General features: G+C 42.0%; 116 protein-coding genes and 1 other annotated feature (1 of these 117 running past the window's edge). Of the genes, 94 read left to right on the top strand and 22 right to left on the bottom strand.

What is annotated here, in order from left to right; all coding sequences use genetic code 11:
- On the top strand, positions 1–843 hold the 3' portion of the coding sequence (locus DS742_RS11280; protein WP_117417103.1) for a hypothetical protein. The gene continues 471 nt to the left of window position 1, outside the view; the window shows 843 of its 1314 coding nt (coding positions 472–1314); its start codon lies beyond the left edge, outside the window; the stop codon is at positions 841–843.
- 2 nt (positions 844–845) lie between these two features.
- On the opposite strand, the gene DS742_RS11275 is transcribed toward DS742_RS11280, so the two are convergent.
- Positions 846–1607 carry a ferric reductase-like transmembrane domain-containing protein gene (locus DS742_RS11275; protein ID WP_117417102.1) on the bottom strand — a complete coding sequence of 254 codons (762 nt, stop codon included), beginning with the start codon at positions 1605–1607 and terminating at the stop codon, positions 846–848.
- Between the two features lie 563 nt (positions 1608–2170).
- Between DS742_RS11275 and DS742_RS11270 the strand changes: the two genes are divergently transcribed.
- The 20 genes from DS742_RS11270 (at position 2171) to DS742_RS11175 (ending at position 19549) form a co-directional block, all read left to right on the top strand.
- Positions 2171–3367, top strand: a complete 1197-nt coding sequence (locus DS742_RS11270; protein ID WP_117417101.1) for an enhanced serine sensitivity protein SseB — start codon at positions 2171–2173, stop codon at positions 3365–3367.
- Positions 3368–3473: 106 nt separating this feature from the next.
- Positions 3474–4055, top strand: coding sequence for an AAA family ATPase (locus tag DS742_RS11265; protein WP_117417100.1), 582 nt, complete (start codon positions 3474–3476; stop codon positions 4053–4055).
- A 145-nt stretch (positions 4056–4200) separates the two neighbouring features.
- The gene (locus DS742_RS11260) at positions 4201–5481 is read left to right on the top strand and encodes a metal-dependent hydrolase family protein (RefSeq protein WP_117417099.1); all 1281 of its coding nucleotides are present in this window, start codon (positions 4201–4203) and stop codon (positions 5479–5481) included.
- A 34-nt stretch (positions 5482–5515) separates the two neighbouring features.
- On the top strand, positions 5516–6892 hold the full coding sequence (locus tag DS742_RS11255) for a bifunctional metallophosphatase/5'-nucleotidase (RefSeq protein ID WP_117417098.1): 1377 nt from the start codon (positions 5516–5518) through the stop codon (positions 6890–6892).
- Positions 6893–7060: 168 nt separating this feature from the next.
- Positions 7061–7237, top strand: a complete 177-nt coding sequence (locus DS742_RS11250; RefSeq protein ID WP_117417097.1) for a TraX family protein — start codon at positions 7061–7063, stop codon at positions 7235–7237.
- Between the two features lie 200 nt (positions 7238–7437).
- Positions 7438–7845, top strand: a complete 408-nt coding sequence (locus DS742_RS11245; protein ID WP_170313432.1) for a VOC family protein — start codon at positions 7438–7440, stop codon at positions 7843–7845.
- 99 nt (positions 7846–7944) lie between these two features.
- Positions 7945–8622, top strand: a complete 678-nt coding sequence (locus tag DS742_RS11240; protein WP_117417095.1) for an HAD family hydrolase — start codon at positions 7945–7947, stop codon at positions 8620–8622.
- Between the two features lie 166 nt (positions 8623–8788).
- Positions 8789–10012: a hypothetical protein gene (locus DS742_RS11235; RefSeq protein WP_117417094.1), complete on the top strand. Its 1224-nt coding sequence runs from the start codon at positions 8789–8791 to the stop codon at positions 10010–10012.
- Positions 10013–10032: 20 nt separating this feature from the next.
- Positions 10033–10779 carry a hypothetical protein gene (locus DS742_RS11230; protein WP_147325769.1) on the top strand — a complete coding sequence of 249 codons (747 nt, stop codon included), beginning with the start codon at positions 10033–10035 and terminating at the stop codon, positions 10777–10779.
- Positions 10780–10848: 69 nt separating this feature from the next.
- On the top strand, positions 10849–11208 hold the full coding sequence (locus tag DS742_RS11225; protein ID WP_242996451.1) for an LUD domain-containing protein: 360 nt from the start codon (positions 10849–10851) through the stop codon (positions 11206–11208).
- Positions 11209–11410: 202 nt separating this feature from the next.
- On the top strand, positions 11411–12202 hold the full coding sequence (locus DS742_RS11220; protein ID WP_117417092.1) for a cytochrome c oxidase assembly factor Coa1 family protein: 792 nt from the start codon (positions 11411–11413) through the stop codon (positions 12200–12202).
- A 71-nt stretch (positions 12203–12273) separates the two neighbouring features.
- Positions 12274–12726 (top strand): GNAT family N-acetyltransferase, encoded by a 453-nt coding sequence (locus tag DS742_RS11215; RefSeq protein WP_117417091.1) that lies wholly within the window; start codon positions 12274–12276, stop codon positions 12724–12726.
- A 170-nt stretch (positions 12727–12896) separates the two neighbouring features.
- Positions 12897–14075 (top strand): HAD family hydrolase, encoded by a 1179-nt coding sequence (locus DS742_RS11210; protein WP_117417090.1) that lies wholly within the window; start codon positions 12897–12899, stop codon positions 14073–14075.
- Positions 14076–14135: 60 nt separating this feature from the next.
- Positions 14136–14579, top strand: a complete 444-nt coding sequence (locus DS742_RS11205; RefSeq protein WP_117417089.1) for a GNAT family N-acetyltransferase — start codon at positions 14136–14138, stop codon at positions 14577–14579.
- 24 nt (positions 14580–14603) lie between these two features.
- The gene (locus DS742_RS30005; protein WP_117417088.1) at positions 14604–14867 is read left to right on the top strand and encodes a GNAT family N-acetyltransferase; all 264 of its coding nucleotides are present in this window, start codon (positions 14604–14606) and stop codon (positions 14865–14867) included.
- 27 nt (positions 14868–14894) lie between these two features.
- Positions 14895–15752: a hypothetical protein gene (locus tag DS742_RS11195; RefSeq protein WP_117417087.1), complete on the top strand. Its 858-nt coding sequence runs from the start codon at positions 14895–14897 to the stop codon at positions 15750–15752.
- A 70-nt stretch (positions 15753–15822) separates the two neighbouring features.
- Complete coding sequence (locus DS742_RS11190) at positions 15823–16110, top strand: hypothetical protein (protein WP_117417086.1); 288 nt, start codon at positions 15823–15825, stop codon at positions 16108–16110.
- 341 nt (positions 16111–16451) lie between these two features.
- Complete coding sequence (locus DS742_RS11185) at positions 16452–17309, top strand: CPBP family intramembrane glutamic endopeptidase (RefSeq protein WP_117417085.1); 858 nt, start codon at positions 16452–16454, stop codon at positions 17307–17309.
- Between the two features lie 41 nt (positions 17310–17350).
- Positions 17351–17890, top strand: coding sequence for a flavodoxin family protein (locus DS742_RS11180; protein ID WP_117417084.1), 540 nt, complete (start codon positions 17351–17353; stop codon positions 17888–17890).
- A 93-nt stretch (positions 17891–17983) separates the two neighbouring features.
- Positions 17984–19549, top strand: coding sequence for a nitrite/sulfite reductase (locus DS742_RS11175; protein WP_117417083.1), 1566 nt, complete (start codon positions 17984–17986; stop codon positions 19547–19549).
- Between the two features lie 113 nt (positions 19550–19662).
- Here DS742_RS11175 and DS742_RS11170 read toward each other — a convergent pair whose 3' ends face one another.
- Positions 19663–20544 (bottom strand): helix-turn-helix domain-containing protein, encoded by an 882-nt coding sequence (locus DS742_RS11170; RefSeq protein ID WP_117417082.1) that lies wholly within the window; start codon positions 20542–20544, stop codon positions 19663–19665.
- A gap of 156 nt (positions 20545–20700) precedes the next feature.
- Between DS742_RS11170 and DS742_RS11165 the strand changes: the two genes are divergently transcribed.
- The 8 genes from DS742_RS11165 (at position 20701) to DS742_RS11130 (ending at position 28081) form a co-directional block, all read left to right on the top strand.
- The gene (locus DS742_RS11165; RefSeq protein ID WP_117417081.1) at positions 20701–21774 is read left to right on the top strand and encodes a Gfo/Idh/MocA family protein; all 1074 of its coding nucleotides are present in this window, start codon (positions 20701–20703) and stop codon (positions 21772–21774) included.
- Between the two features lie 19 nt (positions 21775–21793).
- Complete coding sequence (locus DS742_RS11160) at positions 21794–22540, top strand: sugar phosphate isomerase/epimerase family protein (protein ID WP_170313431.1); 747 nt, start codon at positions 21794–21796, stop codon at positions 22538–22540.
- 21 nt (positions 22541–22561) lie between these two features.
- Positions 22562–23527 (top strand): sugar phosphate isomerase/epimerase family protein, encoded by a 966-nt coding sequence (locus DS742_RS11155; protein ID WP_117417079.1) that lies wholly within the window; start codon positions 22562–22564, stop codon positions 23525–23527.
- 21 nt (positions 23528–23548) lie between these two features.
- Complete coding sequence (locus tag DS742_RS11150) at positions 23549–24601, top strand: Gfo/Idh/MocA family protein (RefSeq protein ID WP_117417078.1); 1053 nt, start codon at positions 23549–23551, stop codon at positions 24599–24601.
- 441 nt (positions 24602–25042) lie between these two features.
- Positions 25043–25270, top strand: coding sequence for an N-acetyltransferase (locus tag DS742_RS29455; protein ID WP_242996450.1), 228 nt, complete (start codon positions 25043–25045; stop codon positions 25268–25270).
- The gene (locus DS742_RS11140) at positions 25267–26088 is read left to right on the top strand and encodes a sugar nucleotide-binding protein (protein ID WP_117417077.1); all 822 of its coding nucleotides are present in this window, start codon (positions 25267–25269) and stop codon (positions 26086–26088) included. The genes DS742_RS29455 and DS742_RS11140 overlap by 4 nt, the downstream gene beginning before the upstream one ends.
- Before the next feature lie 298 nt (positions 26089–26386).
- Positions 26387–27016 (top strand): hypothetical protein, encoded by a 630-nt coding sequence (locus DS742_RS11135; RefSeq protein WP_147325767.1) that lies wholly within the window; start codon positions 26387–26389, stop codon positions 27014–27016.
- 108 nt (positions 27017–27124) lie between these two features.
- Positions 27125–28081, top strand: a complete 957-nt coding sequence (locus tag DS742_RS11130) for a hypothetical protein (RefSeq protein ID WP_117417075.1) — start codon at positions 27125–27127, stop codon at positions 28079–28081.
- A gap of 16 nt (positions 28082–28097) precedes the next feature.
- Here the strand turns inward: DS742_RS11130 and DS742_RS11125 are convergent, their stop codons facing one another.
- On the bottom strand, positions 28098–28592 hold the full coding sequence (locus tag DS742_RS11125; protein WP_117417122.1) for a MarR family winged helix-turn-helix transcriptional regulator: 495 nt from the start codon (positions 28590–28592) through the stop codon (positions 28098–28100).
- Between the two features lie 178 nt (positions 28593–28770).
- On the opposite strand from DS742_RS11125, the gene DS742_RS11120 reads away from it, so the two are divergent.
- The 3 genes from DS742_RS11120 to DS742_RS11110 all read left to right on the top strand — a co-directional run bounded on the left by DS742_RS11120 (position 28771) and on the right by DS742_RS11110 (position 32113).
- Positions 28771–29622, top strand: coding sequence for an EamA family transporter (locus DS742_RS11120; protein ID WP_117417074.1), 852 nt, complete (start codon positions 28771–28773; stop codon positions 29620–29622).
- A 113-nt stretch (positions 29623–29735) separates the two neighbouring features.
- Positions 29736–30359 (top strand): hypothetical protein, encoded by a 624-nt coding sequence (locus DS742_RS11115; protein ID WP_147325765.1) that lies wholly within the window; start codon positions 29736–29738, stop codon positions 30357–30359.
- 26 nt (positions 30360–30385) lie between these two features.
- Positions 30386–32113, top strand: a complete 1728-nt coding sequence (locus tag DS742_RS11110; RefSeq protein ID WP_117417072.1) for a GMC family oxidoreductase N-terminal domain-containing protein — start codon at positions 30386–30388, stop codon at positions 32111–32113.
- Between the two features lie 60 nt (positions 32114–32173).
- Here the strand turns inward: DS742_RS11110 and DS742_RS11105 are convergent, their stop codons facing one another.
- Positions 32174–33067, bottom strand: coding sequence for a DUF2935 domain-containing protein (locus tag DS742_RS11105; protein ID WP_117417071.1), 894 nt, complete (start codon positions 33065–33067; stop codon positions 32174–32176).
- Between the two features lie 136 nt (positions 33068–33203).
- Between DS742_RS11105 and DS742_RS11100 the strand changes: the two genes are divergently transcribed.
- Genes DS742_RS11100 through DS742_RS11080 form a run of 5 tightly spaced genes read left to right on the top strand, consistent with a single transcriptional unit; the run spans position 33204 to position 37834 of the window.
- Positions 33204–33827 carry an NUDIX hydrolase gene (locus DS742_RS11100; RefSeq protein WP_117417070.1) on the top strand — a complete coding sequence of 208 codons (624 nt, stop codon included), beginning with the start codon at positions 33204–33206 and terminating at the stop codon, positions 33825–33827.
- Positions 33828–33841: 14 nt separating this feature from the next.
- Entirely contained in the window at positions 33842–34816 is a 975-nt protein-coding gene (gene msrB / locus DS742_RS11095; RefSeq protein WP_117417069.1) for a peptide-methionine (R)-S-oxide reductase MsrB, read from the top strand.
- A 58-nt stretch (positions 34817–34874) separates the two neighbouring features.
- Positions 34875–36236 (top strand): PQQ-dependent sugar dehydrogenase, encoded by a 1362-nt coding sequence (locus tag DS742_RS11090; protein WP_242996449.1) that lies wholly within the window; start codon positions 34875–34877, stop codon positions 36234–36236.
- Between the two features lie 27 nt (positions 36237–36263).
- A complete protein-coding gene (locus DS742_RS11085; protein WP_117417068.1) occupies positions 36264–36806 on the top strand; it encodes a beta-class carbonic anhydrase in 543 nt (180 codons plus the stop codon).
- 32 nt (positions 36807–36838) lie between these two features.
- Positions 36839–37834, top strand: a complete 996-nt coding sequence (locus DS742_RS11080) for a Gfo/Idh/MocA family protein (protein ID WP_117417067.1) — start codon at positions 36839–36841, stop codon at positions 37832–37834.
- Between the two features lie 76 nt (positions 37835–37910).
- Here the strand turns inward: DS742_RS11080 and DS742_RS11075 are convergent, their stop codons facing one another.
- Complete coding sequence (locus tag DS742_RS11075) at positions 37911–39143, bottom strand: L-lactate MFS transporter (RefSeq protein ID WP_117417066.1); 1233 nt, start codon at positions 39141–39143, stop codon at positions 37911–37913.
- A gap of 170 nt (positions 39144–39313) precedes the next feature.
- Between DS742_RS11075 and DS742_RS11070 the strand changes: the two genes are divergently transcribed.
- Both DS742_RS11070 and DS742_RS11065 read left to right on the top strand, forming a co-directional pair.
- The gene (locus DS742_RS11070) at positions 39314–39856 is read left to right on the top strand and encodes a PadR family transcriptional regulator (RefSeq protein ID WP_117417065.1); all 543 of its coding nucleotides are present in this window, start codon (positions 39314–39316) and stop codon (positions 39854–39856) included.
- 37 nt (positions 39857–39893) lie between these two features.
- Positions 39894–40131: a binding site (T-box leader), on the top strand.
- Between the two features lie 54 nt (positions 40132–40185).
- Positions 40186–41403 carry an aminotransferase class I/II-fold pyridoxal phosphate-dependent enzyme gene (locus DS742_RS11065; RefSeq protein WP_117417064.1) on the top strand — a complete coding sequence of 406 codons (1218 nt, stop codon included), beginning with the start codon at positions 40186–40188 and terminating at the stop codon, positions 41401–41403.
- Between the two features lie 47 nt (positions 41404–41450).
- Here DS742_RS11065 and DS742_RS11060 read toward each other — a convergent pair whose 3' ends face one another.
- The 8 genes from DS742_RS11060 to DS742_RS11025 form a co-directional block, all read right to left on the bottom strand.
- A complete protein-coding gene (locus tag DS742_RS11060) occupies positions 41451–42422 on the bottom strand; it encodes a hypothetical protein (protein WP_117417063.1) in 972 nt (323 codons plus the stop codon).
- Positions 42423–42433: 11 nt separating this feature from the next.
- Positions 42434–44017, bottom strand: a complete 1584-nt coding sequence (locus DS742_RS11055; protein WP_117417062.1) for an MBOAT family O-acyltransferase — start codon at positions 44015–44017, stop codon at positions 42434–42436.
- A gap of 3 nt (positions 44018–44020) precedes the next feature.
- Complete coding sequence (locus DS742_RS11050) at positions 44021–44248, bottom strand: phosphopantetheine-binding protein (protein WP_117417061.1); 228 nt, start codon at positions 44246–44248, stop codon at positions 44021–44023.
- Positions 44249–45445, bottom strand: a complete 1197-nt coding sequence (locus tag DS742_RS11045) for a diaminopimelate decarboxylase family protein (protein WP_242996448.1) — start codon at positions 45443–45445, stop codon at positions 44249–44251.
- A complete protein-coding gene (locus DS742_RS11040) occupies positions 45442–46950 on the bottom strand; it encodes an amino acid adenylation domain-containing protein (RefSeq protein ID WP_117417060.1) in 1509 nt (502 codons plus the stop codon). Before DS742_RS11040 ends, DS742_RS11045 begins: the two co-directional genes overlap by 4 nt.
- Positions 46950–48281 carry a HAMP domain-containing sensor histidine kinase gene (locus DS742_RS11035; RefSeq protein ID WP_117417059.1) on the bottom strand — a complete coding sequence of 444 codons (1332 nt, stop codon included), beginning with the start codon at positions 48279–48281 and terminating at the stop codon, positions 46950–46952. The genes DS742_RS11040 and DS742_RS11035 overlap by 1 nt, the downstream gene beginning before the upstream one ends.
- Complete coding sequence (locus tag DS742_RS11030; protein WP_117417058.1) at positions 48271–48984, bottom strand: response regulator transcription factor; 714 nt, start codon at positions 48982–48984, stop codon at positions 48271–48273. Before DS742_RS11030 ends, DS742_RS11035 begins: the two co-directional genes overlap by 11 nt.
- 223 nt (positions 48985–49207) lie before the next feature.
- Positions 49208–49963, bottom strand: coding sequence for an AIM24 family protein (locus DS742_RS11025; protein WP_117417057.1), 756 nt, complete (start codon positions 49961–49963; stop codon positions 49208–49210).
- Between the two features lie 378 nt (positions 49964–50341).
- Here DS742_RS11025 and DS742_RS11015 point away from each other — a divergent pair, with 378 nt between their 5' ends.
- The 12 genes from DS742_RS11015 to queF all read left to right on the top strand — a co-directional run bounded on the left by DS742_RS11015 (position 50342) and on the right by queF (position 59976).
- On the top strand, positions 50342–51196 hold the full coding sequence (locus DS742_RS11015) for an MBL fold metallo-hydrolase (RefSeq protein WP_242996447.1): 855 nt from the start codon (positions 50342–50344) through the stop codon (positions 51194–51196).
- Positions 51197–51292: 96 nt separating this feature from the next.
- Positions 51293–51862, top strand: coding sequence for an N-acetylmuramoyl-L-alanine amidase family protein (locus DS742_RS11010; RefSeq protein ID WP_117417055.1), 570 nt, complete (start codon positions 51293–51295; stop codon positions 51860–51862).
- Positions 51863–52038: 176 nt separating this feature from the next.
- The gene (locus DS742_RS11005) at positions 52039–53457 is read left to right on the top strand and encodes an alanine/glycine:cation symporter family protein (RefSeq protein WP_117417054.1); all 1419 of its coding nucleotides are present in this window, start codon (positions 52039–52041) and stop codon (positions 53455–53457) included.
- Positions 53458–54399 carry a homocysteine S-methyltransferase gene (mmuM, locus tag DS742_RS11000; protein WP_117417053.1) on the top strand — a complete coding sequence of 314 codons (942 nt, stop codon included), beginning with the start codon at positions 53458–53460 and terminating at the stop codon, positions 54397–54399.
- A gap of 21 nt (positions 54400–54420) precedes the next feature.
- Positions 54421–55173 carry a MurR/RpiR family transcriptional regulator gene (locus DS742_RS10995; RefSeq protein ID WP_117417052.1) on the top strand — a complete coding sequence of 251 codons (753 nt, stop codon included), beginning with the start codon at positions 54421–54423 and terminating at the stop codon, positions 55171–55173.
- A gap of 126 nt (positions 55174–55299) precedes the next feature.
- Complete coding sequence (locus DS742_RS10990; RefSeq protein ID WP_117417051.1) at positions 55300–56676, top strand: 6-phospho-beta-glucosidase; 1377 nt, start codon at positions 55300–55302, stop codon at positions 56674–56676.
- Complete coding sequence (locus DS742_RS30000; RefSeq protein WP_117417118.1) at positions 56673–56816, top strand: BBE domain-containing protein; 144 nt, start codon at positions 56673–56675, stop codon at positions 56814–56816. Before DS742_RS10990 ends, DS742_RS30000 begins: the two co-directional genes overlap by 4 nt.
- Before the next feature lie 257 nt (positions 56817–57073).
- On the top strand, positions 57074–57505 hold the full coding sequence (locus DS742_RS10980) for a 6-pyruvoyl trahydropterin synthase family protein (protein ID WP_117417050.1): 432 nt from the start codon (positions 57074–57076) through the stop codon (positions 57503–57505).
- Positions 57498–58166, top strand: a complete 669-nt coding sequence (gene queE / locus DS742_RS10975) for a putative 7-carboxy-7-deazaguanine synthase QueE (RefSeq protein WP_170313429.1) — start codon at positions 57498–57500, stop codon at positions 58164–58166. Before DS742_RS10980 ends, queE begins: the two co-directional genes overlap by 8 nt.
- A 20-nt stretch (positions 58167–58186) precedes the next feature.
- Positions 58187–58753 carry a GTP cyclohydrolase I FolE gene (gene folE, locus DS742_RS10970; RefSeq protein ID WP_117417048.1) on the top strand — a complete coding sequence of 189 codons (567 nt, stop codon included), beginning with the start codon at positions 58187–58189 and terminating at the stop codon, positions 58751–58753.
- A 33-nt stretch (positions 58754–58786) separates the two neighbouring features.
- A complete protein-coding gene (gene queC, locus DS742_RS10965) occupies positions 58787–59476 on the top strand; it encodes a 7-cyano-7-deazaguanine synthase QueC (RefSeq protein ID WP_117417047.1) in 690 nt (229 codons plus the stop codon).
- A 2-nt stretch (positions 59477–59478) separates the two neighbouring features.
- Entirely contained in the window at positions 59479–59976 is a 498-nt protein-coding gene (gene queF / locus DS742_RS10960) for a preQ(1) synthase (RefSeq protein ID WP_117417046.1), read from the top strand.
- A 2-nt stretch (positions 59977–59978) separates the two neighbouring features.
- Here the strand turns inward: queF and DS742_RS10955 are convergent, their stop codons facing one another.
- Positions 59979–60941: an aromatic acid exporter family protein gene (locus DS742_RS10955; RefSeq protein WP_117417045.1), complete on the bottom strand. Its 963-nt coding sequence runs from the start codon at positions 60939–60941 to the stop codon at positions 59979–59981.
- Between the two features lie 25 nt (positions 60942–60966).
- Complete coding sequence (locus tag DS742_RS10950; protein WP_170313428.1) at positions 60967–62301, bottom strand: esterase/lipase family protein; 1335 nt, start codon at positions 62299–62301, stop codon at positions 60967–60969.
- A 276-nt stretch (positions 62302–62577) separates the two neighbouring features.
- Between DS742_RS10950 and DS742_RS10945 the strand changes: the two genes are divergently transcribed.
- The 12 genes from DS742_RS10945 to DS742_RS10890 all read left to right on the top strand — a co-directional run bounded on the left by DS742_RS10945 (position 62578) and on the right by DS742_RS10890 (position 77856).
- Positions 62578–63072 (top strand): MarR family winged helix-turn-helix transcriptional regulator, encoded by a 495-nt coding sequence (locus DS742_RS10945; RefSeq protein ID WP_117417043.1) that lies wholly within the window; start codon positions 62578–62580, stop codon positions 63070–63072.
- 24 nt (positions 63073–63096) lie between these two features.
- A complete protein-coding gene (locus tag DS742_RS10940; RefSeq protein WP_346066292.1) occupies positions 63097–64827 on the top strand; it encodes an ABC transporter ATP-binding protein in 1731 nt (576 codons plus the stop codon).
- Positions 64824–66665, top strand: coding sequence for an ABC transporter ATP-binding protein (locus DS742_RS10935; protein WP_117417042.1), 1842 nt, complete (start codon positions 64824–64826; stop codon positions 66663–66665). The genes DS742_RS10940 and DS742_RS10935 overlap by 4 nt, the downstream gene beginning before the upstream one ends.
- Positions 66666–66679: 14 nt before the next feature.
- Positions 66680–67360, top strand: a complete 681-nt coding sequence (locus tag DS742_RS10930; protein ID WP_117417041.1) for an efflux RND transporter periplasmic adaptor subunit — start codon at positions 66680–66682, stop codon at positions 67358–67360.
- 22 nt (positions 67361–67382) lie between these two features.
- On the top strand, positions 67383–68561 hold the full coding sequence (locus DS742_RS10925; protein WP_117417040.1) for an efflux RND transporter periplasmic adaptor subunit: 1179 nt from the start codon (positions 67383–67385) through the stop codon (positions 68559–68561).
- A gap of 25 nt (positions 68562–68586) precedes the next feature.
- Positions 68587–70728, top strand: a complete 2142-nt coding sequence (locus tag DS742_RS10920) for a glycoside hydrolase family 95 protein (protein ID WP_117417039.1) — start codon at positions 68587–68589, stop codon at positions 70726–70728.
- 154 nt (positions 70729–70882) lie between these two features.
- Positions 70883–71737, top strand: coding sequence for an alpha/beta fold hydrolase (locus DS742_RS10915; RefSeq protein ID WP_117417038.1), 855 nt, complete (start codon positions 70883–70885; stop codon positions 71735–71737).
- Positions 71724–71969 carry a DUF4180 domain-containing protein gene (locus DS742_RS10910; RefSeq protein ID WP_117417037.1) on the top strand — a complete coding sequence of 82 codons (246 nt, stop codon included), beginning with the start codon at positions 71724–71726 and terminating at the stop codon, positions 71967–71969. The genes DS742_RS10915 and DS742_RS10910 overlap by 14 nt, the downstream gene beginning before the upstream one ends.
- A 114-nt stretch (positions 71970–72083) precedes the next feature.
- Positions 72084–72953, top strand: a complete 870-nt coding sequence (gene aroE / locus DS742_RS10905; RefSeq protein WP_117417036.1) for a shikimate dehydrogenase — start codon at positions 72084–72086, stop codon at positions 72951–72953.
- 231 nt (positions 72954–73184) lie between these two features.
- Positions 73185–74456, top strand: a complete 1272-nt coding sequence (locus DS742_RS10900) for a carboxylesterase family protein (RefSeq protein WP_117417035.1) — start codon at positions 73185–73187, stop codon at positions 74454–74456.
- Positions 74457–74498: 42 nt separating this feature from the next.
- Positions 74499–76406, top strand: a complete 1908-nt coding sequence (locus tag DS742_RS10895; protein ID WP_117417034.1) for a beta-glucoside-specific PTS transporter subunit IIABC — start codon at positions 74499–74501, stop codon at positions 76404–76406.
- A 25-nt stretch (positions 76407–76431) separates the two neighbouring features.
- On the top strand, positions 76432–77856 hold the full coding sequence (locus DS742_RS10890) for a 6-phospho-beta-glucosidase (RefSeq protein WP_117417116.1): 1425 nt from the start codon (positions 76432–76434) through the stop codon (positions 77854–77856).
- Between the two features lie 45 nt (positions 77857–77901).
- On the opposite strand, the gene DS742_RS10885 is transcribed toward DS742_RS10890, so the two are convergent.
- The gene (locus DS742_RS10885) at positions 77902–79818 is read right to left on the bottom strand and encodes a diguanylate cyclase (protein ID WP_117417033.1); all 1917 of its coding nucleotides are present in this window, start codon (positions 79816–79818) and stop codon (positions 77902–77904) included.
- 142 nt (positions 79819–79960) lie between these two features.
- Here DS742_RS10885 and DS742_RS10880 point away from each other — a divergent pair, with 142 nt between their 5' ends.
- Positions 79961–80920, top strand: coding sequence for a flavodoxin domain-containing protein (locus DS742_RS10880; RefSeq protein ID WP_117417032.1), 960 nt, complete (start codon positions 79961–79963; stop codon positions 80918–80920).
- Between the two features lie 57 nt (positions 80921–80977).
- Positions 80978–81199, top strand: coding sequence for a permease of phosphate ABC transporter (locus DS742_RS10875; RefSeq protein WP_117417031.1), 222 nt, complete (start codon positions 80978–80980; stop codon positions 81197–81199).
- A gap of 70 nt (positions 81200–81269) precedes the next feature.
- On the opposite strand, the gene DS742_RS10870 is transcribed toward DS742_RS10875, so the two are convergent.
- The gene (locus DS742_RS10870) at positions 81270–81974 is read right to left on the bottom strand and encodes a FadR/GntR family transcriptional regulator (protein ID WP_117417030.1); all 705 of its coding nucleotides are present in this window, start codon (positions 81972–81974) and stop codon (positions 81270–81272) included.
- A 229-nt stretch (positions 81975–82203) separates the two neighbouring features.
- Here DS742_RS10870 and DS742_RS10865 point away from each other — a divergent pair, with 229 nt between their 5' ends.
- The 6 genes from DS742_RS10865 (at position 82204) to DS742_RS10840 (ending at position 88653) form a co-directional block, all read left to right on the top strand.
- Positions 82204–83202 carry a DUF5692 family protein gene (locus DS742_RS10865; RefSeq protein WP_117417029.1) on the top strand — a complete coding sequence of 333 codons (999 nt, stop codon included), beginning with the start codon at positions 82204–82206 and terminating at the stop codon, positions 83200–83202.
- 23 nt (positions 83203–83225) lie between these two features.
- Positions 83226–83567, top strand: coding sequence for a hydrogenase maturation nickel metallochaperone HypA/HybF (locus DS742_RS10860; RefSeq protein WP_117417028.1), 342 nt, complete (start codon positions 83226–83228; stop codon positions 83565–83567).
- 135 nt (positions 83568–83702) lie between these two features.
- The gene (locus DS742_RS10855) at positions 83703–84800 is read left to right on the top strand and encodes a glycerol dehydrogenase (RefSeq protein WP_117417027.1); all 1098 of its coding nucleotides are present in this window, start codon (positions 83703–83705) and stop codon (positions 84798–84800) included.
- 196 nt (positions 84801–84996) lie between these two features.
- Positions 84997–85185 carry a ferredoxin gene (locus DS742_RS10850; RefSeq protein WP_117417026.1) on the top strand — a complete coding sequence of 63 codons (189 nt, stop codon included), beginning with the start codon at positions 84997–84999 and terminating at the stop codon, positions 85183–85185.
- A 92-nt stretch (positions 85186–85277) separates the two neighbouring features.
- Positions 85278–86489 carry a DUF438 domain-containing protein gene (locus DS742_RS10845; RefSeq protein WP_117417025.1) on the top strand — a complete coding sequence of 404 codons (1212 nt, stop codon included), beginning with the start codon at positions 85278–85280 and terminating at the stop codon, positions 86487–86489.
- A gap of 493 nt (positions 86490–86982) precedes the next feature.
- Positions 86983–88653: a methyl-accepting chemotaxis protein gene (locus tag DS742_RS10840; RefSeq protein WP_117417024.1), complete on the top strand. Its 1671-nt coding sequence runs from the start codon at positions 86983–86985 to the stop codon at positions 88651–88653.
- 54 nt (positions 88654–88707) lie between these two features.
- On the opposite strand, the gene DS742_RS10835 is transcribed toward DS742_RS10840, so the two are convergent.
- A complete protein-coding gene (locus DS742_RS10835) occupies positions 88708–89103 on the bottom strand; it encodes a pyridoxamine 5'-phosphate oxidase family protein (protein WP_117417023.1) in 396 nt (131 codons plus the stop codon).
- Positions 89104–89221: 118 nt separating this feature from the next.
- Here DS742_RS10835 and DS742_RS10830 point away from each other — a divergent pair, with 118 nt between their 5' ends.
- From DS742_RS10830 to DS742_RS10815, 4 genes are all read left to right on the top strand, one after another.
- On the top strand, positions 89222–89560 hold the full coding sequence (locus DS742_RS10830; RefSeq protein WP_117417022.1) for a winged helix-turn-helix transcriptional regulator: 339 nt from the start codon (positions 89222–89224) through the stop codon (positions 89558–89560).
- Between the two features lie 77 nt (positions 89561–89637).
- Positions 89638–90426, top strand: coding sequence for a shikimate kinase (locus tag DS742_RS10825; protein WP_117417021.1), 789 nt, complete (start codon positions 89638–89640; stop codon positions 90424–90426).
- Between the two features lie 149 nt (positions 90427–90575).
- Positions 90576–92447 carry an urease accessory protein UreH domain-containing protein gene (locus DS742_RS10820; RefSeq protein ID WP_117417020.1) on the top strand — a complete coding sequence of 624 codons (1872 nt, stop codon included), beginning with the start codon at positions 90576–90578 and terminating at the stop codon, positions 92445–92447.
- Positions 92448–92582: 135 nt separating this feature from the next.
- Positions 92583–93122, top strand: coding sequence for a DUF2318 domain-containing protein (locus tag DS742_RS10815; RefSeq protein ID WP_117417019.1), 540 nt, complete (start codon positions 92583–92585; stop codon positions 93120–93122).
- Between the two features lies 1 nt (position 93123).
- On the opposite strand, the gene DS742_RS10810 is transcribed toward DS742_RS10815, so the two are convergent.
- On the bottom strand, positions 93124–93486 hold the full coding sequence (locus DS742_RS10810; RefSeq protein WP_117417018.1) for a winged helix-turn-helix transcriptional regulator: 363 nt from the start codon (positions 93484–93486) through the stop codon (positions 93124–93126).
- A gap of 141 nt (positions 93487–93627) precedes the next feature.
- Between DS742_RS10810 and DS742_RS10805 the strand changes: the two genes are divergently transcribed.
- The 5 genes from DS742_RS10805 to DS742_RS10785 all read left to right on the top strand — a co-directional run bounded on the left by DS742_RS10805 (position 93628) and on the right by DS742_RS10785 (position 99234).
- A complete protein-coding gene (locus tag DS742_RS10805) occupies positions 93628–96108 on the top strand; it encodes a heavy metal translocating P-type ATPase (protein ID WP_117417017.1) in 2481 nt (826 codons plus the stop codon).
- Positions 96109–96115: 7 nt separating this feature from the next.
- Positions 96116–96835: a hypothetical protein gene (locus tag DS742_RS10800; protein ID WP_117417016.1), complete on the top strand. Its 720-nt coding sequence runs from the start codon at positions 96116–96118 to the stop codon at positions 96833–96835.
- A 23-nt stretch (positions 96836–96858) separates the two neighbouring features.
- Positions 96859–97068, top strand: a complete 210-nt coding sequence (copZ, locus tag DS742_RS10795) for a copper chaperone CopZ (protein WP_117417015.1) — start codon at positions 96859–96861, stop codon at positions 97066–97068.
- 73 nt (positions 97069–97141) lie between these two features.
- Positions 97142–97840 carry a response regulator transcription factor gene (locus DS742_RS10790; RefSeq protein ID WP_117417014.1) on the top strand — a complete coding sequence of 233 codons (699 nt, stop codon included), beginning with the start codon at positions 97142–97144 and terminating at the stop codon, positions 97838–97840.
- A gap of 5 nt (positions 97841–97845) precedes the next feature.
- Positions 97846–99234 carry a HAMP domain-containing sensor histidine kinase gene (locus tag DS742_RS10785; protein WP_117417013.1) on the top strand — a complete coding sequence of 463 codons (1389 nt, stop codon included), beginning with the start codon at positions 97846–97848 and terminating at the stop codon, positions 99232–99234.
- Between the two features lies 1 nt (position 99235).
- Here DS742_RS10785 and DS742_RS10780 read toward each other — a convergent pair whose 3' ends face one another.
- Positions 99236–99919: a Crp/Fnr family transcriptional regulator gene (locus tag DS742_RS10780; protein ID WP_117417012.1), complete on the bottom strand. Its 684-nt coding sequence runs from the start codon at positions 99917–99919 to the stop codon at positions 99236–99238.
- A gap of 156 nt (positions 99920–100075) precedes the next feature.
- Between DS742_RS10780 and DS742_RS10775 the strand changes: the two genes are divergently transcribed.
- Genes DS742_RS10775 through DS742_RS10755 form a run of 5 tightly spaced genes read left to right on the top strand, consistent with a single transcriptional unit; the run spans position 100076 to position 102464 of the window.
- Positions 100076–100411, top strand: coding sequence for a cupin domain-containing protein (locus tag DS742_RS10775; RefSeq protein ID WP_117417011.1), 336 nt, complete (start codon positions 100076–100078; stop codon positions 100409–100411).
- Between the two features lie 19 nt (positions 100412–100430).
- The gene (locus DS742_RS10770) at positions 100431–101093 is read left to right on the top strand and encodes an anaerobic carbon-monoxide dehydrogenase catalytic subunit (protein ID WP_117417010.1); all 663 of its coding nucleotides are present in this window, start codon (positions 100431–100433) and stop codon (positions 101091–101093) included.
- Between the two features lie 15 nt (positions 101094–101108).
- Positions 101109–101291 (top strand): DUF1858 domain-containing protein, encoded by a 183-nt coding sequence (locus DS742_RS10765; RefSeq protein WP_437126170.1) that lies wholly within the window; start codon positions 101109–101111, stop codon positions 101289–101291.
- 16 nt (positions 101292–101307) lie between these two features.
- The gene (locus DS742_RS10760) at positions 101308–101919 is read left to right on the top strand and encodes a hypothetical protein (protein WP_117417008.1); all 612 of its coding nucleotides are present in this window, start codon (positions 101308–101310) and stop codon (positions 101917–101919) included.
- On the top strand, positions 101916–102464 hold the full coding sequence (locus DS742_RS10755) for a hemerythrin domain-containing protein (RefSeq protein WP_117417007.1): 549 nt from the start codon (positions 101916–101918) through the stop codon (positions 102462–102464). Before DS742_RS10760 ends, DS742_RS10755 begins: the two co-directional genes overlap by 4 nt.
- Positions 102465–102686: 222 nt before the next feature.
- Here the strand turns inward: DS742_RS10755 and DS742_RS10750 are convergent, their stop codons facing one another.
- Complete coding sequence (locus tag DS742_RS10750) at positions 102687–103043, bottom strand: hypothetical protein (RefSeq protein ID WP_117417006.1); 357 nt, start codon at positions 103041–103043, stop codon at positions 102687–102689.
- A gap of 344 nt (positions 103044–103387) precedes the next feature.
- Between DS742_RS10750 and DS742_RS10745 the strand changes: the two genes are divergently transcribed.
- The 7 genes from DS742_RS10745 (at position 103388) to DS742_RS10715 (ending at position 110047) form a co-directional block, all read left to right on the top strand.
- Complete coding sequence (locus DS742_RS10745) at positions 103388–105361, top strand: BglG family transcription antiterminator (protein ID WP_117417005.1); 1974 nt, start codon at positions 103388–103390, stop codon at positions 105359–105361.
- Between the two features lie 129 nt (positions 105362–105490).
- Entirely contained in the window at positions 105491–105898 is a 408-nt protein-coding gene (locus DS742_RS10740; RefSeq protein ID WP_117417004.1) for a PTS sugar transporter subunit IIA, read from the top strand.
- Positions 105899–105913: 15 nt separating this feature from the next.
- Positions 105914–106405, top strand: coding sequence for a PTS sugar transporter subunit IIB (locus DS742_RS10735; protein WP_117417003.1), 492 nt, complete (start codon positions 105914–105916; stop codon positions 106403–106405).
- 13 nt (positions 106406–106418) lie between these two features.
- Positions 106419–107225: a PTS mannose/fructose/sorbose/N-acetylgalactosamine transporter subunit IIC gene (locus DS742_RS10730; protein WP_205692750.1), complete on the top strand. Its 807-nt coding sequence runs from the start codon at positions 106419–106421 to the stop codon at positions 107223–107225.
- On the top strand, positions 107225–108043 hold the full coding sequence (locus DS742_RS10725) for a PTS system mannose/fructose/sorbose family transporter subunit IID (RefSeq protein WP_117417002.1): 819 nt from the start codon (positions 107225–107227) through the stop codon (positions 108041–108043). Before DS742_RS10730 ends, DS742_RS10725 begins: the two co-directional genes overlap by 1 nt.
- Before the next feature lie 17 nt (positions 108044–108060).
- Positions 108061–109251: an N-acetylglucosamine-6-phosphate deacetylase gene (locus tag DS742_RS10720; RefSeq protein WP_117417001.1), complete on the top strand. Its 1191-nt coding sequence runs from the start codon at positions 108061–108063 to the stop codon at positions 109249–109251.
- Entirely contained in the window at positions 109244–110047 is an 804-nt protein-coding gene (locus DS742_RS10715; protein ID WP_117417000.1) for a ChbG/HpnK family deacetylase, read from the top strand. The genes DS742_RS10720 and DS742_RS10715 overlap by 8 nt, the downstream gene beginning before the upstream one ends.
- Positions 110048–110148: 101 nt before the next feature.
- On the opposite strand, the gene DS742_RS10710 is transcribed toward DS742_RS10715, so the two are convergent.
- On the bottom strand, positions 110149–111162 hold the full coding sequence (locus DS742_RS10710) for an AraC family transcriptional regulator (protein ID WP_117416999.1): 1014 nt from the start codon (positions 111160–111162) through the stop codon (positions 110149–110151).
- Between the two features lie 181 nt (positions 111163–111343).
- On the opposite strand from DS742_RS10710, the gene DS742_RS10705 reads away from it, so the two are divergent.
- Both DS742_RS10705 and DS742_RS10700 read left to right on the top strand, forming a co-directional pair.
- On the top strand, positions 111344–112732 hold the full coding sequence (locus DS742_RS10705) for a PTS transporter subunit EIIC (protein ID WP_117416998.1): 1389 nt from the start codon (positions 111344–111346) through the stop codon (positions 112730–112732).
- Between the two features lie 2 nt (positions 112733–112734).
- Positions 112735–115326, top strand: a complete 2592-nt coding sequence (locus DS742_RS10700) for a glycoside hydrolase (protein ID WP_117416997.1) — start codon at positions 112735–112737, stop codon at positions 115324–115326.
- Positions 115327–115343: the final 17 nt, after the last annotated feature.

Raw genomic sequence — 115343 nt, 5'->3', positions numbered from 1 at the left:
ATATGTGGGGAAAGGCAGGAAAAAACAAAAGTTCTGATCGTCCGGATAACCGCTCACTGCAACGTTCTGATGCCGGATAATTTCCTGATTTCGCCGGATTATTTCGGGGAGGCAAGAGAAGTGTTAGAACGCAGATATGGCTGTAAAGTGATGATGGTGCAGGGGGCCTCCGGGGATGTAAGACCCAGATACCGCCAGGAAAATGCGGATTTTCTGGAAATTCATCCGGCAGAGGTACATTTCATGGATATCAGCGATCAGATGAAAGTAAGGTATACTGCGCAGAGCCAAAAAGCATTGAAGAATATGGCAGATGATATCTGTAAGTCCCTGGAGCCGGTCATAGACAAGATTAATCCAAAACCGATCAACAGAATATCCATGTTTTCCGTTAAATCGACCTTTTATGCTGATGTGCCGGAATTAAACCGGGCCCGGCAAATTGCGTCCGAAGCCTGGGAGCAGGGGAAAATCGATGGTACAGGCTGGCTTTTAGAAGTGGAGAGACTTTTAAACAATCACGAAACCAGGCAGAGTGCCGAAATTGAACTACAGTTTTTTACAGTCAATGACGGCTGCCTCTGCGGAGTTCCCAGTGAAGTCATGTCTGATATTGCAGTTGAAATCTGGAAAAAAACCAGTAATCCAATGGTATTTTTCAATGGTTATACAAATGGCTGTACCAGCTACCTTCCGACAGCTGCCGAATATGACAGGGGCGGATATGAAGTCCTCTGGTCCAACCTCCTTTACTACCAGTATCATGGGAGAGTCATGCCGTTAAACAGAGATACGGCAGACCGTCTTGCGGATGAGGCGGTAAAGGCGTGGAAGGAGTATTAGGTTTATGATAAGACCGGAGCTGCGGGTTTTTGCAGATTTTGCTTTCGTCTAAGTTGGTCTTTCCGGTATTTACAAACTCTTAAAATCAGGTAAGTCCCAAATACAACTGTGTATGATAATACTGATAAAACGTAATTAACTTTATAGATCATCTCCATATCAGAAGAAGGGCTTAAGGATTCCAGCATGCTGGGGACTAAGAGAACCATTAAGTATACGTAAAGGATGGCAAACCAGGGGTAGGAAAGCCGCTGGACATTTTTCCAAACCCTGGGATTCATCTTTTTTCGTACTGCTTTAAAAGAAGTGACCATTAAAACGATCATAATCAAAAAGAGCGGTACGGTCAGTATTAATGCAAGGATCTGCCTGAGATCCAGCTCGTCAGGGGTATGTAAAACGGCTGATATGTAATAGATTCCGTAAGCAAAGGAATGTGCTAATGTAATCAGGCAGGCGATGATTGACAGATAGCCTCTGATGGGCATCAGCGCCCGGACTATTTTGCCCTTCGGATTTAAGGCACCGATATACATTACAATGACAAACAATGCAGTGGAAAAGGCACCTCTGTAAAATACGGAAATGACATAGAGGTAGGTCCATTCCGGAAAGACTTCGTATAAATTTAGTTTTGTGTAACATACGATAAATCCGATGACTGCTATGGACAGTACGTAGAAGATGGCGGGGCGCTTGCGGATGGCATTTTTGAAGAAGAAAACAAATAATATGGCTTCCAGTAATGCAATTAAGAATATCATGAATAATTCCTTTCACCTTTCTTGTTTGTGGTGGTGTGGGTGTGGATTTTTGTATAATGGTTAGTTAATACTAACCAACACGAACTATATCACAGGAAATGTGGAAGTGTCAAGATTCTTTCGCAGCATTTTTTTGAATAGTTTTGGTTGATGGGGATTAATGATAATTAATTGCTTTTAGGCGGGATAGGTGGTTTGGTGGAGTGAAAAAAATTATACTGGCGACTTCTGGACTTTTTAACAGTGAGGAAATCTGCAAAAGGATGTTACGTAGTTGCTTTTAGTAGAACTAATGAGATTGTAGATAGATGACAAGATGGTATATAAATTAAGAAATTTAAGGGAGAATATTCTGATTTATGTTGTAGAGAAGAATTAGATAATCAAATAATAAATTAGGAATATTTGATTGTATAATTCTATAATTTGTCATAAAATGTTAATAGCTAATTAATGAATAAGACGATAATATGTCTGCAGGAAAATTGTATAAATAAATTGAAATAAAAAGGCGTTATTATTATTTATGGGGGTAAATATGATAAGGAAAAGGAAGTGGGATAATGGAAACAATACAAGAGATCATAAAAAAGTTTGAAGCTACTAAGGATAAACAGATATATAGTGAAATAATTGAACGAATTAAAACGAAAGAATTGTTGTTGATTTCATATATGCCGTTCACGAATAATTACTATCTTGACTTTGAAAATGGTAAGCCAGCATGCTACATATTTACTGAAAAAAAATACTACGAAGAATATCAGGATTATATGATGCAGCAACAGATAATTGTTAAGCATGTGGAAAACAATGAAGAACAAAGAATGTTAATGTTTGGCGATTTGTATCGAAGCGGTTTTGAAATGATAGTGATTGACAGCGGTCAGACTCATTTGGTTATAAGCTTGTTTGATATTATTGATAAACCTGATTTTTCAGATGTTCCCGAAATAAAAAGGCCAATAATGAACCCTTCATTAGTTTGTGCCGCTAACCATTTCTTTCAGGGGCTGAGTACAAAAAGAGTAACACGTGATATGGAAGCAAATATGTTCAAGGAAATATACAATGCGAAGTATCTTATGCCTCTTGATACTAGTAAAATGAATATGGAAAAAACAAATGCAGATAACGGAGAATGTGTTGTAAAGGAAAAGAGCATTATGCAATTCCCATTAATAACGAATTCAGAAGATAAAAGCTTCTATCCGTTTTTTACTGACTGGAATGAATTCAGAAGATTTGATAAAGAGCAAAAGTTTAGTGGTAATATTGCGACCTTTGAAGATATCAAATATTTTATTGATAAGGCTGATGGTATTTCTATTAATCCATATGGTGTAAATATTACTTTGACGAAAGATATGTTAAATGTTATTGAAAGTGCAGCAGAAGGTTCACTTCAAAATACAGTGATAAAAGAACAGGTAGCAGAGAAAGAGTCAAAGGTTATGCTTGGAGAACCGGCAGAGTATCCTCAAAAGATGATTGATGAGATCTGTAAATATCTTAAAACCAATAAAAATGTTAATGCCGCATACCTGAGATTAATGGTAAAAGATAATGAGCAAAGTTATCTTATTGTTGTTGATTTCTCAGGTGATAAAAATGTGGTTTTTAGTAGCATAGCTAATGCAGGAGTTCCTTTTTCGAACGGTAAATATCTTGATTTAGTTCCCTTATCAAGCGGTTTCGGAAAAGAAGCTGTCGAGAACATAATACCGTTTTATAAGAAAAAGAAGTTTGGGGTTTTTTAGATAAGGATTCATTTTCGTATATCAGGATGGCATTGAAATATTAAGAAAATGTATTATCACTATACAATGTTAGTGCATCAACAAATTAGAATATGGGGTATAAAGAATGACTCAAGGGATTGCTATATTCGGGCTGAATGGAGGCGGAAAGTCGACTCTAACTCATGCGTTAGCAAAAAAAACAGGTTATTTTGAGATGGATGTGGAAGATTATTATTTCCCTGAGCAAAGAGAATCAAGAAAACGGGCTTTAGAAAATGACTGTGTAAATGATACAGTGCATTTAGACGAACTACCTTTTTCTAATCCTAGAACAAAAAGTGAAGTAGAAACTGCGATTATGGAGAATATAAAGACTTATCCAAGGTTTATTATTTCTGGAGTTACAATGAATTGGAGTGATGAAATTCTTTCTCGTATTGATATTGCTTTTTGGGTTCAAACGCCACTTGAAGAAAGATTGAAGAGAATTCAAGCGAGGGAAGTAAAAAGGTTCGGAACAAGAGTTCTTGATGGTGGCGATATGTTTGCACAACAAATGGAATTCCTAAAAGTAGTAAAAAATCGCGATTCAAAAGCAGTTGAAGAATGTGCAATGAAACTTGGTTGTCCTGTTATTGTAATTGATGGAACATTATCTGTGATAAACAATCTAGAGAAAATTATAGATATTCTTGAATTTGTCTAAGAAAGTGGTGATAAATATGAATATCAAAGTTGCATTTTTCAGGATGATTTAATCCAAGCAATAAGTGCAGACATTTATGAGGTTAGATTGATCAAAACAACAATAGACTTAATACTACCGGAATAAAAAATAAAGAGGTGAAAATATGAAAACTGCGTACATAAACTGCACAATTTTAGATGGTTCCGAACAAATGAAACCAATTCCCCAAATGACCATAATTGAGGAAGACGGAAAAATTGTAGCCATTGAAAGAAGCAGCAAAAAAACCGTCAACTATCAGGTTATCGATTTGGAAGGACGTTATTTGATGCCGGGACTGATCAATCTTCATATTCACCTGCCGTCCAGCGGAAAGCCGACAAAAAAACAGACAGATGCGACCAAATTAGTGAAATTGCTTACGAGTACTGCTCTATCCCGTGCCATTCTTGTGGGTATATGCAAAAACAGCGCCAAAACACAACTTATGTCTGGGGTAACAACGGTCCGTACAGTGGGAGGCATTACCAACGTTGATACCAAGATTCGTGACAGCATCCTTATGGGAAAAATTGTAGGCCCCCGCATGTTGGCGGCCAATATGGCGGTATCTGTACCAGGAGGCCACATGGCCGGCTCTCTGGCATATGAAGCGTCCAGTTTGGAAGAAGCTTGCCATGATGTAGAGCAAATTATAAAAGACCATCCAGATCTGATCAAGCTGATGATCACAGGCGGAGTGTTGGATGCCAAAACTAAGGGAGAGCCGGGTGTGCTGCGAATGCCACCAGATTATGTGAAAGGTTGCTGTGAAGTGGCGCATAAATCAGGTTATCCGGTTGCCGCTCATGCAGAGAGCCCTGAGGGGGTACTTGTGGCACTGGAAAATGGCGTTGATACAGTTGAACACGGTTCTGCTTTGGACGAGAATCTTGTGTCCTTGTTCAAGGCGAAAAAATCCAGTCTCATCTGCACGATTTCTCCGGCACTTCCTATTGCCTTGTTCAACAAAAATATCTCTCACAGTTCTGAAGTGACACAGTTTAATGGTAAAGTGGTCATGGATGGCATTATTTCCGGTGTGAAGACGGCCCTTGCAAACGATATGCCGGTCGGCCTTGGCACTGATTCCGGATGCCCTTTTGTCACGCACTATGATATGTGGCGCGAACTGGTCTATTTTCATAAGTATGTAAATGTCTCCAATTCTTTTGCTCTTTATACGGCAACCAAGCGAAATGCCATGATTGCGAATATCGGAACCGTAACTGGTTCTATTGAAGTGGGTAAATCAGCCGATTTTTTGATCACCGAGGGCAACCCGCTGGAGGATTTGAGTGCATTAAGAACACCTTATATGGTCGTGACCTGCGGTAGACGTTTCAAACACCCCAAAATAAAGAAATATGCCGACGTTGAAAACGAGCTGGATAAATGGTTATAAGGGTTATCATATGGTGCGATTAAGTGGAGGGAATATGCGGTTAACGATATTACATACAAATGACATACATAGTAATTTTGATAATTTTTCTAAGATAGTAAACCAAATGACCGGATGGAAGGATAGTAATACTCTTGTACTTGATGCCGGAGATTTTGCTGATTTTAAAAGAATTGAATTGCTTGGGACTGACGGATTGGCAGCGATGGAATTGCTTGATTCTACTGGATACGATGCTTTGGCGGTTGGAAATAATGAAATATTTCAAGGGTTGGATGTGCTGAAATATATGGCTGCTAATGCGAAGATCCCGTTGCTGAGCAGTAACTTGCGCTGCGCTGATCACTCAGAAATAAAAGAAGTAAAACGAAGTATTATAATAAATAAAAATGGGTTAAGAATACTAATCATTGGGGCATCACCGGATATCGGACCTTTTAATGAATTGCTTGGCTTTACTCTTATAGATTATCTGGCAGCGGTTCAACACGAGATTGATGAATATCATGAGCAGTATGATATGTGCATACTGCTTTCACATCTTGGCATGGATAAGGATAAGGAAATAGCAGTAAAAATAAGTGGTGTTGATATCATAATTGGTGGTCATTTTCATATATTAATGGACCAGCCGGAGATAGTAAATGGAACCATTATTCATACTTCAGGAGCACAAGGAGAATATATTGGAAAGCTTGTAGTTGAAGTGAAAAATAATCAGGTGCAACTGATAGAAGGAATTAATATCGACGTTCTAAACTCAGAAGGATCTACTATAGTTCAAGAGATAGTCAAACAGAATAAAATAAAGGCTATTGACAGACTCAGCGAACCTTTCTGCAGGATAAATAAAAATTTATGGCATGATGTTGTGGAAGAGAACCCTATGACGAATCTCCTTGCAGATGCCCTACAGGACTTCCTTGGGTGTGATCTTGCAATTATAAATAGTGGCGTGATAAACGGTGGAATTAAAAAGGGTGATGTTTCAAGGAAAAAGATCATAGAGCTTTGTCCATCTCCTTTAAATCCCACCAGCTTTCAGATACAGGGAAAAGACTTGTGGGAAGCCTTGCAAAACTCTCTGGATACGGATTATTGCTATGCGGATGGAAAAGGTGCGGGATTTCGGGGGAAATATGTGGGGAGGTTGCATGTATCAGGCGCAGTAATTGAACATAATGGTAGGAATATTTTGAATATTTATATTCATGGTGTCAGCATTAATATGGAGAAATGGTATACAGTAGCTTCGTCTGATTACCTTCAAAGGGGAACTGGATACCAAACATTAGCCAGGAATCACGACGAACAGTATAGCAAAGAATATTTGAGAGATATAATACAAGAATACGTTATGCAAGAAGCATTTGTGGAGAAGGCCTTTGTAGAACGGTGGATATTAAAATAATGTATTGGAGGGAATTATGACGATTGTTTATTTTATACGACATGCACGACCTCTGACAATAGAAGGTCAACAAGATTCAAAAATTGTTACTTTTTTGTAGATAACTACGATCGTCCAATATTTTTCTTATGATGTAATGATAAAATTACAGGAAAGAAGAATAAATTTATGACAAGTACGATGCTAAAAATACTGGCACTCATATTTATATTTTTAGATCATATTGCGGAATTCATTCCGGGAGTTCCAATCTGGTTGCACTGGATAGGAAGAGTCTCGGCCCCTATCTTCTTTTTTTGTATGGTATGGGGATTTAATGGGACAACCTCATATCTAAAGATTTGAGTCCCTGGTTTTGCATTCGAACATACCGCTCATTAGAACAGTTAGTTCAATGCAAATATCTGACGTATAGGATAAAACCATTTCCACTCACGCCCAAATTGGTGGAGAATGATTTAATTCCGGGAGAAATTGAAGATATAATACTTTGTTACCTTATATGATAGCACATAGATTAATTAGATGGTATGGAAGGAGAAAAAATGGGGATTGGTATTGGCGTATATGTGAAAAACAGTGCAAAGGCGGTTGAATTGTATCAACAGGTATTTGGATTAGAGTTGGGGTATCATGTAAAAAATCCAGATGGTTCTTTTTTTCATTCAGAGCTCTATAGAAATGGAGAATGCTTTTTAGCTGTAGTAGAAGCATCAAGGGCTAATACAGAGGAGAGTATAGTTCAGTTAGGTTACGAATTTGATAGTCCAGAAGAAGTAAGATGTGCATATGAATTATTAAAAAAAGGCGGAAGAATTGACATGCCAATAGGAGAACTTCCATGGAGCCCTTGTGCGGCTTCAATAGTTGATGAATTTGGCGTATGGTGGTATTTATCTACGGTATCTCATCGTCCACCAGAGGATTATGATTATTGGGATGGGAAAAACTGATCGAAGTAGCTTTCCATTGTCAAGTATTCAGAAGCAGTAATTTTATTCCATGAGATAAAAGACAGTATAGCATAATCAGAACTTTCGGGAAGGAAAAAAATGAAACGAGCAGTAATTTTTGATATGTATGAGACGTTGATTACCCACTATCATAGTCCTCTCTATTTTGGGGCAGAGATGGCGGAGGATGCGGGAATTCCAACAGATATATTTCAGTCACGATGGCGCTCCACAGAATCTGAACGGTCTATAGGTAAGGTGACATTGGAGGCCGTACTGGAATCAATTCTTAGAGAGAATGATTGCTACTCAGAAATACTTTTAAAGAAAATAGTGAAGAAACGTATAGCAACAAAGGAAGATTGCTTTAATCATTTACATTCAGAGATTATTCCAATGCTTTCAGCATTAAAAAATAAGGGGTTTCTACTGGGATTAATAAGCAACTGTTTTTCAGAGGAAGCTGCTGTTATCAGAAGAAGTGAGCTATTCCCATATTTTGACGCTGTTTATCTTTCTTATGAACAGGGAATACAAAAGCCAGAAGAAGAGATATTCCAAAGATGTATGGATCACTTATCAGTGGAGGCTGAGAGGTGTATATATATAGGCGATGGTGGTAGTAATGAATTGGAAACTGCCAGGAAACTTGGAATGAAAGCGGCTCAGGCAGTCTGGTATCTGAAGGAAGGTACATCACAACCAGCAAAGAGAATGCATGATTTTTACCAAATAGAGAAACCATTAGACTTGCTAAATTTTGTTGATATAGGTTGATATTTCAGTAGATGAAAATGTTTCTGGCGGATTGCGGTATTTGCATTGATGGTATACATATCGCTGAATGATTCTGTTCTTTCCATGCGAAATGACATTGTAACATGGTTTGATAAAGAAGAGTCGTGCTTACAGAAGAAATGAAATTAACTGGAGAGGTGTTAGTTTGGATGATTTATATAAAATGATTAAACCTTTTTTAAATCAAACTATATTAACCAGATATAACTTCGGTTTTGCCGGGGAGGTATATATTGAGACAGATAAGTTTGAAGAAGAATATAACCAATATCTTCCGATTTTAGAAAAGTATTTTAGTCTGAAAAAACCATATTATTGTAACAGAAATTATACTTATTATTCAACGGATTTAATTGAAACAACAGACTTAGTAAAAAATATAGCATTAGATGCACCTGTAATTTTAAATTTAGAATTATCGTATGATAATAAAAGATATATTATATTCTCACTCACGGAATATATGTTGTCATGTATAGCAAAATTGGTTGGTGTCATATTCTCTTATACATCTTTGGATTATAATTATTATAAAGCGCTCAAAGAATATCTGATAGATTTGACTGATTATATAACTCAAATTATTTTTGATGAAGAATTAAACCGATTTCCACCGTTATCTTTTGGTTTAATTGATAGTATCATATCGGATTTGAGGGAACTTAATATATCCGAAGTCCGTGAATATTCAGAGATGGACAATATTCTTATTATGTTTATTACATATTTTGCGTTATGCGATTATATTGGAGAGCACGATATTATCATTTCACCGTTACAGGGGGCCGCACTAATACCACCATTTTTTATATCTATGCAAAAATACACCAATATCGTGAATAGGTATTCCGGTTTTTCAGGGTATGAGTATGTCAGGTTTTCAAAATATGATAATACTCATTATTGTGAATTATCCTTGCCAGACCAGGTGCATTTACTGGGAACTCAGTATCCGGAGAATACGAATATTTTATTGATAGATGATAATACAGGTACTGCAACTACGATAAAATCTATTAAACAAGAATTGTTAAAATATTTTAAAAACATCTCAACTTGCGCATTAGAGTATTATTGGGAGGGAAAGATTTTTAGAACTGATTATCCGGCGTTTCAACTAGATGAAATAGATCTAATAACGCCCCTTTGCTACAGATATTTTAAAATACTTGAGGAACATTTAGAATTTCTAAAGAATGGAAAAGATATTAACTTTCGATATGATTTAATCAAATTTAGTAAAATAAATATGATTTATGATAAAATAGACTACAGTTTATATATAAATAACAATTGTACAGAAACTTCAACAAAGACAAGAATTTTGAGTATTTATAAGAGGATTAAGGAGGTAATGAATAAATTTTGAATATAATGGGGGATGTAACTATGGTGAGGAAAGAAAGATATTTGTATTTTTATTTACTTCTATTTTTGCTGATGACATTAGGTGCATTTGTATGGCAGATGTTTTTTCCTAATGTTTCAGAAATTTTTTCGGTATGGAGGATGAGTCGTGGCTGGCAGACCGAAATTGCTTTATGGAATTTGGGGATTGATACGGGTATTATAATTACACTGATCAGGCATAACATTGAATATGCAAAAATACTTACGCTTATCTCGGTTGTACTTTGCATTTTATTGGGAGGACACCACCTTTTTTACGCGCTAACAACAACTAACGGCAATATCACTTTGCATTGGATAGGCACAATAGAGGTGTTTTTTATAGGAGGAGGGGCAGGAATATTTGCCCTTATTAAGTCACTTCCAAGGCGAGGAGAAATAGCTGTGAAGAGAAAGGTAGTAACAATCTGTGGATCAGTAAGGTTTTGGAATAAAATACAAGAGATGTCTGAACGATTAGAATTAGAAAATGAATATGCTGTAATAGGAATTATACCACATGTTATGGATAGAGAGTTAACAGAAAATGAAAAAGATACATTAGGTGAATTACATAGAATAAAAATCGATTTGTCAGATGCAATTTTTGTTGTAAATGTTGATGGTTATATTGGAGAAAGTGTAAAAAAAGAAATAGGATATGCTAAACAAAAAGGAAAAGAAATAATTTATTTAGAAAGTACAGGAGTTTTAGGGGGCGGTAATTCAATTGCTGAAATAATATAGGATTATGCTGCCATCCATAAAGCATTTTTATAAAAAAAAGAAAACCAGTATGAAAAGGAGCGCACAATAATGGAATTTACAAAACTCAAAAATAGTCTGGAGTGCTTAGGATATACTGTAAGTGAATTTAATGATGCAGAAGAAGCAACTAAGTATTTAGCTAATCAGCTGAGTGATAGAACTATTGGAATTGGAGGTTCAGTTACTGTAGAAGAAATGAAACTGTATGATGCACTGGTGTCTCATAATGATGTGTACTGGCATATGCGATTACCTGAAAACATGAGTGCCATGGAAGCAAGAAAGAGAGCCAATCTGTCAGATATTTATATTTCCTCGGTAAATGGAATTGCCGAAACAGGAGAGATCATCAATATAGATAATACTGGAAATCGTATATCGCTGCACCCCTTAATGCCAAACGTTTAGGAGTAAAAACGCCATGTGCGATAAAGGGTGATAAATGCTATGATTGTAAAAGCCCGCAGAGAATATGCAGAAATTTTTCTGTACTATGGAAGAAACCTACAGGGAGTGAATATGAGGTTATTTTAATTCATGAAAAGCTTGGATATTAGATTAATGATATTTAATTATACCGCAAATAGGGGAACGATGGAGGTAAATATTTATGGATAATTTCGACGATATAGAGACAAATAATAATGGAACTAGTCAAGAAAAACTTGAAACAGCAGGTATTGGAATGAGGATTGGCGCATTTTTAATTGACCATTTTATTATAGTTGCGGTTTTAGTGTGTCCATCAATACTATTTACGTTTAGTCATATTCAAAGCGACCCTGCCAAAGCTTGGACTATGTTTCCTGTATTAATGCTGATGGCATTTTTAGTTTACTTTCTAAAAGATATTATTAATGGGGCAAGCCTGGGAAAGCGTGCATTGGGATTGACAGTAAGAAGCAATTTGGATACATCGGAAGTACCATCTGTTCCAAAGCTTTTTTTGAGGAATATCCTTACGTTTGTATGGCCGATTGAATTTCTCGTTCTTATATGCGGTGCGAAGAAAACGAAACTAGGCGATCAAATAGCGGGTACAAATGTTTACAGGGTGTCTAAGAAACCCAAATTAGTTATTATTGTAGTTTCGGCGATTTTGGCGACAGCAATTTTTACGGCTTCGCTTTTCTTTGGAATATCATCAATATTTAAAAATGACGATTCTTACAAAATGGCAGTAAGCTACATCAATGCAAGCCCGGAAATCTCTAGTATAGTCGGAAACATTGAAGGCTTTGGCTATATGCCTGCTGGAAGTCTTAATTATTCCGGAGGCCACGGGCAAGCGGTTTACTCGATTAAAGTCATAGGCAGTAAGAACACTGTTTATGTTCATATAAAAATGGAAAAGAAACTTAATAAAGATTGGGAAATCGTTTACTTTGATTACAGTGAATAAACGTATGGTAAGAAATATGACGATTACTATATTTTTGATTTTGGTTGATATTTTACCGGGGGAGGACATGAATGATTTCATATATTAAAGCGACAGAGGATGATATAGAATTACTTATGCAAAGTAGACTGGAGATGTTAAAAGCAGTAAATAACTTACCAGAAAATTATATTTTTCCTGAGGATTTGATTCATTGCAGCAGAGAGTATTTTAAAAATGCCAATCAAACAACTATTTTAGCAATTGATGAAAAGGTGGTGGGCTGTGCGACTATGTGTTACATTGAAATAATGCCTACCTTTTCGCATCCTACGGGAAAGAGGGCACATTTGATGAATGTGTATACGAGTAGTCAATACCGCAGACAAGGAATTGCTTTTCAAATGTTAAGCACCTTAATAGATGAGGCAAGAGAAAAAGGAGTTACGGAAATAAGTTTAGATGCGACTGATTCAGGAAGAGAGTTATATAAAAAACAAGGTTTTATAAATTCAAATGAATGTATGGTGTTAAATTTGTTATAAAGAGTTAGAGGCAAGTGAATTAATACAGATATATTCTTGTAAAAGAGATAATACAATTTATATTGGGTATTTATGTGAAGGTGATTGGGATAAAAATTCAATAACACTGCAGCAAGATAAAAGAAATTATTGGAATTACCAATTAAAACTCCTTAAGTGAGGTATTAATCATGAGCAAAAAAGAGTTTAAACGGGAAAGCAAAGAAAAGAAACCTGTACTGGCAATCTGCTACGACTTTGACAAAACCTTATCGCCAGATGATATGCAGGCGCAAGGTTATATTCAATCAGTAGGCTATGACGTGGGAGATTTTTGGACTGAATCCAATGAATTGGCAGAAAACAATGAGATGGATCAGAATCTTGCGTATATGTACAAAATGGTTCAGGAGGCAGAGGGAAACTTAATCTTCAACAAAAAGACATTAGAAGACTATGGTGCAAAGGTCAATTTGTTTCCGGGTGTGGGAGAATGGTTTGAAAGAATATGTGAATATGGGACTGATCATGGCGTCATCGTGGAACATTACATAATTTCTTCCGGACTGAAAGAGATGATTGAGGGAACATCTGTCGCAAAAAAGGGCGCTTTCAAAAAAATATATGCAAGTTCATTTTATTATGATCCCAGAACCGGCGTTGCAAAATGGCCGGCACAGGTCGTAAACTATACGAATAAGACACAATTCTTGTTCCGTATTGAAAAAGGAGTTCTGGACATAAACGATCAAGGGGTTAATGATTCTTTTGCTCCCGAAGAAATGCGTGTACCATTTCGCAATATGGTCTATATTGGCGACAGCGACACAGATATTCCATGCATGAAACTTGTGAATTCATATGGCGGACATTCGATTGGCGTATATAATGCTGCAACAAATGATAAATCTAAAGTTTATAAAATGATGCATGATGGAAGAATAAAGTACTACGCACCGGCTGATTATTCAGAAGGAACCGAATTGGATAATTTGGTGAAATCAATTATTAACCGTACGGCTGCCAATGAGACTTTGGAAGAATTTTTCTACCAATGTAAAAAGGAAAAATATGAAGCCGATAAACAAAACAGTGAAGAGGTACGTAAAAAAACTGATTTATTAATTGCACTGGAGGGCAGTGGGAATTTTGCAACGACACATTCCACTATAAAAGAACTTAATATATTTGAAAATTGGTCATTAGACGAAAAAGAACTGCTATTTAAAATTGCAGTTGAGAATAGTCAGGTATTTTACTTATTGGGCGATTTGGATGTAAAACTTTTTTATCAAAATGTGCTTAAGGATACCCGAAAACTTTCAGAATATGCAAAAAGAGTAAAGGACGAAATTGAAAAAAAACATTGAATTAGTTTGTGACACTCCGTGAATTGAGCAAGACTTACGATAAAGATTGGAGGATTCATTTTGGAAATAAAAAGCATTTACGAAAACAAAAAGCAGTTCTTGGATCTGCTCTTATTAGCTGATGAACAAGAATCCATGATAGACAAATACTTAGAGCGAGGGGATCTTTTCGCCTTATATGACAACGGCTTGAAAAGCGTGTGCGTAGTTACACAGGAGAGTGAAGATGTATGCGAACTGAAAAACATAGCCACTTACGAAAAATGGCATGGTAATGGGTATGGCAGTAAACTTTTGCACCACATCTTTTTGCATTACAAAGAAAAGTACACAACTATGGTTGTAGGGACTGGTGACAGTCCATGGATATTACGGTTTTATGAAAAAAACGGTTTTAGGATTTCTCATAGAGTTAAGAACTTTTTCATAGATAATTATGACCATCCAATGTTTGACGGCGGAATTCAATTAGTGGATATGATTTATTTGAGTAAGGCTTTATGACTTAGTAACCAATATTTAAGTAAAATAATCGGCTATCATATTGATAAGAGATTTTGGAACAAAGGGTATGCTTCGCAGTCAGCGAAAGCTTGTTTGAGGTATGCCTTTGAGAATACAGATTTTGATGAGGTTTTCTCATATCAAAAGGCGACGAATATTCCATCAAGAAAAGTGGCTGAAAAAATGGGGATGTCATTGCGTGAGGAATATGCAGATGAGAAAAATATAAAAACAAGTGTATATTCCATTACCAGATCGCAGTTTAGTGCTATGAATATAAACGTTTAGGAATACGAAGGGAAAAAATATGATCTAATGAAATATATTTTTGGAATAAACATAACAGATGACAAAAATAACACCAGGTTGGATGGTGAGATATTCATTTCTAATTCTTCAGTCCCTGTATTGGGAGAAGCTTTTGAAAAATGTGATAGTCTATATAAAAACTATTTAAAACAAACATCTATGCCATTCTGGCTGAGAGTTATTAAATTACTTTCCTTCTTAACAACCTTATTGATGCTTGAGTGTCTTTTTTTAGATTTATCTGACGGATCTCTTAAAGAAAAATATGCTGATGCTCCTGAGTTGTTCTTTATCTCAGCAATTTTTTTTACAGTTTGGTTAATTTTATTTTTAGTAGAAAAAAGTAGAAAAAGTCAATATAGCGACAAATATGATTACGATAGGAATTATGTTCAAAATATTCAAAACTATGCAAAAGAATTACTTCATATACCGGATGATGCAGAAATAATGGAAGTTATATTAATATATTACAAGAATAAAAAAAGAAAAGGCATTGATGTATCAGATTTTCATTATATAAAAAATTCTAATGTTTATGTTAATGTTAAAGACGCTGTTTTACATATGGCAGATCTTGGTAATGAATGGTCTATACCTCTTGCTTCCATTACCGGAATTACAAAAATAAATAAATTAATATTTGTTCCTGAATGGTTAAAGGAAATTCCTTATAATAAAGGTATTTATAAAAAATATAAAATCAGAAAAAATGGTATGGGTTTACTATTTTTTAAACCTTATTATGCACTTTGCATTACATGGCAGGATGAGAATTATGAGTTATTCATACCTCCTTATGAATTGGATAAGCTATCCACGTTAATCGGAGTTACTTATGATGGGAAGGACAGTAACCGATAAATCAGATAGCTTGTAGAGTACATATTTTAAAAGAAATGTATGCTGATGGAATTCAAATGGAGGATCAGAAATGCAATGTATAATTAAAGGTGAAGCATATAATTTTATTGATAATGTTATGGAAGAAGAGATTACTAGAAAAAGTTACTTTCAGCTTGCTAAAGAAATTTATAAGTTAAAGTATGAAAAGTGGTATCAATCCGGTTATATGGATAACCGTTATAAACCATATATTCTTATGTACGAAGATACAGCTGTTTCAAGTGTTGCAGTGTGTTTACTTTTTTTTATTGAAATATACCAGCGACGCTATAATATTAATGCTGACCGTAATAACGATCAGCTGCACAGAGAATAACGCTATATCATGAGATGTATCCATAAGAGCCGGCCAATCTTTTGCTTTCACTAAATAACTAGTAGAAAAAAGTTGTGCACATATTGAAAGGGCACAGGATACAAAACTTATTGCCATAAGAGCAGCGTACTTTGGGCAGCTGATTTTATGGGATTGGCTAAGGATAATCAGTGGAGGAAGCAAGGAGGCAGATCCTAATATGATACTAATTGAATTGCAGTTTTCTATCACAGGGAATCCTCCTTTACAAAACTGATCAGTTTATTATTGTTATTATTATAGCTTACACTTATGGGAAAGTCATTATAAAAAAGATAGAATATCATTATTGGAGGTTCCATATGAAAGAGAATAACCCCTATCATCCAGTGGTATGCATTTTAATTATCTATTTGATATGTTTTGCATTCAGAGCCGTTGAGTACATGATGATCCGCACAGACCAGTCAATCTTTGGCGAGGCGTTTGTACATAAACTGGCAGGTATTCTTGTGCTTGCATTGGCAATACGATATTTTTCGCTTAAATGGTCAGATATCGGTTTTACACATAAAACAGCGGGAAGGGATATGTTCTGTGGTCTGCTTCTTGGGGCAGCTGCTTATTTGATTGCATATGGCATTGAGTTTTTTATGCAATTATCGAGAAACAGCAGCCCCTCTCTGATCGTTTATGTGACCAGCTATGCGATTGATGGGAATCGGGGCATGCAGACCGGCATACTGTTTTTCCTGTTTTGTATTGTTGGGAACGTCATCAATGTAGCTATGGAGGAGGGGATCTTCCGGGGATTATTTATCAGACTTCTTGAAGTGAAATACTCCTTTATGAAAGCAGCGGTATTTTCCTCTGTTCTCTTTGGCTTCTGGCATATCGCAGCACCCGTAAGAAATTTATTGGATGGAGAAATTAATCTGATGGGAGTAATCCCGACTGTTATAATCCTTATAATAACGACAGGAATTGCCGGTTTTAAATTTTGCCTGCTGGCTAAAATCACCGGATCGCTTTGGATGCCCATGGCTGATCATTTTTTTAATAATACAATCATTAATCTGCTGCATATCACAACCATATCCGGTGCAGATGAATTGCAGGTAATTCGTATTTCGGTTGCTCAGACTATCTCATTTTTAATTGTTATTATAATTTACTTTAAAAGAGGGTGGCACCGCAAATGTGCATTCAGCAAATCTTAACTCAAAACAAGCGGGCAGACAATACAATGGAGGTTAACAAAATGTCAAAAATTACAGTGTTAATAGGCAGTCCCCGGAAAAACGGCAATACTGAGATACTTGCAAATGCGTTTATAGCTGGAGTCAATAAACAGGTAAACACGGTGGAAGTGATTTCTGTAACAGGAAAACGCGTCTACGGTTGTACAGGCTGCAATTTTTGCTACAGAGATAACAGCCATAACTGTGTGCAGAAAGACGATATGCTGGGAATCTATGAGAAACTTGCAGATGCAGAGGTTCTGGTGATAGCCACTCCTGTTTATTTTTATGGGGTTAGTTCTCAATTGAAGTGCATAATTGACCGGCTGCATAATCCCATACGCAATACGTTTAAAATGAAAGAACTCGTCTTGTTAGCTGTTTGTGCTGATACAATACCCACCGTTTTTGATTCTCTGATATCCATGTATCATGCGGTACTGAGCTATTTTTCCCTTAGAAACGGGGGAATGATCACAGTCTCCGGTGTATCTGAAAAGGGCGATATACTCGGTAATCCAGCACTTGCGGAGGCTCGTAAACTGGGAGGCAGATATTAGGCGGAAATGCAGATATAAGTATTGCTTTTATTTAATTTATAATTTATTATAGTATAAAACAATTAAATATATAGGTTAATAGGAGTAAATACAGTGAATGATTATAATAAAAAACTAAAAGAGGAAATAGCAAAATTCAGAGAAGCCGGTCATAAGTTTGTTAATAAGGAAATTACGACTGCTGATTTTAAGGGAAAATCAGGAGGAATGGGGGTTTATGCTCAAAAGGGCGGGCAAGCTTTTATGATTCGTTTAAGGATACCCTGCGGTATCTTATCATTTGCCCATATGAAGTTAATCCATAAATTTGCCTTACAATATGGTTTACAGCGAATTCATCTTACAACCAGGCAGGCCATACAGCTTCATGATCTGGATATTGATTCTGTCTGTGATATCATGGAAACAGCCATTGACCATGGTTTGTATACCAGAGGAGGAGGCGGTAATTTCCCTCGGAATGTTGCCCTGTCCCCCCTGTCCGGTGTGGATAAAGCAGAAGCCTTTGATCCTACTCCCTATGCGCTGGAGGTGAACCGGTATGTCATGGAACGGATCATGGAATACCATCTGCCCCGTAAACTGAAAATTGCCTTTTCCAACAATGAAGCGGATACTGCAAACTGTACTATTAATGATTTGGGCTTTCTGTCAGTTCTGCATCAGGGAAAACCTTTTTTTAAAATGTTTCTTGCGGGCGGATTAGGTAATAATCCGGCAGTTGCTTTACCGTATGACGAGCTGATCCCCTTAGACCAGGTACTGTATCATGTGGAGGCTGTTGCCAGAATATTTGCGGCGGAAGGGGATTATCAGAATAAGGGAAAAGCAAGATTGAGGTACATCCCAAAAAGAATGGGAGAAGAAGCATTTATGGAGTGTTACAAAAAGCATCTCGCCCAGGTGAAAGAATCCATGGAACTGAATATAAATGTGGATGCAGAAGAGATATGGGAACCATCAGATCAGATGCAGTCATTTTATATCCATACAGACAGCGGTAATCTGATAGCCCAAAAACAAGAGGGATTCTTTACTGCAGTCATTCACCCCCAATGCGGACAGCTGCCTGTAAAAGCCCTTGAAAATATAATTGCATTTCTCATGGATAAACAACAGGACATACGTCTTACTATGACGGAAAGCATGTACATCCGCAATCTGACCAGAGAAGAAGGAGAAAAGCTCCTGGCAATATTGGAAGAGGTCAATCAGGTAACCCCGATTGGTATGAGTATCAGCTGTGTGGGAGTTCCAACCTGCCAGATAGGAGTTTTAGAGAGCCAGACTTTATTAAAAGAAATAAACAGGGTACTGATGGAAAATAAGATAAAGACGGATTATCTGCCGGGAGTTTCCATTTCCGGGTGTTTTAATTCCTGTTCCAGGCATCAGATAAGTGAAATTGGCTTTGCCGGCTGTAAAAAACGTATTTCTAATGCTCCGGCAGATGCATTTGAACTTCATATAGGGGGAGCGGCAGGGAACAATAACACCCATTTAGGAAAATGTATGGGCGCAGTAAAAAAAGAAGATATTCCGGACTTTATGGTAAAACTTTCTCAGGCATTAAATGCCAAAGGAATGTATTTTATGGACTATCTGAAGGAATACGGAGAAGAGTTTGAGGATTTGACGAAACCGTTTCTTATTCCATAAATCAGCGTGCATCGGTTTTAGTTGAATTAAAAAATCAGGATTGAAGGCGGGGAAACATGCCATCAATCCTGATTTTTTTGTTTCGTGCAGGGATTCTGCCCCGATCTAAAATGTTACTTGAGTAAACATGGACATTTATTGTTATCCCAGGTAAGACATTCCTGCTGGCAGTGTTTTAGTGTATCGTTTTCTTTATATACATCAGTATATTTGCTTGGACTGACGCCAAATATGGACATAAAGGACCGGTAGAACGTGCGCATGCTGTTAAATCCGGCACTCATGGCCGCCTCTGTAATGGTGGTTTCCTCACTCTCTAACAACATACCTGCGACATGTCTGCAGCGGAGTGAGTTAATGTATTCACTGATACTGCATCCTACATGTTTGTTGAATATGTGAGAAAACCGGCTGTTACTGTAGCCGAATTCCTCAGCAATGGTTTTTAGGGATAATGTGTTCTTGTAATTATTATGAAGATAAGTGAGAACGTTGCGTACCAGAGCATCGTCATCCTTTGTATGAGTATTTTCCATGGGAATGTTTTCTGTGAGCAAAGCCAGTATTACATGAATATACCCTCTGGCAGCCAGAGATTCAGGTGTTCTTCTCTGCAGGTCACAACAGCACCGCATGCAGCGGGCCACCTCCTGGGTCAGTACTTTGTTCGATATATGACATAAAGAGAAGGTCTTTCCCTTCAGTTTCCTTTGGAAGACAGGTATATAGGAAAGGGGTATGGTCATCACGATGGTATCTGAGTATTCAGGCGTTAAATAACGGTGTACGGTATAGCTTGGCACCAGCAGCAGCTCCCTGGCCTGAATACAGTAAAATTTCCCGTTTAATGTTGCTTCCATGGTACCGTTTCTTACATATACCAGTTCTAATGCACTGTGGAAATGGGGAACACAGCTGTTATTGATGGAATACCAGGAGGAAGAGTTAGTCTGGCTGTCCCGTGATATCTCATAATTATATTTTGAATCGATCATTGTAAGCCTCCTTTTTATGAAAAAGAAACGCAGCCAATTATGGCACAAATTATGTTTATTACGGCAAGCTAATACTGTTTTATTATATTATAATCAAACTGTAAAAAATTACAAGTAACGAGTTAATTGACATTGGGCAATGAAAGGAAGGGGTATATGAAATCATTAAAGCTGGGAATTATAGGGTGCGGAGGCATTGCAAACGGCAAACACCTGCCGGCTGTCAGAAAAGAAGGCAGGGCAGAGGTTGTGGCTTTTTGTGATATTGTTGAAGAACGTGCCTGTGAAGCTGCAAAAAAATATGGCACAAAGGATGCTAAGGTATTTACGGATTACCGGGAACTCATCAAGCTGGATCTGGATGCGGTTTATGTCTGTACGCCCAACCGTTCCCATTGTGAAATCACGGTAGCCGCTCTGAATGCCGGCAGGCATGTCATGTGTGAAAAACCCATGGCTGTCAATTATAACCAGGCAATGGAAATGGTAGAAGCAGCCAGGAAAACCGGTAAACTGCTAAACATTGGTTACCAGAACCGTTATCGCGCCGACAGCATCTATCTCAAACAGGAATGTGCCAACGGGGAACTGGGTGAGATATATTATGCGAAAGCAAAAGCCATCCGCCGCCGGGCAGTTCCAACATGGGGTGTATTTTTAAACGAATACGAGCAGGGAGGCGGACCGCTGATTGACATTGGCACCCATGCACTTGACCTGACGTTATGGATGATGAACAATTATAAGCCCAAAAGTGTGGTAGGTACCATATATCATAAACTCAATGGTGAGAGACAGCCTGCCAATGCCTGGGGACCATGGGAACCTGATAATTTCACTGTGGAAGACAGTGCTTTTGGATTTGTCATTATGGAGGATGGGGCCACAATAACCCTGGAAGCAAGCTGGGCACTTAACACCCTGGATGTCCATGAGGCCAAAACCGTTCTGTGCGGTACAAAAGCAGGTGCGGATATGCTCAATGGGCTGACGATCAACGGTACTAAAAATGACCGCTTATATGAACTGAAGCCAGACCTGGAAGCGGGAGGAGTTGCTTTTTATGACGGGGATGCCGTCACTCCTGAGGTATTAGAACAGCAGACATTTTTTGATGCGATTCTTGGTAATGGAGCGTTGGTGGTCTTGCCGGAGCAGGCTGCAGTCGTTACACAGATTTTAGATGCGGTTTATCAGTCTGCCAGAGAAGGACGGCAGATTCTATTATAAAACAAAGAGGTGTTATCTTATGAGTTTGATTGAGGAGTTCAGTCTTCAGCTTTATTCACTGCGTGAACTGATAAAAGAAGATTTTCCCGGTGTTCTGAAACGGGTTGGGGAGATTGGTTATACCGGTGTGGAATTTGCCGGTTATGGAGGTCTGACTGCCAGCCAGATGCACAGTTTGCTGAAAGAAAACGGATTAAAGTCCATAAGCAGTCACGTATCGCTGGAACGGCTGATCAATAATTTGGATGAGGAGCTGAGCTATAACCGGGAGATCGGGACACAAACGATTATTGTGCCCTATTATCCCCTTAAAACGATCCATGACGTGGAAATTCTGGCAGAACAGCTTGCACCGATAGCCAAGGCTGTGCGCAGTAAAGGTTTTATGTTTGGTTATCATAACCATGCCCATGAATTTGCAAAGTCAGAAGACGGAACAGTTCTTCTGGATTTACTGATGCAACTGACTGATCCGAAGGATATAATATTGGAATTAGATGTATATTGGGCAGCTTATGCAGGTGTGGATGTGCTGGCATACATGGAAAAACAGAGGAATCGTATCCGGTTGCTGCATTTAAAGCAAATGGCCGATTTTGAAAGCAGGAAGTGTGTAGATTTAGACGAAGGTGTTCTGGATTTCCATGCGATTATATGCAAAGGACTGGAAATCGGAGTACAGCACTGTATTTTGGAACAGGAGGAATTTGCTGTATCACCTTACCAAAGCATAGAAAAAGGGTATAAACACATTATGAATCTTTAGATTCCTGAAAGGAGAATTCGTATGAAATTAGGAGTATTAACCGTTCCGTTATATGACCGGAGTGCAGAGGAGGCATTCCGCTATCTAAGCAGTCTGGGGGTGCAGACAGTGGAGATTGGTACCGGCGGCTCACCGGGCAGCAAACATTCCAATCCAGATGAATTGCTTTCAAGTGAGAGCAGATTGTCGGCTTATAAGGATATGCTGAAAAAATATAATTTAGAAATCAGTGCTTTGAGCTGCCATTCCAACCATGTACATCCCAACGCAGATATCCGTGCACTGGCTGCCGAAGATTACACCCGGACCCTGCGTCTGGCTGAGAAACTGGGAGTCGATACGGTGGTAAGTTTTTCCGGGTGTCCCGGTGACTATGAAGGCGCAAAATATCCAAACTGGGTAACGTGCTCCTGGCCGACGGATTATCAGCATGTCCTGGATTATCAATGGAATGAGGTATTGATTCCTTTCTGGCAGGGAGCTGTTGCTGAGGCCGCCAATTATGGTGTCAAAAAGATTGCATTGGAGCTGCATCCCGGCTTTTGTGTATACAATACTGCTACATTGCTGCGGTTAAGAAGAGCAGTTGGCGATGCAATCGGTGCCAACTTCGATCCCAGCCATCTGTTTTGGCAGGGAATTCGTCCGGCTGAGGCCATTAAGGCACTCAAGGGCGCAATCTATCATTTTCATGCAAAGGATACCAAAGTGGATGCGGTTAATACACAGATCAATGGTGTACTGGATACCGGAAACTATGGTGATTTATCAGAACGCAGCTGGTCATTCCGCTCCGTTGGCTGGGGCCATGATGCTGATGAATGGAAGGAGATCATCTCTGCTTTGCGGCTGATCGGTTATGACGGGGCCATCAGCATTGAGCATGAAGATGCTTTCATGTCCGTTGAGGAAGGACTTGAAAAAGCCATTGATTTCTTAAAGGACATCGTTATTCACGACCGGCCTGCACAAGCCTGGTGGAACTAAAAGTCAGGAGAACATTCGATTATGGAAAAGAAAAAACTACATATTGCCTTAATTGGATACGGCGGCATGGGAAGCTGGCATGCCCGTATGCTTAACGAAATACCTGAAACCAGTCTGTGCGGTATCTGGGACATTGATCCTGACCGCAGGGAAGCAGCGGCTGCGGCTGGAATACATGTCTATGAGTCGCAGCAGGAATTGTTGAATGACATAACAGTGGAAGCAGTAACCATTGCGACTCCAAATGATACCCATTTACCTGTTGCACTTGCGGTCATGAGTGCTGGAAAGCATGTAGTCTGTGAAAAACCTGTTGCACTAAACAGGGAAGAGCTGGCACAGATGACTGATTATTCAAGAAAAATGGGGGTATTGTTCACGGTACATCAAAACCGCCGCTGGGATGAGGATTATCTGATCATAAAACAGTTGTATGACCGGCAGTCTCTGGGCAGGATTTTTAATATTGAGAGCCGCGTACATGGCTCCCGCGGAATACCGGGAGACTGGCGAAATCAGAAACAGCATGGCGGCGGTATGGTATTGGACTGGGGCGTGCATCTTCTGGATCAGATGAATATGATGCTTGGCAGCCGCAAACCTCTCAGCGTATTTGCACAATTGACAAATGTTACCAACGAAGCGGTAGATGATGGCTTCCGGGCGTTATTTCAATTTGATGATCAGCTGACTTTTTTAGTGGAAGTAGGCACCAGTAATTTTATTTCCATGCCCCGCTGGTACCTCCAGGGAGAAAACGGTACCGCCGTTATACATGACTGGAAGTTAAACGGCGAAATTGTCATGGTCTCGGATTGGGAAAAACGTGATGCGGTACCAGTCGTAACTGCAGCAGGTTTGACGAAGACCATGGCTCCCCGCACGGATGAAACAGTGAAGAAATATCCACTGCCGGAAGTACATTCCGATATCCGGGATTTTTACCGCAATGTGAATGCCTGCATACATGAAGGGGCAAAACCGCTTATTCAACTGGATGAAGTTATGGAAGTCATGCATATCATGGAGGCTGTTTTCCGTTCGGCAGAGCAGAACAGTGTAGTATACTTATAGGATACTCAATAGATAAGCCTGGGTTAAATATGGTGGCTGGCAGAAGTAAATGATTGCTTCTGCCAGCCCTGTTATGTATTATAAAATAACTTCTGTTATACCATATAACTGAGGTATCTATCTGATCAATAATTATACCATAGGCAGGTTGTTCGATTAACTGTTATTTCTGGTTGTTTGTCGTCAGATATGATATACTCTTTTTAGTGAAATAAAAGGGAGATAACCCAACAATAATTTGGATGATAACAAATGCTATTGTGCATGTTGGTGTAATGATGACTATGCGGGCAAAGATTTTTCAATCGCAGAAAATAGAAGAAAATATGCCCTGCAATATGTGAAAGGCAGTAACATTCAGGGTTATCTTACGTACCGCTGGAGGAATCCAATTCCGGCATAAAGGTAAAATCCATATTCTGTTTCGTAATTGCTCCGGAGATGAAAAGACAGGGTATAGCCACGCGGTTGTTGGAACGTGTCTGTAAGAATGCGGCTCAGGAGGGATTTGACTTTGTGGAGGCATATCCGTACAAGGAATCAAGTTATCAGTCATCAGATTATGGCGGTCATTTTGAGATGTATAAAAAAGCGGGGTTTCATGTGCTGCTGGAGGCGGAACAGGGGCTTGTTATGAGGAAACAGTTAAACAAAGGAGTAAGTAAATGAGAATTTTGATTTTAGGGGCAAGTAGTTATGCCGGTCAGGCTATTGCGAAAACGCTTGCAGAAAACCATGAAGTATATGGAACCTATCACACACACAGAAAAAGCTGCCTGGCTGAAAATAAAATGTTTCAGATGCAGCTAGGCGATTCTGATTCTATAAAAAACATATTGGATCAGATACAGCCGCAAATAATCATTTCCAGTTTGAGAGGAGATTTCCAATTACAGCTGGAGGTACATAGCATTATTGCCGATTATTTATTAACAAACAAAGCTGGAAAAATAATTTTCATGTCTTCCTCCAATGTATTTGATGCAGCAATGGAAAAACCGCATTATGAGTCAGATAAAACAAACTCACAATCGGATTATGGGAAATTTAAAATGGTATGCGAACATATGCTTCAGGACAAATTAAAAGAAAGATGTGTTATTATTCGCATACCCCAGATCTTCGGGAAAAATTGTCCCAGGATATTAAAACTGACTGAGGATACGGAAAATAACACGTCAATTATTACCTGTCCCAATTTGTATATGAATTATACAACAGATGTTCAAATTGCAGAATGGATCGCGTATATTACGAAAGAAAATCTTAGTGGAATATTTCACATTGGTACAAAGGATACCTGTAATTATATGCGTTTTCAATCAGAGCTTTCCAGAATTCTGAAATTAAAAGAACCTGTTTTCCAGAAAGAAGTGAGTTCCAGGAAGCGTTTTCAGGCAGTGCTGCCGGGCAGAAAGGAAATACCGGAGAAACTGCATATGAATGTAACTGACTTGCTGGAATATCTGGGACAAGTGCAGAAATAACATATATTTAATGGTGATGATTATTAGAGGTGCTCTTTCAGTAAGGAGTAAATTTACATCGCTTAAATCCGATTGCAATATCCAGCTGGTTATCAACTATTTTTTGTGTAATGATTTCTGAACTGTTAAGTTCAAATGTCAGCTTAATGCCAGGAAACTTTTTACAGAATGATATTACTTTAGGAAATTCATTATGGCAAAATCAAAAAAAGTGTTACTAATTATAGAGTTAAAACGTTTATCTAATATAAGATGGTTAATATTAAGTTCTAAACAGACTTGAAGGGTTGTGTATTTTATGTTAGGTAATCATATTTGGATTTTACATTTATATTCATGTTTAGGAGTCTGCGATTTAGAAATATTGTATGAAAAAATGAGCCGATTAGGTTTAATATTATGTAGAAGTAATTCCTGGGCTGATTGTTACAAAGTAGAAAAGCCAATTGCCGTGAATTATAAGGTGATACCAAGAATTAGAAATTGCAATTTATCTATAGATTATGATAAATGGAAGTTAATTGGAAAAAATAATAAGCATTATATTTTTTCCTCTAATAAAAAAGATGAATTTACTGATGTTGAAATAGATGAAAGTTATGATAATATACCTGTATCAAATGCCGCTTTTTTATTTGTTTTTCCAATTTGTTTTCTATATTTTTTTGAACGATTCCATTTAATTGAAAATGGATTTAATCGTGGCTGGTTAAATTTAATGTTTGTTGGAACGGCTGATATTATATATATAGGCTATATGGGAGCATTTATTAGTGAACTGGTCCAGAAAAGGGAATTCTTGAGGGGGATAAAGAGAATAGAGCATAAACATAGTCATTTCTGGTTTTACTTTGTTCTTTCTTGCATTATAAACATATTGCAAGCCGTGTTATTGTGTATAGTAATTTATAAAATATCAGAATTATAGAGTGATACTTTCGGCTAAATCTTAAAGTATAATCTGCAACAAAAACACCTGGGATGCATAAAGTAAGGTATGATGCCACTGTGTGCATAAATCCTGAGGGGTGATTAAATGGGATTTCTGAATATGCTGCTTGAAAAAGGCAGATTGAAAAAACCGCTTCACTTTGCATTGGAAAAAATTGTGGAGGAATATGTCCCTGCCGGTGAGATGCCCCCATATGCACAAGAACTTAAAAGCCTGGCAGACAAAGACAATCTTAAGTTGAAGGATATTGCAGAACTGGCTGTCACAGTGAGAACAGAAATTGATCATTTAAAGGATGATGTGGAAGCTTTTGTAGTTATTTCAGAAAAAGCCAAAAGGGTTCAGTCTAATCTTGCATTGTGGAATGAAATTCTAAGTGAATTGACAAGACCATATCCATATCAGGACGAGGTGACAGACACAGAAACATTTATCCAATCCAAAGCAGTGGAAGAGATTCCCCGGATGCACCATGCCATTTCACAGCTCCTTGAAGAAAAGAATGGGCTGCAGCTGGAATCGCAGCTTGTCCTTCAGTTAGAGATTCTGCAAAAAAGCATATTCAATTTGGAGCAGACGTTTTTGACCATGATGCCTGAGATCAGGAATATAAAAGATAAGAAACTTAAGCTGGAAGAAGATATTGGACATTTTCGAAGAAATGTGGAAGAATTTAAAAAGATGGGTGAAGCTGCCGATCTTAAGCTTTCTGCACAACTATCGGAAAAAGGCAAAGAACTGGTTACAAGAAAAAAGACTCTTTCTGCCGGCGAAAAAGAGATCAATACCTATATGGAGGCTGTTCAAAAAACAGCCATTCAGATCTTTGGTGTCTTTAAAGAGGTATCCCAGCCTGCTGCTGACAGGGTAAAATCTGCGATTAACAGATTGCGTGCAGATAACAGAAAAATATTAAGGACAGCAGACGATACAAAGAGCTTCACCGAAGGGAGAAAGAAGCTGTCCCAGCTTTATATGCTTCTTGAACTGCTCAATGACTGTATTCGGATTCATCAGAAATATGAACGGCAAAAGTCATAAGCTGACAGTGCCGGCTTTACTGATTTTCCAGAGAACAAAGGAGTTTTTTCAATAACTGGTCCAGTTGGGCCAGTTCTTCTTTTGTCAGACCTTTCAATAAAGACTCTTCTGTCTGGGTATGGGACAGCACCGCCCGGGAGATCAGTTCATATCCAGCCTCTGTCAGCTGGACATAGATGGTCCGCCTGTCTTCGTTGTCATGAACTCTTTTGACTAGTCCCTTTTTCTCCAGAGTATCAATCCGGTTTGTTATGGCTCCGGAAGTGATCATAAGTGATTGATATAGATCCGTAGGTTTTAATTTGAATTCCTGACCGGAACGCCGCAGAGTCGCCAATACGTCAAATTCGCCGCTGTTTAACTGGTATAAGGAAAAATTCTCTGCCAGTCTCCTTTCTGAATGTTTGACAGTTCTCTTAAGTCTTCCCCAAACGGCCATTGGTGACGCATCAAGCTCAGGCAGCTCACGGGCCCATTGCTCAATAATTTTATCAACATTATCTTTTTTCATGTTTTTAGTGTAACATCTGGAAATAAAAAGCACAAGGAAATTTCAAAGTAAGTTTTCTTAATTTTAAATATCTTAACGTTAAAATAATTGACAAAAGAAAAACCATGCTTTACTCTTAATATATCTTAATATTAAGATATTTAATGGTGAGAAAAAAATAAGAAAAGAGGAACAAGAGATGAAGCAGATGAAAGATACATTACTGACAATGCTGACTCCCATGCTCTGGGGATCCACATATATCATTGCTTCCGTGTTAATACCCATACAGCGGCCGGTGTTTGTTGCGCTTATGAGAGCATTTCCCATAGGATTGATTATGATTTTATGGTACAGAAAGCTGCCGAAGGGAATCTGGATTTTAAAGTCACTTATACTTGGCAGTTTCAATATCGGCATTTTCTTTCTGTTTTTATTTATTGCGGCTTACCGGCTTCCTGGAGGAATCGCATCAATTATCGGAAGTGTCCAGCCGGTGTTTGTGATACTTTTCAGCTGGATCTTTTTAAAAGAAAAACCGGCTCTCCGGTCCTATGCAGCAATCATTATGATGGTGGCGGGGGTAGCGCTGCTCCTGCTTAAGCAGCAGATGACCATTGATATATGGGGAGTGACAGCGGCTTTATGCGGAGCAGTGGTTATGTCTCTTGGTGTGGTGCTGACTAAGTACTGGGGAAAGCCGGAAGGAATCAGTCAGATGGTATTTACCTCCTGGCAGCTGTTTTTCGGCAGTCTGATTCTGATTCCTGCAGTGTTAATAATGGAAGGCAGTATACCAGTTCTTACACCTGTAAATATCGCCGGACTTGCCATACTGGGAGTTGTCAATACTGGGCTTGCCTATTATCTGTGGTTTCGGGGAATTGAGATCCTCTCACCGGTCCGGGTATCTCTTTTAAGTCCGGTTAATCCCTTAACCGCCTTTCTTTTAGGGTATGTGGTGCTGGGGCAGAGCATCAGTTTTATTCAGATTGTGGGCGTTGGTGTGATTATAACCAGTATTTTTGTTTCACAGAGAAAAACGGCATGAGCCAGTTTCGTATTTCTCAGTTTTTGCACTACAAGGGAAGTAAATGTGATACTTTTCCATTGATTTTCATAGTATTTTATGAACATGCATTTTTACAGGAAGCAGGTGGATCATTGGAAGAGAACAAAGATAATCAAAAGGATGGATTATGGGACGAGAATGCAGTCTACGATTATGTGGTTCATACATTCAAGGCCTATGCCGATGCAATGGTACCCCATTCACCGGACCTGGCAGAGCAGTATGGAAGGATTCAGTTTTACGGAGCATTGGAGTCCTATACGGCAGAGTATTTAATTATGTCTCTTGACAGCTACCCCACACCCTTTGCAATAGCAACGGCAGAAATATTAAATCTGGCTGCAAAACAGTACCTTATGGAAAAGGGAGGGAATCCGGATTTAGAAAAAGGTTCGGGCGGACTTTATTTTACCCAGTTATCTCAGGAAGACCGTCTGAAAATCATTGACCGGATCACCAGCCCCGACGGCATCGTTTATATTCCGGCAGGTCTTACCATAAAGCCGGGAGATATCGCACCTGTACTTCCGGCACTAAACCGGCTCACTATGATGGGATATTATTCCGAGTGGTCCGGCTACGGTTCTACAAGGTTTATGCCTCCGGATAAGCGCATACTGGAATATGAGCCGATTAGCTGGAAGCAGGTGGGGTATCCGGGGCCTTCTATGGGATACCGGATGGCAGGAGCCTTTGATTTTGCACAGAAACAGTGAGGCTGGGAATTTGATTGGAGGTGCGTATGGATAACGGCTATGATGCAGATGTAATTGTGATTGGTGCAGGCGGCGGAGGCGCGGTTGCAGCGAAAGAGCTGGGAGAAAAGGGATTAAAAGTGCTGGTTTTAGAGGCAGGGCCATGGTACGGAAACCGGAAATGGCCGAATCCGAATACAAATGCAGGTGCAGCGGAAAGCTCAAGCAACGATGATCTGGATATACAGCTGCTTAAAAGTACCTTTACAGATTTAGAGGACGACATGAATGATTTCATAACAGGAAAATTCAGATGGGGTCCGGCAGACAGAAATTTAAGTCCGTGGCAGAGAATCAATGAAAAGGGAGGCTTTGTCTGGCAGAGCGCAGGAGTGGGGGGTACCACGCAATTGTACTTTGCCAACTGTCCCCGTGCTTTTCCCGCAGCATTTGAACGTGACTGGCCCTTTAGATACGAAGAATTAATTCCCTATTATGAAGAAGTGGAGCAGACCCTTCCCGTGCGCGAAGCTACAGCAACATCCAAAGAGAATTTGTTTTTCTACGGAGCCAGAAAGCTGGGGTTTGAGTATACACGTGAAATAAATATAACCAAACCAGGATACCGTCTCCAGCAAAACGGCATTCTGGGCATCAATCCCATGTTAAATAATCCGGATTTTGACCTGGAAAATAATCAGGCAGTCGGCTGCACTCTTCGGGGGCATTGTGTCAATGGCTGCTGCATCGGTCCAAATGTGGGAAGTGTTGCCAAGCGTTCTACTCTGGTCAGCTATATTCCATATGCCCTGGCAACGGGAAATGTGGATATTATGCCCAACTCATTTGTCACAGCCATACATACCGGCGAAAATCAGGAGGAGGGGCTGTATGCAGCCAGCGTATCCGTCAGGAATACCTGGACCGGCGAAGTCAGTGAATTAAAGGCAAAAGTGATCGTTTTATCTGCAGGCGCCATTGAATCCCCCAGACTCTGGCTGAATTCCCGTCTTCCTGAGAATGAATGGGTGGGAAGAGGGATGACCACTCATGTATTTGACTGCGTCTCTGGTATTTTTGAAGAAAAGGATCTGATGAACATCCTCGGAATGTCCGATGTAATGCCTTACAAAGGACAGAATTCCGCAGCCAGACTGGATTACCCCGGACTGGGAGTGTTTGAACCCTTTGGAACAAGTCCCGGTATCTATGCTGCCTTGATATACGGAACGAGCCAGAAGGGGTACTATTTTCAGAATCAGACAAACGAAGAGGAGCCATGGGACAGAGAGGGTATTATTGCAGGAGACCTTTTAAAAGAGTTTATGCGCGATTATAACAGAACACTCAGCATTTTGGTATTTCCAGATGACGATGTGAACCAGAAAAACGGAGTGACGCTGGACCCGGAGCGCATGGACGAAAATGGCTATATTCCCATTATCAGTTATGAAATGAGTGAGGCTGACAGGGAGAGAAGAGACCAGCTGACAGGACTTGCCGCTGAGCTTTTAAAAAAAGCTGGGGCAAAGACAGTCAGCAGGGCCAATTGGCCGCCGGATGTCGGTATCCACATTATGAGCACCATGAGGATTGGATTTGTAACAGATTCCAATTGTGAAGCATATCAGGTAAAACGCCTGTTTATCGCAGACAACAGCGTCTTATGCAACGGACTGGGCGGCCCCAATCCCACCCTCACCACCCAGGCGCTTGCTGTAAGGACTGCGAAAAAGATTGCGGAGAAATATTTTCCAACTGCTAAAACGGATTAAAACTGGAAGTGAACACAAAAATGCGCCTTGAAATCAAGACGCATTTTTATATCATTTAAGTCAGCTTCCGGCATACATAAGATAGATAAAATGATTTGCTTCTCTTAAAAGGTGATCGGTATAAAGAGAAAGCATGATCGCCTGAATTTTACAGGTAATTAGTCCGTTTGTAGTGTCGGACTTAAAATCACTGATTGCAATGGCATCGGATAGAATTTCCCGGTCAGAAGGGAATGTTTCAGGCTGCATCTCAGCCCGCCCCAGATAATCAAAAGTATCTGAGAACTGGTTGGCTGTATTGAAATATGCTGTTTCCGTCGGGTCGAACTGTCCCCGCATTACCTTTGCATGATCGGCCATATTCCGGGTCCAGAATGATTTATAGTCAGACAGGAGAGTTTCGTCCCTGTTCTGAAGCCGTTTTAGAATTTCAAGGTATCGTTTGGCTTCTAAGAGAATATGTAAGATATCGGCTGTGTACATCATGGTGAAAAGGCCGCAGGATACACGTCTGTTTAAAAGATCCGCCTGAAACTGGACAAAGGACGTGGTCAGGTTTAAAAGATTCTGGTTCAGCATGAAAACATCCTGTTCATTTTTGTTGGTGGCCGTATAGTATTCCGTGCAGGGCTTAATGTCATAGGTCATGCGGGTCAGCTGAGAATTGATTGAGATTCCCGTATTAAGCTGTGCCAGCCGTTCCGCCTCTTCCGTATACTGGGTATAAAACTGCCCGGATTCAAGAACACTTAATGGGATGGCACCGTCTGACAGTTTAATGGCTGTTTCCAACAGCTGGTCGTATTGCTGTTTGTAAGTATCTGCCTGATCTGCATATTCTTTTCCGGGCGGGGGCATAGTAGCCTCAATAAATATGGCATGCTCCTTTAATATCCGGATCCAGAAGAGATGATACTGGAGTGAGCATTGTATATAAGATTCTTTTGAGGTCATATGGGTTGCTCCATGATTATTGAATTACTGCATCCTATGCCAGCCGGATAAGAACTATTCGTCCGGATGGCTTCCTCATATTGTGAGAAATAGAAAAAGATGCTATAATCCTCATAGCATAAAGGAGGTGGCCGTTTTGGACAGGCAGACATTTTCCCGCAGGAAGCCCGGTATGATTGAGGAAGAAAAATACAGAAAGTATGCGGTTTTTGTACCGGTTCTTACGATGAACGGAGCAAAGTATCTGTTGTTTGAAAAACGATCCAGCAAATTAAGGCATCAGCCTGGAGAGATCTGTTTTCCGGGAGGTAAGCTGGAGCCGGGGGAAACACTTAAAAAATGCGCTGTCAGGGAAACCATGGAGGAGTTAAACGTGGCTTCCGGACAGATTGAGGTGCTTGGACCAGGGGATATCTACATTTCTCCCTTTCGTCTCATCATTCATTCGTTTATCGGAGAGCTGAAAGACTACAAAGACACGTTCAGCACCGATGAGGTGGAGGAAATCATCAAGGTGCCTCTTGATTATTTAAGAAGCATGACACCGGAAACCTTTAAAAGCATGCTGGTTACAGAGCCCCCCGAAGATTTTCCCTATGAATGGATTCCGGGAGGCAATCAATATACGTGGACGAAAGGACCCCGGGATATTTTGTTTTACCGGTATGAGTCATGGGTAATCTGGGGAATGACGGCGCAGATACTTAAGTCCTGTCTGGAACTGATGGAACAGTATAATCTGTTTGATTCTATGAATTAAGAAAGGTGGCAATTATGAAAAAAGAGATATATTTAGCAGGCGGCTGCTTCTGGGGAACAGAAAAATATCTGGAAAATATTCCGGGAATTTTAAGTACAGAAGTGGGGTATGCCAATGGAACAACTAAGAATCCTACTTACGAAGAGGTGTGCCATAAAAATACCGGACATGCGGAAACCGTCAAAGTGGAATATGAGGATTCCATAATAGGACTCCCTTATATTCTGGAACTTTATTATGATGTCATCAATCCGGTCAGCGTAAACCGCCAGGGCGGTGATACCGGTACACAGTACAGAACCGGTATTTATTATACCGATGACGGGGATATGCCGGTTATCGAGAAGTCTGTGGAGGAGCTTCAAAAGAAATACAAAGAAAAGATTGCCATTGAACGGGTGCCTCTACTTAACTATTACAAAGCGGAGGAATATCATCAGAAGTATCTGGATAAGAATCCGGAGGGCTACTGTCACATATCCGGGGATAAGTTTGAAAAGGCAAAGCTTGCAGTGGATAAAAGCAAAAAATTTCCGCGCAAATCTAAGGAAGAGCTGCGCAGCAGACTGACTGAAACCCAGTTTGAGGTGACCCAGAACAGCGCCACAGAGCCACCTTTTCAGAATGAGTACTATGATGAATTCAGGGAGGGAATCTATGTTGATGTGACAACAGGAGAGCCGCTTTTCCTGTCCTGTGATAAATTTGAGTCCGGATGCGGCTGGCCAAGCTTTTCCAGACCGCTGACTGCCGATTTAATCCGGGAGCTGGAAGATAAGAGCTTTGGCAGACTGCGTATGGAAGTACGAAGCAGTCTGGGAGATGCTCATCTTGGTCATGTTTTTACAGACGGACTTAAGGAGATGGGAGGACTGCGCTATTGCATCAACAGTGCGGCTTTGAGATTTATTCCAAAAGAGGAGATGAAAACGGAAGGTTACGAAGCATATCTGGCATTACTGAATGCAGATGTCTCCAAACAGGATTGATATTTTCCGGTTTGATGAATATAATAGTAAAAAATACCAGGTGAAGTGGATGTTTGGTGTGAATAACGGCAGTAGGATTCATTCCTGTAATGACGTAGAACCTGTTCCCCAAAGATATTTAAACCCTGCTGATATTTATATTGTTAAAGGGTATGGGATAGAAGTTTTTTTAGAAAATCTCAATTCACCGGCAGGCATCGTTTTTGATGAGGCTGGGAGTCTTTATATCGCTGATTCCGGTCTGTCAACCGGTAATCCCCAGGTACTGAAACTGGTGAACGGTGAGCTGGAATTAATAGCCGAAAATTTTGTGATACCCATTTCGGGAATCAATTATTTAAATGGTATTCTTTATGTGTCACACAGAGGCTTTGTCACCAGAATATTTAAGGATGGTACAAGGCAGAATATTATAATGGGTCTGCCAAGCAACGGAGATCATTACAATGGTCCGGTTGCATTTTCGCCTGATTATAAGATCTATTTTGGACAGGGGACTGTTACCAACAGCGGCGTTGTAGGCAATGACAACGAATGGGTACCGGTATCTCCATTGCTATGTGATTATACGGGAGATTATGTCTTGCTGAACGGTCAGAATTATGCAACGGATAATATTCTCACAGAAGCAATGACAGATGATCTTGCATTTACCGGTGCCTTTTCTCCTTATGGAATACCTAATATTGAGTTTGAAACCAGAAAAAGACATGTCAAAGCCTCCGGCAGTATCATAAGGGCAAACCTTGATGGCTCAAATTTAGAGCAGGTAGCATGGGGATTTCGCAATCCCCTTTTTTTAAAGTTCAATAACAGCGGCCAGCTGTATGCGATCAATAACGGGTTTAATCCGGTAGGCAGCAGACCCATTGAAAATGCGACGGACGATTTCTATTACATAACTCCGGATCTATGGTATGGCTGGCCGGATTATTCAGCAGGGGAACCTGTCAATTCTCCAAGATTTACACCAACCGGGGGGTATCAGCCTACCCTGATTTTTAAAAACCCGCCCAACATTCCCCCAAGACCCTATGTCAGTTTTCCGCCCAATTCCACTCTGATGAGCTTTGATTTTAATTACAATCAGAAGTTTGGCCCTTACGGAGATGTTTACGTGGCGGAGTACGGCAGCACGATAACGGCTACGGTGGGAGACGGGCTTTCCTATGCCGGTTCCGGCCACCGGATATCAAAAGTTGATATGAGGGCAAGAACCATCAGCACGTTTGCCATCAACAAAAGCGGATTCCCTGCCTCCATTTCAAAGGGAGGCGGATTTGAAAGACCAAGCCATCTGGTGTTTGGACCTAATGAATCCATGTATATCGTTGACATGGGTTTAAATATTGAAAGAGATCCTAATATTTTTATTCCCGGAACAGGAGTGGTCTGGAGAATATTTCACACTAATGATTAATGATACAAATACGAGGAGATTTAGAATATGCTGGAAGAGATATTGGAATATAACAAAGAGTTTGTTAAGAATAAAGGTTATGAAAAATTTATTACAAATAAATATCCGGAAAAGAAAACAGCAATAGTATCCTGTATGGACACAAGACTGACAGAACTGCTTCCTGCAGCACTTGGTTTTAAAAACGGCGATGCAAAAATTATTAAAAACGCAGGAGGGGTTATTTCCCATCCGTTCGGCAGTGTTATGAGAAGCCTTTTAATCGGGATCTATGAACTGGATGTCAGGGAAATTCTAGTGATTGGCCACACGGACTGCGGGGCCAGATATACGGACAGCAGCAAAATGATCGAGATGATGAAAGAACGGGGAATCAGGCAGAAGGATATCGATTTAATCAAGTACTATGGAATCGATTTTGAGTCCTGGCTGGGCGGATTTAAGGATTTGGACCAATCCATTAAAAAATCAGTGGAACTGATCCGAAACCATCCACTGGTTCCGGAAGAGATCCGGGTATATGGGCTGGTGATTGATTCTGTCACAGGTGAGTTAAGTAAAGTGGTTTAGTCCGGATTTTTAAAGGAAGAGGAGAAGGGGTTATGAAGCTGGGAATCGTTGGTTCGGGAATTATCGTAAAGGAATTCCTTTCCATTGCCCGCCACCTTAAGCATACCATGATTTTGTCTCTCTGCTGTACAAAAAGGAGCGAAGACGAAGCCAGAGCGCTTGCAAAGGAGTATTTAATCGGGCAGATTTTTACAGATTATGAGGAGTTTTTAAGGAGTGAAGCGGATACGGTATATCTCGGCCTGCCCAATCATCTTCATTTTACCTATACATACCGGGCACTGATGGCAGGTAAGAATGTGATTGTGGAAAAACCATTTACTCCCTCTATAGAGCAGGCTTTGGTTTTAAGCCGGACAGCCAGGGAGAACCGTTTATTTCTGTTTGAGGCCGTGACTACCCTTTACCAGCCTGATTACAGGAGGGTAAAAGATCTGCTGCCGGCTCTCGGCAGCATCAGGCTTGTCCAGTGCAGCTATTCCCAGTATTCCAGAAGGTATGACCGCTTTAAGAACGGGGAGGTGCTTCCTGCCTTTGATCCTGCGTGCGCCGGAGGTGCGCTGATGGATATTAATATCTATAATGTCCATTATACTGCGGGACTTTTTGGAATGCCTGAATCGGTTCATTATTTTGCAAACATAGAAAGAGGAATTGATACATCCGGAGTGCTTTTGCTGGATTACGGAAGCTTTCTTTGCAGTCTGACCGGAGCAAAGGACTGCAGTGCTCCAAATTCCTGTATGATACAGGGGGACAAGGGATATCTGATACAGAACAGTCCGGCGAATATCTGTAAGGGAGTCCGTATGGTTTTAAATGACGGAGCGGAAGAGACGGTAGTGGATCATTCGTACAGTCATCGAATGATCAGTGAATTTCTGGAGTTTGAAAAAATGATCTTTTCCGGAGATTTAGAGACCTGCTATCGGTATTTGGATCATAGTCTGTGTGTATGCACAATTCAGACAGAAGCAAGGAGAATGGCGGGGATTGTGTTTCCGGCAGAAGTAGAAGAAGCGCAGTGATTGAGGAAAATAAAAACGCGTCTTACCAGGCAGTCTGGCCTGGCAGGACGCGTTTTTCTATCCGGTTTCCCATGGATCAGTTCGTTTTTGATTTATTCATGGTTCTATAAAAAAATGTGAGCACAAGTCCTGCAAGGGAGATGACAATAGCTGTCAGGAACGCATTTTTATAGTTTCCGGTAGCAGCAAAGATCTTGTTTAAAATAATTGGTCCTACAGTGCCAGCCAGAGCGAATCCGATAAACATGATTCCGTAATTGACGCTGTTGTTTTTCGGTCCGAACTGGTCGGCTGTAAAGCCCGGGAATACACCCATGAAAGCTCCGAAACAAATTCCAATAACTGAGATGGCTATATAGAATAAAACCACATCTCCTTTATTGCAGAAATAAAGCAAAATCAGACCGGTTACAGACAGTACACAGGCAAGAGCAAGGGTGTTGATACGTCCGATTCTGTCGGAGACAGATCCTGCCAGGATTCTGCCCAGAACGTTAAACAGGGCCAGGGTAGAAACGGCAGCTGTTGCAGAAACAACAGACATTCCCACAATGTTCTGAGCCAGAGGGGAAGCCATGGGAATAAACATCAGGGCAGCAAACGCACCGCAGGTAAGCAGCACAATCATAATGTAGAAAACAGGTGTTTTTAACATCTCTTTCCAGTTTTTATTAACGGCGGCCTGTTTGCCTACAGAAGGAGGTGTATATCCTTCCGGAACGAAATCAGGAGGGCATTTTTCCATAAATATAGAGCCCAGACAGATAATCACTGTAAAAACAGCTCCAATAATTTTAAATGCAGAAGTAACTCCTGTTGTTGAAATAATCATGGCTGCGATGGGGGGAATAATAACGGAACTGATTCCAAACGTTGCTGTGGTAAGCCCTCCTACCAGTCCTCTTTTGTCAGGGAAGAACTTAATGGATGTGCTGATGGTCGCACCATATACCATTCCAAGACCTAACCCCAGTAAGATGCTGTATGTTCCGATTAAAAAGTTCACGCTATTCGCATAGCCTGACAGAAACATACCGCCGCCGAACATGATACCTCCGATTAAGACCGCTAATTTCGGACCAAGAGTGTCGTTAATGGTACCTCCGGTTATCATGGTAATAGGACCTACTGCGTTGGCAATTACAAATACAATGGATAAATCTCTGGCAGTCAGTGTCACCCCTGTTATCTGACTTAAATGTTCTGCCATTGGTACAGAAAGAACGCTCCATGCATACAAAGAACCGATGCACAGGTTGATGAAGCAGCTGGCGGTCAGGATCAGCCATCTTTTTTTGTTGTAATTCATGTTACCCTCCTAATTGTTATTATTATAACAATGTTTATATCATGATCATTAAGACATGTCAATACAAACATGTTTTAAATTTCAATATTTTATACAACACTGTTATATTGACATATTCTCCATATTTGCTATAGTTATATCTAGAAATTAAAAAAATTGGGGAAAATGAAATGAGAAGTTTGAAATATGCCATTTTAGGGCTATTATGCCGTCATCCTATGACCGGTTATGAAATAGCCAAGGAATTTAATTATGAACTGGCAGAATTCTGGTATGCCAATCACAGCCAGATCTACCCGGAACTCAAAAAGTTAAATGAAGAGGGACTTGTCAGTTACGATATTGAAATCAGCGGAGAGATTCTGGAAGCAAAACGTTATACTATTACGGAAGAGGGATATAAGGAATTTGATAAGTGGCTGAATAAGGATGAAAAGATGCAGAAGACGCCCAAAGATATATTTCGTCTCCGGATGTATTTTTCAGGTAATCTTGATATGGAAGCGAGAATACATCTTTTGGAAAATCAGCGGCAGCAGCATGTGAAGCGGTTAAATACATTAAAAAAGAGATTTGAACAGTACTCTGAAGTTCCGCCTCGTAATTCGGACAGGTTCGGGGATTTTGTTGTGCTGCGCGGTGCAATTATGCGGCAGCAGAATATCATAGCCTGGATTGATGAATGTATTGGTTTTAGCAAAGAAGACTATTGACATTTCCATACGGCTGTGGTATCATTTCCGAAATAGTGAAAAGGCAATGAAGAGGAATAGTACGTATACGGAGAATTTCAGAGAGAAGGTGGCTGGTGTGAACCTTTATTGAAGTATATGGAAGCAGTCTCGGAGCTTTGAACCCAACGGAGAGATTCTCCAAGTAGGCTTCAACGGATTCCCACGTTACAGGGACGCGGTATGTCAGTACCGTATGGAGTGCAGAGAATTCTCTGAATTTAGGTGGTAACACGGATTGTATATTCGCCCTAAGCGTTTTAACGCTTGGGGCCTTTTTTTATGCAAAATTAAGAAAGAGGGAATGTATTATGAGAAAATTTGAAAAATCAAAAAAACTGGATTATGTATGCTACGACATCAGGGGACCGGTTATGGACGAAGCAAACCGTATGATCGCCCAGGGATTAGAAATTTTAAAACTGAATATCGGCAATCCGGCTCCATTTGGCTTTCGCGCACCGGAAGCGCTTTTAAAGAAAATGAATGATAATTTAGCCAACACAGAAGGCTACTCCGATTCCAGAGGCTTATTATCCGCCAGGGAAGCAATTGTGAAGTATTGCCGGAAAAAAGGAATCCATGGGGTGAAAACAGAGGATGTGTATACAGGAAACGGAGTCAGTGAATTAATCACTCTGTCCATGCAGGGACTTTTGGATTCCGGTGATGAAATCCTGGTTCCCTCTCCGGATTACCCGCTTTGGACTGCGTCTGTAACTCTGGCGGGCGGTACGGCAGTTCACTATATCTGTGATGAAGCTGCAGACTGGTATCCGGACATCAATGATATTAAGAGCAAGATTACAGACAGGACTAAGGGTATTGTTGTTATTAATCCCAATAACCCCACAGGAACCCTCTATTCCAAAGAGCTGTTAGAAGAAATCGTTAAGCTCTGCCGGGAAAACGGACTCATTATTTTTGCAGATGAGATTTATGACAGGCTGGTGCTTGACGGACTGACCCATACCTCCATTGCGTCTCTTGCACCGGACCTTCTGACCATCACGTTTAACGGGCTGTCCAAATCCCATTTAATCGCAGGATACCGCTGCGGCTGGATGAGCCTTTGCGGGGATAAATCCTTTGCAAAGGGATATGTGGAGGGAATCAATCTGCTGTCTTCCATGAGACTGTGTTCCAATGTTCCCGCCCAGTCTGTGATTGAAACTGCCCTTGAGATGGAAGAGGAGACAAAGAAACTGCTGGTTCCGGGCGGCAGGATCTATGAACAGAGAGAATACATATACCAGGCATTGAACCAGATCCCGGGAATATCTGCAACAAAGCCCAAAGCTGCTTTTTATGTATTTCCTAAAATCGATACGAAGCGATTTGGAATTTATGACGATGAAAAGTTTGTTCTGGATTTTCTAAGAGATAAAAAGATTCTTCTTACCCACGGCGGAGGCTTTCACTGGGAAAAACCCGATCATTTCCGGGTGGTTTATTTACCGGAAATGGAGCAGCTGAAATCCGCCTGCAGCCGGCTGGAAGATTTTCTATCTTACTACAGACAGGAATAAAATTAACCGGCCCTGCAGCGGATTTGCCTGCATGGCCGGATTTTTACTTACTTTGAATTTTGATTTGTCTGTGTCTGATAGCTTTTAAGTTCAGTATTCCAGGAAGCAAACCGGGGATCCTCTCTGTGATCTGTCAGGAGATTTAAACCGGATAAGTAACTGCCCATATATGCAGATACTTTTTTTGCTCCGTAATAGTTGATATGATCTCCTCCGTCTCTGGAATCAGTGGTCCAGTCAATGGATAACTGGTCTAAAGACAGGTTTAAATCGATATAATCAAGGTTATTTTTATCAGCAAACTGCTTTACAGCATTGTGTTTTGCGTAGGTCCAGCATTTGGGGGAGGGAGAGCTGTATAAAATCAGAGTAATTCCCTTTTCCTTACACAGTTCATTGATTTTCGTCAGATACAGAAAGGGCTGTTCCTGTATATCGAAAACCTCATCTGTTTCCATGTTATAAGGTCCTCCGGTATAAGGCTTGTTGATGATATTATACTGATACCCTTTATAAACAGGTGACGGTTTTTCTGATTTTCCGGCACTGATATTTTTCAGCATATAGAAATGAAAATATCTCCAGTTGTTGTGGTACTGGTAAATAGGAAATAATTTCTTTGTTTTTTCATCAATTGCAGTTTCCAGGGCATTGATGTATTTAAAATCCCGGAAACAGGCATTGGTTTCAAGCAGCACTACTTTTGGAGACTGCTTATTTAATACCTTTTCCAGAAGATAATAGGTATCCTGAAGCCTCTGGCCGGGTACCCCGCAGTTAAAGCCTGTGTACCCGAAGGTATTCCAGATCTCCATGGGAGAGATACTGGTGCTGCATTCACTGTCTCCGATGGATAAGTAGCCGATGGTATTTTTGGGTTCCTTATAGATCCCCCCGGCTTTTTTGTAAAGTCCCTCTGCCCCGGTGTTTACCGGCAGGAAAAGAAAGGACATGATATACAAAAGAATGATAAGTCCCGTGAAAAAGGAAAATGTTCTTATTTTGTTTCCTGCATGCATTCCGTCACCTCTTAAAATCCGGCATAGATCAGTTTTGCCGGTAAATATCCGTCGCCGTATGCACCGAGGACGATTACAAGTAAAATCGCTCCATAATAAAGACTCCATCGAACCGGAAGTTTATAACCGGATAATTGATCTCTTATGGAAATACCGCGTTCGTGGATCACACCAACTGCCAGTACTGCCAGAAAGCCTAAAAATACGGCTGCATAATCAGGTAAAGCCAGCCCCAGCTGTAAAAGAGAACCGTCAGTCAGGGAGGAGAACTGAAATCCTGTAAATATGGACCGGAACATGGAAAATCCAGCTGTCAGTGTTTCAGCCCGGAAAAATAATTCGCCTGTAAAGACAATGATAAGGAGCTTTACGGACTGAAAGATACGGTATATCAGGCTGCTGCGGTTGATCTTCAGTGTTTCGGCTGCTTTTACAACGTAAGGTTCCGTGATATTTTCCAGTAAAATAAGAACAAAGTAATACATGCCGAAAAAAAGATAATGCCAGCCGGTGCCATGCCAGAAGCCATTGCAGATCCATACTCCAAATAGTGCGGGAGAAGTGGCAGCCACCTGTCCCAGGTGCTTTCCTAATTTTGCTCTGGAATTTTTCCCGAACTTCTTTACCGGAGCAGTCAGGGAAATGGGATAAAAGATATAGTCCTTCAGCCAGGTACCAAGAGTAATATGCCACCGCCTCCAGAATTCGGAAGGGTTTTTTGAAAAAAATGGCTGCCGGAAGTTTTCCGGTATGGAGATTCCAAAGATTTCACCGGTTCCGATTGTCATGTCAATACAGCCGGAGAAATCCGCGTAAAGCTGAAAGGTATAAAGGATGGCACTGACAATTACAATAATGCCTCCGTACTGGTTATAAGATCCAAAGACTGTTTCAACAAGCAGATTCAGCCGGTCTGCAATGACAAGCTTCTTAAACAGTCCCCATAAAATTCTCTGAAACCCGTAGGTCACGTTTTTATATTCCAGGGGTTTTCCCGCTGTGAGAGCGCATGCGGTCTGAGAGTAGCGGCATATGGGTCCTTCCATCAATATGGGAAAGAAGGTCAGATATAAAGCCAGTCTGCCCAGGTGGTCGTCAGCGGGAATTTTTTCAAAATATACGTCTGCCAGATAAGAGACGGCCTGTAAGGTATAAAATGAAATCCCGATGGGAAGGGCAAATCTCATGGCAGGCAGCAGGTTTGGATAAGATACTGCCTTTAATATATGATTGATGTTATCGCTGAAAAATCCGGAATATTTCAGTACTACCAGCATGCCAAGCTGGATTCCCATACCAAACCAGAGGATTCTCCGCCTTTTTCCGGCGCAGGCTGCTTTTAAAGCCTTTTTCTCTTCCGGGGATGCGCCCGTTAAATCAAGTTCTTTCTTACAGGAAGAAAGCCACAGCCCGATATGATGAACGGAAAGCGTGGAGATCAGCAGATACACAATAAGCGTTCCGCTGAGGGAAAGAAAAAAAAGCCAGCTGGCTCCCAGTAAAACCTTATACCGGTGGCGCACCGGTGCCAGCTGATAAAGTAGTATGACACCGGGAAGAAAGATGATGAGGTAAAGGATAGACGTATAGGTCATAGCTTATTCCTCTTTCAGCCGGTTGATCATGCTCCATAGCGCATCTGCTGAATTAAAGTTAACAGGAATCATATCTGCCGGTGTAATAGTAATACCAAAGGCATCCTCCAGCTCAGGAATCAGTGAGAGAATGGAAAAGGAATCTAAAAGAGCGTTGTCGATCAGCCCTGTCTCTTTTTCATAATCAATCCCCGGGTTAATTTCGTTTAAAATTGCTAATAATTCATTCATTTATTTATCTCCTTTCTGAGTGAAAAAATGAAACTGGTCTGTTGCAAGAGCCGGTCTTGCAACCCGGTACTGCTCATTTTCTGAATATAGAAGTACCAAAGGAAGATCACGGCTTAAAAACATCGCCATCCCTTCTGTGACAGAGTAAGCACCTGTCTTCTGAAATACAAGCCTGTCGCCCTGTTCCAAAGCATGAAACGGATACTGCCTTACCAGAACATCACTGGAAGTGCAGAGAGAACCACATACGGTCCACTCTGCGGCTTCCCCGTCCTGCCTTCCGTAATGGGTAATAAATGGCTTTTTCATAGCCAGCATCTGACCATAATAGTTCAGCTGGTGTATGCCTCCGTCAACGATACAGTAAGACTGGCCATTGTTGGTTTTTAAGTCTACCACGCTTGTTGCATAAAATCCGCAGGATGCAGCGATAAATCGCCCCATTTCAAGTGTCACCTGTCCTTTGAAGGTCAGACTTTCAATGGCACTTGACAGGGCAAGAAGCATAGCCTCTTCCTCATCCGTTTCTCCTTCAAAATAACACACCGGAAGCCCCGGACCGTATTCCAGCTTTTGAACCGTAAACTGATACTGCTTTTGTAAATCAGCGCAAAGCTGGTCCAGCATCTTAAGTTCGCCCTCAAGTTTCGCTCCTGATTTTTTCTGGGTGCCGGAAAAGTACTGGATGCCTGAGATTTCTACATATTCATAAGGCCCCCCGGAGATGATCCTGCGTATGGACGGTTCATCCATTCCAAACTGGTTTCCGCTGGTAAGGCGCAAAAGGACCCGGATATTTCTTTTTTCTCTAATAGCACAGGAGGTAAGGATCTTCCAGTGCTCAAAAGATTCCACGGTAAAAATAATGCTGTCTGAATATCTGGTAATGGCGTACTCCATATCTTCCTGTTTCTTATGTACGCCTGACATCACAATCCGTTTTTTATCAATTCCCGCTCTTTCACAGATGTGAAATTCTCCCGGTGAGCATACCTCAAAATAATCCACATGCTTCTCCATGTCCTTTACTAAAAAGGGATTGGCTTTCATGGCAAAGCACAATTGTGTTCGCGGCGGAAGCGCTGACCGTATGTCCGCGATCCGGCTGGTCAGAATGTCTGTATCAAAAAGATAGAATGGTGTTTGATATGTTTCAAATGCAGTTTTCATTTTTATATCGTTCAATTCTTGTTTCATAGACACATCTCCAATAATTTTTTTCTGTCCATCTTACCGTTTGCAGTAACGGGGATGTGAAGTACAGGAATGCAAAGGCTGGGAATCATGTAAGACGGCAGCGTCTCCCGCATACGCTTAAGCAGTTCCTTTTTATCTAAATCCCCGCTGTAAAATGCAGCAAGGCGGTTTTTTACACTGTCAAACGCACAGCAGGCCCGGTCAATTTCCGGATAACTGTTTAAGATCAGCTCGATCTCTTCCAGTTCAATCCGGTGTCCCATGTGTTTAATCTGAAAATCCCTGCGCCCAGCGAAACACAATTCTCTCCGGCTGTTATAAAAAGCAAGGTCTCCGGTCCGGTAAATGGTCTCAGGATAGAGATTATTTAACGGATTTTGAACAAACGCCTTTTTTGTCTGCTCCGGATTGTTATAATATCCAAGGGCGAGAGCGGTACCTGATACGCAGATTTCTCCGGTTTCCCCTTCGGCTGAGATGAGCTTGTCACCGGTTCCAAGAAGAAATACGTTTTCATTGGGAAATGGTTTTCCAATGGGAATTTTTTCTTCCGGTTCGAATACTCTTAAAACCGGGTAATAGGTACAGTTGCAGGTAATCTCTGTGGGACCGTAAAGATTTACAAACTTCGCATGGGGAAGGTTCTTCTGCCAGAGCGCCAGATGGCTTGCCGGCATGGCTTCCCCGCTGAATAAAACCTTATTGACGCGGTCTGGTACTTTATAAGTAAATCCCCTCAGCTGAGTGACCATGCACAGCGCCGAAACAGCCCAGATCAGTGTGGTCACCTGATAGCTGCAAAGACAGTCCAAAAGCATGGTGGGAATGGAAAAATATTTTTTCGGTATGAGAACAATGGATGCACCGGTTTTAAAGGCAGAATAGATGTCTTTTACCGATACATCAAAATCCAGAGGAGCCTGATTGCCCAGGACATCATCCTTCGTAATCTCGAACATGGACGGGAAATATTCCATAAAGTCGATAACGGACCGGTGGCTCACCAGCACCCCTTTGGGAACTCCGGTAGAACCGGAAGTAAAGTTACAATACAATGGCTGGATATCCAGGGACTTTTCCCGGACAGCTTTCAGACGGTCCGTGTTTATGGGAGAAGAAAGAAGCTTCCGGTAGTCAAAGATGGTTCCTTTAAAAGAAAGTTCCTTAAGCTTATCGTCAGAATCTCCAAGTGAGATAATACAGTCTGTCTTTAAGACATCAAGGATCTGGCTGATTCTGGCAGCGGGCTGGTCCGGATTTATAACTGTATAAAAACAGCCTGCATAAACAATCCCCATAAATGAGGTCAGTGCTTCCACACACTTATCCATGAATACCACAACCGGTCTTCCTGCTTTTGTATGCTCTGTTAAAAAGCTTCCGATCTGTCGGGCACGGTCATACAGCTCCTTATAGGTGCAGCTGTCATCCGGATCAATAATGGCCGTTTTGTCCGGAAATTCGTTTGCAGAACATTCCAGATATTCTAATATATTATTCATGATTAAGATTCCTTTCCTGCCGATGTTATAGGAAATGTGGCGCGGGCGGTAAAGAGAGTTTCCGTAGTGAGAATTTCAAAATTCCCGTCCATCTGCTCGGCAATTTTTCTGCATGTTTTCAGTCCGATATTGGTGCTTTCCTGAAAGACCAGATCGGTACGGATTTCATTGGTAATGCTGATGATTAAAAAGTCCCCTTCCCTGGCCCCCCTGACGACAACGGGAGAGCCGTGACCGGCGTATTTTCTTACATTGGAAAACAGGTTGTCAAAGAGACGTTTCAAATACTGGATATCAATTTTAATGGTGCATGGTTCATCCATAAATTCCGTCTGTACTTCAAAACCAAGGCTGTTTAAATTAAAAACGTGTTCACTTAAAAGCTGCTGAAGCAGAATTCTTGCATCAAAAATTTCCATCTCCATTAAGATGGTATCCTTACCGAATACAAGAAAGTACTGAAACAGCTTATCAGACAAATCCTTCAGCTGAATGGACTTTTCCCTGCAGCTTTTAATGTATTTCTCCAGCTGTTCCTCTGAACGGTAGTCTTTGGAATCCAGAATTTCCAGATATCCGATTAAGGAAGTTAATGGTGTGCGGATATCGTGGGACATGGAGGTGATTAGCTCGCTGTTTGCTTCCCATGCATCTTTTTCACTTTTATATCTGGTGATTATGGAATGCCTCATATTGTCCGCATTTTTAGCTAAAAGTGAGATTTCATCGTTTCCTTTATGATAAATGGGCTGCTCTAAGTCCCCTTTCTCAATGAGTGACACTTCTTTTGACAGAAGGACGATGCGGTCAATGATCCTTCGGTTATAAAGGATTATAATAATGAAAAATATAATAAAGAATATAATCCAGGAACAGTACAGTACTAAGTCAAGCCATTTGATCTGGGAAGAATCAATGATGGATACGGAGAATGTGCCGTCTGAAAAGGTAATATCCCGTTCCTGCTGGGTACAGCCGTCCACAATGGTTGCAGCCGTTTCATAGGAAGAGTAGGAATCATTCCAGAATCCCGATTCATAAAGAATTTCGTCCCCGTTATATATGGTGAGATACACATATTTATGGCTCTTCACCCATCTTGATATAGCCCGTACATCCTTCACGGAAATCTTGTTTTTCCGTACATAATTTTCAAAGGAATTCTGGTAGCTGTTTAACCGGTTTCGCACCGAGTCTTCATCCATGTGTTTCTTTGAAACCAGGTATTCTCCCACAGTTCCTACAATCAGATACATGGCGAAGCTTATGAATGCTCCGAACAGGAGTACAAATACCTGCTTATAACGCAGTGATGAAAATATTTTACCCTTCATCAATCTGATATCCCTTTCCCCAGACAGTGCGGATGATTAAAGGATTGTTAAAATCCAGTTCCAGTTTCTTTCTCAGCTTTAAAATATGAACCATGATTGTATTGGTAGAGGAAGGAAGAAATTTTTCATTCCATACTCCCTCGTAAATAGCCTGGGCATCTTTTGCGTTCCCCTTATTTTTAACCAGATACATTAAAACCAGATATTCCGTATCGGTCAGCTCTATTTTCTGATTTTCCCGGTATACCCAGTGGTTTACAGTATCAATAACGATATCCTGAACATGAACTTCCGAGAGATTTACCCCGGATTCTGCCTTTCCCTTATAGACAACATATCTTCTTAACAGGGACTGTATTTTCATAAAAAGCTCTGCCTGGGAAAATGGTTTCACCAGATAATCATCTCCGCCGTTTTCATAGGCATCTTTTTTGTCGGTTTCTTTTGACTTCGCAGTTAAAAATAAAACCGGAGCGGAATGAAAGGTTCTGATTTGTGCACATGCCTCAATCCCGGACATGCCTGGCATCATGATATCCAGTATAATCAGGTCGATATCGGGATTTTTTCTGACTGTATTCACCGCATCGCTTCCGTTAGCGGCCTCCAAAACGAGATACCCTTTGTTCTCCAGCTGTATACGGATTACTTCCCTGATATCTGCGTCATCATCCACCACTAAAATCTGTTGCATGGAACTCATGGACAGATGCCTCCTTGATTGTTTTGATCATGTGAATTATAGCACTTATAGACGCAATAACAAGGCAATATAGGCTGAATTAAGAATTATTAAGAAATAGTGAGACATTATTTCCGTAATTGTGTTTGAATATTTTTAGATTTCAAAAAGAAAAAAACCGGATATGCCATTCATCACAGGGCATGTCCGGTTTCTGCTTCATTCATATAAAAGATTCGGGATATTACTCCACTGGTGCCATAAGAATTTTGCCGGTACCCCGGTATACATTTACCAGACCTTCTCCTGAGACTGCGGAACCGATCAGGGATTTGGAGGAACGCTCTACCGTAAATTTTAAGGAGTTGGACCAGGCAATCGCCATATTTCCGTCAATTTTAACTTCGTCGTCCTTTAAATCAAACTCAATCAGTTCTTCTCTTGGAACGGGGCTTTCCAGCACTGCGATTCCCTGTCCGGTCAGGCATAAATTGAATAAACCTTCTTTTCCGGCAACTGCGGAGGTCAGTGTGGTTCTGGCAACCACATTCTGCTTGATGTTGGAATCACAGGCGAGGAATAATCCGTCTTCCAGCACCATGCTTCCCCAGTCGGAAATCTCTTCCAGCAGAATATGCTTGTAGGTTGGCTCCAGCATCAGAAGACCGCTGCCCTTAAATTCCGGTTTTGCAGAGGATTCTTTTGTCACTTTGGAAGCAAGTGCCTTACCGAGAAAATCGCCCACTCCCTTAATTCCGGAAGTCATGGAAACGGAACCGGAAGTCCACTGCATGGCACCAGCCTGGACAGTGAAGGAATTGCCATTGAGTTCAATCAGAACCTGTCTTTTGCGTATATTCATTTTTGATGCGTAGTAGGAAGTTATGGCAGAAGCGGAGTTCACACTTAAATCTTTTTGATGTTCAAACACTTTCACACATCCGCGTTCGCCAATTTTAAGCATATTCCCGTTGTCGTAAAGATTATTGTAGGTTATCATATATCGTCTCCTTTTATTATTTCTGTTTAGTTTGTCGTCAGATATGGCATTCTTGATAAGAATAATGAAAAAAAGAGTATAAAAAAACTGCCTTTTTCATCACGGGGAAAAGCTATAATACATAAGATAAAATAAGAGAGGTATTTCAGAACTATTAATATAGCAAAGTTTAAGAATATGCTGACATAGGCTTTTGCAAGAAAGCCGGAAATTTTCCTCCAGCATGCACATAGCATTGCCGGGCTGTCTGATGCAGCCCGGTATTTTCCGGCATAAGAAAGAGACAATCCTTATTTTCATTATTCCTGATTGCATCTGGAAAAATCTGTGATATGATACATCCTGTAAGTAAAATTTAACCGGAAAGGCGGATTTAATATGAAACAGCAGTACATGGAAACCGCGAAAAGCGGGAAGGACTTAATAGCAGAAATGAATGAGACAGTACCAGAAAAGGGACAGGCTGCATTCTGGTGGCTGGGGCAGCTGGGATATGCGGTGAAACTGGGTGCTGTCACATTCTATATTGATGCATTTCTCTCAGAACGTCCTGACAGACGAATTGCGCCGCTATTTGATCCGGGAGAAATAACCAACGCAGATTACATAATCGGAACTCATGACCATTCTGACCACATTGACCGCAACGTCTGGCATCAGCTTTCCCTCAGTTCACAAAAAGCCACCTTTCTTGTGCCTGAAAAGCTGATTCCTTCCCTAGGTACGGAGCTGCAGATTGATGAGAGCCGCTTTCTGGGACTTAATGATGGAAAAACCCTGATTCTCAAACGTGGAATACAGGCAACAGGGACTGCCTCTGCCCACGAGTTTCTGGATCAGGATCCGGTTACCGGCCAATACCCTTACACAGGAGTGGTGCTGGAAGGAATGGGAGTAAGGCTGTACCATTCGGGAGATACCTGCATTTATGAGGGGCTTTACAGCAAATTAAGAAGTTTTGGAGATATGGATGTGATGTTTCTTCCCATTAATGGAAGGGATGGGGAGCGCTACCGCTCCAATATCATTGGGAATATGACTTATCAGGAGGCGGTGGATCTGGCCGGTGCAATAAAACCGGGCCTTGCAGTTCCCGGCCATTATGAGATGTTTTCCGGTAATCAGGAAGATCCTGACCGTTTTGAGGATTATATAACTGCTAAATATCCAGGCTTGCCATACTGGCTGGGAAGGCATGGAGAAAGGGTGCTTTATACACGCCCGGATCAATAAAATATATTCAAAAATATACAAAAAAGTCCAAATTATGTAGCATTTACCGGAACTGGGAATATATTTATTATAGTGAAGCAGGAAAGGAAATGCGAAATGGCAATTAAAATATTTATTGATCAGGGTCATAATCCCAGCGGATATTTTAACAGCGGTGCAGAGGCCAATGGATTACAGGAATCAGAAATTAATTTTCAGGTAGGACTTTATCTTCGAAACCTCTTAAACAGTGATCCGCGGTTTGAGGCAAGAGTCTCAAGACCAGAGCCGGATACGGTTCTGGGTACCAACAATACCACCAGCCTGGCGGCCAGAGTTGCCATGGCGAACCAGTGGCCGGCAAATTATTTTATCAGCATACACTGTAATTTAAATCCTAATCCTGAGATTAATGGAACGGAAGTATACATTTATCAGTATTTCACCCAGGCGCAGTGGCTGGCGGAACAGATCATGGGCGGAATTAATGATATGGTTGGAACCAGGAACAATGGAATCCGGGAAAACCCTTCCTTATATGTGCTCAGGAATGCGGATATGCCTGCCAACTTGGTAGAACTGGGATATTTAAGCAATTATTCCGATGCGGAAAAACTGCGTAATGACCAGTATGGATTCGCTTACGGAATTTATCTGGGACTTCTCCGGTACTTTGGTTTTGCTTAAAGTTAAACTGCCGGTGAATTGTGCTTTCTTTGAGGTAAAAACTTCAAAGAAAGCATTTTTTGTGTGCAAAATCCTGAGAAAATACAAAACAGGTTGCTGAATCTGCAGCCTGTGACTTATAATATCTATTAGCAAGGAATGAAAAATAAACAAAAGATAAGAGAGGATCCATCAGCATGAAGCCACTGTCAGATTTTTTATACCGGCTGGATGATCTGATCTGGGGACTGCCAATGATTCTTATCCTGGTGGGCACCGGGATCTATTTAACGGTTCGTTTCCGTTTCATTTACCAGAGAAAAGTGCTTTTTCATTTTAAAAACACTTACGGAAAGATGTTTCACAAATCAGAGGGGGAGGGGACAGTATCCGGCTTTGCGGCCGCATGTACGGCACTTGCCAACACCATCGGTACAGGCAATATCAGCGGTGTGGCAACTGCCATTGTCAGCGGCGGTCCGGGAGCGCTGTTCTGGATGTGGGTTTCTGCCTTTTTTGGAATGTCCATAAAGGCGAGTGAAATCATAATCGGTCAGCGGTACCGACAGAAATATGAGAAATCCATGGATGAATATGTCTGCGACCGTTCCTTCGTTATGAAGAATGCATTTGGCTGGAATAAGGGAGCTGTCATATTAGCCGTATTCTGTCTGGTATTCGGACCATGGACCTGCTGTGTCCAGACGGAGGCCGTCACAAGCTCCATGAAGGAAGGGCTGGGAATCGCCCCCTGGATCACTGTTTTACTCATTGGCATCACCTGCTTTGTCACGATTGCCGGAGGTTTAAAGAGGATATCCCTTTTTATGGAAAAGGTAATTCCTGTTATGGCTGTTTTTTATGTTATGGCTGGTATCGGCATTGTCATTTTAAATTACCAGAGGGTTCCTGAAATCATTCTGCTGATCTTTCGTTCAGCCTTTACTCCCACTGCAGCAGCAGGGGGATTTGCCGGAGCGACTGTCCGGGATGCCATTCAGTACGGTGTGGCGAGAGGGCTTTATTCCAATGATGCAGGAACCGGTTACGGGATTATCGCTCATGCCTCTGCAAAGACCGACCATCCGGTGAGACAGTCTTCCTGGGGCTGGGGAGAGATCTTTCTGGATACCATTGTGATCTGCAGCATCACTGCATTTTCCATACTTTCCACAGATTCCTATATTACGGCAGATGCCACCTCCGGAGCCCTTACCACCATTGCTTTTAAGCAGGCGTACGGAAGCGGCGGAGGGGTGATGATTTCTCTGGCAATCGCTGTTTTCGCCTGGACAACCATTATCGGAATGTATTATGCCTGCGAAAAATCAGTAAACTATGCACTGGGAGATACAAGGCTTAATAAACTTGCCATGCCGGTTTATATGGTTTACTATCTGATTCCGTGCCTGATCTTTTATAATATAAAAGCCGATGTTTTATGGGCATTTACCGATATCCTGACGGCATCTTATGTGGTTATTACACTGATCTTTATTTATGCAAAACAGAAAGAAATTTTCAGGCTGTTCGATGATTTCTGGTACCGGTTTATTCCGGCTGAAAACCGGGGAGAAAATCCGCCGCCGGTGATTGTAAAGGGAGGAGAAGATTAGATGAGGACAAGTTTTGATGAAATAAGAAAAGAGAAGGATTTAATCATACTGGACGGGGCCATGGCTACGGAGCTTGAAAAGAAAGGGCTTGATCTAAACGATGAGCTTTGGAGCGCGAAAGTGCTGGAGAGCCAGCCCCAGGCAATCAGTGAAGTCCATTATGACTATTTTAAAAACGGAGCAGATGCAGGAACCTCAGCCAGCTATCAGGCAAGCATTGCCGGATTTTTAAAGAAAGGCTATTCAGAGCGGGAGGCAAAGGATTTTATCGCCCGTTCCATGGAACTTCTTCTTGAAACCAGAAGCCGCTGGTGGGAGGAAGAGGGAAAAAGCACCGGCAGATGTCTGCCTCTTGCAGTGGGCTCCATCGGACCTTACGGGGCCTATCTGGCAGATGGCTCTGAATACACCGGAAATTACCAGGTATCAGAGAAGGAACTGGAAGAATTTCACAGAGACAGGATGGAGATTTTAAAAGAAGCAGGGGCGGAAATGTTTGCGCTGGAGACATTTCCCTGTCTTTATGAGGCTGTTGTCTGCGCCAGAGTGATGGAGCAGTTAGACGCCGATTATTATATCAGCTTTTCATTTAAGAACAGCAGTCAGATTAATGGTGGAGATACCATTGAAGCGTGTGTAAAGGCTTTAGGGGGATTGAAACATTTAAAGGCGGTTGGTGTTAACTGCACACAGCCCAATCTGGTGACGGAAATTATTAGAACATATAAATTACATACGCCCCTACCCATTGTTGCTTATCCCAACAGCGGGGAAACTTATGATGCCTGCTGTAAGAAATGGCATGGGGTGAAGGAACCGGGTCTGTATGGCCAGTGGGCAGCGAATTGGTATGAGGCTGGTGCAGGTTTAATCGGAGGGTGCTGCCGTACCACGCCGGAGGATATACACGAGATTTTTACCTGGTATCAGAAATACAGATGAAACAGGATTTTTAAGAGGTGAATGGCAATGACATTGTTTTCCCGTCAGGTGATGGAACAATTTGGGGAACTGGACTACGAGGTTTACAACTATATATTAAAAAACAGTGAGAAGATACCGTATATGACAATCCGGGAGGTGGCGAAGGAAGCCCATGTGTCCACCACTACCATCACCCGGTTCTGCAGAAAGGCCATGTGCAGCGGATTTTCTGAATTTAAGGTGCGGTTTAAGCTGGAGAAGGAAAAGAAAGGGTCTGTGAAAAAAAGATTTGATTTATCTTCCATCACGGATTTTTTCGAACGGGTCAATACGGAGGCCTTTCAAAAACAGCTGGAAACAATCGCCGGAGTGATTGCAGGTAAACGGCAGATTATATTCATTGGTACCGGTAATTCGGGAATTATGGCTGAGTACGCAAGCCGTTATTTCTGCAATATCGGAATCTTTTCCACGGGGATTAACGGTCCCATGTTTCCGATTAATCTGGAATTTCCGGAGGAAAGTATTATTATTGTTCTGTCTGTGGAAGGTGAGACCAATATTATCATAGAAAATTCCTCTATTTTGAAGGAAAGCAGCAGCACACTGGTATCTATTACAAACAGCAGGAACAGCACACTGGCGAGAATCTCAGATTACAACATTTCCTACTACATTCAAAAAGAGAGAAAAGAAATGGAAGAGATGAAGGTGGATATTACCTCTCAGATTCCGGCAGTTTATATTGTGGAAGCCCTGGCAAGGCTGACCATGGAAAAGAAACAGGGATGAAACACCCTGTTTTTTTTATGGAACAAATGCCAAAACAACCATGCTTGTTACCAAAGAAGGCGGATTTGTTCCCTTTCAAAGATTTTTGGAGTATGCTTTTTTTATCAAATAACAGGAGGTAAGCATATGAAAGGGAAAATTAAAATAGTAACCATTGGAGGCGGGTCCAGCTATACCCCGGAATTAATAGAAGGTTTTATCAAACGGAAGGATCAGCTTCCCATCGGGGAGATCTGGCTGGTGGATATTGAGGAAGGAAGAGAGAAGCTGGAAATTGTCGGTAATCTGGCAAAGCGTATGGTGAAAGCGGCAGGTCTTGACTGGGAAGTACATTTAACTCTGGACCGGAGAGAAGCTTTAAAGGATGCTGATTTTGTTTCCACCCAGTTTCGGGTAGGACTTTTGGACGCACGGATTAAGGATGAACGGATTCCTTTATCGCATGGAGTGATCGGACAGGAAACCAACGGTGCAGGCGGTATGTTTAAGGCGTTCCGTACAGTCCCTGTAATTCTGGAAATTGTGGAGGATATGAAGGAGCTTTGCCCCGACGCGTGGCTTGTAAACTTCACAAACCCATCCGGTATGGTAACGGAAGCAGTCATGCGTTACGGCAAATGGAATAAGGTAGTGGGACTGTGCAATGTACCGATTATGTGCAGAAAGATTGCAGCAGGAGCCTTAAAGGAAAAGGAAGAGGATTTGTTTTTCCGTTTCGGCGGCTTAAACCATTTCCACTGGCACAGAGTGTGGAATCGTGAGGGAGTGGAAAAAACAGGAGAGGTTCTTGAGTCCGTATACACAAAGCCGGATGGTCTTAAGAATGCCATGCAGGGATTGAAAAGCTCCGGTGTACAAAATATTCCCAATATCGCTTTTTTACCAGACCAGATCCGGGATCTGGGAATCATTCCATGTATGTATCACCGGTACTACTATATTACGGATGATATGCTGAAGGAAGAACTGGAGGCGTTTGCCAAAGGGGAAACCAGAGCAGAGCTTGTAAAGAAGACGGAAGCAGAGCTTTTTGAGCTTTATAAGGATCCTGACTTAAATATAAAACCGGTTCAGCTTGAAAAGCGGGGCGGCGCATTCTATTCTGATGCTGCCTGTGAGCTGATTGCCTCCATTTATAACGATAAGAAGACAACCATGGTTGTAAGTACCAGAAATAACGGTGCCATCTCCGATCTGCCGGATGATGTGGTTGTTGAAGTCAGCAGTATTATCACGGCAGGCGGTCCTGTTCCCATCTCATGGGGCGGCTTTGATTCCTCCACCAGAGGCTTGCTTCAGCTGATGAAGGATATGGAACTGACTACCATAAAAGCAGCAGTTACCGGTGATTACGGAACTGCCCTGCAGGCATTTACATTAAATCCGCTGGTGCCAAGCGGTAAGATAGCAGGAACCATTCTTGATGAACTGCTGGTGGCTCACAAGAAGCACCTTCCTCAGTTTCAGGAAAAGATTGCGCAGCTGGAGGCAGAGAGCAGATAATCATCTGTTGGTCATCGTTCCCTGTTATTAGAACTGATTATGAGAAGGAGTATTACGGCGGGAATGTATGCAGATTAAAGCACACAGAGAGCCGGTATGATCCTGTCCATGTATTCAGTTTTCCGCGGGCTGTCCGGTAAAAGGCATCTCTTGCCTTGACGCACAGCAAAAACGGTGTTATACTTTTACCGCGTAGAAGACAGTTCATTAGTACCATCCTGTCTATAAACAAAACTAGGGCTGATTTTAATATTGTTGGAAATAAAAAGTTATCGCAGTTAATATAACTTTTTTTTCGTGCAGATAGAGAAAGCAGGCATAGTCATATGCCTGCTTTTTTGCGACAATCCGGCAAACTTAAATCCGGCCTCCGAAATTCGAAAGGACAAAGGACCCCATGTATTACTTGGAAACTGAACAAAGCTTTGATTCGGCCCATTTCTTAAAGGGCTATGAAGGAAAATGCAAAAATATCCACGGCCACAGGTGGAGAGTCGTGATAGAAATTCAAAGTCCGTCACTTCAAAAAGAAGGGCAGACACAGGGGATGATCGTTGATTTTTCCAGGCTGAAAGAGGATTTAAAAGAAGAAACAGATTATTTAGACCATTCCCTGATCCTGGAAAAAGGTTCGCTAAGGCCCGAAACATTACTTGCGCTTAAGGAAGAGGGCTTTTTACTGGTTGAGGTGAATTTCCGCCCTACAGCAGAAGGATTTTCCAGATATTTCTATGAAAAAATGAGTGAAAAGGGCTATAACGTGAAATCTGCCAGGGTGTATGAGACTCCTGCAAACAGTGCTTCTTATGGGGAGGATAGTCATGGCTGAATATAATGTGGCGGAAACGTTTGTAAGCATTAACGGAGAGGGGGTATACGCAGGCCAGCTGGCTGTATTTATCCGTTTTTATGGATGCAACCTTTCCTGCTCTTACTGCGATACTGCCTGGGCAAAGGATCCCGGGGCAAACGCAAGAACGATGAGTGAACTTGATATTTATGAATATATAAAAAAGACAGGTATAAAAAATGTAACTCTCACCGGAGGAGAGCCGCTGATTCAACCAGGTATCGGTGATCTTCTTTCCCTTCTTTTGCTGGATGAGGAACTTAGGGTGGAGATTGAAACAAATGGAAGTGCAGACCTTTCCAATTACCAGCGTGAGACAAATGCCCTTACCTTTACCATGGATTATAAGCTTCCGGAAAGCGGTATGGAGGCTGCAATGCAGCTGTCTAATTTCGACTTTTTAAAACAGAAGGATACGGTTAAATTTGTAGCAGGAAGCAGAAAAGATCTGGAACGGGCAGTGGAAATGATAAACAGTTATAAGCTCTCCGGCCGGTGCCATATCTATTTTAGCACGGTATTTGGCAGACTTTCCCTGTCTGATACTGTGGATTTTATGAAACAGAACCGGTTAAATGATGTGACTCTTCAGCTTCAGATGCATAAGATCATCTGGGGATCCGATGCGGTTGGCGTTTAGAAGGAAGGGAGGAACGTACCATGGCAATTGATACAGCTGCAATCCAGACTCATGTGAGAGGCATATTAAAGGCGCTGGGAGAAGATCCGGACAGGGAAGGCTTAAAGGACACGCCGGCGCGGGTTGCTAAAATGTTCGGGGAAGTTTTTGAAGGGATTGGGTATACCAATCATGAAATTGCGCTGATGTTTGGAAAAACATTTGAAGAGGATATGGATATAACAGGCATGGGAGAAGATATGGTGGTAGTAAGGGACATGGAAGTGTTCAGTTACTGTGAACATCATATGGCACTGATGTACGATATGAAAGTCACAGTCGCTTATATTCCAAACGGGAAAGTGATCGGGCTGAGCAAAATTGCAAGGATTGCGGATATGGCGGCCAGACGGCTTCAGCTTCAGGAGAGAATTGGTTCTGATATTGCAGAAATTATGGCAGAAGTTACCGGTTCAGAGGACATAGAAGTAGTAATTGAGGGCAGCCACAGCTGCATGACGGCAAGAGGAATCAGAAGTTCATCGGCCAGGACCAAAACGGTAACCTTAAGGGGCCGTTTCCGTTCGGAGCCGGAACTGCGGATTTAAATTTTATAGAAGAAAAAAGAAACGGAGAGAAAGATGAAAGCACTGGTATTATTAAGCGGAGGCGTAGACAGCGCCACCTGCCTTGGAATGGCGATAGAAGAATATGGAAATAAGAATGTCTGCACACTGTCCATTTCCTATGGACAAAAGCATGAGAAGGAGCTGGAGGCTGCAAAAAAAATCGCAGATTACTATGAGGTGGAATTTATGAGCCTTGATTTAAGCAGAATATTTGCTTACAGTGACTGTTCCTTATTAACCCGGTCCAATCAGGAAATCCCAAGGGAAAGCTATGCAAAGCAGCTTGAGAGCAGCGAAGGAAAACCGGTATCCACCTACGTTCCGTTCCGCAACGGACTGTTCCTCTCTTCTGCAGCCAGCATTGCGCTGTCAAAAGGCTGCAGCGTAATCTATTACGGAGCGCACAGCGATGATGCGGCGGGAAACGCCTATCCGGACTGCAGCAATTCTTTTCAGGAAGCAATGAGCCGGGCTATTTACATCGGAAGCGGCAATCAGCTTACCATAAAAGCTCCCTTTGTGTTGTGGACCAAGGCAGAGGTTGTGGAACGGGGACTGATGCTTCATGTACCTTATGAACTGACCTGGAGCTGCTATGAAGGCGGAACGGAACCATGCGGCAAGTGCGGCACCTGCATTGACCGCGCAGAAGCCTTTGCAAAAAACGGGGTTGCAGATCCGGCACTTAAGAAAGGGGTATAGACATGGCAGGAAGAACGTCGAAAGAAACAGAGGGGCTGACTCATCTGGGGAGTCAGGGCACTGTATATGAAACAGACTATAATCCGGGAGTACTGGAAACTTTTTTAAACAGGCATCCGGATCATGATTATTTTGTAAAATTCAACTGCCCGGAATTTACCAGTCTTTGTCCGATTACCGGGCAGCCGGATTTTGCGTTTATTACGATTTCCTACGTTCCTGGTGAACGCATGGTAGAAAGCAAGTCTTTAAAGCTTTATTTATACAGCTTCAGAAATCACGGGGATTTCCATGAGGACTGTATGAATGTGATCATGAAAGATTTAATTGATCTCATGGATCCCAAATATATTGAAGTCTGGGGGAAATTTACTCCCAGAGGCGGCATCTCCATCGATCCCTACTGCAACTATGGGAAGCCGGAAACCAGGTGGGAACAAGTGGCATGGGAGAGGCTTTCGGCCCACGATCTTTATCCGGAACGCGTGGATAACCGGTAGCATCAACTGCTGTGATTTAAAATAAATTCCCGCTTGATTAAAAGAAGTCTGTGCAGCTGTTTTAAAATGTAAAAAAGTATGGCTCTTGCCTCAAATTCTTCTCTGCTTAATGGAAGCGCATGGTCCTTTAACTCCAGCAGCAGCAGATTTAAATCCTTTAACAGTCCCTCTACCGTGTTGTTTCTGTGATAACCCTGCTCAATTCTTATTAGAAGCAAAGAAACTTCCATAGCTTCCTTTGGCAGACAGGAAATGGATTTTATATTTTCATAAATTTCATAAAGCAGAAGACTTTGCTGCCTGCGCATTTCAATGTAGTCAACTTCGTAGGTATCTTTTTGAAACAGTGCATTGTTGTAATTGGTTAAAGCACAGGCTTTGGCGGCTCTGAGTGCCTTTTGCAAGGACAGAAGATCCGCCGGTCTGCAGCTGGTTTTGTCTTCGGAATGAAGGAAACAGGACATTTGGCTTATGGTATCTTTTATCCGTGTATCCACTTCATCAGAAAGTCGTTTAAACTCATTTTTCCTTCGCCGCAAATGCAGATTTACTAAAATCCCAACGGTTGTGCCAATGAAAAAGAGAGCTGCCTCATTGGCAATCAGAGCGGCATCCATGGTGCGTTCAGTGAGAAAATGAGTGATGAGAACGGAATCCATGGCAATGGCTTCTCCCCAGTCAGCAGAAAAGCACAAAAGTGCAAAGAGAAATAAATATCCGGCAAATGCCGGGAGTGTGAAGCCAAGGATTCCAAAAAGGAGCCTTGCGATTAAGAGCGCACAGACAAAAGCAAGTGTCCGGTTCCGGGCGCTTTTTATGGTTTCTTTTTTCGTATTCTGAATGCTTAATACTGTGATGATTCCGGCAGTAGCGGAATAGCGAAGCCCCAATTCTCCGGCAATTGCGATGGAGAACACTGCGGCGACAGCAATTTTTAAACTTTTTATAACTGTATCCTTATTCATGGTTTCTCCTTTCCGGTTATTCCCGTTAATATCCCTGTTCTTTCAGTTTATGTACCAGGTCTGTATAAAAACCCATCACATCGAAACCTTCTATATTTTTCCGGGTCAAATCAATCACATCTCCATGAGAGATTCCCTGCTTTCCTTTTGGCTTTAAAATGCCAAGATCATTTCCCCAGACCATGGAGTCTGTGGATACCAGGCCATCGTTACTTCCTTCTCCAAGAAGCCGGATTATAATGTAACCAAGATTTAAAGGGAATATGGCACTTCCCGGAGATTTCATTTGTGATCCTGCACTTTGGCAGAGAACACCGGGAGCGTCCTTCATGAGTTTATTAAGCCGGGCACATTCCCTGTCTGTTAAATCCCTTAATCCGCTTAAAAAGTCAGGGTTGTCATCTCCAAGAAGAGTAAACAGGGATTCGTATTTTTTACCGATGAAACCGGCAAATCCTGGAGAAATGCGGTCTAAAATGCGGCATACATAATGGCAGCCTGCATGAGGAGTATTAATGGTGGTAATGGAGGCCACATACTGGTCCATTCCAAGGCAGCTGACTGCGTAACGGCTGTCAAGGCCTCCTTTGGAATGAGCAATGATGTTAACTTTCCCGCATCCAGTCTTTTTAACGATGTCGAGAATACACGCTTCGATCTCTTCCCCGCATTGTTCCACAGAAGCAGAGGACTGGTGATTGCTGTAAAAGATGGCAGCTCCGTGACGGATGAGTTCTTCTGGAATCCGCCCCCAGTAGTTAAAGCTTTTCCAGTCCCGGAAGAATATCCCGTGCACCATCAGTATGGGATATTTTGTTTTGCATAATTCTTCCTCTTTCCGTTTCTCATAATACTGCTGTTTCTCCATTGTAAAGTGATACTCTTTATGTGATATATCAATGAACCTGTGAAGCAGTACGAGATTAACTCCCGGAACCCACCAGAAAAGCAAAAGGGCCATTCGGTTAAAAAGCCCCAGCTGCCCCGAACAGGTGAAGATCCGGATAATTCCGTTTATAAGGAGAAGATAAAGGAATACGGCGCAGACGATGCCGTTTATAACAAGGAGCAGGGGCGGTGCCATTTTGTAAAAGATTAAGATGTATCCATAAACCGCCAGTTCAAGAAAAAAGCATACGATGGCAGCATTCATCAGTTCGCCGCCCCCCTGCAGGATTTTAAGCCTTCGCCCTTTGCAATTGACTTTTACGGGCACAAAATGATAGCAGAGATAAAAAAGCATCAGGCCGGTACAGGATAAAACACGGACCTGTGTGTCTGGCAACAGGGGAGAAATCAGGGGGAAATTAAATAAAAGCATGAGAAAAAAATAACGGATTATACGTTTTATCAGGGTCAAGACACGCCCTCCTTTTTCATTTGTAACATTGCATATGGTTTGTTTTGTACGATCATACCATATTTTTTCTGACAATTTAAGTCCACAGTGAGAAAAATTTTTCCGGAAATAATCTGAGCGGTTCAGCCCTTTAAGGTCTGGACCTTTTTTGGAACCAGGTGTTAAAAAAATGATAGGAAAAAATTTATATATTGACACGGGAACGGCAGTGGAGTAGAATGATGAACGTTGATAAAAGTTAACCATGTTAAGTATTCGTAAGGGGATAAAAAGTTAATGGATGAAAAAGAAAAGTATATAAAAAAGGTAAAAACACATCTGGTAGTCATGATGGGGAAGGGAAGAAAAATCGATAAAATTTTCCTGTCCCAGGGGCTGACCCGCCTTGAACTGTATGCGATCCAGCAGATTTACGAAGCCACAAAAGGGGATAAGGAGCACAAAGGCATTTATGTATCAGTGCTTGCAAAAAACATGGATATCGTCTTGTCTTCTGCATCACGGACCTTAAATTCCTTAGAAAAGCGGGGACTGATTTTAAGAAAAATCGATCCTGAAAACCGAAGAAATATCTATGTCATGCTTACTGAGAAAGGGGATTTAGTCAGAAAGCAGTGTCTGGAAAAAGTGAATCTGCTGGTGAGCAGGGTAGTTGATGGCATGGGGATGGATGAGATGGAACAGCTGATGGTATTATGGAGCCGTTTTGTTGATCAGATGGAAAAAGAAGTGAATGATATGACGGAAGAAAGTAATAAAACGACAGATTGATGAAACAGAAAAGAGGAAACTGACTTGAATGTATTTTTCCGATATTTCAAACCCCATTTGATATCTTTGGCAGTTGTCATGCTGCTGCTGTTCGGGCAGGCAGCCTGTGATTTATCTCTTCCGGACTATATGTCTGATATCGTAAATAAAGGTATCACTTCGGGAGATACGCTGTACATAGTCAAAGCCGGATTTCAAATGATGGGAATTGCCTTTGTAAGTGCATTCTGTACCGTGATAGTGGGACTGATCGGAGCGAGAATGGCAGCAGGCATCTGCCGGAATCTGCGGCAGGATGTATTTACGAGAATTGAGAGTTTTTCCAGTGCAGAGATGGAGAAGTATTCCACTTCCTCGTTAATAACCAGAACCACCAATGATATTACCCAGATCCAGCAGCTGATTGTCATGCTGATCCGTATCGTGTTTTATGCGCCCATTCTTGGAATCGGCGGGGTCATTCATGCCCTGGAAAAGGATAAATCCATGTCGTGGATCATAGCGTTATCCGTGGGACTGCTGTTAGTGATGATTTTTTCCATGATGATGGTGGTAATGCCCAGGTTCCAGTATGTACAGAAATTAATCGACCGGTTAAACCTTGTAGTAAGGGAAAGCCTTGACGGAACTCTGGTGATCCGGGCATTTAATACCCAGAGATTTGAGGAAAAGCGGTTTGACAAGGTGAATGCCAGGCTGACAGATACGAATTTATTTGTAAACCGGGTTACTTCCGGTATGATGCCTTCCATGATGCTTATTATGAATCTGACCAATCTTTTGATTGTCTGGGTAGGTGCAAAAGCAGTATCTGCCTTTAAGATGAAGGTGGGAGATATGATGGCATATATGCAGTATGCCATGCAGATCATTATGGCTTTTTTAATGATGGCGATGATGTTTATCATGATTCCCAGAGCCATTGTATCTATAAAAAGAGTGGTTGAGATACTGACTACGGCTTCAACCATCAGGGATCCGAAGGAAGCTGCTGTTATTTCCCCCACCCCCCGGGGAACCGTGGAGTACCGTGGAGTGTCCTTTCGTTATCCCGATGCCGATGAAGCGGTTCTTTGCGATATTACGTTTACGGCACTGCCCGGTCAGACAACAGCTTTCATCGGTGCGACCGGAAGCGGAAAAAGCACACTGGTCAACTTACTTCCCCGCTTTTACGATGTGACAGAGGGCGAAATATTCATTGATGGCATTGACATAAGAAACTGGCCGCTTAAAAAGCTAAGAGATATGATCGGATTTGTGCCTCAGAAGGGAATCTTATTTTCCGGTACGATTGAGAGCAATTTAAAATACGGAGACAGAGAGGCCGGCATAGAAGAGGTGGAGGAAGCCGCCAAAACAGCTCAGGCAGAGGAATTCATTGATTCTAAGCCAGAGGGCTTTCAGACGGAGATCTCCCAGGGAGGCCAGAACGTATCAGGCGGTCAGAAGCAGCGGCTTTCCATTGCCAGGGCGCTGGTTAAAAAGGCACCGGTTAATGTGTTTGATGACAGCTTCTCCGCACTTGATTTTAAAACGGACGCAAAGCTTCGTGCTGCGCTGAAAGAGAAAACCAAAAACAGCGTCACCATTCTGGTAGCACAGCGGATCAGCACCATTATGAATGCGGATCAGATCATTGTTCTGGATCAGGGCAGAATTGCCGGTAAAGGGCCTCACCGGGAACTGATGAAAACATGTGAAGTATACCGGGAAATTGCGCTGTCACAGCTGAGTGAGGAGGAACTGAAATGAGTGAACAAAAATCCTCAGGCGCGCCCTTGGGCCGGGGCGGCGGACTTGGCCAGAAGACTGAAAAAGCGAAGAATTTTAAAGGTACCATGCTCCATCTGGCCGGGTATTTAAAACATTATAAGATTTCTGTAATTGTTGTGATTGTGTTTGCATGCTTTTCTTCTGTATTTTCCATTGCCGGACCTAAGATTTTAGGCAAGGCCACAACCAAGCTTTTTGAAGGCCTGATTGCCTGGGCCATGGGAACCGGACTGCTTACGGATTTTCGTTATATCAGGAACCGTCTGCTGCTTTTAGTTGTTCTTTATGTTGTATCGGCTCTCTTTTCCTATCTGCAGAGCTATATAATGTCCGGGGTCAGCATGAAAATCACCTATGAGCTGAGAAAAAATATATCGGAGAAAATGAACCGTCTTCCGTTAAATTATTATGACACCAGAACTCACGGGGAGATTCTTTCAAGAATTACCAACGATGTGGATACCGTAAGCCAGACTTTAAATCAGAGCCTGACCCAGATGATTACATCGGTGACAACCTTAACCGGTATTGTAATCATGATGCTTTCCATCAGTATACGAATGACTCTGGTGGCAGTTTTCGTACTGTTTGTTTCCATGGGCTTAATCGTTACGGTGGTGAAAAAGTCCCAGAAATTTTTTGCCGAACAGCAGAAGAGTCTGGGAAACTTAAACGGGCACATTGAAGAAATATACGCAGGCCATCAGGTAGTCCAGATTTTTAACGGAGAGAAAGAGGCCATTGAAAAATTCCGGCTGATTAATGATAAGCTCTACGGGTCTGCGTGGAAGTCCCAGTTTTTATCGGGAATGATGATGCCAATCATGTCCTTTGTGGGGAACCTTGGATTTGTGTGTGTCTGTCTTTTAGGCGGATATTTAACGGTAAAAAAGGTAATTGAGATCGGTGATGTCCAGGCATTTATTCAGTATATGAGATCGTTTATGCAGCCAATCTCCCAGATCGCCAATGTTTCCAACACCCTTCAGTCCACGGCTGCTGCGGCAGAGCGGGTATTTGAATTCCTGGCAGAAGAGGATGAAGTCAGTGAGACAGAAAGTCCCATCGTACTGTCTGAGGTTCATGGAAATGTGGAATTTAAAGATATCTGCTTCGGCTATCAGCCGGATACCATGATTATCAATCATTTTTCCTCTGAAGTGGAAGCAGGCCAGACGGTGGCAATCGTAGGTCCGACAGGAGCCGGAAAAACCACCGTAGTCAAGCTTCTCATGCGGTTTTATGAGCTTAATTCCGGGCAGATACTGATTGACGGGCATGACAGCCTGTCATTTACCAGAAAGGATTTACGTTCCATGTTCGGCATGGTGCTCCAGGATACCTGGCTTTATAACGCCACTGTAATGGATAATATCCGCTACGGAAATTTTGATAAGTCGGATGAAGAAGTGGTATTGGCAGCGAAAGCAGCCCATTGCGATGAATTTATACGGACTCTGCCCGGAGGCTATCATATGGTGATTAATGAAGAATCCAGTAATTTATCCCAGGGGCAGAAACAGCTGTTAACAATTGCGAGAACCATTCTGGCAGATCCGAAAATCCTGATTCTTGATGAAGCCACCAGCTCCATTGATACACGGACGGAGGTCTTTATCCAGAAAGCCATGGATAAATTAATGAAAAACAGAACCAGTTTCGTCATCGCCCACCGACTCTCCACCATCCGGGATGCGGATATGATTCTGGTTATGAAGGATGGCGATATCATAGAACAGGGAAATCATGAAACACTGCTTGAAAAGAAAGGATTCTATTCCGATCTGTATCACAGCCAGTTTGCAGAACAATCATAGCGGAGGATAATGGTATGCAGGAAAACAAACACATAAACATTGAAGATCAGGAGATTGAAAAGGGCACAGGAAAACTGAAAAAAATACTACTTCCCCTTTTGCTGGCAGTCGTTTTGCTGGGAGGAGCCGCCGGAGGATATGCCTATTATGTAAGCACCTCTTATTTTAAAACGGATAATGCCAGAGTGACGGCAAAGCTGTATTCGGTAAAAGCCGTAGCCAATGGGAAGCTGTTGTCATGGGAGGCGGAGAATGGAGATCTGGTAGAACAGGACCAGGTGCTTGGACGCCAGGAGACGCTTCCTTATATCACATCCCCAATATCAGGTACCATTGTGAAAAATGAGGGAGCAGCCAATCAGGCAGTTTCCCTGGGGTCAGAACTGGCTGTAGTAGCGGATACATCCGATCTTTATATTGGCGTAAACGTGGAAGAAACAGATATTATGAAAATAAAGCTGGGCCAGAAAGCGGATATTAAACTGGATGCCTACCCGGGTAAAATGTTTAAAGGGCAGGTAATCGAGATTGATCCGGCTACCCAGACTTATTTTTCAGGAGGAACCAGTTTTACCACCAGCGGTGATTATACAAAAGTGACACAGCTTATACCAATTAAGGTAGCAATTGAAAATCAGCAGAATCTTCCTCTTGTTTTTGGAATGAATGCTTCTGTAAAAGTTCATTTAAAATAAAAGTCCTGGAAGGAGAAAACGGATGAAGAAATTAACAGCAGTTTTAATGATAACAGCAATGCTTTCGTCGGCTCTTGCAGGCTGCGCGGGAGCTGGCAGACAAACAGAAGTAACGGTAGCTGCAGCGAAAGAGGGAAAGGATTTATCCGCCATGGTATGGCAGGGAACGGTAGAGGCCCTGAGCAGTGTTGATATCATACCGTCCGCCAGCGGAAAGGTGACTCAGATTCTGGCAAAAGAAGGGGATCATGTGGAAGCAGGTGCGGCATTGTTTCAGATCGACAACCAGGATGCCAGTCTGCAGTTAGAGCAGGCAAAGGCCGGATACCAGGCAGCCCAGGCTAACTTTGACAGTGCACAAAAGGCAAATCAGCTAAATACAGTTGTAAAGCCCGCCGAAATAAGCTTCACCACGGCAAGCGATAATTTCAACCGGATTAAAGTCCTTTATGCAGGCGGTGATGTTTCCCAGACAGACTATGAGAATGCAAAGGCACAGATGGATGTGGCCCAGGTCCAGCTTCAGGCGGCACAGAACAGCCAGAGAACGAATTGTGATGTGACAAGGGCACAGCTTGACAGTGCAAAAGCAGCGCTTGACATTGCACAGAAAAAATATAACGACTGCATGGTAGTATCACCCATAAAGGGGCTGGTGACAAAAATCAGTGTGGAAGCAGGCCAGACGGTGTCTCCTCAGGTAAAAGCGGCTTCTGTCATCGATGACAGCAGCAAAAAAGTGGAAATTAAAGTAGCTGATATGGATATTGACCAGATAAAAGCAGGAATGGAAGCAGATGTGAATCTTCAGACGCTTGGGGAAACTATAAAGGGAAGTATCACCGGGATTTCATCCGTCAGCGATTCCAGCACAGGGATGTTTGATGTAACCGTATCTTTGGGGGAAGCGTGTACAAACAGCGCCATCGGACTTATGGCAGATATCAGACTTGCCGATAATAAGGGAGAAAATTCTGTTTATATTCCGGCAAAATCCGTTCAGACCGATGATTCAGGATCCTATGTTTATAAAGTATCTGACAGCAGTGGGGTGAAAACACCCGTCACACTGGGAAAGAAAAAGAATGCTTATATAGAAGTGACGAAAGGACTTGCAGCTGGTGACCAGGTTGTTTTACAAAGCAGTAAACCATTGACAGATGGTGAAAAAATCAGTATATTGACTGTGAAGCAGCAGTGAAAAACCGAAAAAGGGGGAATTTATTATGAAGCTATTCTACGCCGAACCGGCGGGTAAATGGGAAGAAACTCTCCCAATCGGCAATGGAAGCCTGGGTGCCATGATATGGGGAAACGGGAAAAGAGAATGTCTGGGGCTCAATGAAGAAAGTCTGTGGTCAGGCTACCGCCATGATAAAAATAACCATGAAGCATTTCCTTATCTGGAACAGTGCCGCAGGCTTGTGGAGCAGGAGAAGTACGAGCAGGCGGAGGAACTGATCCGGAATCATATGCTGGGAGAATATAATGAATCCTATCTTCCCCTGGGAAATTTATACATAGACTTTGATCATTCTGAGGACATTACAGATTACAGCCGTGCTCTGTATTTAGATCAGTCAGTCAGCAATGTGAGCTACCGGATAAACGGGGTTAAATACAGCAGAGAATATTTTGCAAGCTATCCGGCCAGAGCCGTATTTATAAAGCTGGAATGTGATAAAAATGCGATTAATGCCTTGATTTCTTTTGAATCCCAGGTACCATACAAAGCGGAGTATGAAAAAGACGGGATTAAGATAAGCGGAAAATGCCCGGAACATGTGGATCCTTCCTATGTGGATGACAGTGTAAATCCCATCATCCAGGGAGAGAAGGGAATGGAGTTTCATGCTGGTTTACACCTCCTTTCCTGCGATGGAGAAGTATCCGCTGGGATAGAAGGACTCCGCATTACGGGTGCGTCCAATGTGATCATGGCATTTCATGCAGTGAAAGAACCGGTTTTTGATCATTCGCAGGCGTATGAGAAGATCAGGGAGCAGCATATCAGTGATTATAAATCCATTTATGATAAGGCAGAACTTTATCTCGGTGAGCAGCCGGATATTCCAACCAATGTGAGACTTCAAAAACTCCGAAATGGTGAAAAGGACAACGCACTTTACGCACTCTATTTTCAATATGGAAGGTATTTACTCATCAGTTCTTCCAGAGAGGGCAGTCTTCCCGCTAACTTACAGGGGATATGGAGCTGGCAGCTGAGAGCACCGTGGAGCTGTAACTGGACCACCAACATCAATGCACAGATGAATTACTGGCTGGCACAAAGCTGCAATTTAAAAGAGTGCCTGCAGCCGTACTTCGAATTTGTAAAGCGGATTTGTGAGGAAGGTAAGAAAACTGCAGAGGTTCATTATCAGTGCAGAGGTTTTGTCCACCACCACAATGCGGATTACTGGTGCAGCACCAATCCGGTTGGAATGATCTACGGGGAAGAAAAAGGGGAACCGGAAAGCGTTACCTGGTCGATGTGGCCCATGGGAGGCGCATGGCTGACCAGCGAACTGTTTAAGCATTATGAGTATAATCCGGACCGGAAATTTCTTGAACAAACCGTGTATCCAATCCTGAAAGAAGCAGCTTTATTCCTAGTTGACTGGCTTTATCTGTATAAGGACCGGTATGTGACCTGTCCTTCCACATCTCCGGAGAATAAGTATAAAGTTCCGGGCAGCAAAGACAGCGCAGTTGCTGTCGCAATGTCAACGGCAATGGATCTGGCAATCATCCGGGAAGTATTTGGAAACTTTCAGAAAACATGTGAAATCTTAGGGATAGATGATGAGGTTTTACAGGAAATATCAGAAAGACTGAGTAAACTCACTCCTTTCAAAATCGGAACTAAGGGTCAGCTTTTGGAATGGCATAAGGAATTTGATGAGGTTGAGCCTGGCCACCGCCATGTTTCCCACTTATATGGATTGTTCCCGTCTGAGCTGTTTGAGGGGGATGAAGATTTGACGGAGGCATGCAGAACTTCCCTGCTTTTACGTCTGGCAAATGGAGGCGGATATACAGGCTGGAGCTGTGCATGGATCATCAATCTTTTTGCCGCACTGGAAGATTCCGATCATGCCTACGAATATTTGAAAACTTTGCTGACCAGATCTACCTATGATAATCTCTGGTGTGCCCATCCGCCATTCCAGATTGACGGTAACTTTGGAGGAACTGCTGGAATTGCCAACATGCTGGTACAGGAGCGAAACGGCAAGGTGAAGATATTGCCTGCTCTTCCCTCTGAGTTTGAAAATGGTTATGTGAAAGGTCTCAGAATTAAGAATGGAAAGACAGTTGATATCAAATGGAGCAACGGGAAGTTAGAAGATTATAAAATATATTAGAGTTATGAATGAGGTGCAGTCACTGCGGGATATTTCGGCGGAGGCTGCATTTTTTTGTTGTAAAAGTATTTGTGTTTTTCTTTATGGGAATACTATTCTTTCTGACAGGAATGAAATTCCATAGGCTTGCTGGCTGAGGAGGAAGGAGAATGATATGAAAGCAAAGAGCGGATTTCGCAATAAGGAAAGGAAAAAAGATATTTTAGATATGTATGATTCATTTTTAGAACAGTGGAAATTTCCTCATGAAGAGCAGATGGTTGAGACCCGTTTTGGAGAAACCCATTTAATTACTGCAGGTCATAAGGAATGTCCGCCTTTGATTCTGCTGCATGGCACAGGGATGAATTCCGCCATGTGGCTGGAAGAAATAAAAAACTATGCAAACGAATACCGGGTATATGCTGCGGACATTCCAGGAGAACCGGGAAAAAGCAATGAAAGACAGCTGCCGCTTAAGAGCAAGGCGTATGCACTCTGGCTTCTGGATGTTCTGAATTCACTTCAAATAGAAAAGTCAGTATTGATTGGCATCTCTCTGGGAGCCTGGCTGGCTCTGAAGTTTTCCCTCCATTATCCGGAGCGTGTAGAAAAGCTGGTTTTAATAGCACCTTCCGGAATTAGTCCGGCAAAAAAATCCTTTCTCTTCATTGCGCTTTATTATGGACTTTTTGGAGAGAAGGGAACGGAGAAGCTGTATTTAAAAATAAACGGGGGCAGAAAACTACCAGAAAGAATGCTGGAACTTCAGAAGCTTATTAAGAAAGGATTCCGCTATAGAATGGAAGAGATACCAATCTTTCGGGATGATGAAATTAAAAGACTTTCCATGCCTGTGGCCCTATTTGCGGGAGGAAAAGATATTATGCTTCATTCTGATGAAACTGCGTACAGGCTTCATAAACTGCTTCCCCATTCAGATATTAATGTTTTACCTGGTGAAGGGCATTCTATAACCAGGTTATCTGACGAGATAATAAGTTTTTTAAGAGGAGATAAAAAGGAATGAAGATAGAAACAGTCAAGCCATTACAGAAGATTTCTTTCGTTTAAGCACTTGCCTTGCAGGGGAGATCTTACAAAAATATGTAAATTACGGTGTGAAGATGGCGGTAATCGGTGATTTTTCCGTTTATACCAGCAAGCCCCTTAAGGATTTTATCTATGAAAGCAATTGTGGTTCAGACTTTTGCTTTGTCTCGGATCTGCAAAAGGGAATAGAGAAGCTGGCATCAATGTAAAAAATGAGGGCTAAGTAGGAGATATGCATTGGTTAGATGTTGACAACCTGGTAAAAGAAATGTTATGTTATCGGTTAAAGAAGCTTAAACGATCTGATAATGAGGAGAACAAATATGGAAAAGAGAATTTCTGGAAGAACAGGTTTAATGGCTCTGATTGGATCACCGGTAGGACATTCCGGTTCCCCCGCCATGTATAATTACAGCTTTGAAAAGCTGGGACTGGATTATGCATATCTCGCTTTTGATGTCACCGTAGAAGAGGTGGAAAAGGCGATTGAAGCCGTAAAAACCCTGCGTATGAGAGGCTGCAACGTGACCATGCCCTGCAAGACAGAAGCGCTCAAATACATGGATGAACTGTCAGACGCAGCCCGCATTACAGGTGCGGTCAACACCATTGTTAATGAAAACGGAAAGCTCACCGGACATATGACAGATGGGCAGGGATTCGTGGATAACTTAAGGGATCATGGTGTTGAAATTAAGGAGAAAAAGATCACCATATGCGGCGGAGGCGGTGCAGCGACAGCAATACAGGTGCAGTGCGCGTTAGAAGGAGCAAGAGAAATTTCCATTTTCAATATCAAGGATGCGTTTTTTGAGAGAACCCTGGAGACGGCTGAGAAGATCAGACAGGAAAAACCGGGCTGTATCGTGAATGTATTTGATATTACAGATATGGAAACGATGAGAGAAGAAATGAAAACCAGTGACATTTTCGCCAATGCAACCATCGTAGGCATGAAACCTATGGATAACGATAGTGTGGTAAAAGATGTAACCATGTTCCGCCCCGGTCTGGTTGTCACAGATGCGGTTTATAATCCCAAGGAGACAAAGATGCTGAGAGAAGCCAAAGAAGCGGGCTGTATCTGTATCAATGGGCAGGGTATGCTTGTCTGGCAGGGAGCTGCAGCCTTTAAACTCTATACAGGACAGGAGATGCCTGTGGAAGGGGTTAAGAGCCTGCTTTTTAGTTGATAAAAATATACAAAAAGTCTTTACACATATGGAAAAATATGGTAATATTTACTTAACAATTAAAGGGTGATTGTTATATTAGATAAAAAATGAATAACTGGGTGTTACTGTATCAGCAGATACAGGCATGACTGGTGATATTTACATGTTTGCTTAAGCAAAGTGTAGGTATGATCAGTCTTTTTGTTTTTATGGGGATTATACATTCTTTTATAATTGGGGAGGAAAAACATGAAAAAGGTTAAATGTACGAAAAGCTGTCTGCTGCTGTCTATGGCTCTGCTGCTTGGCAATACGGCATTCACCGCACAGGCAAAAGCAGAAACTGTAACGGCAGCCAGTACAGGCCGCGGTCAGGGGGTTACTGTAGAAAACGTCACTCTTCATACATACGCAGGAAATGATGGCCAGGAGGTAGAGTCCATTACCTATCTGCTGAAGGATATCAAAGAACTTGGAAGCATCGCACCAGAGGATTTCAGAATAACAGTCGGAAGTGACAGTTATAAAGTAAATGATATAAAAATCATGGGGAACAATGTAAAACTGTATGTGGATGCATTTCGGTATCTTGGAAAAACAGTATACAATGAAAAGATGCAGTCCACACATTATGACTTCGCAGTTGACAGCACAGTAGATGTGCTGGATTTAAAAAAAGGGGATTCCTGCCTGGTAAAGACAAGAACCGCTGATGATTTTGAAAAAGGTACGTTTACAGGGAGCAACGGTATTGAACTGCCGTATTGGCTTTATATGCCAGCCGGTACATCGAAAGTACCTCTTATGCTGTGGGAGCACGGAGGAGGAGAAGTCCTTGCAACATCCTTTGAAGGTGCCAATATTTTAAATAACAGGGGAGCAGTTTCATGGATAGAAGACGGATACCAGACCGCAGTTCTTTCTTTTCAGTTCCCGGAAAACTACAGCTTTGGAATATCGGATAAACCGGACCAGCTTAAGATGATGCAGGATTATAATGTGGTAATTTATGAATTTATTCAGGATCTGATTAATAAAGGAAAGATCGATTCAAGGCGGGTTTATATCAGCGGAGCATCGTCTGGAGGAGGAGCAGTACTGCGTTTTGTCATGCAGTATCCAGACTTCTTCGCAGCCGCCCTTCCCATCTGCGCGAAGGACACATTAATTCCCATTTCCCAGACTTATGGGCTTGCCTATAAATTTAACGGCAGTCTGGCACTGAACGATCAGGATTATCAGAAGTGTTACCGGGATATCTCTGATTTAATGAGTCATTACAATATAACCGGTGTCCCCATATGGTTTGTCCAGGCGGAGAATGATCCGGTATGCACCAGCTATACATCCAAAATTTTATATCAGGTTTTAAAGGATCAGGGAGCCCAAAATAATAAGATCACAATGTATGGCGATGAAGAAATGAAACAGGCGGGGCAGATGATATACCATAGTTCCTGGGTTCCTGCATTCCGAAGCAGAGAAATCATGGACTGGGTTTACAGTCAGAAAAAACAGTAAGGATGAAACCTTGCTGAAATATAAAAAAGGAGAAGGAAACATATGGCAAGCAAGTACGATGGATTAGCAAGAATCATTATTCAGAACGTTGGGGGAAAATCCAATGTTATCAGTCTGACCCATTGCATCACCAGACTGCGTTTCAAATTAAAGGATGAGTCAAAGGCAAATACTGAGATCTTAAAAAACACCGATGGGATTGTGACAGTCATGAAAAGCGGGGGGCAGTATCAGGTCGTCATCGGGAATCATGTACCGGATGTTTATGAGGTAGTCTGTAAAATTGGCGGATTCGGGGAAGAGCCCCAGGAAGCAGACGGGGAAAAGCCACAAAAGCGCCAGAAACTCTTCTCAGCCCTGATCGACACCATATCCGGTGTATTCCAGCCCATATTAGGTGTATTTTGTGCAACCGGACTTATTAAAGGAATACTGGCAATTCTTACATTTACCGGAGTGCTTACTGCGGAAAGCGGAACGTATCAGCTTCTTTATGCAGTGGCGGACGGCTTCTTTTACTACCTTCCTGTAATTCTTGGATATACCGCTTCAAAAAAGTTTGGTTTAAATCCGTTTACGGGTATTGCGCTTGGCTGCGCTCTGGTTTATCCTAAAGTAGTGGCCCTTACTTCCAAGGACGTTATGGAAGTATTGTTTGCAGGAACCATGTTTGAATCCAATATTTATGCTACTTTCATGAAGATTCCTGTTATTATGCCAAAAAGCGGTTATCCGTCTTCTGTAGTGCCGATCATTCTTGCGGTCTATGTGGCATCCAAGATCGAGAAGTTCTGGAAGCGTGTAATACCGGATGTGATAAAGAACTTCCTGGTTCCGACTCTGACTTTGATGGTTGCCGCGCCGTTAACCTTTGTTGTGGTTGGTCCGCTGGCAAATTCCATAGCTGCAGTCATTGGCTACCTTACCCAGGCTGCCTATAATGCAAGCCCTGTGCTGGAAGGTGCAATTGTTGGTGCGTTCTGGCAGGTTCTTGTAATTTTCGGCCTCCATTGGGGACTGGTACCGGTCTATATCATGAACCTTAAAACACAGGGATTCGACAGCTTCATGCAGCCCTATTTTGCAGCTTCTTTTGCACAGACTGCCGTTGTTGCAGCGGTTATGCTTAAAACAAAGGATAAGAATTTAAAGAGTCTTTGTATTCCTGCAACGATCTCTGGTATCTTCGGTGTGACAGAGCCGGCTATTTATGGTATCTCCCTGCCGAAGAAAAAGCCATTTATTATTTCCTGTGTGGCTGCCTCCATCGGTGGTGCCATCATTGGAGCAGGGAATGTAAAAAAGTATATGTCAGGCGCGCTGGGGATTTTTGGTTTTCCTACTTTTATCAACCCTGCAAACAATGATACGTCCAGTATTCCCTGGGTGACAGCCGGTGTGGTCGTTGCATCCCTGATCGCATTTGCAGCCTGTTTTATCATTTACCGGGATGAGGAGACAAAGAAGGTTTCAGAAGTATTGCCTGCAAGAAAGCCGGGAAAATTTAATCTGGTAAGCCCTGTAAAAGGAAATACGGTAGCTCTTGACCAGGTGGAGGATACTGCTTTTGCTTCCGGAATTCTGGGAACCGGTATTGCAGTTATGCCGGAAGAAGGAATTGTATATGCTCCTGCTGACGGAACCATTACTGCCCTGTTTCCCACAGGACATGCCATAGGAATGGTGACAGAAGATGGGGCAGAGATCGTGATTCATGTGGGACTGGATACTGTGAATTTAAACGGAAAAGGATTTACACCGCTGACAGAGGCTGGAAGCCAGGTGAAGAAGGGACAGGAATTGTTAAAATTCGATATGGATCTGATTCAGGCTGCAGGATATTCCATCCTTACACCGGTAGTAATCTCCAATCCGAACACATTTTCTGATATAATCCCCACTGATGCAGACCATGTAAATCCGGGGGAAACATTAATTACTGTAATTTGACAGAAAGAAAGGAATGGTAAAAACGATGAGAAAAGATTTTTTGTGGGGAGGCGCAACAGCAGCCAACCAGTGTGAGGGAGGTTGTTTTGAAGGCGGCAAAGGCATGGGAACTGTGGATGTAGTGCCGTGGGGGGAAAACCGTTTCCCTGTCATGCTTGGAGAGATGGATTATAAAAATCTGCCTGATGACTCCTATTACCCATCAAGAGAAGCCATTGACATGTATCATCACTATAAGGAGGACATTGCCCTTTTTGCAGAGATGGGCTTTAAATGTTATCGTTTTTCTCTTTCCTGGTCCAGAATTTTTCCCACAGGAGAAGAGGAAACACCCAATGAAGAGGGTCTTAGATTTTATGAAGAAGTCATTGATGAGCTTTTAAAATATAACATCGAACCAGTCATCACCATCTGCCATTTTGATGTGCCGTTAGCTCTGGCAGAAAAGTATGGTTCCTGGAAGAACCGTAAGCTGATTGACTGCTTTGTCCGTTACTGCGATGCGGTTTTTAGCAGATTTAAAGGAAAAGTCAAGTACTGGATTACCTTCAATGAGATCAATATGCTTTTGCACCTGCCATTTATGGGAGCGGGAATACTATTTGAGGAAGGGGAGAACCCGGTCCAGGTCAAATATCAGGCTGCGCATAACGAACTGGTGGCATCAGCCATTGCAACCAGACTTGCCCATGAGACGGATCCGGAATACAGGGTTGGCTGTATGCTTGCAGCCGGGAACTTTTATCCCTACAGCTGCAGCCCTGATGATGTATGGAAAGCGATGGAGAAGGACCGGGATAACTATTTCTTTATCGACGTTCAGGCCAGAGGCCAGTACCCTGCCTATGCAAAAAAGTTCTTTGAAAGGGAAGGAATTACCCTGAATGCAGAAGAGGATGATTACCGCATATTAAGAGAGAATACCGTTGATTATATTTCATTCAGCTACTATTCTTCCCGCTGTGCATCCGCAGATCCGGATATCTTAAAGAAGTCCACAGCAGGAAATGTGATGAAGAGCATTAAAAATCCGTATCTAAAGGCTTCTGACTGGGGATGGCAGATTGATCCTCTGGGACTTCGCATTACGCTTAATACGCTGTATGACCGTTACCAGAAGCCGCTTTTCATCGTGGAGAACGGGCTGGGAGCCGCTGATGTGATGGAATCCGATGGAACTGTGTCCGATGATTACCGCATTGATTATTTAAGAGATCATATAAAAGCCATGATCGATGCGGTGGATATCGATGGGGTGGACTTACTTGGGTATACTCCGTGGGGCTGTATTGATCTGGTAAGTGCTTCTACGGGAGAGATGAAAAAACGATATGGTTTTATCTATGTGGATAAGGATAACGAAGGAAATGGAACCTTAAAACGCAGCAGAAAGAAATCATTTTACTGGTATCAGAAGGTGATAGAGACGAACGGAGCTTCTCTGGAATAAAAAAGCTGTGCCTGGGCGTAATTTAACCCAGGCACGATTTTTTATTCAGTAAATTACGGATATTCTGTTTCTTCCCGCATTCTTCGCCTGATAAAGAGCGATATCGGAACGTTCCATCAGACTCTCCAGCGTATCTGTCTCAAGGTGGAAGAATGTGACACCAATGCTGATGTGAAGGGGAATTTTTTCCTGATTTTCCGTATAAAATTCTAACTCCTCAATTCTTCTGCATAAGATTTCAGCTTTCCGTACAATCTGCGCTTCATCAAAATCCAGAGCCAGTGCTGCAAATTCTTCCCCACCGATCCGCCCCAGTAGATCCTGCCCTTTGATGAGTTTCTGGCATTCTTCTGTTACCAGACAGATCGCCCGGTCTCCCATGTTATGACCGAAGGTATCGTTGATGGTTTTAAACCGGTCAATATCAATCATAAGAAACGCTGCTGTCTGGCTGTGCTCGTGCTCTTTTATATCCAACAGTCTTTTTTGTGCTGTTTCCATAAAGCTTCTTCTGTTCATGATGCCGGTAAGCATATCGGTTCTTGCCTGGATTTTAAGCTCCTGCTCCGTTCTTTTCCGATCTGATATATCTTCCAGAGTGGATAGAAACTGAATGATTCTGCCTTCTTCGTTCAGAATAGGAGTAAGAATTATATTTTCCCAGATTAAATCACCGTTCTTTTTCTTATTTACGATTTCACTGCTCCATTGTCTTCCTGAAAGAATGGTACTCCATAAATTATGATAAAATTCCCTGTTGTGATAACCGGATTTTAAGATTCTTGGATTCTTCCCCAGTACTTCCTGCAATTCATATCCCATAAGCTTCAAAAAGGTTGGATTTGCATATTCAATCTCTCCCGAGGTATTGGTAAGTATAAATGACATAGGACTTTGTTCCATAATTGCCTGAAAGGTATCCTCGCTTTTTTTCAGCTTCAGCGTCAACGCCTTATTTGATGTAATGTCCCGGATTACACTGATGATATAAGTACTGTTCTCAACCTGAGTGGTCTGTGATGATATCAGGGCATTTAATTCCTTTCTTTCTTTGTTGAGAATGGTGATCTCCAGGTTTTTGCAGACGCCCTCTTTCTCAATGATCTTAAAAAAAAGGTCTCTTTCACCGGGGTTTTTCCAGAATTTTAAATCAAGAGTGGTTTTACCCAGAGATTCCTCTTTTGTATAGCCGGTTAATATTGTATAGGTCTCATTTACATCTATTATTTTTCCTGTAGGATACTCAGAAATAAATACGGTATCGGGGATTGTCTCAAATATGAGGCGAAACCGTTCTTCTGCAAGCGTTTTATCCGCATGCTCCCGCTGGACAGTCATGATGATGAAGCAATAGTTCCATAAAAGGATGCTGGCAATGGAGAGAAAATAGCTCATAAAGTAAAAGGAGGTACTAATGTTATAGTTTTGTGTCTCTTTATAGAAAGTAAACAAAGCCTGAATGATGTAAAAGGTTCCGTAAGGAATGCAGGCTGCGGTGATGAGCCGGGTAGCCGGACGTACTGAATCAATGGTATGATTGTTTAATATTTCTGCATTGAGAAATGAAACAATTCCGAAAATCAGGCAAAATACAATGATCCGGTAGCTTTTGTTTCCATATACAAAGGAAAACCAGAAATAACCGGCAAAAAACAGAATGGTTAATGCCAGCAGTATCTTTTTAGCCACAGGCAAATCAAGAAATTTGGAAAATCCGATGTTTAATCCCAATATGGAGAAATAAAAGAAAACAGTGGAAACGAATACCAATACGCTTCCATAATCAGAAACATACTTCAATGCATAAAGAAATCCACTTAAAGAGGAAGAAACACAGCTGAAAAGTATGCAATTCATCCCCGGATAATTTTTAATAATACGGAAAACAAACAGCATAATGAGAACGTGTATGAAACTGATATAAAAATAAACTATAGAAATAGTGGGAATATCCAGAACCATAGCTGCTGCCTCCAACTGAATTGATTAAACCAATTCTAATATGTTTTATTATAAAAAGCAACAGGATGTATACTTAATAAAAGGTTCTTAAATTCTAAAATTTTAAGCACCGGCATATGAATGAAACAGGGGAGGTGAAAGTGTGAAGAATACTCTGGTTTTATATGAGAGCAGATATGGGTTTACAAAAATGGCTGCAGAGCAGGCGGCACTCGTATTGGGACCTGGAAAATGCATGCGTTTATCGGAGTTTCAAGAGAACGGACAGCAATGGGATCTTGTTGTTTTGCTGGTGCCTGTTTATCATGAAAAGCTGGAACAGGAGGCCGTTCTATGCATTAAAAATAATCTGGAATGGCTGAAAACCAAAAAAATAGTACTCTTTTGTACATGTCTTGCCAGAGAATATGCAAAGAAGTATCTGAAGCCGGTGAGTGAACTTCTTGGAAGCTGCGTGGTATTTCAGGACGCAGTCGCCGGAAACCTGGTTTTAAGCCGGCTGAATAACGAAGACAGAAAAGAGACAGCGGCATTTTTTCAATCAGCAGGTCTGAAGGAACAGGATTACCTTTGCTTTGATCAGGAATGGTATATTGAGACGCTGCTGGGAATAAAGGAATGGAAGGACACACCTGTTATAGCAATGGATGAAAAAAAAATCCTTGAATTCTGTGAAGAGTTTTTGTTAAACCACGACACCTGTTCCTTATCGACCGGGTATGGGAACCGAATCCGTGCTACCCCTGTCGAATACCGGTATAAGAATGGTTTTTTATTTATTTTAAGCGAGGGGGGCGAGAAGTTTGCGAATATTCTGCTCAATCCCAATGTCTCCGTAGCTGTTTTTAATGAATTCCAGGGAATGAACCGGTTAAGAGGAATGCAGATCAAAGGTACGGCTGAAATAATAGAAACGGGGAGCCAGGAATACCGTGATTTTCTGGATATGAGAAATTTAAAATATGAGAATGTGATGAAATTTCCGTCTAAACTTCATTTAATCAGAATCAGGATATGCAGGATTGAATTTTTGTGGTCCGGTTTCCGTGACATGGGTATTGACGTTAAGCAGATTTTAACCTTTTGCAATCCGCCTAAATAAAAAAAATCAATAGGTATATACTAATCACGAAAGATTAAGAAAGAAGGAGGCAGACAGATGAAACAGTTAATTGACTGTGCAGACCAGTATATCAGGCAGTGCAGGATCAGGGATTTTGCATTATTAAAGATATGTCTTTGTGCAGTGGGCATGATAATCGGGCTTTCCATACCGGAGAAAAAGAGGAAATGGCCTCTTGCAGCAGCGGGCTTTGTATTCATGTTCAGTTATGTCCTGCTCATGGCAGAATTTTTAAAGATCTACATGGATGAAAGGTGAAAGGATTTTCATGAGAAGCCGGTTATATTAGTGTTTGCTAAAGCTGATATAACCGGCTTTTCCTGTTTTTTTAATAATATATTTCCCGGTGCCCGTCAATGCTTTCTGACAGAGACCGTTTCAGATAACCCTCAGCTCCTTTAAAATCCCGTTCTTCAATCATGGTACACAGTTCGTTTGTGTTTTCATATAGAGCCGGTATACCATATAAATCACAGAAACGAATCCAAAGAGAATAAGTCAGAACTTTAAATGAGCGGAAAATCAAAGGAAGAAGTGTATTTCCAGAAAACAGTGCCAGATGATGATGGAAAGCAAAGGCAGATTCTGCTGCATCATGAGCACAGGATGCCCGGCCGATGGCTTCCGTAAATCCCCGCAGCTGTGAAAGTTCTGAATCTGTGATCTCTTTGGAGCCAAGTTCAACCGCCAGGGTGTCAAGTGCAATTCTAAGCTCCAGAATAGACCGTACTTCATCTTTTCGAAGGACCCCTCCATTGTAATTGATAATAGACAGAAAGGTATCCAGCGTGCCTTCTTTCCGATAGTCTGCGATAAATATCCCCTGTCTCTGGCGAATGTCAAGAAATCCTTTTTCCGCAAGAGCCATAACGCCCTCATTGACAACGGATCTGCTGATCTGCATGGAAGCCGCCAGTTCCCGCTCAGGCGGCAGCCTGGTCCCGATTGGAAGCCGGCCGGACAGTATCTGAGATTCCAGTTCCTTTATAAACAGTTCTTTTAATGTAGGCGCACACAGCTTTTTAAACTCCATAACGCATTCCCCCAGTTCTTATGCGATAGTTTCTGGCTGAACCAGAAACCACGATTCTAATTATATGGTAATTTTATATAAAAATCAATAAAAAATAAGGTGAAAACCTCTAATAATCAGTCAAATGCAAGAAAAATTTTGACAAATGCAAAAATAGAGTGTTAAAATATAAACAAAGAACCTTAGGTTCGATGAAAGAATAAAAAAATTTTTGACTGGAGGTAGTAACATGTTTGTATTTCAATCAGCAAAAGGAGCATTTCCCGGCACTTATCTGCTGGTGTGGCTTCTGGTATTTGCCTCGTTATTTCTGTTAAATGAGGTGTCACGGCGTTATAAGTTGATTGGTTTCCTTTTTTTCTTCGTGATGCCCGCCGCATTATCCGTTCTCTGGTTTACAGGAATGAGAAACAGTACATATACAGACTGGTTTCATCTTGCGAAGGTCTATTCCGCTACTGCAGGCTGCATCGGTTTCTGGCTGATCAGGCATTATCAGCGAACAAGAAAGGACAAAACGGTATTCCGCCTTTGTGAAAGCCGTCTTGCTCTTTGCTTTCCGCCGTTAATTCTGGCTGTTAATATCATGGAAGCGGTGACGAGAGATCTGGAAGTTGGATTGACGTACCATACCATAGCTCAGGATACAGCTGCGGATGTTTCCGTACTTCTGATGGGAGGCCCGTGGAATTTTATGAATGCGGCAGCTGGAATTCTGAATATAGTTACCATAACAGGGTGGTTCGGCATCTGTCTGAGAAGGGCAACGGCGAAAGACAAGAGCAGGGATATGCTTTGGCCTGACATGCTTTGGTTCTGGATTGCCGCCTATGATATATGGAATTTTGCCTATACCTATAACTGTCTGCCTCATCATGCATGGTACTGCGGGCTTGCACTTTTGCTGGCACCCACGCTGTGTGCATTTACCATTGGAAAGGGTGCATGGCTGCAGCACCGGGCTCAGACGCTTGCTCTCTGGTGCATGTTTGCCCAGACCTTTCCCGGATTTCAGGATGTGGGGCAGTTCCGTGTGGATTCTTCCTATAAGCCCGGCATTTATTTTGCAGTCAGCCTGATTGCACTCTTATCCAATGCGGCAGTAGCTGTGTATATGGGGATCAATATCTGGAAAAAGCATCGCAGCCCATACGGACCGGAGCTTTATACGGATTTAAAGTCATACCGCAATGTGAAGGCCCTGGCGGAAACTGACCCGGCTGTGTAAAAGAATAGATCAGGAGGAATGGAATGCATGAACTGGGAGTCATGTCAGAAGTGGTCCGGATTGTGGAAAATGTGGTCATGGAGCAGAACTTATCACAGGTAGAAAGCCTGGTGCTGCAGATCGGTGAGATGGCTTCTGTTATTCCATATTATGTGGAACAGTGTTATCCTGCCGCAGTACAGGGGACAATTCTTGAAAATGCCCGTCTGGATATTGAAATTATTCCCGCCATTGGACGCTGCAGGGAGTGTAATAAAGTGTTTCATGTAACAGAAGGATATATGAAATGTCCTTTCTGTCATAGCTTTTCCTGGGAACTGACGGGGGGAAGGGAGTTCCTGATTAAAGAAATTGCGGCATGTTAAACTCTGCATTGATCAGATCAGTTAAAGTTTATCTGAAATTATATCTCGTTAAAATATTGACATTTCTGCATTGCAGGCGTATATTTGACATAGCATAAACGATATTTTTTTACTGATTGATGAGAGGAGACTATTATGCTGAAACTAATGAGATCACCTTTAAAATACGTACAGGGGCAGGGCGCTTTATCAGAGGTGTATGAAGAAACAAAAGATCTTGGAACATCATTTCTTTTTATCTGCAGCAACAGCGGATATAAAAACTGCCATGAAAAGATTGAGAAAAGCTTTGAAGGAAAAGGTGCGAAAGTAAAGTTCGAGATCTTCGGCGGAGTGAGTTCCATCGGAGAAATAGAGCGGATGCAAAAGATCGTCAGAGAGAATCAGATTGACTGTGTGGCTGCAGTTGGAGGCGGATCTGCCATTGATACGGCAAAGGCAACGGCTCATTACGAGAAACTGCCGGTTGTTATCATCCCTACTGTAGTAGCAACGGATGCTCCCTGTACCGGTTTGTCCGTTATATACAACAACGACGGAAGCTTTTCCCATTACATATTCTATCCGAAAAATCCGGATGCAGTAATTGTGGATTCTGATATTATCGCTCACGCACCGGTTAAATTCCTGGTTGCCGGAATGGGCGATGCGCTGGGCACTTATTTTGAAGCGAGAGCCTGTGAAAAGGCAAAAGCTCCCAGCCTGGAGAATGGGGGAATCACAAAATCTGCCATGGCTCTTTGCAGACTTTGCTATGAAACTCTTTTAGAAGACGGCTACAAGGCGCTGAAGGCTTGTGAGAATCAAATTGTTACACCAGCGCTGGAGGCAATAATCGAAGCCAATACTTATTTAAGCGGCGTAGGCGCTGATAACGGCGGTCTGGCAGTATCTCATTCCGTATACAACGGATTTACGGCTCTGGAAGAATGTGAAGCCACAATGCACGGCTGTGTGGTTGCCTTCGGTACGCTGGCACAGCTGGTTTTGGAAGATGCACCGGCAGCTGAGTTTAATCAGGTGCTTGAATTCTGTGTAAGCGTTGGTTTGCCGGTAACTTTAAAAGAAATCGGAGTAACAGATAAAGAGAGAGTCCGCATTGCGGCTAAGAATGCATGCGCAGAAGGGGAAAGCATCCATAATATGATCGGAGATGTAACTCCTGAACAGCTTTATGATGCTTTAATTGCTGCAGATGTGCTTGGTCAGGAATATCTTGATAAAAGAAAGTAAGAGTGATCAGTAAATAAAAGGGAAGATCTGATTAGTCCGGCCTAAAAGTAAGCGGCCGGACTATTTAGATCTTCTTTTTTCTTTTATTCTATATAAATTAATGGATATTTTTTATAAAAGTTACCAACAATAAAAGTGCATTCAGGGTCAAAGAATGAAAGCTGTCCCCGGGACAGAACAGAAAGGAGTTAAAAAAATGATAGCAGAAGTAGATAGAGAAGGCTGCATTGAATGCGGACTTTGCCCGTCAATTTGTCCCGAAGTATTCAGAATGGGAGATGATGGTCCTGCAGAAGTTTACGTTGATACTGTACCTGAAGCTGTAGAATCATCGGCAGTGGAAGCACAGGAAAGCTGTCCGGTCTCTGTAATTAAAGTAGAATAATCACTAAAGGCACCTCTTTCTGAAAAAGAAGTAAAGAATCAGACAGAGGTGTTTTTATTACTTCATTATAAAATGAGAAAAGGAGAACTGTTATGAGTGAATACATCAATAACCGTCAGATGAGACAAAAGACAATAAAAGATATTATCCGGCAGCTCCATGAAGGAAAAACAGTGGATGAAGTGAAAACCCAGTTTGAAGAAGTATTTCACGGAGTGTCAGCTACGGAGATCTCGGAAGCAGAAGGAGCATTGATTGCAGAGGGACTTCCGGTTGAAGAGGTGCAGAAGCTCTGTGATGTTCATGCAGCGGTATTTAAGGGATCAATAGAGGAAATCCATCAGCCGGAGCAGCCGGCGCTCATTCCCGGCCACCCGGTTCATGTGCTGGTTAAGGAAAATAAAAAGATCTCTCACATACTGGAAAAGGAAATCCGTCCTTTTTTGTCTCTGACGGCGATTGATGATCCTGGTGCAGTGGAGCAGCTGAAAGCGGGAGTGGATCAGTTAAAGGATTTAAGCATTCATTATAAGAAAAAGGAAAATTTATATTTTCCGTATATGGAGAAATATGGAATCACGGCTCCCCCCAAGGTTATGTGGGGAGTAGATGACGAGATCAGAGCCCGGGTCAAAGAAGTAGCCGCCCTGTTAGAGGGTCATTCAGATCAAACGGAAACACTCATAAGGAAAGTGCAGGATATGGCTGATAAGATCGAGGAAATGATATTTAAGGAAGAAAATATCATGGTTCCCATGCTTTTGGAGAATCTCACCCAGGAGGAATGGAAAACAATTGCAGACGGAAGCGGTGAAATCGGCTATATGATTGAGGATGTGCCGCAGTGGGAGCCGAAAGAAGCTGATAAAGAAGAAAACGCACCAACTGAGCCGGAAGCCGGAATTGTGAAGCTCCCGTCGGGGGAGATGAAAACAGAAGAACTGACTGCTTTACTAAACACTCTGCCTTTTGATATCACGTTTGTGAACAAGGATGATAAAGTAAAATATTTCTCCGAGGGAAAGAACAGAGCATTTCCAAGAACCAGAACGATACTTGGCAGAAATGTTTCCAACTGCCATCCGCCTGCAAGTGTCCATATCGTTGAAAAAATTGTGGAGGATTTTAAAAATGGTGTAAAAGATGAGGAAGATTTCTGGATCAGAATGGGTAAAAAGTATATATTGATCCGTTATTATGCCGTGCGCAGCGAAGCGGGAGAATATCTGGGGGTTTTAGAAGTCACTCAGGATATTGATGAAATTCAAAATATTACAGGTGAGAAACGGTTAATGTCAGAATAATAATAAAAAAATAAAGAGTACAGGCTCTGATTCGTTAGAAAACGAAAGTGTGTCTGTGCTCTTAAATGGTATAAATTATCACAGTATATTTGGTACTGCGGTTACAAAAATATGTGTTTTTCGACAATATAAATTATACATCGTAAATATATTGTTTGTCAAATAGGAAGTAATCATATAAATTAAACATTTAAAAATATAAAGTAAAATAATTGACTAAATAATCATCTTTCGATTTTGTTTGTTAAATAAAGAGCGCCGTCATAATTCACGTCATTAAAAAGAGAGAAAACTTTTTTTCTTCTCCCAGTCCAGGGTTCTTTCAGGCAAAATAAAGTGTATGAGTAAAGTAAAAGAAAGCCGTCTAAATCACCGTCATAATCAAGTTATATACGCTTATATTCAGGAATAGAGTAAGAATACCGCAGTACCAAATATACTGCGAATAGTAATTTTGGTACTAGCTGCAAAAGATAAACGAGGGAGGAAACCAATGAAGAATTTTAAAAATTACAGCATTTCCCGAAAACTGCGGACGGGTTTTTTATGCCTGACGCTGATCATGCTTTTAGTGGGAGGGGCTGGAGTTGCGGGACTTTTCAGAATCAGCGCTATGGATACATATTTATATGAAAAGCAGACAGCGCCTATTGAAAATCTGATTGCAGCTATTGAGGGGCTGTATCAGTTTCGTATAGATTCCAGAACAATGGTAATTGTGGCTGGTAACAGCAGTGAGCTGGATAAACTGGAACAGGGATTCCAAAGTGATAAGGAAAAATTTCTGACTAATATAGCAAAGTACCGTGAAACAATCACCAATCCTGCTTCTTTTGCACTTCTTGATGAATCGGTGGAACTGTTTAATAATTCTTTTGAGCCTGCTATCCAGAAATGTCTGAAGGAGGCAAGAGATGGAAAAAGTGAAGAAGCATATGCTGAACTTTTAAAGGAAACCGACAATATCCAAAAAATGTTTGATAACTTTGATATTCTCATTGATAACCGCATGGGCGAGGCACATAATACGAACAATGACAATCGTATTACTGCTGATGTTCTCATAATAATTCTGATACTGGTCGTAATATTTGGTGCATGCTCGGGCATGTTTTTGGGAAATAGAATATCCGCCATGATCAGCCGCCCGATTACTGAAGTTGTGGAAGCTGCAGGCCGTATTGCATTAGGTCATATTGATGTTAATCTGGATCATATCGATTCAAAAGATGAAACCGGACAGCTTGCAGGTGCTTTTATGCAAATGACAGACAGTATTAAAAAACAGGTAAATGCAGCAGAAGAGATCAGCAACGGTGACTTTACAACAGAGGTTCCGCTTCGCTCCGACAAAGACGTACTTGGTCTAGCCTTACAGAAAATAAGAAATGATTTAAGCCGGACGCTGCTTTCCATCAGTGTGGCCGCAGACCAGGTAAACGAAGGCTCCGCCCAGGTGGCATCAGCAGCCCAGGCGCTTGCATCAGGAACCACGGAACAGGCCGCTACTGTGGAAGAATTAAGCGCGTCGGTGAGCAGCATAGCAAAGGAAGCGGATCAAAATGCAGAAAACGTGAAGAAAGCCACGATTTATATTGAAGATACCGGAAAAGGCCTGAAAGAGGGAAATGCATATATGCAGAAATTAAACACAGCAATGAAAGACATCGGAACTGCATCAGAAAAGATATCCAGTATAACGAAAGTAATTGAGGATATTGCATTTCAGACAAATATTCTTGCACTGAATGCGGCAGTGGAATCTGCCCGTGCAGGCGAGGCAGGAAAGGGCTTTGCCGTCGTAGCTGATGAGGTAAGAAACCTTGCCGGGAAATCCGCAGAGGCAGCTAAACAGACCGCGGACCTGATTCAAAACTCTGTAAAAATCGTATCTGAGGGAGAGAAACTGGCAGAGGAAACAGCAAGACTGCTCCTTGGAGTAGGAGAAAAATCAGAGCTTGTGGGACGGTCAGTTGGAGAAATAGAACAGGCATCTGCAAAACAGGCAGTTGTAATTGATGAGATCAATCAGGGACTTTCTCAAGTCTCTGCAGTTATTCAGACCAATGCAGCCACTGCTGAGGAAAGCTCTTCTTCCAGTGAAGAACTGGCGGCACAGGCTCATTTACTCTCTAAAGAAGTGGAGAAATTCCGTTTAAAATAACAGAAGAATTTTTTAAGGAAACGGCAGTTTATCAGCTGCCGTTTTCCGCTAAGATTAGAAAGTAACAACTTTTGGCTCAGATGTGAAGGAGAAAATTGTTGCAGTTGCATTCTTTAAATATAAAACTGCAAAAATACCATCATCAACGGAATACATACGGCTGAGGGCAGCCTCGTTGTCGGCCATCATGGCAGCACGTGCTTCTCTGCGGTCATCCCATACAGCTTCGGCTTCCAGTCTGATCCATGTTCCCTTATTCATAGCAGAAATTTCAATTTTAGGATTCTTTTTCATCTGATCGAATACTTTTTTCTGATTGTTGGTTGTGATATAAAGCCTTTCTTCAAATTCACATACAGCACCAAAGGGACGTACACGGGGCTGATCTCCCTCAGTGGTTGCTAAATAAAATGTACCGCATTCTTTTAAGTAATTGAGGATTTCGTTCATCGCTCTTGCTCCTTTCAGGTATCCATGCTATAATTTGTTTACGAGATTATTATATCTAGTATGAATTATTTGTAAACTACGATATTTTATGATACCTAGTATCAAGGAGGATACCTATATGGATAAAAAAGACTTGTTTGGTATATGTCCTTACGTTACCTCTCAAAAAGTCCTTTCTGGTAAATGGTCCATATATCTCCTTTATTTATTAAAGGATGGGCCGGTGCGGTTTAATGAACTGAAGCGAATGATGCCGGAGGAGATTACCCATACCACACTTTCCAGACAGTTGAAATCTCTGGAAGATGAGGGACTTATTGTAAGAAAAGAATATTCCCAGATTCCGCCAAAGGTGGAATATTTCTTAAGTGAAATCGGTGATAAATTTGACAAAGTCCTGATTGCACTGGGAGAATGGGGAGATGAATATATTCATTTTCTTGAAGAAAAGGCGTAAGAATTGCTTTACAATACCCCATAGCTGTATGTATAATGTAAAAAATTATACTAACGGATAGTTTAGGGAGAAGCAAAATGAGAGAACTGAAAGAAATTAGAAACGATCTGAATCAATATGACCTACAGATTCTGGAACTTTTAATGAAACGGTTTTCCTGCATCGGGGAGATCATAGAATACAAGAAAGCATTTGGGCTTCCCATACTTCAGCCGGAGCAGGAAGACGCCCAGCAGGAAACTCTGATCCGGGCTATGGGTAAACATGGCTGTAAAGAGGAACTCCTTGGAATTTTCCGTCAGATTATGGAAGAGAGTAAACGCGTACAAAGCAGGAACCTGTTTCATTATAACATTGCCCTGATTGGTTTTATGGGTTCAGGCAAAAGTACAGTGTCCAAATGTTTAAAAGATATGCTGGCTATGAATGAAGTGGATGTGGACACAAGAATCGTGGAAGATCAGAAGATGCCCATTAAGGATATTTTTGCTGAGTACGGAGAGGAGTATTTCCGCAACTGCGAGAGCAGCGCCATCATCAGCTTAAAGGACTGCAGGCAGACGATCATCTCCTGCGGAGGGGGTGCGGTAATCAGGGAAGAGAATGTGAAGAATTTAAAGAAAAACAGCAGAATTGTGCTTTTAACAGCCAGCCCGGAAACCATATTAGAGAGAGTAAAGGACAGTGATGAGCGCCCCATCTTAAATGGAAACATGAATGTGGAATATATAAAGGGACTGATGGAGAGACGGGCAGGTCTTTACAAGAGTGCGGCTGATATTATTATAGAAACAGACGGTAAAAATATTGTGGACATCTGTGAGGAGCTGATCCAGTCACTTATGAAACTGGAATCAGCCGTGTAGCATTTATATGAAACACTGGTTTTTCAGCACGTGTATCTCATTTGACAGCATGGGATATACGTGTTTTTTTTGTGTCCGGAAACCATCTACACAACTTTTACATATGGTCCTGTTATTCTCTATACAGAAATGAAAAAGGAGGATGCGTAATGGGAACAGCAGTCAGAACGAAAAAATTGCGTATCGGCAAAATGACCTGTATCAGCTGCCAGAATAAAATTGAAAAAAAATTGCGTAACACAGCTGGAATTGAAAAAGCGGAGGTGAGCTATAATACGGGAACTGCTCTGATTACTTTTGATACGGATATTATTTCCTTTCAGAGTATAACCGGAATCATTGAAAATCTGGGATACAGCGTAATAACTGATCAGGGACAGGAAAGAAAAGATACGAACAGGACAGTGGGAATTTTAATTATTATTGCGTCCCTGTATATGCTTTTAGAACAATCCGGCCTGTTAAACCTCCTGGTTCCCAGTCAGCTTGCTGATGAAACAATGGGATACGGGATGCTCTTTATAATCGGCCTCATTACCTCTGTTCACTGTGTGGCAATGTGCGGCGGCATTAACCTTTCCCAGTGTATTCCGAAAAGCGGACAGGAGGAGTTAAACCAGGGACGGATTGCAGCCTTACGGCCTGCATTTCTTTATAACCTGGGACGTGTTATTTCTTATACTGCGGCAGGTTTTCTCGCAGGAGGGATTGGGGCGGCAGTAACCTTTTCCAATACCTTCCAGGGTGTTTTGAAGCTGGCGGCTGGAATTTTTATGGTAATTATGGGAGTCAATATGCTGGGGATTTTCCCCTGGCTTCGCAGACTGAACCCAAGGATGCCAAAATTTATTGCTGTTAAAATTCAGAAAAAAAAATCAAAAAGCAGCAGTCCGTTTTTTGTAGGTCTGTTAAACGGGCTTATGCCCTGCGGACCTCTTCAGGCAATGCAGATCTATGCTCTGTCAACCGGAAATCCGTTTTCTGGTGCGCTTTCTATGTTTTTATTCAGCCTTGGTACAGTCCCTCTCATGTTCTTTCTGGGAGCCTTATCAACGGTTCTTTCAAAGAAATTTTCAAGCAGAGTCATGACTGCAGGTGCAGTTTTAGTGGTGGTACTGGGGCTGTCCATGTTTACCCAGGGAATCAGCTTAGCAGGAATCAGTCCTTCTTCTTTCCTGCCTGGATTTTCAGGCAGCAGTGGGAATAAACAGGAAGATTCCGGCGAGATAAAAATGGAAGACGGCGTTCAGGTGATCAACAGCACCTTAAATCCGGGACGTTATCCCAATATAAAAGTCCAGGCCGGGATTCCGGTAAAATGGATTATAGACGCGCCGGCAGGAAGTATAAATGGCTGTAATAACCGGATGATCATACGGGAATACGGTATCGAGTACTCGTTTCATACAGGAGAAAACGTGGTGGAATTTACGCCGGATAAAACAGGAAAGATTCCATACAGCTGCTGGATGGGTATGATACGGGGGTCTATTAATGTCACAAAAGAGGGAGAGACAGATGGCGGCCAGCAACCGGAGGGCCAGGGAGTGTTAAAAGAATATGCGCCTCAAAAACCGGTTCCAGCCGGTTACACCATACCGGTTGACGATGTGGTGCTTGCTCAGGAAACAACGGCTGACAATGGAAAACCCGTTCAGAAAATTACACTGGAACTGACCAATCAAGGATTTAAACCTGCGGTTGCGGTGGTGAAAGCCGGTGTGGACACAGAATGGACATTTATTGATAACCGGTCGGATATCGACTATGGTACAAATCTTCTGATTCCTGATTTTTTTACTGAACTGTATCTGGAAAAAGGAGAAAATACCCTGTATTTTATACCGGAAAAGAGCTTCGATTTTTCAACAGGAGACAATTCCTTTTATGGTTATATAAAGGTAGTGGACGATTTGGAAAACGTTGATTTAAATGCAGTGAAAGATGAAGTAAGTAAATTTCAGACTATGATCTGGCCTGAGGATACGTTTCAGGGTTCCGGGGGATCGTGCCACGGATAATTAATTTCTGATACGACGGAAAGGAGAACGGTTTATGGAATTATTATATAGTCACTGGCATTGTATACTGCCTGCAGCGGCTCTGATAGCAGGATTATTTTTTATGAGAAATAACGGAAAAAAAGGAGAATAAAGATGAAACAGAACAGAAAAGGAAATGAAAGAAAAGGTGTATCTGCAGTTAAGACAGCTGCAGCCGCGGTGCTGACTGTATTTGTGCTGACTGCCTGCAGCTTAAATACCGGTACTAAAACACAGGAAACCACATCTTCAAAGACCGCGAAAGAGAGTGGAAGTATACAGGCGGCAGATCTTGTAATACCGGTATCTGATATCACCGACAAAGTTACCTTTTACCCTGTAGAAGCAGATGGTACAAAAATGGAGGTTCTGGCTGTAAAAGCGCCTGATGGAACCATACGTACTGCATTTAATACATGTCAGGTATGTTATGATTCAGGAAGGGGATACTATAAACAGGATGGGGACGAGCTGGTATGCCAGAACTGTGGTAACAGGTTCCCTATGAGCCAGGTTGAAGTGGAAGCGGGAGGCTGTAATCCATGGCCTATATTCGATCAGAATAAGACCGTGACTGATGAATCCATCACGATCTCTTCTGACTTTTTAAAGGAATCCAGGCAGATATTTGCTAACTGGAAAAGATCTTACTAATTTAATCAGGACATTTCATGGAGCAGTTTACGATTAGACCATTCTGGTTTAGGTAATCTGCTCCCCATTTATACATGGCCTCCAAGATGGGGCGTATGCTGGTTCCTAGGTCTGACAGTGTGTATTCCACCTTCGGAGGAACCACAGGATAAACGGTTCGGACAATTAAATTATTATCTTCCAGTTCTCTTAACTGCTGGGTCAGCATTTTAGGTGTTGCCTGAGGTATAAGTTTGCGCAATTCTCCAAATCTTAAAGTATGGTCGATGAGATGCCATAGAATCAGAGCCTTGTATTTTCCTCCGATCATATCTAAGGTCGCGTCTACCGGGCAGTTGAAGCCGGCACAATGGATTGGGGGCATAGGGGTTCCTCCTTTAGTATCTTTTTAGGTACTATATCACTAAAAAGTGCATACTTGCAATATTTGCGATATCTGACATAATAATACCATGAGTACTCGAAAACTTCAAGAGGCATCAGTCAATTAAAAGAGGTGAAAGAAATGGAAAATCAAACTTTAGATATAAGAGGTATGACATGTGCAGCATGTGCACAAAGAATAGAAAAAACAGTAAGAAAGCTGTCAGGGATCAATCAGGCTTCTGTAAACCTTGCCAGCGAAAAGCTTTTTGTAGAATACGACAGCAGCAGTCTGAATTTATCTGATATTAAGGCAGCGGTTGCTAAAATAGGTTATGAAGTAGCAGAAAAACCGAAGAATTCCGATGTCACGATTCCCATTGGCGGTATGACCTGTGCGGCCTGTGCCAGACGTGTGGAAAAAGCCATTGGAAAGCTGGAGGGCGTGGAAAGCTCATCTGTGAATTTTGCTACAGAAAAGGCTACTGTAGCCTACGATCCGGGAAAAGTAAGACTGTCCGCCATTAAAAGCGCTATTGAAAAAGCGGGATATCAGGCACTGGAAGTGAATAAGGCAGATGCAGCAGACGAAGACAGGGCCAGAAAACAGAGAGAGATCAAAACACTGTGGACGAAATTTACAATTTCTGCCGTATTCTCCCTTCCTTTGTTATATATAGCAATGGCACCAATGATCAGCTTTATCCGTCTTCCATTCCCAGCCGCTCTTGAACCTATGAACTATCCGCTTTTATATGCCCTGGTTGAAATGATATTAGTAGCACCGGTCATCGGAGTTGGATATAAGTTTTATACCATTGGCTTTAAGGCGCTGTTTCAGAAAAGTCCCAATATGGACTCACTCATTGCAATCGGTACAACAGCAGCTGTTTTATACAGCATTTATAATACATTTCAGATTGCAACCGGACATTTTATGGCAGTGGATGCCCTTTATTATGAAACAGCAGGTGTAATTATCACATTGATTATGCTTGGCAAGACATTAGAGGCTGTTTCCAAAGGAAGAACCAGTGAAGCTATTAAAAAGCTTATGGGTCTGGCCCCTAAAACGGCGGTAATCTTAGAAAATGGACAGGAAAAGGAAATTCCCATTGATGAAGTGGTAATCGGCGATGTGATTCTGGTAAAGCCAGGCGATAAAATTCCCGTAGACGGAACTGTTACAGGCGGTCACACTGCTATTGATGAATCCATGCTTACCGGTGAAAGTATGCCGGTGGACAAAAAAGAAGGAGATCCGGTTTATGCGGCATCAATCAATACTACCGGTGTGATTCAGTTTAAAGCTGAAAAAATAGGAAGCGATACGGCTCTTGCCCAGATTATCAAGCTGGTGGAGGATGCCCAGGGATCAAAAGCCCCCATTGCCCAGATGGCGGACATTGTTTCCGGTTACTTTGTACCTGTAGTCTGCGCCATTGCTCTTCTTGCAGGAATTGGCTGGTACATCGGCACAGCAGGAGATTTAAAATTTGCACTTACCATCTTCATATCCATACTTGTAATTGCCTGCCCCTGCGCTCTTGGACTGGCTACACCAACCGCTATCATGGTAGGTACGGGAAAAGGTGCAGAGAACGGGATTTTAATTAAGGGCGGAGAAGCTTTAGAGACCGCTCATAAGATAAATACCATAGTATTTGATAAAACAGGAACGATTACAGAAGGGAAACCAAAAGTGACCGATGTGCTTGTGGCAGGCGGAATTTTAAAGGATCGTCTCCTACAGCTTACGGCATCTGCAGAGAGAGGTTCCGAGCATCCTCTTGGCCAGGCAATTGTTCTTGGAGCTAAGGAAGCAGGACTTTCCCTTTTGGAAGCAGAGCAGTTTGATTCCCTCACCGGACGCGGAATTAAAGCCCGTCTGGAAGGAGAAGAAATTCTTGCAGGAAACAGAAAGCTGATGGATGAGCAGAATATTTCCCTGGCAGGCATGGAAGAGATTTCAGATAAACTGGCAGAAGAAGGAAAGACTCCCATGTATGTGGCCATAGACGGTGAACTGGCAGGAATTGTAGCGGTTGCTGATGTGGTGAAAGAATCCAGCCGTGCAGCCATTGAACGTCTTCATAGGATGGGAATTGAAGTTGCGATGATCACCGGTGATAATAAGAAGACAGCATCAGCCATTGCAAAGCAGGTGGGCATTGACCGTGTTCTGGCTGAGGTTCTTCCACAGGATAAATCCAATGAGGTGAAAAAGCTTCAGTCAGAGAACCGGAAGGTGGCCATGGTAGGAGATGGAATCAACGATGCACCTGCGCTTGCACAGGCTGATATCGGAATTGCCATCGGTTCCGGTACCGATGTAGCCATGGAATCAGCAGATATTGTTCTTATGCGTTCCGATCTGATGGATGTACCTACAGCAATTAATTTAAGCAAACACACCATCCGCAATATTAAGCAAAATCTCTTCTGGGCATTCGGTTATAATGTAATTGGAATCCCCATTGCAGCAGGACTTTTACATCTGTTATTTAATGGCCCCCTGTTAAACCCTATTTTTGCAGCGGCAGCCATGAGCTTAAGCTCTGTATCCGTACTCGCCAACGCGCTGCGGTTAAAGAGATTTAAGCCTGAAACAGGAAAGAGGTGACAAATACATGTTAAAAAATAAGAAAGTAATGACAGCAATAGCCGCAGGTGTGCTGGTGGTAGCAGGAATCGTATTTCTGGCAGTGGAAAGTGCCGGAGGCAGCACTGATGTAATTGGTAAAAAGTCTGTACAGTCCTATGAAATGGTACTAAACGCAATTCCGGATCTGGTAAGGAAAGATGATGAAGGAAAAGGCTTTACATTAACTGCTCCTGACAGCAGTGTCCGCTTTACCTGGAGCAGCGCAAGCGATGAGAATTCCCGTTATGATTTGAAGCTTCAGGCAGATGCAGCCCCATTTATTTCAGCCGGGCTTGATACAGGAAAGCTTCCGGCAGATTACGACGTAAGCGATGATCTCATAACTATGGGAATGAAGCTGAAAGAAGACGGTTCAGCGGATACGGACGAATCTCCCCTGTCAGCATATGAAGGACTTGTAAAAAACGACCGCAGCCTGATTAATTATCATGGGGTTATGGACCATTTTGGAGTAAAGCTTGGCGGCGGAAATATGTTTGAATGGGCGAAAAATTTAGAAACCAGTGCATCAACCGGAAAAACACAGGATAAGGACATTGTGTTTGTCCTGGAGCCGGAGCCGTTCATAGCCGCCGGTGTGGACCCTGAGAAGGTGGAAGGCTGGATCTACGCTCCCGTTACCGTAATGGAACACGGAAAGAAAATGCAGGTCAATAAGTTTTTAAAGCCTTTTGATATAAAATAGTTAGAAAGATGGAGGAAATTGATATGGCAAAGACAGTAATAAACGTGGATGGAATGGCATGTGAGCATTGTGTAAAGGCTATCACCGGAGCAGTAGGAGCATTATCCGGAGTAACAGGAGTAGCGGTTGATTTATCTGCCAAAACCGTGACTGTTGACCACAATCCTGACGAAGCATCTGTGGAAAAAATTAAAGCTGAGATTGAAGATCAGGGTTATGATGTAGTAGAATAAAGAAAGACGGGAACCGGAAATTGACCGGTTCCCTCTTTTCATACTGAAAGTTTCGTGAAATTGAGGTGAAAGAATGCACAATAACTGCAGGCATGTGCTGGTAGTAGATGATGAACCGAAGATTCTTGAAGTGGTATGCATGCTTTTGGAAAGTAAAGGATTTAAAACATTCCCCGCTGAAAACGGAAAAAAGGCATTGGAAATATTTGATACGGAAAATATCTCACTTGTCATACTGGATTTAATGCTGCCGGATATCTCAGGAGAAGAGATCTGCACAGCCATCCGCAAAAAATCCCGGGTGCCTGTGATTATGCTCACGGCCAGAGTGGAGGAAGAGGATGTGGTAAGCGGACTTGGGCTGGGGGCGGATGACTATATCATGAAACCCTTTGGTTTAAAGGAGCTGTATGCCAGAGTGGAGGCAGTACTAAGGCGTACGGAAAGTGATCTGGTGCCCCTGGTTAAGCGAAACTCCTGGGGAGACGGAGATCTTGTGGTGGATTTTGAGAAAAATGAGGTAATAAAAAAAGGGTTTAGCCTCACACTTACACCAAGTGAACTGAAAATATTATCCGCGCTGATCAAATATCCCGGCAAGGTATTTACCAGAGAGGAACTGATAGAAGCTGCATTGGGCAGAGACTTTGGGGGTTATGACAGAGCCATTGACAGCCATATTAAGAATATCAGAAAGAAAATAGAGGATGATCCCAAAAATCCCGCCTATGTATTAACGATTCCCGGGCTGGGCTATAAGTTCGGAGGCTGATGAATATGAAGACCTTAAAAAAACAGCTTTCCATGACCATACTTCTGACTCTGCTCATTACCATTGCATTAATCGGACTTGCCTCTAACCTGCTCATTAACTGGGAGTTTGAAAAATATATTACCAAAACCGGTCAGGAGCGGCGGGATAATATTGCAGATGAACTGGGAAGCCAGTATGATGAGTTTAAGAGAAGCTGGAGGGTGGATTACGTTCATGCAATCGGTATGAATTCCTTATATGACGGATATATCGTAAAGCTTTACGATGCAGATGGGAACATGGTCTGGGATGCAGAGAATCATGATATGCGGCTTTGCGGCCAGATTATGGACGAAATCTCCGCACGAATGAAAGAACGGGGGGCTAAAGGCGGTTTTGTGGATCATACCTATGAGCTGACTCAAAATGGAAAAAAGACGGGTTCTGTCTCCATTAAATATTACGGACCGTTTTTCATGAACGAAACGGATTTTAATTTTATCCGTGTGATGAACATTGTACTGCTTGTCATTGGCGTTTTATCGGGTATCTGTGCCATAGTGGTCGGCTGTCTTTTAGGAAGCAGAATTTCCCGCCCGGTCACAAAAACTGCCTATATTGCCAAGCAGATCTCAACGGGAAACTATGATCTTAAATTCGAACCGGGAACCAGGATTAAAGAACTTGATGATCTGGGTATAGCGATCAACCATTTATCTGACGATCTCAGTGAGCAGGAGAACCTGCGCAAGCGGCTGACCGCTGATGTTGCTCATGAACTGCGGACGCCCTTAACAGCGCTTGGAACTCATCTGGAAGCAATGACTGAGGGGCTGTGGGAGGCGACACCAGAGCGCTTAAAAAGCTGTCATGAAGAAGTAAAACGCCTTGGTACTCTGGTAGCTGATTTGGAGCAGCTGGCAAAGATAGAAGGGGACGGATTCCGTATAAACAAAGGTCCCATGGATTTATTTTCGGCAGTCCAAACGGCAGCGGAGAATATGACAGGGGAAATCAATAAGAAGAAGCTGGTTCTTGGCATAAAAGGAGAACCGGTTTTTGTGGAAGGGGACAAAAACCGAATGGGACAGGTATTTTCAAACTTGCTTTCCAATGCCGTTAAATATACGCCGGAGGGCGGAAGTATCCGGATCGAAGTATATCAAACAAAGGAAAATGGAATAGTAACAATCGCGGATACAGGAATAGGAATTAAGGAAGAAGAGCTTCCTCTTATATTCCAGCGTTTTTACCGCACAGATAGATCCAGAAACCGGAAAACAGGAGGCGCAGGAATCGGCCTTACCATCGTAAAATCCATCGTGGAAGCCCATGGGGGTACCGTAGAGGCAGAAAGCAAAGAGGAATCGGGAAGCTGTTTTACAGTCTCGATTCCAAAGTCAGATTTATAATTTATAAATATCCTTCCGGTCCCTGCTCTTTCAGAGTAAACCGGTTTTTATTAAAATTTAGAATTTCTTCTGCCTGTAATTTACTCAGTTCATTGGACAGCGCACTCCGGTCTACGGAAAGATAATCTGCCAGCTGCTGTCTGTTAAACGGAATATCAAATGTGGAAGAATTGCTCTTTAAAGACTCTGCGGAGAGGTAGGAGAGCAGTTTTTCCCTGATTGTCTTTTTTGACATGTGCTGCATCTTTTTAGTCAGGACCAGATTCCTTCCGGCAATCGCCGACAGGAAATTCTGGATCAGCCGGGTGTGAAAGCCGCAGGCTGAGGTGCATACAGTTAAAATCTTATTAAAATCCAAAAACATAATCTCACAGTCAGAATCAGCAACGACGCTCATTTCAATGGGAACTGAGGAGATGCAGGCATAGGTTTCCGCAAACAGCGTCCCGGGCATTACTTCTGAAATAATGCTGCGCTTTCCCCAGAAATCCTCCTGTATAATCAGCGCAGTTCCGGAAAGGACCATTCCCACGGAATGAATGTAATCACCGCTTCTTATAATAAACTCATCTTTTTTAAAATGCTTCATTCGTGCAGATAAGCATTTTAACATGCTTCTGATTTCATCAGGTGAGACACCTGAAAACAAGCTGGATTTTTTTAAAACAGGCAGAAATTCTTCCATATGATAGTGCCTCCTAAGTGTGATTCCCGTTCTTTTGTGTAAAATAGTTCCATTTTTTAATAATTTTTTTAAAATGTTGTTAAAACAACAGAAATGATGATAATATTATATTATAATCACCATAGAAAGACAAGAACAAAATAAGGAGGGAGACAAATGTCAGAGAAACTCTTAAAAAATATAGCGCAGGAAGAAATCCTTAAGTTATCAGATTTAGTTGAGATACAAAAGGGTCAGATTGTAAGTAAAACTCTGGTACAGAATCAGTCAGTCAGCGTTACGCTGTTTGCCTTTGATAAGGGAGAAGAGATCAGTACTCATGAGTCCAATGGTGATGCCATGGTCACAGTCCTGGAAGGAACAGGAAAATTCACTGTAGACGGAACCGAATTTATTTTAAACGAAGGGGAAACCCTGGTAATGCCGGCGAAAAAGCCTCATGCTGTGTACGGGCAGGAATGCTTTAAGATGTCTTTGGTGGTAATATTCTAAAGAAAGGCTGTACAAAAAGATGGAAAATCAAATGTCCGGTTTTTCCGATGAGCTGACTGGAGCGCTTATTGGCCTGGCAAAAGCGTGTAAGATGAATATCCGCCAGTCGGCCGTAACCAGACTTCTGATGGAAGGTTTAATAACAACAATTAGCGACGCAGGTTTTGATGATCAGGCCCTGTCAGATATGCTTTTAAAAGTCAGAAGAGAAAAAGACAGGATCGCTCCAGGCTGTGCAGTTTGTAAAAGTGTCTGCGGCAACACCTCTGATTATGACGTAAAAAATATCTGGACCAGCGAGGAAGAAATTCGTTCTTTAAAGTCCCTGATTCTATATGGCATCAAAGGAATCGCAGTTTATGCACTTCCTGCCATGGCAGAGGGATATGAAAATGAAAAAATAAATGAATTCTTTTACAAAGCTTTGTCTATCATAAGCTATGACTTAACTATGGAAGACCTTCTTCCGGTTGTGGCGGAAACGGCAGAAATGAATGAAAGCGCAGCAGGGAGCGTCTGCCAGAATAGTCCTTTTATTGTAATACCGGATTATAAATCCATGCAGGAGTTAGTCACTCGCAAATTACTGGCAATACTGGAAGAGAACTATCATATTTCTCTGATTCCAATGCCGAAGGAAGATTTAACAAATATAACCAATGAATTAACAACATTCAATTAACAGGAGGAAGAAATGATGATAACGAAAGAAATGTATATTGGAGAAATTTTAAGAAGCAAACCGGAAGCAGCAGAGATTTTAATGGCCTGCGGAATGCACTGCCTTGGCTGCCCATCCTCACAGATGGAATCCTTAGAGGAAGCCTGCATGGTTCACGGACTTGATGCGGACGAAGTACTGGAACAATTAAACAAATAGAGAAAAGAGGAATGAAATGAGCGCATTTTTAGGACCGATTCACACCTGGTTATATAATAAAATCCTGCTTCAGGATGCGATGACAGACGCAATTGTTGATTTTGCAGAGGAAAAGGGCTGGGCAGACGGTTTAAGAGACAAGATGGCTTCCAGATACGGTACTCTGGAAACAGGCAATTTAGAGGATAACATCAATACGGATAACATTCACGGATGGCTTCAGGAGCGTGTGAGCCTGGTGGAAAACCGTCTTGCCTATGCAGTCACTACTCTTCTGGAAGAAGACCCGGCACGTCTTGATGAAATGAAACAGGCAGTGAAGGAGTTTGGCAAAAAACGCAGTGCAGAAGGAACCATAACTGTAAAACAGGCTTATGAGCATCTGGAGAATACGTTATTAAACGGAATGCCTTGTGACAGAGTCAACCAGCTGGTGAAGGATGAACCGGATCTTTTATCTTACCGGCAGGCTGTGGAAATTCATGGACCCTACTGGGATATGATCCACGGCAATGTGAACCACTACTATGAACTGAGAGAAGCCCTGATTGAGGGAATGTTTGAAGGTTCAGATGTACAATATTATCATACAGGAAATCAGGAGTATGAATTAAGGAGCCGCCAATGAATGGAATCGATATTTTAATGAAGGAACATGAAAATATTCTGGCTTTCAACGGTTTTTTAAGAAAGATCTGTGCCGGTATCGTGGAAGGCGGAGAAGTCGACGGAGTTCTACTGAGAGAATGCATCGACTTTGGAAGAAATTATGCGGACAAGCATCATCATGGCAAGGAAGAGAAAATCTTATTCCGGATTATGATGGAGAATATGGGTCCTGTTGCCGATAAGCTGATCCGTAACGGAATGCTGGTTGAACACGACCTTGGAAGACTGCACCTTACCCAGCTGGAAGCAGCAATTGAAGAATATGAAAAAAATCCCGTGACTGACCATAAGCTGGATATCATTTCCAATGCTGTGGGGTACGGAGCCTTGTTACAGCGTCATATAGAAAAAGAAGATCAGGCTGCCTATGCTTTTGCTGCCCGTGCTCTTCCCGCGGATAAGATGAATGATGTGGATTCAGAGACAGAAAACTTCGAAAATCAGGCGAGAGAAGACGGAATCCAGGAACACTATGAGAACTGGCTTCGCAGCAGGCTGGGATAATTTTTATCCGATTAATACAAAGATAAAAATTCTCTCTGACAGGGAACACTTTTTAAATGATTTAAAAGGAATTGCTGTGTTTTAAAATAATGTTGAAAATATATAAATTATAAAAGGAAGCCATTTTGGACTTCCTTTTATTCACCTTTAGAAAAATACATCGTTACTTAAAATATAGATTTTGCTCATAATCCATTGACAAATTAGAACTTGCCATAATGCCTAATCAATGTTTACTTTGCTCTCAATGAATGTTTTGGAAATAAGCATGGCTTGAATTAGGGGTTCAAAGCGATTGAATTGTGAAGTTCCTTTTTCATATTTACTTTGTGCTTTTGTAGTCTTATTTATGATTGAAACCACAGGAGGCAATGCTTCTTTTAATTCTTTGCTTGTAAAATTTATCGTTTTATCATCCATAAGAAGCGACTTGGAAATATAAAGTGCTTTAATTCTGTTTTTTAAGAGCGAATGTTGAGATGTTCCTTCTGAAAATTTAAGTTGCATTTTTTCACATTTAGCAATGGTAGAAGATAGTAAGGATATGGCTTTTTTTAATTCTTCTTTGTTAAATTCCATAGTGATACCTCCTTATCAAATTACTATTTATTAGTGTTCTATATAAATTTTGACTATTTCACACCTTCCTATGATTGTGAAATAAATTATAGTTAATTTACATCCGAATTACAACATTGATTTCAAGATAATATATATATTTATTTCAAAGAGTTCGAGCCATTTAAACCAGTACATATAGTTACTGATATATTTAGTTGCGACACCATTAATCATGCCCTCCTTCCATTTGGAGTAAAATAACGAACTATCAGTTATTTCATTCCATTCCTTTTTTCATGCTTAAAAATTCATGCCGCGATGCATTATTTTTGGTATAATGGATTGAAACAGGAGGTAACAGAATGAAACGGAGACAGGAAAGCATCATCTACCAGCTGGCAGTAAACGAAGGCCCCTTAACGACGGACGAACTGGCCAAAAGACTGTCTGTCAGTGCCCGTACCATAAAGTATGAGATGATAGAAGTAAAATCCATTCTGCCTAAGCACGGAGCCGAGCTTTTCGCCAAGCGCAACGGTGGCTATTCCATTGTGGTAAAAGACCGGGAATTGTTTGACCGGTATTTTGAACCCCTCTCGCTTCAGTCCAGTCTGACCAATAACTTCGGATCTGATGACAATGCAAGGTTTCTTTATATTGCAAGAAAACTGGTTTCTTCCTCCCGCTATGCAAAGCTTGAGGATATAGCGGACGAGCTTTATTTGTCCAGAAGTGCCATAAGAGAAGCCGTTAACAGCGTGATGAATTTTTTAAAAAGCTATCATCTGGAGACAGAAAGCAAGCCCGGTCTCGGAATACGGACGTTTGGTACGGAGTATCACATGCGTCTGGCGATGACAGAGCTGTTTGCGGTGCATTTTCATAAGGTTTTACTGGACAATGCAGGAATGGAATATGCCAAATGGACGGAATGCGGATATGAAGAACGGCAGGAGATCCGGCACGTATTTTTAAAAGTATTAAGAGAATCCCGGGTAAAGGTGACAGACACAAACACCCAGCGTCTTGCAATCTACTTCATTATCGTCAGGAACCGGTGCAATGCCGGCTACCGTTTAAAGCTGCCTGATAGCTGGAAAGAGGAAATGAAAGGTACAGACGAGTTTGCGGTAGCCGGTGCCATTTACAGCAGATTAAAATGCAGCTTTTCAGGTTTTGATTTACCGGAAGAAGAGACTGTTTTCCTGGCTGTGTATCTGATGTCCTGCAGAGATATGTGGAATGTAGAACATCCAAAAGAGGAATACGCGCTCTTTTATGAAGATGCCCTGGGTATGATGACAGAGCTTCAGGATTATATGAAACATATCTGCGGAATTGATTTACTTCGTTTTCCCTGGGCGAAAAAAGAACTGTTAAGCCTTTTGATTTCTCTTTTTATCAGCATCCACTTCGGACTGGAGGGGCAGTACCGGTTCTGGTACGACTATGAAAACCAGGCTTTTAACAGTCCTGTTTCAGCAGCTTTGGCCTCTACTGCAGCCAGATTTTTGCAGGAACGGCTGAACATTACGATTTCAGTTTCGTTCTATTCCCAGATGGCTTCCCTGATTTTTAAGAGGGCATCTCTGACCGAGTATGATATCAGACCTCAGAGGCTGCTCTTAGTCAATTCCAATGGGTTAGGACTCAATGAAATCGTTCAGAAAAGAATCATAAGCAGATATGAACATCTGGTGGAATCCTTTACAATTGCAGGGCTGTATGAGATACGGGGAATGAATCAGGAGGAGTATGATGCCGTTTTAACGGATACCAGTGAAATTGCTTACCATTATGATCTTCCCTGCTGTGTCATCCATACCTTAAGCAGTGAAAAGGAAATGGATCTGCTTTTTAACCGTCAGTTAATCAAAGCCTACCAGACCGAATCCCTCATCCCCCCCGGAGAGCAGATTGAAATAAACAAAAATTACCGTTATACCGACGAACTTCAGTTCCTTCAGTTTCTTGCATTCCGGCACGGAAAAACATCAGAAGAGAGGGAGAGAATTCAGGAGTATTTAGAAAAAGCCAGCTTTTACGATACCGGATATTTATCGGCGAAGTCTGTGATGCTTTATCTTCCTGCTTCCTTCTGTGAAAAAGAGTGTATTGAACTGTACTGCTTAAACGAATCAGGTACCTGGAGAGGGAAAGAGGTGGAGTATCTGTTGTTTGTATCCGTGGACTGGAGAGATGACTGGAAGAGGGTGAAGGCATTTGAAAACAGTTTTAGAAAGCTGTTTTCTGAATATTCCAATATGAAAGCCTTTTCTGAACAGGGGCGGCCTGTATTGTTTGAAATGATTGAAAAATGCATCAAATATGAATAATAACTCCATGCTAAAAATTGCACTAATTCCATTCGCGAATTAGTGCTTTTCACTTATTGAAGACAAATGTGAACATAGAAAAAAGGAAGTTTAAGTAATATAATAAAACTATCAAAGGAGGAGAGGGAAATGAAACTATTCGTATCGTCACATGGTCATCTGGCAAGCGGTTTAATAAGTTCCATGGAGATATTGTATGGCAGATGTGACAACATTACTGTTTTTGACGCATATGTGGATGAACGTTCCGTTAAGGAGCAGCTGGAGCAGTTTTTTGAAACGGTTAATGAGGGAGAACAGGTTTTGCTCATCTCTGATCTTTATGGAAGCAGTGTGAATCAGGCCATGAGCCTGTTTCTTGACCGGCCGGATACCACTCTGATTGCAGGTGCAAATCTGGCACTGATGATAGGGCTTGCAGGCAGAGATCGTATTTCAAGAGAGGAACTTGATGAATTAATAGCCCAGAGCAGAAAAATGCTCTGTATTGTAGATTTGGAAAAAGAAATGATACCCGAAGAGGAAGACTTTTTTTAGAAGGAGCGTGAAACTATGATCGTAATGATAAGACTGGATGAAAGACTGATTCATGGGCAGGTGGCAATTAAGTGGTCCCAGCATACGGGAGTGGACCGGATTGTTGTGGCTGATGATGAGGCGGCAGCAAATCCCCTGATTCAAAAATCCTTAATGATGGCGGCTCCACCAACAGCAAAAACTGCAATTAAGGATGTGGACGCGGCGATTGAACTTTTAAAAAATCCCAAGGCAGCAGATCATAAGATTCTTGTAATTGTCAGCAATCCTTCTTCACTGCTTAAAGTGGTGACACAGGTTTCTGGCATTCCGCTTGTGAATGTTGGAAATTACGGGAGAGTTGCACCGAAGACTGATGGGGAGCCAAGGAAAACCTACCGAAAAAATCTATACGCCTATGAAAATGAAATGATGGAATTAAAGAAGGTGGTGGAAACCGGTATCAAATGTAATTATCAGACAGTTCCGGATGACACTCCGGAAGATCTATTAAAAGTATTGAGTTAAGGAGGGAAGCATTATGTCTATTATGTCAGTTGCATTGATTGGTACTCTTACATATTGGTTTTTTTATGTCATGGATCCTTATATTTTATCATGGCAGTGTTTAAACCGTCCCATTGTAGTCGCTCCGATTCTGGGTCTTTTACTGGGTGATTTTCATACCGGCATTATCATGGGGGCGTCCTTAGAGTCTATATTTATGGGGATTTCAGCTATAGGAGGTTCTGTTCCGGCAGATGCGCTTTCAGCCAGTATTGTCGCCGTGTGCTATACCGTATTAACCGGCTCTGATGTGGAAACCGGTCTTGCCATAGCCCTTCCAATCGGAACTGTTATGGCTTCCTTATCAAGTATTTTCTTATCGGTCAGTTCCGCATTGGCCCCTTATTGGGAAAGATTAGCAGTATCCGGGAAACCAGGCAGCTTTCTTGCTCAGAACCTTGTATTTTCCGGTCTTATTTATCCTCTGCCCAATGTCATTATCATATTCCTTGGCATTGCTTATGGAGTAACCGGCTTAAACCAGGCTTTAAATGCACTTCCTGCATTCTTTATGACAGGCCTTACAGCTGCCTCCAGTATGATGGTTGCAGTGGGATTTGCAATACTGATTTCCATGATCTGGTCAAAAGAGGTAGCCAGCTTCTTCTTTGTAGGATATATTATGGCGAAGATTTTAAAGATGGATTCCTTATCAATTGCAATTATCGGCGCTGCTATCGCAATCACCATGTTCTTCTATGAAAAGCAGCTGATCGATATGAAAAATATGAGGGTGGCTGCCGAGCAGAAGCCGTCTGAGGAAGAGGAGGATTTCTTCTAATGGAAAAGAGATTATTGGACAATGCAGAAAAGAAAGTATTAAAATCCATGTTTATCCGTTCACACTTAACCTTCCTGTCTTTTAATATGACCAAAATGGAGGCCAATGGCTTTACGACTACCATGCAGCCTGCCATTGAAGAGGTTTATAAGGACGATCCGGAAGGAAAAAAAGAAGCTTATTCACGGCATCAGAACTTTTTTAACACACACGCAGTTCCTTTCTCTTTCATAGCCGGATTATCCTATGCCATGGAAAAAGAGCATAAAGAGAAGAATTCCGTTGATGGAAAAACCATTGAAAGCATCAAGGCAGCTTTGATGGGCCCAACCGCCGGTATGTTTGATTCCCTGTTCTTTAACTGCCTGAGAATCATTGCTGCCGGAGTTGCCATCGGGCTTTGTTCACAGGGAAATTTTCTGGGAGTTCCGATTTTTATTCTGCTTTATGGCGTAACACAGTCTGTATTAAAATATTTCTGTGTGAAATTCGGATATATCTATGGAACCTCGTTTATTGACCAGGTTTTCAGTTCCGGATTAATGCCGGCTCTTAGAAAATCAGCTTCTATTTTAGGGGTGATGATGGTTGGCGCCATGACAGCGGGAATTGTCAATGTTCCCCTTAACTGGACGATTCACATGGGTCAGACTTCCGTGGTGGTGGCAGATGTGTTAAACTCCATCTTCCCAGGTATTTTAAGCATTATTCTGGTGCTGTTTTTGATGAGTCTCATAAAAAAGGGAAGACGGCCGGTGCAGTTGATCGTTGGAATCTTCGCCATTGCCTTTATCGGAGCTTTTATTGGGATATTCTAATCTGGAAAGGACAGCCAATGATAATTAAATCAAAACGAATCTATATGGAGGATGGCTTAAAGGATGGGTTCCTTGTAATTGAGGACGGAAAAATAAAAGAATTTTTGACCAGGACCGGGGCAGATGACGTGATTGATTATGAAAACATGAGGATTATTCCGGGTATTTTTGATACCCATAATCACGGAACCTGCGGTTACGGACTGATGGATAAAGGAACAAAGGAATCAGTAGCCGGGTATTTAAAGGGCTGCGCATCCCAGGGTATTACCGGTGTTTTCCCCACCGCCGGACTGACCATGATCTCTGCTGTCGCGGATGCGGCGGCAGAGAATCTAAAAGGGGCACAAATACTGGGGATACACAGTGAAGGACCGTGGTTAAACCGCACGGGAGAAAAGGGAATTAAGACAGGCTGGCCGGAGGTATCCATGGATACTGCCAGGCAGATGGTCTCTGATGGAAAGGGACTTTTAAAGCTGGTGGCCCTGGCACCGGAGATTCCTGGAATCGATCCGGTGATTGAATATTTTCTGTCGGAAGGAATTACCCTTGCCCTGGCCCATAGTGACTCCAATTACGAAGAAGCAAAAAAGGCGTATAAAAAGGGATTTTCCGTTTCGACTCATACAGGAAATGTTATGACCGGCATGCATCACAGGGATGTGGGCGGGCTGGGAGCAGCGCTTCTTAATGATGAGGCAGCCAGTGAGGTAATCTGTGACGGAATGCACATTTGTCCGGAGATGCTTCAGATTTATTTCAGGATTAAGAAAACGGAACATTTCATGATGATATCTGACTGTACGCCGTTTTCCGGCGCTCCGGAAGGCAGCTATCGTGGATTGGAACAGGGAATGACAATCAATGTATCAAAAGACGGGTTTGTGTTAACAGATACCGGGCGTTTGATGGGTTCCAGCCAGCCTGTTCTCTACGGCGTAAGTGTGCTGACAGAAAAGCTGGGAATGCCCATGGAAACCGTATGGCCCATGTTTTCCTTAAATCCCTGCAGAAAGTATGGATTTGATCAAATAAAGGGTTCCATAAAAGCAGGAAAAGATGCTGATTTTACAGTCATAACCGATGATTACCGGGCTGCGGCAACTTTTGTTTCAGGCAGAAAGGTATACGATATGGATGAAGGGCCTGTTTTTAATCCGGATTTCTTAAAGGAATGGGGACGGGAGGAGATACTGCATGAGTAAAAAACTGATTGTATCAGCCGATGATTTCGGCTTCAGCGAAGGTTATAACTATGGAGCAGTGAATGCTTACAGGGAGGGAATCGTAACGGTACTCTCTCTTATGAGCAATATGGAAGCGGCTCCTCACGGGGTGAACCTTGCAAAAAAGGAGGTGCCGGAGGCAAACCTGGTTCTCCATACCAATTTTGTACAGGGAAAGCCTGTGTGCAATCCGGATTTCATCCCATCTCTTGTTGATAAAAACGGGGAGCTTTACCGCTCCTACAAGTGGAAAAGGGAGGAAGAGTCGGACCAGAAATGTCTGGGTGATATCGTGGTTACGGCAGAGGACTGCTATAGGGAAACGGCCGCCCAGATAAAGCGGTTTCAGGAACTGACCGGACATCTTCCCAATCATTTTGAGGGACATTCCGTGATTAATAAAAATATCTGCGAAGCATTCCATCAGGCAGCCGAAGAGTTTCAGATTCATTGTATGACAGAACCAGAGGTGGAGACAGACCGGTGGTATCCGGTTCATGAGATCATGACAGGCAATCCTATGGCTATGGAGATTTTAAACAGAGGATGTACGCCCCGGGATTTTTTGGAAGACCGGTTTGGGATTCTTTCAAGTTCCTATGAATTTAACATCATTCATCTTCACCCGGGATATGTGGATGCCTATATTCTGGATCATTCTTCCCTGACGACAGCCAGATGCAGGGATTTAGAGACAGCCTGCAATCCTGCTGTAAAACAGTGGATGAAGGATCATGATGTGGAGCTGGTGGATTTTACGGCTATATATAAGTAAAGAAGGAATTAAAAATGATCATCTGCAGACAGAAGTTTCCTGTATTAATAGGTAAACTTCTGTTTGCGGGTGATGTTTTTTTATGAGACTTGTGGTTTTATTCATGACCGGTATTCTTTTGGACTGCAGCCGTAGTGTTCCTGAAACTTCTGATAGAAAAAGCTGATATTTTCATAACCGGCTTCATTTGCAATTTCTGTAACTGACATATTAGTATTTCTCAAAAATTTAGCTGCGTATTTTAATTTCTGCGACTGTACCAGCTGTTTGTAGGTCATACCAGTATGTTTCTTGATAAGATAAGTGAGGTAATTGGGGCTGAGATGAAAAAATGCGGCGACTGAATTTAACGTACAGCTTTTAAAATTTGTTTCAATAAACCGGATTATGCTAAGAATAGAAGGCGTACTGGATTCGCTTTCCTCCCGGACCAGTTGGTTTTTATATACATTGATAAGCTCGGCAATCATTAAACTGAACAGATTCTTTATAAAATCCGTGGAGTTTACGGAAGGATCAAAGCACTCGCACAGAAGTTCCTGGGTAAATAATTGTGTTCTTCTGCTGTTTTCTGATTGAAAAAACAAGTATTTGTTTTCATGGCTTTTTTCGTTCATGGCATTGATAAAAAAGTGAGATAAGATACTGTCTGTGGAAAAATGATTCAAGAGATTCTCCCGAAGATATTTTTTTGATACCATGAAACTGATCATAATATCATCTTCACCCGTTTCTTTTATGGAGTGAGGAACATATGGTTCAATGATCAGCACCTGTCCTTTCTTTAAAATGATATCTGTGTTTTTGATGGTCTGCAGGCAGATACCGGAATAGACGTAGTTAATCTCAACATAGTCGTGAACATGTACAGGTACCGGAATAAACCGTGAATTTTTTTTTATGCTGATATCAAGTGAAGTAGATTGCCAGCCAGATAAAACACTGTGTTTTTCCATCATATTATGTTTTTCTTCAAAGTAAATGCAATTGACGGTCTCCCCGCCGATTTTGATTTTTGGCATGTAATCCCAAAAATCCGGAATGTATCCGTTTTTATATTTTTTCTCGCTTGTACTTAAGCTGCGAAGTGTCAGGTCTAGGCTGTTTAAATCCATGTGATGCTCCTTTAAGGAAGAATAAATGGTATGTCAGTGTCTATAGGACAAGTATATGCTCCATCGTTAGTTTGGTCAATAAACAGATGTGATTTCGTTATTATTATAAGCATTCACGTATGGTAGTATAAAAATACAAAGTACCCAGACACTATTTTAGAGAATGAAGGAGAAGATGAAAATGGGAAATAACAGCTATACACAGTTGGCATCAGATCTTGTCGGATTGGTTGGGGGCAGGGATAATATTATCAGTGTTACCAATTGCATGACCCGGCTGCGATTTGTTTTAAAAGATGAGAATGCTGCAAAAACAGATGAAATAAAAGCAATTAAGGATGTAAAGGGAGTGGTCCGGCAGGGGGGCCAGTATCAGATCATTATTGGTACTCATGTAAATGCAGTTATTACAGATGTAAGAAAAGAGGCAGGAATCACTGAGGGCGAAGAAAAGCCTGATATGAAACTTTTAAAGGAAGGCAATCTGTTTGACCGGATCTTTAAAATTATCAGCGGGTGTATTATGCCCATGATCGGAGTCATGGTCGCCTCCGGTATGATTAAGGGTCTGCTTGCAGTCCTGACAACGGCCAAAGTTCTTGAGGCAGCAGACGGTACTTATCTGATTTTATATGCAGCTGCCAATTCCATCATGTATTTTTTGCCGGTTATTATAGGTTTTAATGCGGGAAAGGTATTTGGATGCAATCAGTTTATCACTGCAATTATCGGTGCCTCCCTGATTTATCCGGATATCCTGGCAGCCCAGACAGCAGGCACGGCGCTTACTTTCTTAAAGATACCGGTTACTCTGATTAATTATAGCGGAAGCCTCCTTCCAGTTGTGGCGGCTTCCTGGGTTGCCTCGAAAATTGAGAAAGGTGCGAAAAAAGTTGTTCCCCAGATGCTCCAGCTGTTTTTTGTGCCGACGATTGTTCTCATGATAACTGTGCCGCTGTCCTATCTGGTAATCGGACCGGTTATGACCTATGTATCCAATTGCTTAAGTGCCGGAGTAATGTTCATATTTAATCATGTCCCGGTTCTTGGAGGAGTACTTTTCGGCGCATTCTGGCAGCTCATCGTTCTTTTGGGATTACATTCTGCTTTTATACCGGTGTTAATGAACAATTTATTTACGCTGGGCAGTGATCCGGTCAATGCCGTATTAGGACTTACCGTCTGGGCATTAGCCGGTGTTTCCCTGGGATATGCGTTAAGGACAAAGGATAAGGAGAAGAAATCCCTGGGGTTTGGAAATCTGGTATCCTGCTTATTCGGTATTACGGAACCCACCATTTATTCCATTGCTCTTCCCAATTTTAAATTATTTATTGCAGCTTTTGTGGGAGGAGGCGTTGGAGGCGGAATTATGGCAGGACTTGGAGGCAGAATGTATTCATTCATTGGGGATGGAATCTTTCGTTTTCCGGCAATGATCAATCCGAAAGGTCTGGATATCAGCTTTTACGGTTTTGCCGTATGCGCAGCCATATCTTTTGTAATATCAGCAGTTCTTGCATTTATACTGGCTGGAGAGGATACGAATAAAGCGGATGGGAGTAAGTGATTATGTACAGCAGAATAGAAGAAATTTTAGATGGAAAAACTGAAAACTGCTTTTATCCGTTCTTCTGGCAGCACGGGGAAACAGAGGCTGTGCTCCGCCAATATATGGAAAAAATACAGGAAAGCGGAATGAAAGCAGTTTGCATCGAGGCCAGGCCTCACCCGGATTTTCTGGGAGAAAAATGGTGGACTGATTTAGATATCATACTGGATGAAGCCAGAAAACGTGATATGAAAGTGTGGATTCTTGATGATTCCCATTTCCCTACAGGATATGCCAACGGCGCCATAAAAGAAAAATACCCGGAGCACAGGAAATGGTATCTTTACATGCGCCGTTTTGATACAGCCGGCCCGTTAAAGGGAGCAAGAATTAACATCAGTTATCTGGCAGGACGGCCATGGGATGGGGTCAGTAAAGATATCAGCCATGTAATTGGAATTTACATGGCAAGGCGTGTGCTTGATGGAAATGCAGGCAAAGAAGAGATCGCCGTTCATACACTGGTGGATATAACGGATACATTAAAAGACGGCATCATATCCCTTGATATTCCAGAGGGTGATTTCAGTATATTTACTGTATTTTATACCAGAAACGGAGGAGAGGAGACGACGGCTGATTATTTGAATCCGTTGTGTGCCAAAGCTACGGAGGTTCTGCTCAATACCGTTTATGAACCCCATTATGAAAAATATAACGCCGATTTTGGGAAAACAATTACAGGATTTTTTTCAGATGAACCAAGGTTCGGAAATAAAAAAGGCTTTTTAGCGGGTATAGGACAGGATATGGTCCTTCCATGGAGACTGGGGCTTCAGGAGGAACTCCCCTTTGAACTGAAATTTCTTCCCCTGCTGTGGGTGCCGGGACAGGGTCTGGAAGGGGAAATCCGGTATCAGTACATGAATCTTATTACAAGATTATATCATGAGAATTTTACAGGTGTACTGGCAAAATGGTGTCATGACAGAGGAATCTGCTATCTGGGACATAATATTGAAGACAACGGGGCTCATGCCAGACTGGGATATGGAACCGGCCACTACTTCCGGGGGCAGACAGAACAGGATTTTTCAGGAATTGATGTGATCGGAACCCAGATTGTTCCGGGTATGCCGTATCATCATGATTCTTTTTCCACAGGCGGTTGTGACGGGGAGTTTTATCATTTTGCCCTTGCAAAGCTGGGGTCTTCCGCTGCCCATCTGGATCCGGCGAAAAATGGGCGGGCCATGTGTGAGGCATTCGGCGCTTATGGCTGGAATGAGGGGCTTAAGCTGATGAAATGGATTACCGATCATCTGGTTGTGCGGGGAATTAATTATCTGGTGCCCCATGCGTTCAGTCCTAAAGAATTTCCAGACTGGGACTGCCCGCCTCACTTTTATGCCCAGGGACATAATCCTCAGTTTCGGTATTTTAATGTCTACAGCGATTATGCAAACCGTCTTATGAATCTGTTTCAAGATGGAATACACAAAGCTCCTGCCGCGGTTTTATATCCGGCAGAGCAGGAATGGGCAGGGAACTATATGCCGGTGGAAAAACCGGTGAGAGAACTTCTGGAACATCAGATCGACTGTGATATTGTATCCGCGGATTATCTTTTAAACGCTGTGGTCGAAGATAATATGCTTAAAATTCATAAGGAATCTTTTAAGACTTTAATTATTCCCTATGGCGAGGTGGTCCCTGTAAGCGTAATGAGGAAAGTGACTGAATATGCCCAGTCAGGATTACGGGTCATATTTCTTCAGGATTATCCGTCAGGAACGCTTGGAGGGGAACTGCCAGAGGAAGAGTGGCGCATGCTGAAACGAGTCTGCCTGACAGGAGCTGTCAGCGATTTGGCAGATATGTGCAAAGATCTGGCAGATATAAGGCTCGTATCCCCATTTCGTGAGCTGGTCTGTTACCACTATGATCAGGGAACACAAAACTGGATGTTCTTTAATGAACATTTGTCAAGAACTGTTGATACAATAATAGAGATCCCGGATGCTGTTTATGCATACTCCTATGACGCATTTTCCAATACTTTGTACAAGTTGAAGAAGGATGAATCTGGTTATCGGCTTAAACTGGCTCCTTATGAATCCTGTGTCTGGATTTTTTCGGAAGAGCCTATTGCCAATGCCAGAGAAACGGTAAAACCAGCATGTCATGGAAAACCGCAGCAATTGATGGCGGAGTGGAAGATTTCCTTTGCAGACAGCTTCTCTTATCCGGATTTTAAAGAAACGCTGCCAGTTAGAGAAGCGGTCACAATAAATACGATTGACGGATATGGGGATAAATGCGGGACTGTATCGTATGAGACGGTTCTTACCGTTAAGGAAGCGCCAGGCGAGGTTTTTCTGGATTTAGGGACTGTTTACGAAATTGCGGAAGTATTTGTAAATAACAAATCTGCCGGAGTGAAATTGTGCCCGCCCTATGTATTTGATTTAACCGGAATGGTGGAACAGGGGGAGCACTTACTGAGGGTAGAAGTGACCAATACTCTTGGAACACAGATCAGGGATGGTTTGTCTCAATACCTGGTCATAGAGCCTTTCGGAATTGAGGGCCCAATTATACTGTATACTTAAACCCGAATTATTCATGA

Source organism: Lacrimispora amygdalina (genome assembly GCF_003432035.1).
GTDB classification, from domain to species: Bacteria; Bacillota; Clostridia; order Lachnospirales; family Lachnospiraceae; genus Lacrimispora; species Lacrimispora amygdalina.
This window is presented reverse-complemented; position numbering and strand designations above follow the sequence as displayed.

What these genes read in the sequence shown, in the direction of transcription:
- DS742_RS11275 (WP_117417102.1), bottom strand. Translation starts at nt 1,607, where the DNA reads ATGATATTCTTAATTGCATTACTGGAAGCCATATTATTTGTTTTCTTC.
- DS742_RS11270 (WP_117417101.1), top strand. Translation starts at nt 2,171, where the DNA reads ATGGAAACAATACAAGAGATCATAAAAAAGTTTGAAGCTACTAAGGAT.
- DS742_RS11265 (WP_117417100.1), top strand. Translation starts at nt 3,474, where the DNA reads ATGACTCAAGGGATTGCTATATTCGGGCTGAATGGAGGCGGAAAGTCG.
- DS742_RS11260 (WP_117417099.1), top strand. Translation starts at nt 4,201, where the DNA reads ATGAAAACTGCGTACATAAACTGCACAATTTTAGATGGTTCCGAACAA.
- DS742_RS11255 (WP_117417098.1), top strand. Translation starts at nt 5,516, where the DNA reads ATGCGGTTAACGATATTACATACAAATGACATACATAGTAATTTTGAT.
- DS742_RS11250 (WP_117417097.1), top strand. Translation starts at nt 7,061, where the DNA reads ATGACAAGTACGATGCTAAAAATACTGGCACTCATATTTATATTTTTA.
- DS742_RS11245 (WP_170313432.1), top strand. Translation starts at nt 7,438, where the DNA reads ATGGGGATTGGTATTGGCGTATATGTGAAAAACAGTGCAAAGGCGGTT.
- DS742_RS11240 (WP_117417095.1), top strand. Translation starts at nt 7,945, where the DNA reads ATGAAACGAGCAGTAATTTTTGATATGTATGAGACGTTGATTACCCAC.
- DS742_RS11230 (WP_147325769.1), top strand. Translation starts at nt 10,033, where the DNA reads ATGGTGAGGAAAGAAAGATATTTGTATTTTTATTTACTTCTATTTTTG.
- DS742_RS11225 (WP_242996451.1), top strand. Translation starts at nt 10,849, where the DNA reads ATGGAATTTACAAAACTCAAAAATAGTCTGGAGTGCTTAGGATATACT.
- DS742_RS11220 (WP_117417092.1), top strand. Translation starts at nt 11,411, where the DNA reads ATGGATAATTTCGACGATATAGAGACAAATAATAATGGAACTAGTCAA.
- DS742_RS11215 (WP_117417091.1), top strand. Translation starts at nt 12,274, where the DNA reads ATGATTTCATATATTAAAGCGACAGAGGATGATATAGAATTACTTATG.
- DS742_RS11210 (WP_117417090.1), top strand. Translation starts at nt 12,897, where the DNA reads ATGAGCAAAAAAGAGTTTAAACGGGAAAGCAAAGAAAAGAAACCTGTA.
- DS742_RS11195 (WP_117417087.1), top strand. Translation starts at nt 14,895, where the DNA reads ATGAAATATATTTTTGGAATAAACATAACAGATGACAAAAATAACACC.
- DS742_RS11190 (WP_117417086.1), top strand. Translation starts at nt 15,823, where the DNA reads ATGCAATGTATAATTAAAGGTGAAGCATATAATTTTATTGATAATGTT.
- DS742_RS11185 (WP_117417085.1), top strand. Translation starts at nt 16,452, where the DNA reads ATGAAAGAGAATAACCCCTATCATCCAGTGGTATGCATTTTAATTATC.
- DS742_RS11180 (WP_117417084.1), top strand. Translation starts at nt 17,351, where the DNA reads ATGTCAAAAATTACAGTGTTAATAGGCAGTCCCCGGAAAAACGGCAAT.
- DS742_RS11170 (WP_117417082.1), bottom strand. Translation starts at nt 20,544, where the DNA reads ATGATCGATTCAAAATATAATTATGAGATATCACGGGACAGCCAGACT.
- DS742_RS11165 (WP_117417081.1), top strand. Translation starts at nt 20,701, where the DNA reads ATGAAATCATTAAAGCTGGGAATTATAGGGTGCGGAGGCATTGCAAAC.
- DS742_RS11160 (WP_170313431.1), top strand. Translation starts at nt 21,794, where the DNA reads ATGAGTTTGATTGAGGAGTTCAGTCTTCAGCTTTATTCACTGCGTGAA.
- DS742_RS11155 (WP_117417079.1), top strand. Translation starts at nt 22,562, where the DNA reads ATGAAATTAGGAGTATTAACCGTTCCGTTATATGACCGGAGTGCAGAG.
- DS742_RS11150 (WP_117417078.1), top strand. Translation starts at nt 23,549, where the DNA reads ATGGAAAAGAAAAAACTACATATTGCCTTAATTGGATACGGCGGCATG.
- DS742_RS29455 (WP_242996450.1), top strand. Translation starts at nt 25,043, where the DNA reads ATGAAAAGACAGGGTATAGCCACGCGGTTGTTGGAACGTGTCTGTAAG.
- DS742_RS11140 (WP_117417077.1), top strand. Translation starts at nt 25,267, where the DNA reads ATGAGAATTTTGATTTTAGGGGCAAGTAGTTATGCCGGTCAGGCTATT.
- DS742_RS11135 (WP_147325767.1), top strand. Translation starts at nt 26,387, where the DNA reads ATGTTAGGTAATCATATTTGGATTTTACATTTATATTCATGTTTAGGA.
- DS742_RS11130 (WP_117417075.1), top strand. Translation starts at nt 27,125, where the DNA reads ATGGGATTTCTGAATATGCTGCTTGAAAAAGGCAGATTGAAAAAACCG.
- DS742_RS11125 (WP_117417122.1), bottom strand. Translation starts at nt 28,592, where the DNA reads ATGAAAAAAGATAATGTTGATAAAATTATTGAGCAATGGGCCCGTGAG.
- DS742_RS11120 (WP_117417074.1), top strand. Translation starts at nt 28,771, where the DNA reads ATGAAGCAGATGAAAGATACATTACTGACAATGCTGACTCCCATGCTC.
- DS742_RS11110 (WP_117417072.1), top strand. Translation starts at nt 30,386, where the DNA reads ATGGATAACGGCTATGATGCAGATGTAATTGTGATTGGTGCAGGCGGC.
- DS742_RS11105 (WP_117417071.1), bottom strand. Translation starts at nt 33,067, where the DNA reads ATGACCTCAAAAGAATCTTATATACAATGCTCACTCCAGTATCATCTC.
- msrB (WP_117417069.1), top strand. Translation starts at nt 33,842, where the DNA reads ATGAAAAAAGAGATATATTTAGCAGGCGGCTGCTTCTGGGGAACAGAA.
- DS742_RS11085 (WP_117417068.1), top strand. Translation starts at nt 36,264, where the DNA reads ATGCTGGAAGAGATATTGGAATATAACAAAGAGTTTGTTAAGAATAAA.
- DS742_RS11080 (WP_117417067.1), top strand. Translation starts at nt 36,839, where the DNA reads ATGAAGCTGGGAATCGTTGGTTCGGGAATTATCGTAAAGGAATTCCTT.
- DS742_RS11075 (WP_117417066.1), bottom strand. Translation starts at nt 39,143, where the DNA reads ATGAATTACAACAAAAAAAGATGGCTGATCCTGACCGCCAGCTGCTTC.
- DS742_RS11070 (WP_117417065.1), top strand. Translation starts at nt 39,314, where the DNA reads ATGAGAAGTTTGAAATATGCCATTTTAGGGCTATTATGCCGTCATCCT.
- DS742_RS11065 (WP_117417064.1), top strand. Translation starts at nt 40,186, where the DNA reads ATGAGAAAATTTGAAAAATCAAAAAAACTGGATTATGTATGCTACGAC.
- DS742_RS11060 (WP_117417063.1), bottom strand. Translation starts at nt 42,422, where the DNA reads ATGCATGCAGGAAACAAAATAAGAACATTTTCCTTTTTCACGGGACTT.
- DS742_RS11055 (WP_117417062.1), bottom strand. Translation starts at nt 44,017, where the DNA reads ATGACCTATACGTCTATCCTTTACCTCATCATCTTTCTTCCCGGTGTC.
- DS742_RS11050 (WP_117417061.1), bottom strand. Translation starts at nt 44,248, where the DNA reads ATGAATGAATTATTAGCAATTTTAAACGAAATTAACCCGGGGATTGAT.
- DS742_RS11045 (WP_242996448.1), bottom strand. Translation starts at nt 45,445, where the DNA reads ATGAAACAAGAATTGAACGATATAAAAATGAAAACTGCATTTGAAACA.
- DS742_RS11035 (WP_117417059.1), bottom strand. Translation starts at nt 48,281, where the DNA reads ATGAAGGGTAAAATATTTTCATCACTGCGTTATAAGCAGGTATTTGTA.
- DS742_RS11030 (WP_117417058.1), bottom strand. Translation starts at nt 48,984, where the DNA reads ATGAGTTCCATGCAACAGATTTTAGTGGTGGATGATGACGCAGATATC.
- DS742_RS11025 (WP_117417057.1), bottom strand. Translation starts at nt 49,963, where the DNA reads ATGATAACCTACAATAATCTTTACGACAACGGGAATATGCTTAAAATT.
- DS742_RS11015 (WP_242996447.1), top strand. Translation starts at nt 50,342, where the DNA reads ATGAAACAGCAGTACATGGAAACCGCGAAAAGCGGGAAGGACTTAATA.
- DS742_RS11010 (WP_117417055.1), top strand. Translation starts at nt 51,293, where the DNA reads ATGGCAATTAAAATATTTATTGATCAGGGTCATAATCCCAGCGGATAT.
- DS742_RS11005 (WP_117417054.1), top strand. Translation starts at nt 52,039, where the DNA reads ATGAAGCCACTGTCAGATTTTTTATACCGGCTGGATGATCTGATCTGG.
- mmuM (WP_117417053.1), top strand. Translation starts at nt 53,458, where the DNA reads ATGAGGACAAGTTTTGATGAAATAAGAAAAGAGAAGGATTTAATCATA.
- DS742_RS10995 (WP_117417052.1), top strand. Translation starts at nt 54,421, where the DNA reads ATGGCAATGACATTGTTTTCCCGTCAGGTGATGGAACAATTTGGGGAA.
- DS742_RS10990 (WP_117417051.1), top strand. Translation starts at nt 55,300, where the DNA reads ATGAAAGGGAAAATTAAAATAGTAACCATTGGAGGCGGGTCCAGCTAT.
- DS742_RS10980 (WP_117417050.1), top strand. Translation starts at nt 57,074, where the DNA reads ATGTATTACTTGGAAACTGAACAAAGCTTTGATTCGGCCCATTTCTTA.
- queE (WP_170313429.1), top strand. Translation starts at nt 57,498, where the DNA reads ATGGCTGAATATAATGTGGCGGAAACGTTTGTAAGCATTAACGGAGAG.
- folE (WP_117417048.1), top strand. Translation starts at nt 58,187, where the DNA reads ATGGCAATTGATACAGCTGCAATCCAGACTCATGTGAGAGGCATATTA.
- queC (WP_117417047.1), top strand. Translation starts at nt 58,787, where the DNA reads ATGAAAGCACTGGTATTATTAAGCGGAGGCGTAGACAGCGCCACCTGC.
- queF (WP_117417046.1), top strand. Translation starts at nt 59,479, where the DNA reads ATGGCAGGAAGAACGTCGAAAGAAACAGAGGGGCTGACTCATCTGGGG.
- DS742_RS10955 (WP_117417045.1), bottom strand. Translation starts at nt 60,941, where the DNA reads ATGAATAAGGATACAGTTATAAAAAGTTTAAAAATTGCTGTCGCCGCA.
- DS742_RS10945 (WP_117417043.1), top strand. Translation starts at nt 62,578, where the DNA reads ATGGATGAAAAAGAAAAGTATATAAAAAAGGTAAAAACACATCTGGTA.
- DS742_RS10935 (WP_117417042.1), top strand. Translation starts at nt 64,824, where the DNA reads ATGAGTGAACAAAAATCCTCAGGCGCGCCCTTGGGCCGGGGCGGCGGA.
- DS742_RS10930 (WP_117417041.1), top strand. Translation starts at nt 66,680, where the DNA reads ATGCAGGAAAACAAACACATAAACATTGAAGATCAGGAGATTGAAAAG.
- DS742_RS10925 (WP_117417040.1), top strand. Translation starts at nt 67,383, where the DNA reads ATGAAGAAATTAACAGCAGTTTTAATGATAACAGCAATGCTTTCGTCG.
- DS742_RS10920 (WP_117417039.1), top strand. Translation starts at nt 68,587, where the DNA reads ATGAAGCTATTCTACGCCGAACCGGCGGGTAAATGGGAAGAAACTCTC.
- DS742_RS10915 (WP_117417038.1), top strand. Translation starts at nt 70,883, where the DNA reads ATGAAAGCAAAGAGCGGATTTCGCAATAAGGAAAGGAAAAAAGATATT.
- aroE (WP_117417036.1), top strand. Translation starts at nt 72,084, where the DNA reads ATGGAAAAGAGAATTTCTGGAAGAACAGGTTTAATGGCTCTGATTGGA.
- DS742_RS10900 (WP_117417035.1), top strand. Translation starts at nt 73,185, where the DNA reads ATGAAAAAGGTTAAATGTACGAAAAGCTGTCTGCTGCTGTCTATGGCT.
- DS742_RS10895 (WP_117417034.1), top strand. Translation starts at nt 74,499, where the DNA reads ATGGCAAGCAAGTACGATGGATTAGCAAGAATCATTATTCAGAACGTT.
- DS742_RS10890 (WP_117417116.1), top strand. Translation starts at nt 76,432, where the DNA reads ATGAGAAAAGATTTTTTGTGGGGAGGCGCAACAGCAGCCAACCAGTGT.
- DS742_RS10885 (WP_117417033.1), bottom strand. Translation starts at nt 79,818, where the DNA reads ATGGTTCTGGATATTCCCACTATTTCTATAGTTTATTTTTATATCAGT.
- DS742_RS10875 (WP_117417031.1), top strand. Translation starts at nt 80,978, where the DNA reads ATGAAACAGTTAATTGACTGTGCAGACCAGTATATCAGGCAGTGCAGG.
- DS742_RS10870 (WP_117417030.1), bottom strand. Translation starts at nt 81,974, where the DNA reads ATGGAGTTTAAAAAGCTGTGTGCGCCTACATTAAAAGAACTGTTTATA.
- DS742_RS10865 (WP_117417029.1), top strand. Translation starts at nt 82,204, where the DNA reads ATGTTTGTATTTCAATCAGCAAAAGGAGCATTTCCCGGCACTTATCTG.
- DS742_RS10860 (WP_117417028.1), top strand. Translation starts at nt 83,226, where the DNA reads ATGCATGAACTGGGAGTCATGTCAGAAGTGGTCCGGATTGTGGAAAAT.
- DS742_RS10855 (WP_117417027.1), top strand. Translation starts at nt 83,703, where the DNA reads ATGCTGAAACTAATGAGATCACCTTTAAAATACGTACAGGGGCAGGGC.
- DS742_RS10850 (WP_117417026.1), top strand. Translation starts at nt 84,997, where the DNA reads ATGATAGCAGAAGTAGATAGAGAAGGCTGCATTGAATGCGGACTTTGC.
- DS742_RS10845 (WP_117417025.1), top strand. Translation starts at nt 85,278, where the DNA reads ATGAGTGAATACATCAATAACCGTCAGATGAGACAAAAGACAATAAAA.
- DS742_RS10840 (WP_117417024.1), top strand. Translation starts at nt 86,983, where the DNA reads ATGAAGAATTTTAAAAATTACAGCATTTCCCGAAAACTGCGGACGGGT.
- DS742_RS10835 (WP_117417023.1), bottom strand. Translation starts at nt 89,103, where the DNA reads ATGAACGAAATCCTCAATTACTTAAAAGAATGCGGTACATTTTATTTA.
- DS742_RS10830 (WP_117417022.1), top strand. Translation starts at nt 89,222, where the DNA reads ATGGATAAAAAAGACTTGTTTGGTATATGTCCTTACGTTACCTCTCAA.
- DS742_RS10825 (WP_117417021.1), top strand. Translation starts at nt 89,638, where the DNA reads ATGAGAGAACTGAAAGAAATTAGAAACGATCTGAATCAATATGACCTA.
- DS742_RS10820 (WP_117417020.1), top strand. Translation starts at nt 90,576, where the DNA reads ATGGGAACAGCAGTCAGAACGAAAAAATTGCGTATCGGCAAAATGACC.
- DS742_RS10815 (WP_117417019.1), top strand. Translation starts at nt 92,583, where the DNA reads ATGAAACAGAACAGAAAAGGAAATGAAAGAAAAGGTGTATCTGCAGTT.
- DS742_RS10810 (WP_117417018.1), bottom strand. Translation starts at nt 93,486, where the DNA reads ATGCCCCCAATCCATTGTGCCGGCTTCAACTGCCCGGTAGACGCGACC.
- DS742_RS10805 (WP_117417017.1), top strand. Translation starts at nt 93,628, where the DNA reads ATGGAAAATCAAACTTTAGATATAAGAGGTATGACATGTGCAGCATGT.
- DS742_RS10800 (WP_117417016.1), top strand. Translation starts at nt 96,116, where the DNA reads ATGTTAAAAAATAAGAAAGTAATGACAGCAATAGCCGCAGGTGTGCTG.
- copZ (WP_117417015.1), top strand. Translation starts at nt 96,859, where the DNA reads ATGGCAAAGACAGTAATAAACGTGGATGGAATGGCATGTGAGCATTGT.
- DS742_RS10790 (WP_117417014.1), top strand. Translation starts at nt 97,142, where the DNA reads ATGCACAATAACTGCAGGCATGTGCTGGTAGTAGATGATGAACCGAAG.
- DS742_RS10785 (WP_117417013.1), top strand. Translation starts at nt 97,846, where the DNA reads ATGAAGACCTTAAAAAAACAGCTTTCCATGACCATACTTCTGACTCTG.
- DS742_RS10780 (WP_117417012.1), bottom strand. Translation starts at nt 99,919, where the DNA reads ATGGAAGAATTTCTGCCTGTTTTAAAAAAATCCAGCTTGTTTTCAGGT.
- DS742_RS10775 (WP_117417011.1), top strand. Translation starts at nt 100,076, where the DNA reads ATGTCAGAGAAACTCTTAAAAAATATAGCGCAGGAAGAAATCCTTAAG.
- DS742_RS10770 (WP_117417010.1), top strand. Translation starts at nt 100,431, where the DNA reads ATGGAAAATCAAATGTCCGGTTTTTCCGATGAGCTGACTGGAGCGCTT.
- DS742_RS10765 (WP_437126170.1), top strand. Translation starts at nt 101,109, where the DNA reads ATGATAACGAAAGAAATGTATATTGGAGAAATTTTAAGAAGCAAACCG.
- DS742_RS10760 (WP_117417008.1), top strand. Translation starts at nt 101,308, where the DNA reads ATGAGCGCATTTTTAGGACCGATTCACACCTGGTTATATAATAAAATC.
- DS742_RS10755 (WP_117417007.1), top strand. Translation starts at nt 101,916, where the DNA reads ATGAATGGAATCGATATTTTAATGAAGGAACATGAAAATATTCTGGCT.
- DS742_RS10750 (WP_117417006.1), bottom strand. Translation starts at nt 103,043, where the DNA reads ATGGAATTTAACAAAGAAGAATTAAAAAAAGCCATATCCTTACTATCT.
- DS742_RS10745 (WP_117417005.1), top strand. Translation starts at nt 103,388, where the DNA reads ATGAAACGGAGACAGGAAAGCATCATCTACCAGCTGGCAGTAAACGAA.
- DS742_RS10740 (WP_117417004.1), top strand. Translation starts at nt 105,491, where the DNA reads ATGAAACTATTCGTATCGTCACATGGTCATCTGGCAAGCGGTTTAATA.
- DS742_RS10735 (WP_117417003.1), top strand. Translation starts at nt 105,914, where the DNA reads ATGATCGTAATGATAAGACTGGATGAAAGACTGATTCATGGGCAGGTG.
- DS742_RS10730 (WP_205692750.1), top strand. Translation starts at nt 106,419, where the DNA reads ATGTCTATTATGTCAGTTGCATTGATTGGTACTCTTACATATTGGTTT.
- DS742_RS10725 (WP_117417002.1), top strand. Translation starts at nt 107,225, where the DNA reads ATGGAAAAGAGATTATTGGACAATGCAGAAAAGAAAGTATTAAAATCC.
- DS742_RS10720 (WP_117417001.1), top strand. Translation starts at nt 108,061, where the DNA reads ATGATAATTAAATCAAAACGAATCTATATGGAGGATGGCTTAAAGGAT.
- DS742_RS10715 (WP_117417000.1), top strand. Translation starts at nt 109,244, where the DNA reads ATGAGTAAAAAACTGATTGTATCAGCCGATGATTTCGGCTTCAGCGAA.
- DS742_RS10710 (WP_117416999.1), bottom strand. Translation starts at nt 111,162, where the DNA reads ATGGATTTAAACAGCCTAGACCTGACACTTCGCAGCTTAAGTACAAGC.
- DS742_RS10705 (WP_117416998.1), top strand. Translation starts at nt 111,344, where the DNA reads ATGGGAAATAACAGCTATACACAGTTGGCATCAGATCTTGTCGGATTG.
- DS742_RS10700 (WP_117416997.1), top strand. Translation starts at nt 112,735, where the DNA reads ATGTACAGCAGAATAGAAGAAATTTTAGATGGAAAAACTGAAAACTGC.